The sequence below is a fragment of the Paenibacillus sp. FSL W8-0919 genome (assembly GCF_038003785.1).
Taxonomy (GTDB): domain Bacteria; phylum Bacillota; class Bacilli; order Paenibacillales; family Paenibacillaceae; genus Paenibacillus_AQ; species Paenibacillus_AQ lactis.
Genome location: NZ_JBBOPV010000001.1, coordinates 2,222,501 through 2,334,993, shown reverse-complemented (window position 1 = coordinate 2,334,993; position 112,493 = coordinate 2,222,501). Strand labels below are relative to the sequence as shown.

The following is a 112,493-nucleotide window of genomic DNA, read 5'->3' as shown; positions in this document are numbered from 1 at the left end:
GACGGCGTCGCTTCGCCATTTTGCAGCGTAACGGATGCAGCCGAAGCCGTACTGTCTGCAAGACGGTACGCGAGCAGCTTTTTCGGACCGCCCAGCAGCGCCAGATACAGCGTCCGATAAGCGGTTGCTCCATTATCTTGATCTGCGGAGAACGACTCGCCGATCGCATGCTCGCTTCCGATCTCGACAAACTCGCGTACCGGCCCCCAGTTCGCTTTAACGGGAACGATGACCGTTCCGCGTGCGCCGCCCTGAATCGCTGAGGCTGCCGCCGCTTTAAAATTCATATACAAACCCGGCAATACCGGTTTATTCGTGCTCTCCCATGTTCCTCCCGCCATGATTAATCCACCTTCGCTTTCATAAAATGTTTGATTTGTTCCTGCACTTCGGCCACAGTAAACAGCTCGCCCGCTGCTCCGTACATCGCGCCGGCAATGACTTCCGGCCGGACGCCGAACCGCTCCTTGGCATGAACCGTCAACTCAGCCAATGTGTAACGCGGTTCGCTGCCGCTGTTCACTTCCGTCTTGGTTGATTTCTTACCCGCCATTTCGAGTCCCCCTTAATTTAGGATCGGTTGAACATGAACGCGGCGAATCCTTGCGGCTTCCTGCGCCGAACGCATCTGCCGCTGGATGAGCGTCAGCTTGAGCTGACCGTTCAAAATCGGATCGGCCTCCAAATCGCCGGAAATGCCGGCGACGGACAAATACCGGCCAGCATCGGGATCAAGCGGCAGCTGGGCCTGGGAGCCAAGCGACTCCACCAGCGAAAATGCCGTTAACTGTTCATGCTCTGAAGAAGTAGACGCCACATGACCTGTGAAGCTCTTGCTGATTTCGTAGACGGAGGCTCCCGCCATCTTCGTCTCGCACCCCGACAATCGCCACAGCACGGCATGATCTTCCCGGTCCGCCGGCCAAGCCGTGCGGTACACGCTCCAGCTGCTTCCGAGCTGCTTCGAAGTCCACGCGATCAGCGCGGAAAGCCACTCATCCGGTTCGACGATGCCGCCGGAGTCTCCGCCGCCGGCTGACGCCTCCGGAACATAAACGCCGAAACGGATAATCCGGACCGTGCGGCCCGGACCGGAATCCCATTGCTCCGCCTCCGGAACGCCGAGATAATGAAGCTTGAAGGCGCGGTTCTCCGGACCTGTTACGCGTTTGCGATGCAGTCCCTGTATGAGCCGCTCCGCCTGCGAATCCAGCTGCCGGGAGACGATAGCCTCGCCCACGAACAGCTTCAGCCTAATCACCTGCCGATAACCGGCCCAAGGTGATTTCCATACATCCTCGCCAAGCTGCAGAACCGCAAAAAGATCATCTACAGCGCTCTCGGGCGGGTGCACGTCATAAATCCGTCCCGCAAGCTCCGGCACCAATTCCATAACGGCCTGTTTGATCGCTTCCCTCATCGAACACATAGCCGAAGCGCATCCGGCATCCGGTGATAAAACGGCTTGCTTATCCATTCGTTCGTTTGCCCATTCATACGGCCCCCTCCTTCCTGTGTTGTAATGAACCGGGAATGAGGCTAGGGACCTTATCCGCATAAAAAAAACCGGCTCCATGGCCGGTTCACATTTCCTGTGTGGGGTTAACGGTGCTGCCCTTTCCTTCATTCCCGATGCTATAATCTTACACCGGTTCGCACCAAGCGAAGACGGGGAAACGGCGAACATTCGGCGAAGTTTGGGATGACTTGCGGCGGTAAAAAGACGATACCTTCCCGAATCCCTGCCACTAGTGCGCTTCGATTGCCCCGTCTTGTTCTAGCGAGGTCAACACGTGTATGCTATCCATCACGATGCCGGGATGCAGCTGCGGAATCATATGTCCGGCATTGGGGTGCATGATAAGCTTGGAGTGTGGGATATCCTGGTGCAGCCAGGTGCTGTGCACCAGCGTTGGAAACGGATCCGCTTCGCCGGCTGTGATTACGACTGGCACCGTGATCTCCCCGTATCTCCCGGAAACTTCGTCACACGCGTGGACGAATGCCATCACGTCCTCACGGTTGGCCCGAAATTGACCGGGCCTGAACCATAAAGCGCGGACGGCCCTTCCGTACTCTTCCGGAACCGTTTCGGGAGCAAAGGTGGCCCGCATCATACCGTTCGATAGCAGCCGTCCCATCGGGACCAGAAGCGTATGGAGGAACAAGCTGCCGAGAATCGGCATTGTCACGAGGTTCGACAGCAGGTCTCCTTCCGCAGCCGGATAATGCTTTCTATACATCCCTCCGCCTATAATAACCAGCCCTGACAGCTCATCCGGATAATCGAGCGCATAGGTCAGCGCCAATACCCCGCTCCATGAATGCGCGACCAGGATCGGCCGCTCAGCTCCGAGCTGATGCAGCGCGCCATGCAGCAGCCTTGCCTGATCCTTCGGCGTTGGTTTTCCCTTGCGGAATCTTCCGCTGTACCCGTATCCGGGCCGATCAAAGGCTAGCGCCCTGTACCCTTGGCGGACTGCCAAAGCTGAAGCTTCTTTGAAGTCCTCCCCCCACAGCACCCCGCCATGCAAAAATACGATCGGCTGTCCGGTTCCTTCGTCGTGGACATGCAGCCGAACGCCCTCTACCTCGACAAACGATCCGGCAGGCGGATATAATCGCTCTGCGCGGCGTACTGTGAATACGCTAAATATATATAAAAGAAATAAAATAGCGATTGCTGTTCCAAGCACATATAACATGCTGATCCCTCAATTCTTTAAAGTATATCCTTCACGTACCTTTTGGTATGTAAATGACATAAAAATACGGATTAACCACCCAAACGTCTAAGAGACTCTTAAGCCTCTGTCAGAGCGAATTGGGTGGTGTAAACCTAGCTTTGAAGGCTGTCATCCGAGCGTCGACGCTGATCATCGTGCGGAAGTCATCAGTACGCCGCGCGCCGGGAGAGGCACGCGGTAAGAAGCTGTCCGCCTGTGAACGCATTTAGAGATTTCCCCGTGCTGCTCAGCGCTCGGGAGAGGGGCGAGGATCTATTCCGTTCCACAGCATGCCGGCAAAATCGTCCATCATCGAATCCAGCTCCATATCGTCCCGATGGATGACAGCGGTAACCATCAATCCATGCATCACGGATTGAATATACACGGACATCGCTTTAGCATCCGCCTTGCCGGACAGCCGGCCGCTTCGCTGGAGCTCGGCGAGCATGAGCGACACCTGCTCATGCAGCTCGTCGAATACAGCCGCCAGCTTCTCCCGGATACCCGGCTCGCGGCTGGATACAAGAAACTCCAGAAACAACAGCGCGGAGTCCGGATGCTCCAAACAAGCACGGAACTGCCCGCGGAGCCAGGTCGATAGAGCTTGGATCGGATCTTCAGCCTCCAGGACGGCTTGTGCCTGCATGGGAATCAGCCGCCGCTGCGCGGCAACGTTATGCTCGAGCAGTGCCACATAAAGATCCTGCTTGCTGGCATAGTGCCAGTATACCGCCCCTTTGGTCATGCCGGCATCGGCAGCGACCTGATCAAGCGTAGCACCATTGTAACCGCAGCGCGCAAATACGCTTCGAGCTGACTCCAATATTTTCGTACGGGTATCGGCCTTGGCCGGATCCCTCCCTTGATCGCTTAGCTGATCGGCGAGGTAGGCCCTCATCTGCTCCTTGCTGCCCAGATGGCGCCTGACCGTTGTCCAATGGACCCCGGCCGCTTCAGCGATATCGGCGTAGTTGATTTTATCAAGAGGCAGGCGTTCCGCCAAACTCAACGCAATTTCTATGATTCTGGACTTGGAATCCATTTCGGCCTACACCTCGTTCTGTGTATTCATATTATGCTTACATACTTTTAGGTATGCGAATATAATATATTCTCAACAAACTCCTTGTCAATGCCCAGGACGAATCGAAAAAAACCGACCCTCAGCAGAGTCGGTTTAGTCCCGCAGCCATCCATCTATTGTATAAGAGTCATCCATCCGTTGTCCAAAAAGTCATCCTGGGAATCGCCTAGCCAATCAACCTTGCATGATCCACATTCCCGCGTCGGAACTCCCCCGATCATGGGCCGCGTTTATCGCAAGGCGCCTACCGCCTGCGCCCCTTCATTCTTTTTCAGCCGGGTTAGGGGCTTTACGAGGGTATCCAGCGATAACAGGCCCAGATCGGCAAGCACCAGCGCCATTTTATAAAAAGCTCGGGTGCGGATTTTTACATACGTGTCTTTGCTGACCGGCGGGTCAAAAATATGGTTGTACACCTTGTAGTCGTACACATCGTCCTGCTTCATGTACCGTTCCCTTATCAGCAGCTGCTCGCGTTCTCCCAGCCGCTCCACGATCGATTCGATCGTGGAGCAGTAGTGCTTCCTTGCCGCAGGCATGTCTACATTATATATCGCTACCTTTGCCGTCTGATCCGAGGTCACATTCGTCGGTCCGTGGAACCGCTCGGTGTAAGAGGCCGTCACGCTCGCTTCCCTCATTTCAAACGTTATCGTTTTATAAATTCGATACTTCTCGAATACCGCCTCAATCGCGTATTGGGTTTTTCTGCGATCCAATTCAGGTAACATATGATTCATACCGTTTCACTCCCCATTGATGGTTTATCCTGGCTTTCCTTTGCCATTTGGCAGAAAATCAAGGCCATGCCGACTGTTCGTATATTTGTTCGTATTTTTCGTTATAATACCACTATCTGGAGATCTTCGTAAACGTTCAATTGTGCTGCGAAATTCAAGAAATGGGCCCTCTCGCTCTCATATTCTTGCCTTTTGGCAATATTCCTTTGTTTTTATTTTACCTGTTGGCAAAGGTATCGGATGGGTTTATACTATAAACAGAGGTTACAGATGGATTATGGTGAGGAGTGGCCGGAGCGTGGATCACAGATTTGGAGCATACTTGAAGCAGATGAGGGAAGACAAAGGGTTAAGCATCAATCAGCTCGCGCAAGCCGCTGAAATCAGCGGATCGCAAATCTCGAGGATCGAGAACGGGCTGCGCGGCATCCCCAAGCCGCAGACGCTTCGCAAAATTGCCGATGCGCTCGGGGTTCCCTATGAAGAACTGATGAGCAAGGCCGGTTATTTGGACTCGGAGCTTTCCTTGCATGAGGACCTGACCGTTCCCGATTGGGCCACGGCCAAAGATAAACGGGATTTCAAAAAAATGCTGGAGGACGACGGAGAGCTGATGTTCGACGGAATCCCCTTAAACCAGGAGGACAAGCAGCGCATCAAGGATGTGCTGACCGGCTTATTCTGGGAAGCCAAGCAGATGAACAAACGGAAAAAATAGCATGTCATGAAGGAGTACATAGCGATTACAACCCTACGACAACCCATAACAATCTCGATATTGCAGGTGAACCGGCATGGATGATCTTTTACAACCGTTAATCCGTCAGCTTGTCAGAAAACATCATACCAATTGCCCCTTCGAAATTGCGGCTTCGCTCGGCATTCATATCCGGTACGCGGACCTCGGCAAGACAACGAAGGGGCTGTATTTCCGCAAATTAAGACGCAGGTTTATCGTCATTCATAGTCAACTGCCGCCGCAGTGGCAGCGCTTCGTCTGCGCCCATGAGCTCGGTCACGATCGGCTCCATAAGGGAATCAGCCGATTTTTCCTTGAGGAGCATTCCTACTTCAGTCCGGGCAAGCTTGAACGTCAGGCGAATCGGTTTGCGGTTGCGTTATTGACGGCGGATTTGACCATTGGCCCGGGAGAGTCGTTGCATGAGTTCTACCTTCGGGCAGGCATTCCACAGGAAATGCTTTTATTTTTTAGACTTTAATCGAACATACGTTCTGATCCAATGCAATCTTTAACCTATCATGATCCAATCATGTACGGGAGGCAGACAAGCGAATATGCGGGTGACGCATTCGCAGGAAAGCCAAAAGCGGCTGCACAGCAGCCGCAAGTTCTCCACATCTGCGTGGCGTTTGTATGCTTGGCGGACTACAGGAGGGGACTTACCGGTTAGCGGGCGAACGGATGCCTTCCATCAAGAAGTCAACCATCTGCTCCAGTGCTTGCTGCAGCGTCAGCCGGCCACCGGAAGCATACTGGTCGATCAGCTGATATAATGCCCCTACATATACCTGAATGAACAGCTCGACATCAAAAGGACGAAAGATGCCTGCAGCAGCCCCCTCGTGAATAATCAGCCGGATATTCTCCCAGCCTGTATTCATGTAGGCATCGATTTGCCTCCACTGCTCCGGGTACCGGAGCTCCAATTCCTTCATCACGCGAATATCGTGGAAGGCGACGCCTTGCGGAAGGAGCGTTAATGCCCGGAACAGCTTATCCGTTAAAGGAATCGATTCGTCCTTCATCAGCTTCTCCTCCTCCGCCATCATATTCCCGATGGACTGGACCACGATATGGTCGACCAATTCCTCCTTGGATTCAAAATGCTGATACAGGGTCTTCGTGCTGATCCCGAGACGGCCTGCAACATCCCGAATGGAGAACTTCAGTCCACGCTGGGCGATTTCCTGAACGGCGGCCTGGGCGATTTTGTCCTTCATAGCGCCACCGTCTCCTTCCCGGTCACAGAACGTCCGCTTCCGATCAGCCTCGGCAGGAAGAAGAGCGGATACAGCATCAGGAACAGATTCGGCAGCCACCAGAAGAGATCGAAATCAAGCCGGATGCTCCAAAATGCAATGGCCTGCAGCCCTGAGCAAAACGTCAGCACAAGCGAAACCAGACACCACGGCCGCCATTTAATATGGCCTTTCCTGTAGAGATACATGCTCCATAACCCGGTTCCGGAGATCAGCAGATCCAGCGGAAGGAACGATAAATTCCACGCCACCAGCAGCGGATTGTCATAATCCTGATACAGATACTCCTTCGGAATCAGGCTGAAGCCGATGAGCAGCCAATACAGGATAAATCCGATATCGGTAGCGAGCATCAGTGATTTTAATGTTCGGTTCATTCCCATCCTCCTTTGTCCATGATCTATTATCCATTCTCAGTCCTCACGCAGAAATCACGGAAAACAATTTGGTTTATTTGTTTTCCATCTTACCTTACCTTCTCCACGCAATCAAGAGGAGCTTTTTATGCATGCCTTTTTAGTAACACGGACTACATACAAGAACAGCCTCCATTCTGCCGGTATGATAACCGACAAACGGAAGCCGTCTTTTTAGTTGTTTAGAGTTTTTGGCCGGGCTTGGCCCTCTCTAACTGGCCCTATTTTGCCTGTATTAAAACCGGCAAACGGGAGCCGTCTCTTAGCGGATTATGGTTCCGCTGACAAGCTGTTGCCTTCCCTCTTAGCCGTTTATGCTTTCGCCGGGACCTGATGCCCCTATGTATAGCCATCGATCCGACCGGCTCAGCGCGTCAATTCCCTAGCGGTTCAAAGATCGCGGCCTGCCGCTTCCCAATCTTCATATGCTGGAGCCTTCTGAAACGGTCATGCTTTAATTTCTGGCCTTTGTCGGAAATGACTGCGACCACCGAGCAGGCGGGATCGAGAATCGGGTGAAGCTGATCGAAAAAGCGCTGAACCGGCTCTCCGCTTCCGCCGCTCCAGCTGACCAAGTCCCCGTAAGGGAGATCCGTCATAACGATGTGAGTTCCTCTGGCTCGGTCCAGCCCCCCCTTCGGATCCGTAATATCGCTCTGGAAGCATGCCGCTTCTTCGATCGCGGATTCGGCGATCAGCTCCTTCAGGCGAGTTGCGCTTTGCAGCGCATCCCGATGGGACGGCTTTCCGTATTGTTCATACAGCGACTTGATCTGTTCGGCTCGCTGCTCGAGCCCCTCCTTGCGCAGCAGGGACAGGTTCTTTCCCGCGATGGGGAGCACATCGGGCTGAATGTCCGAGCCGATGATCCGGCCCAGCCGCCGTCCATGAAGCAGCCCGACCACAGTCAGCAAATACGCGCCTCCGCAGCAGGGATCATATAACGTGTAGGGGCCCTCAGCCCCCTTTTGTTCCAGAAGGTGAAAGCATCGCTGAGCCAGCTCGCTTGCCAGTCTTACGGGAAACGAGGTTGTGCCTCGAGCGTTGTAAAGCACCCGGCCGCTGGCAAAATCCTCGAAACTGCGCGGTGCTGATTCATATAGGTATTCCATGGCCATAATTCCTTCCATCTCTGTTCATGCAGCTGCATGCTTATCCTGATTAGATTCAACTACAGATTAACATCGATTCGCCGGATCTCCAAACCCTTTGAAGCAAGCAAGGCAGCGATGCGGCCGTTACCTCCCCGCAGCCCAAAGAAGCAACCCTAGGGCGAACCGACACGCGGGTCTCCTGAGGGTTGCTCCCATTAACTTGATCATTAGGTCGGACGAGCAAAGGGCTAAAGCCCCGACCGGTCCCTCATCCGCTCATTCGCTCATCTGCCGCCGATGCTAACCGCCTCTTTCCCCTGCATATTGTCCATGCGGACAAGAAACAGATTATCGCTCCAAATGGGACATGTAATCATAGGCCGTCGTGCCGTACACATTTTTGAAATGCCGGTTCAAATGCGCAAGATCCGTAAATCCGCATTGGGAAACGGCGAGATATACGTCGCGGCTATCCTCGATGAGATGCTTGGCCCGCTCCACCTTGCAGTTTAAGTAATATTGGTAAGGCGACATGCCGGTGTTCGCTTTAAAGGAACGGATGAACTGATATTTGGACATGCCGAAAGCATGACTGATTTCATCCAATCGCAGCACATGATCCAGATGCTCCTGCATCAGCGCCTTCGCCTTCTTGGCAAATCCGCTGTCCCGCTTACCTTCAAACCTCAGTATATCTTCATTAAAATGCCCCGCCAGCCCCAGCAGCAGCTCGCTGCACAGCGCCTCCGGCTTGCCGGTGAATATCGCCCTCGTTACATTCAGAATGCTCTGCCTTAGGCCGGCATGATACACGATCGGCGTATGGAAGCGGATGATGTCCCTCTTCTGGATCAGCTCATGAAACAGCTGCGGATGAATGTAGATCATCACATAATCAATGCCCGTGCGCTCCTGCGACCAGCCGTCATGGCTCTGCTCCGGATGAAACAGCATCACGCCGCTCTGATAGGAAGCTTGCTGGCTTCCGTCGAGGGAATACTTCTGAATTCCGCGCAGGGTGACGCCGAGAGCGTACTCCTCGTGGTAATGCTTCTTATATTTGAAATCGGTAAAGCTCGCGGACAGGGCCGTGATGCCGCACGCTTTTTTATAGATAAACCGCTCCATCTTCCATCACCCCCTCAGAAGATTCGGTAGGTCCGACACGACGATGGCTGAATACAGCAGGAACAAAGCCAAGACCGTGTTGGTCGTTCTCCGGTATTTTTGCAAAACGCCCTGAAACAGATTGCCGCACACCGCCCAGGTCATATACGCAGCCAGCCCGATCAGCGAGACAGCGACAACGAAGACGGAAATGACCGGCCCCTCGGTATAATAGGGCATGACATAGCTTGGAATGACCGTAAGGGTAAACAACACGACCTTCGGATTCAGAAACTGCATCAAAAACCCCGATGTGAAGGAAGCCGTCTGGTTTGTCGACGCGTTGGAAACGTCCATATGATATACCTGATACGCCAGATACAGCATGAAGAGACAGCCTACTACCCGCAGCACCGGCAGAATGAACGGCATTCCGGAGGACAGCGTCTCGCCGAGGACGACAGATAGGGCAATCAACAGGAAAAGAGCGATCGATGCCCCGGCGATATAGCGGAGCGTTCGTTTGATCCCCGACTGCTGGACCGATGCCAGAATGACGATATTCGACGGCCCCGGAGAGAACGCAACGATAAAGCAATAAATAAAGAACGAAGAAAAATTCATGACCTGCAGCTCCTTACAAGGAATTCCCTTGCATTATAGAGCGGCCGGTCGAAAAGGGTATAGTACATTATTGCGCATTCAAAAGAGCTGCCCGAGTATTCCACTGGCCGGATCCAAGGCCTTTTTTCAACCTGCCTGAACGTCCGTTTGCTCCGCCTTCGGCTGTTCCTGCGCATGGGCGCCGCCCGACAGGTTCAGCAGCACAACCCCTGCGATGATCAGCAGAATCGAGAATATCTTCAAACCGTTAATTTGTTCCGAAAAGAACGAATATCCGATCAGCGTGATGATCATAATGCCGAGGCCGGACCAGATCGCGTACGCCACCGAAATTTCGATCTGCTTCAGGCTCAGCGTCAGAAAGCTCAGGCTGCATACATAAAAAACGACCAGCAGCACGCTCGGCAGCAGCTTCGTAAATCCCTCCGACATTTTCATATTAATGGTGCCGGCTACTTCAAACAAGATCGCCAGAGCTAAATAGAACCAGTGCATCGTTTCATTTCTCCTTTCCCTGCCCCGCGGCGATGCCGAACAGCAGGATATCCATGATCGACTTCAGCAGCTCCCCAAGCGGCATCTGATGCTTCACCGTTGCCCGGGAGTCGTACATTTGCTGGATTGCGCCCAGATACAGATCGATAAACAACGGAAGCGAGATCGGCTTGATGACGCCCTCAGCCATCCCCTGCTCCATCAGCTTGCTGACGATGCCCCACTCTTCTCTGAAAAAGGTATCGAGCTTCTCCCATTGGTTATAATGAAACTTTTTGAGATCCGTCAAAAGGCGCATATCCATCTTCTCAAGCTCTTGCGGCAAACAGATCAGGATTTGATGGATTTTCTCCAGAACGCCCAGCTGTCCATCTTCCGCAATTTCCCGCTCCCGCTGCTGGATATGCTGAATTAAGCTATCAACGATCGACTCGACGATCTCTTCCTTGGAGGAAAAATGCTCATAAATGGTCCGCTTGCTGATCGCAAGCCCCTGCGCCAGATCACTGACGGTAAAGGCAAATCCCTTCTGCTGGATCAAACGCATCGTTTCTTTCAAAATACGCTCCCGCATATTCGAGCCTCCTTGTTCTTCTTACGTTGAGCCACTTGGATACGGCGCTTCACTCCCGCTTTGCCTCTGACCGGGTTGTCGTCCGCTCAAGGCGTGCTTTGTCTTTCCTGTTCTTATCCCTCAACGTGTGCTTGGTCTCTTCTGTTCTTGTCACCTCAATGCCGTAACTTGTCGTTTTTGTTCTTGTCACCTCAAAAGAGTGTTATGTGCTGTTCTGTGTTGTTGGCACCTCTAATGGGTGCAGCCTCCAAGTGGAACGCATACCGATCCAGGTATGCAAGGTTGGTACCAACAATAACATATTGGTACCAACCGTATTATATACCATTCGAACGAAAAATCCATCTCTTTTTTCACTGGTCCCATGCAGCGCCAGCCAAACGCAAAAAGGGCATCTTACGTGAAATTACGAACTTTCACGCAAAATGCCCTCGAATTTAATCAAAGCGCACATCCCCGATGCCGAACCATGGAAAATGCCCCGCAGCCGCATAAGCGCCATATGCCGCCGCCGCTAAAAGTGCGATGGTGAGCAGATCATAGCGGGAGTAGCGCGAAGGGTAAAAATAAGTTCTGCGCCGTCCCCGGTCACCGTCAAACCGCTTGGCTTCCATCGCCGCCGCAACCCGGTGCGCCCGGCGGATGCTCTGTGCCAGAAGCGGCACCACATACATCCCTGCCCGGTTCACCGCCCCGCGGACACCGCGGATCGGGACCACTCCCCGCACCTTCAGCGCTTGCCGGCGGATCACATATTCCTCCCACACCATCGGCAAAAGCCGGATGGAAGCCATAAAGCTGTAGGCGTACTTGGGAGCAAGCTTCAGCTTTTGCATCAGGCTGTAGAACAAATCGACCGACGACGTTGTCGTCACGAGCAGAAGACCTTCGCAGGCAAAAGCGATGCCTTTAAACCCCAGATGCAATCCACGATAAAAGCTTTCCTCCGATACCTTGAACAGACCCCATTCCCACCAAACCGTGTCTCCCTTCCCGAACAGCATCATGGAGGATGAGGAAGAGATGAACGCGAGCAGAAACGGAATGAAGAACAGCAGCATCTTCCATGTGCGGACACCGGACAGCGCCAGGAGACATAGCATAAAGATCAGCGCCTGATACGCCACAAAGTCAATGTCATGCGTCAGCACCGTCATCAGGAACAGGGAGCAGACGAGAAGCAGCTTCACCACCGGATTTGCCCGGTGCAGCCACGTGATGCGGACCGGATTCCATATATTCATGACCTCACCTCCGCGTACGGTCTGCCGGAAGATTCCTTGTTGTCCTCACGGGCGCCAAATTCCTTGGCTTCGTCCTCCGCCCTCATTGGCGGATAACCGTTCTCCTGGAAGCCGGGAGCTCTCCTTGCCGCCAGCCTGGGCGATGCCATCCTGGAGACCAGCTGCCCTTGACGGATCTCCCAAATATGGGTGGCCGCCTGCTCGGCGATTCGCATCTCGTGGGTAACCATCACGATCGCCGTCCCGGCCTGGCGCAGCCGTTCGCACATCTCCAGAATCGCAAAGGTATTCCGTGCATCCTGGCCAAACGTAGGCTCATCCAGCAGCAGCACCGCCGGCTGTCTGGCCATGGCTGTGGCCACGCTGAGGCGGCGTTTCTGGCCCGTGGATAGCTGGTATGGATGCCGGCTCTCCTTGCCGTCTAGTCCGAATCGCTCTAGCGTCCGGCGGGCCTGCTCAGCCGCCTCATCCGCGGACATGCCGTCCACCAGCAAGGAGTACGCCACCTCATCCGTAACGCGCTCCGTCACGAATTGCAGCTCGGGATTCTGAAATACGAATCCGATTCGGCGGAGCATCCGTTCCCTTTGTTTGCGGTTTCGTCTTCCTTTCCCTAACGGAACCTCCCCCCCGCCGAGGAGGTACATGCCTTCCGCATTCAGCAGCCCCATCAGGCTCAGAAGCAGCGAGCTCTTCCCCGCTCCGTTCGGCCCGACAATCGCAATAAAATCGCCCGGATACACCTCCGCCCCTTGGACGGTAATAACGGCTTTGTCCCACCGCTTGCCTGAGAACTGGGCCAGCTGAACGGCAGGCTTGCTCTGTTCTGCCGACGTAAAGTCGGCTCCGGTAAGCCGTCCGGACTCCTCAACGGAATGGAGTCGTTCCCGGTTCTGTAGCCGAGCGGCTTTTCCCAAATCCCTGGCGAAGGAGTCATCCTGGCGGGATCCGCCGGAGGAGGTTCCAAGCGGTGCAAACACCTCCATGCCGGATGGGGACACTGCATAATCGTCCCATACGCCGGGATACCAGATGCCGAATTCCTTCAGCTCCCGCGAATAGCGGGCGAATACGTCGGCCGGCGTGCCTTCACCCAGAATCGTCCCATCCGGGCCAAAAAGCACGACCCGGTCTGCATATTCAGCCATTTCTTCAATCCGGTGCTCCACGATGATCAAGGTGCGCCCTGCGGACACAGCCTTCACCGCCGTCCAGATTTGCTCGCGGCCCTCGGGATCGAGCAGCGCCGACGGTTCATCCAGCAGCAGCACCTCCGGCTCCAGCAATAGGGCAGAAGCCAGTGCAAGACGCTGCTTCATCCCTTGCGATAAATGCGCGATTTTGACATGGAGCGACTCCAGCTCCAAGCCGACGGCTTGCAGCGCTGCCTGCATCCGCTCTTCCATCTGCTCCCGTGGAACGCATTGGTTTTCCAGGACGAATGCCAGCTCCTCGTCGACGAACGGCATGCAGAACTGGGTGTCCGGATCCTGGAACACATATCCCCAGGAAACGGGAAGCTTCTGCGCCTGGCATTTCATCGGCACCTCCGTCGCCCGGGGAATCATCCCGCTCAGCACCTGAAGAAGCGTCGATTTGCCGCAGCCGCTTGGACCCAGCAGCAGCACCTTTTCTCCGCGGGCGGCGGAGAACGAAAGATCTTTAAACATCAGCCGCTCCTCGCCCGGGTATTTAAGGCGCAGCCCTTCTACATAAAGCGCCGGTTCCTCCTGCGGATCATTAGGCGCATCCACCGTGTTTACGAAGTGTACGCCCGTTTGCATTTTAGACATGGCGCGAATCGTCCAGCGCCTCATATTCTTTTTGCGATGCCGGACGCAGCAGGGAGGTTACGCCGGTACGCTCCAGCGCTTTGGCGAGGACGAGCATCAGAAGGCCTGCAATGACGGCGCCGCTGAAGATCCGCATGCCGTATTTCGCCAGGAACATCCAGGTCTGAAGATCGTCCGTGTAGCTGTAGAAGAAATCAAGGAGCATCGAGCCGACGGCGGCAGCGGCCCCCGCCAGAGCCACCGTGAAGGCAGAAGAGCTGCGGTAGCGGGTTGCGGCAAATACGAGCTCGGCCCCCAAGCCTTGAATCAAGCCGTACATCAGGAGCGTAAGCCCCCACCCGCTGCCGAACAGCACTTCGACATGCGCGGCTGCAACCTCTGCAATGATCGCCACGCCAGGTTTCCGGATCAGCAGATAGGCCAGCGTCGCCGCGGCAAACCACATGCCATACAGCAATTCGTCCGCTTCGAAAAAGAGCGGCTTCAGCAGGTTGTATACCGATCCCCAAAAGTGATACACCACGCCCAGCACCAGCGATACAAGCACCGTCACCAAAATATCGCTCAGTCTAAGCCCTTTTCTCGGCTGAGCCCCCATTATGCCTTGCCTCATCGTTTCCATCGTACAATTACCCCTCTCCATCGCAATTTTTTAAAAGTGGAAAAAAATCACAACAAAAAACCGTCTGGAAACGCGCAGACGGAAATTAGGCCCTAATATGAGCAGGGTCGGATATTCTCTACGCTGGCATTACCCAGTTCAGATTAACGGTCAACAGCGGATAGCAGCTGCAATCTCAGCCTGATTCACTCAAGCACCCGTATTCCCTATTCGGTTTTATGTTAACTTTAAAATACACAGCCTTTCCTGATTTGGCAAGGGTCTTTTTTTCTTCAAGGCCTGTTTGTTGATTTCCAGCCGATTCTATGTCAATATCAGAGTGATTGCTTTTCAAGCATCATCGATAGCTTAGGTCTTTGCACAAAAAAGGAGAATAACATGGCCAAACGATTGCTGCGTCTGATGACAGAGCTCTCCTCCCGAAAGTGGTTGTCCCATTTGGTGGGGCAGTTCTCCCACAGCCGGTTGAGCCGTCATCTGATCCCTGCATTTATTCGAATATACCAAATCCCGGCGCATGAAGCGGAGAAAGAGCTGCATGAATACCGCTCGCTCAATGAATTCTTCTCCCGCCGATTAAAGCTCGGCCTGCGGGCCATAGATACGACCGCCGACGCGATGGTGAGCCCGGTTGATGCGACGATTACCGCCATGGGCACCATCGATACCGGCACCATCCTCAACGTCAAGGGACAGGATTACACCATTGAAGAGCTGCTTGCGCAGTCTCCGAGAATCGAGAATTATGTGAACGGTTACGCGTTCGTCTTATATTTAAGCCCGACGGATTACCATCGCATTCACGCCCCCGTTACCGGCGTGCAGATCGAGCGGGAGCACCTCAAGGGCAAGGTGTATCCCGTCAACGATTTTGCCATGACCCATATCCGGTCGGTGCTTAGCCGCAACGAAAGGCTCATTACCTATATCAAGCATGACTTCGGTGAGGTTGCCGTGGTCAAGGTCGGAGCATTGAACGTAAGCAGCATCCGTTATGCCGACGAGAACGTGACGAAATGGCAGATCGGGGATGAGCTTGCATACTTCGAATTCGGCTCAACCGTCGTGCTGTTGACCGAGAGCGGCACCTTTACCCCCCGGGGAGATCTTACCCTCGGGACGACGGTTAAAATGGGCGAGCTGCTCGGCATCCTCCATCCGCCCGCAGACAAGAAGCAGAAGCGGGATGCGTGCTTGGAGAAGGAGCTGTGTACGGAAAAATAAGAACGTCCTTGCGGATGCCTTCATTCATGACCGCAATGACTCCCGTTGCGTCCCTATCGAACAAGGACAATGTTAGACCTTATTCTCTTCCCAATAGCCGGACGATCAGCCGCTGAAAGAAGCGGTCGGGCAGCCATGCCTTGATCCGCCCGGTCAGCCGGGTGCTGCGGGGAAGCCGGTACCGGAAGCTCGGATGCTTCATACCGGCGATTCGAGCCACCAACCTTGCAACCTCGAGCGGATCCCCGCTCTTTTTGGCGGTCCGTTCGGAGTACGCCAATACCCGCTTCAGCATCCCGCTGTATGGCGAACCCTCCCTCACCTTCAACTCCCCGAAGCTCTTCCTCCAGATCGGCGTGCCGTAAGCGCCGGGCTGCACCAGCACCACATCGATGCCTAGAGGCATCAATTCCATGGCGAGACTTTCGCCAAGGCCTTCAACGGCAAATTTGGAAGCGGCATACGGGCCGTACCCCGGAAAGCCAACAACGCCGCTGATGCTGCTGATCAGAATCATTTTGGATTTACCGGTCCGCCGCATCAACGGCAGCATGCTTTGCGTCACGGAGACGGTTCCGATCACATTGGTCTCGAGCTGTCGTCTCCACTCGCTGAGCGGCACCTCTTCCACGAATCCGCCGACCGCGATGCCTGCGTTATTCACCAGCACATCCAGGCGCCCGAGCTCCTGCTCCACGGAGCGTGCAGCTGCCTGTACCTGCTCTTCGCTGCAAATATCCAGCTCGATCACTCGAATCCGCTCAGCCACACCGAACTTCGCCGCCTGCTGCAGGAGCTCCCCGGCTGCCTCCGGCCTTCGCATCCCGGCTGCGACATCATACCCGCCTTTCGCCAGCTCGATGCTGATCAGCAGTCCGAAGCCGCTGGATGCGCCTGTCACCAGAGCTGTCTTTTGATTCGCCGCTTTCATAAACTCCATCCCCCCAGCTTTTTCAATCATGCAGTCGCCAGTTCCCTGCTTGGCCTTATACCTTGCCGCAACTCGAAAACCTCTTATAAACCGCTTCCGAATATCCGTAAACTGATCATACACGGGGTCGGTCCCAAGCTCAATCGTGAAACTTAGAGCTCGAGCATAAAGCCAAGGGGCATCACGCAAGTCCCATGTAAAAAGAGAGCCCTCCCGGACTCCCTTTTACGTTTAACTTATAAAATAATTCCAACATGGTGCTTCTCACCAACCAGGTATGTACAAGGCACTTGAAGATCACCCGGCTGGGCTGCTAGCTTTGGATCATCGTATATAAAATCGGGGTCACGCCTGTTATCCCCGGACAAAATACTCAGGCTCCATCAAAACCATACATCAAGATGCCCTTGGTTTATGGTCGACTTCATGCGGCGCAGCCGATTTCGAAAAATACTGCCGCCGCCGCGACTGAAAAACCGCCCGCGCACCCGTCTTCTTGGGCTCATTCCCGTACACCCCCTTTCAAAGCTCACTTGCTCTCTATATACCGTAAGCGAGGATTACCCTAAATTGCTTACGTTGAAACCCCGAGGCCCCTTCCGCTTCGCGAAGAGCATGCGTGAACGGTAGGGAGCGGGGGAATCACCTGATTTCGGACGGACTCTTTCCGGTATACTGCTTGAATTGCCGGCTGAAAAAGAAAATGTCGCGATACCCGAGGGCGTCGGCCACTTCCGTGACATTCATTCCCTGGTGCACCAGCAGATGCTGCGCCCGCTCGATCCGCATCTGGATAATATAGGATTGGACCGGCGTACCGATCAGCTCCTTGAATTTGATCGAGAAATAACGCGGGGACAGTCCGGCTCTTGCCGCCAAATCCTCCACGCGATGCGGAATCCCCGGGTGCTGGCGCACATAATTGGCGATTTCGTGGATCGCCTCCATCAGCTGGTTGCTGGCTTTTTTTACGACAGGCTCATTCAGGTCGGACCGCAGCAGATGAATCATGAGCTGCTTCAGGATAAGCTGGCCCTCTTCTTCCGCCCCGTAAGGCTTGTCCAGATACAACCGGACATACCGGGCCAGCAAATATTCGAAATCCATCGTCTCGCCCAGCTGCCGGTACGGGGCCGGAATGTCCGTAACCGGTTCCTTCACGTCAAAATGTATATATGTTAAAACGAGCGGCTTCTGCGGATTATGCGTCGCGCTGGTATGGTCGCCCGGACGGAACAGGAAGCAGCTTCCTTTACCGATCTCATACGGCTTATCATTCAGTTCCAGCGTACCTTCACCGCTCCATACATAAAACAAATCGTAGTTCTGCATGGGCCGCTCGCGTTTCTGCCACTTCCAGCCCGGCTCGCAGACGATCTTCGCGAGCGCGGGCATTATTACAAAAGAAGACGGCGATGCATTCAGCATCACGTCATTCCCCCTCATCTCTTTTAAAAATATTCTCTCTCCATCATACCCGGTTTTCCGTTTTTTTGCATGTCCGCCCATGCCGATGCCAAACGGAGAACGCCTGCTTCGATATTTGCCCGCTCCAACTGGGAAAATCCAAAGCATGCGCCGGGCGGACCAGGCGTGCAGCTGTAAACGGTCGCATCGCGAAACAGCACGCCGCGATTGCGTGCGGCTTGGCGAAACGCGTGATACTCGGCGGGCGATTGCAGCCAGTCGGCATATACATGAAGCCCCGCGTCGCAGGGCCGGAGCCGGAATAAGCCGCCTGCATGAGCGTCCATCGCTTCGCGGAGCGTTTGATACCTCGCGCCGTAGCGCCGGGTCATCCGCCGGAGATGCCGCCCGTAACCGCCGCTGGCGATGAACCGTGCCAACGCCCGCTGCTCCAGCACGCCGGGCGAGATCGGATCATACAGCGACTTGGCCCTGACGACGGCATTCGTAAGACTCGGAGGGAGCACCGCATAACCGATTCGCAGACCGGTGAACATCGTCTTGGAGAAGGAGCCGACGAAGATCACCCTTCCCTCGTCATCGAGCATCTTCAATGGCTCGATCGGCTTGCCTCCCCAGCGAAGCTCGCTGTCGTAGTCATCCTCGATAATGTAAGCCTGGCGGGTTCTCGCCCAGTTCAGCAGCGCCCGCCGCCTCTCTAGCGGAAGCACGGCTCCCGTAGGGTACTGCCGGCTCGGACTAACGACCAGAAGCCTGGCGTCCCAGTCGGCGGGGACAAGCCCGGAAGCATCAACCGGAGCCGGCAGCGGAATCCCGCCGGTAGCGGACACGCCCCGGCGGATCCCGTCGTAGCCGGGATCCTCGATCACCGCGCGGTCGCCGGGGTCCAGCAGGAGCTGGAAGAGCAGGACGATGCCCTGCATCGACCCGCTGAAGATTATGATATGCTCCGGCTTCGCCTGGATGCCCCGCGTAAACCGAAGATGTCCGGCAATCGCCCGCCGAAGCTCCATCGCGCCTGCAGGCGGAGCGCCGGAGGACAGCTCCTTCCCTCCGCTCCCGCCGGCATAGTTCAACGCGCTTCGCCATTCGTCATACGGAAAATCCTCCATCGGCATGCGCGCATCGGCAAAGGATATGGTTCCTTCAGGCGGAGCCAGCTCCGACCGGCGGGCCTCGGCGGATTCGTCCCGGAGCTCCGCAAGCCGCCGGCCCCAGGCCGACAGCAGCGGGACCGCTTCGACAGGAGGCGGCTGCTCAGGCACCGTGATCCCCTCGGCGACATAAGTGCCGCTTCCCTGCCTTGAGACGACATAACCTTCCGCCATCAGCATGTCATAGCTTTGCGCAGCGGAGCCTCTGGATATGCCGTAAAGCTTGGCAAGCTCCCGGGTAGCGGGCAGGCGCGTCCCTTCCGGCAGTCTGCCGCTGTGAATCGCAGCGCGAATGGCATGATAAAGCGCCAAATATTTATATTTATACTGCTCGACGTATGTCTCGAACGGAAGCCCAAGCTCCACCGAAGGGACCTCCCTTATTTTAAATTGGACTATATAAATTAATGTAAATTGGCGCTTTTTCCTTGTCAATGTTCGTCGTATGCTGATACTCATCACAATGCGATGGAGGGAGAGCGTAATACCATGAGAAGAGACGAATTTGCAATCGAGGATCCGAAGGAGATCGAAGACTTCCTGAACGGAATGAGCTTCGGCTTTCTTGGAACCGTGGATGAACACGGGCTGCCGCGGGTTACGCCGCTGAATTTTGTTTATGTACAGGGGAGCTTCTACTTTCACGGCAGCCGGCTGGGCGAGAAAATGGAGCACTTGCGCCGCACTCCCGCCGTCAGCTTTACGGTGGCCGATGAGTATGCTTTGATCCCTTCCTATTTCTCGGATCCGGAAATGGCATGTCCCGCTACGGCCTACTTCAAGAGCGTAACGGCAGCAGGAGAAGCCGTCCTCGTCCATGATCTTGAGGAAAAAGCATTAGCGATGGAAGCCATGATGCGCAAGCTCCAGCCCGAGGGCGGCTACCGTACCATCGACGCCGGAGACCGCGCCTATGCTTCCCGGCTCAAGGGTGTAGCGGTAATCAAGCTCGTTCCGAAGCGGATGAGCGCCAAATTCAAATTCGGCCAAAATTTGAAGCCTGACCGGCTGCAGGACATGATCGGACGGCTTGAGGAACGCGGCCGGACCCGGGACGGCGAGACGGCTGCGCACATCTGTAAATATTACCCTGGACCGCGTTAAGTCTGGGCATTTATCCGTGACGGTTCCCGGGTCTGATGGTATAATGAAAGGCAATGAAAATGTAAGAAGCTTTCATGCATTCGCCTCTTACCTTAACCAAAAGTACTCGGAAGGAAGGAACCATTTCATGAACCCATTGGCTGGACAATTGAACGAGAAACTGTTAGCAGGCAACCCGCATGTGTATGACATGCTCTCCACGCTCGGCAAAGAAATATACTTCCCGAAGGAAGGAATTCTGAGTCAGTCGGCGGAGGCATCCGCCCAAGCGAAGAAATATAACGCAACGATCGGCATCGCCACCGAAGGCGGCATCCCGATGCATCTTGGCGTGATTCAGGATAAGCTTTCGGCTTTCCAGCCGAAGGATCTGTATCCTTATGCCCCGCCGGCAGGCAAGCCCGAGCTGCGCTCCGTATGGCGGAACAAGATGCTCCGTGAGAATCCGTCCTTGGAGGGAAAGAGCTTCAGCAATCCGATCGTCACCAATGCCCTGACTCATGGTCTCAGCATCGTGGCCGACCTGTTCGCCGATGAGGGCGATGCGGTCATTTATCCGGACAAGAACTGGGAGAATTACGAGCTGACTTTCGGCATCCGCCGCCATGGCGTTCATGTAACCTATCCTCTTTTCACTGAAAATATGAAGTTTAATGCGGAGGGACTTCGCGAGGCTCTTCTGAACCAGAAGGATAAAGGCAAAGCGATCGTTCTGCTGAACTTCCCGAACAACCCGACAGGCTACACGCCGGGAGCCGAGGAAGGCGCAGCCATCGTATCCGCGATTACGGAAGCCGCCGAAGCCGGCATCAATGTTGTCGTCGTGACCGATGACGCATACTTCGGACTGTTCTTCGAGAACTCCTTAACGGAATCGCTGTTCGGTCATCTTGCCGGCCTCCATCCGCGAATCCTGCCTGTGAAAGTCGACGGCGCTACGAAGGAAGAATATGTGTGGGGCTTCCGCGTAGGCTTCATCACCTTCGCCTCGGAGAACCAGGATGTGCTGGATGTACTTGAGCAGAAGACCCTCGGCATCATCCGGGCAACCATCTCCAGCGGTCCGCATCCTTCGCAATCGTTCGTCCTCGAAGCGCTGAAGGCTCCGGAATTCGAGGAGCAGAAGCAAGAGAAGTTCAGCATCATGAAGGGACGCGCCAATAAAGTAAAGGCCATTCTCGACAGCGGCAAATACGGTGATGTCTGGGAATACTATCCGTTTAACTCGGGATACTTCATGTGCCTGAAGCTGAAGACGGTATCGGCTGAAGCGCTTCGGTCCCATCTGATCCGCCAATACGGCGTCGGGACGATTGCCCTGGGCGAAGAGGATCTCCGGATTGCATTCTCCTGCATTGAAGAGGAGTACCTGGAGGATCTGTTCGACCTGATCTACCAAGGAATTCAGGATTTGCAGCAGGCTTAAGCCGATAGACCCTTGTCCCGCTTTGCATCAGATCATCTTTCTGTGATAAATAAACGCTCGCCCATACACATAGCCCCCCTGCAACATACAATACCATGTACTACAATTCAACTAAGTGAAAGGGGAATGAACATGGGTGCAGTTGAAGATGTAAGAGGATGCGGCGGATACGGCGGATATGGCGGTGGATACGGAGTAGGAGCCATTCTGGTTCTCTTTATCCTGCTCGTTATCATCACTCGTTCTTTCTGGGTCTAAGCCACTTCCTAGCTGGCGGCACGGATAATGACAGGTCGTCCGACCCCGAAGGACACTGCGGCTTCTGCTGCTGATACGGCTACTATTCATACGAAAGCAATAGAGGAAGGCCGGGATGGATGCATCCCGGCCTTCCTCTATTTATCATCATCTTCGTCTATCTCTTTATCATCATCTTCGCCTATCTATTCATCATCATCGTCGGCTCGCCGGTTCTTTCGCACGGCGTTCCAGCGGGACAAAAGAACCAGCGCGATCCCTCCTGCCAGCGTGAGAAGCGTCCGATCCGGCGTTCCGGGAACGGCCGGGATCAACGGCAGCCACAGCAGCACGGCCCAGAACAGCTGCACCTGAAAGATCAGCTTGTTCTCGCTCTCCCGCCTTGTCCCCTCGGGGAGCGGGTAAATATGCAGCCAGAATGATTCAGGATGAAGCTTGCGCAGGGCGGACAGCTGCAGTCCGATGATCAAGAGCCCGATCCAATATACGGCTGCCGAAGCCCAGTCATCCCGGGTGAGCCATACGAGCAGCACTCCCAGTAGCCCGACCCGCACCAGAATGCCCAAGATATCGCTGCGGGCAAAGCTCTTGACGAGCAAATACCGGTAGGCTTCGTCCTTGCCCCATGGAATGCCCCTTCCCCATCCCGACAGCCATTTCCTGGCGTGCACGCGCTGTTCGCGCTGCGGCACATTCACGAACCAGCTCAGCACCAGCATGACCCGTCCGGCCTGTCTGCGTTCAATGGCGATTAACCGCTCCCAAGCAACAAGGTGCCGGACAGGAAAGCGCACAGCGAACCCATACGCGAGACCGAGCAGCGCGATAAAAATCAGGCTTCGCCCGGACGGATGCCACAGCCAAGCGGCAATGCCGAGCGCCGAAACGGCCCACCGCAGTAAACGGTAAGCGCCTGCCGCGGTACGGGACACCATCAGCTGCTCCCTCCAGCTTCCGTAACTGGCGAGCAGCTTGAGGGCAACCAGCACCAGGAATGTGACCAGAAGCGTCTTAGGTGATGTATCACTGCGTATGTACAGAGGCCATAAGATAAGGAGCACGATGCCTAAACCGATGATTTTGTACACGACACCGCTAATCCAGCCTTTGCGAAAATAAGTGCTCATTCGGGATTCCTGCGGCAGCAGAAAAACGGTGTCCGCCGAGCGCAGATACGTGCGTACGCTGCTGTTAATGACGATCGGGAGCAAAATAACCAGCATGATCCAGCGAATCGGGAGCCCCTGCGGAATATGCTGCAGAAAGGCCGTATACCACGCCGCGAACGCGATCAGCAAGAACAGCGTAACGACGGCGACCCCGCTTTGTATGACATAACCCAGATAGGGCAGGATATCGCCCCAGAACTGGCCGCGCCGTTTATCATACAGCTCGCGCAAGTTCATATGCCGCTACCGCCTTGAACCAATACATTAAACAGCTCCTCCAGCGGAAGGCCCGGTCTTCCCGCTTGCTCCCGCATTTCCTCCAGTGTTCCTTGGGCAATAATGCTGCCGCGGTGCAGCACCACAAACCGGTCGCAATAATTCTCGATGGTGGAGAGGATATGCGAGCTTAACAGGATGGAAGAGCCTGAAGCCTTTAGCTCCAGCATGAAATCGAGCAGGGAGCGGATCCCCAGCGGATCCAGCCCGAGGAAGGGCTCATCGATAATATAAAGGGAAGGTCTGGCCACGAATGCGCACATGATCATCACCTTTTGACGCATCCCTTTGGACAGATGCGTTGACAGGCTGTCCATCTTCTCCTCCATCCGGAACAGCCTCGCCAGCTGCTCCCCCCTCGATTCATAATCCTCGCGGGAAACGCCGTAGGAACGGGCCGTAAATTCCAAGTGCTCGCGTACCGTCAACTCATCGTACAGAAGCGGGGATTCGGGAACAAAGCCCAGTGCACTGTGATACGCCTCGGAGTCCTCCGTCCGGCGCTTGCCCTGGACCTCAATCTCTCCCTTCTGCGGATTCATCAGTCCGAGGATATGCTTCATCGTCGTGCTCTTCCCCGCCCCGTTCAATCCGATCAGACCGACCATCTCCCCCGGCTGCACCTGGAACGTGATATCATGCAGAACCGGACGGTTTATGCTGTACCCGCCGCTTAATCCTTGAACAGACAACACCGGCTGCTCACTCATTACCACATCACCTCTTCTACTTAAAAAAACACCGAACCCTGCCTCGGTCAGAGCGCTTGTGCGTCCAGTTGAGGATACCGGGCCTGGCCCGGCTCTAAGCCGATTCTACGGATTCGTATTGGATAAATATAAGCCGTGCCGCAGGTCAGCCCCGCGGCGGTTTATTCTTCAGCCATTTCGGCGCACCCTTGTTCTTGCGGTCGCGCTCCCTCTCGCTCGGACGTTCTCCGTTCGCTTTGCCGTTGCCTGCCCGTCCCTTCGAGCTGATCGACGCCGGCTTCCGGGCAGCCGGCTTGTTCGCTCGATTGCCGGCATGGGAACCACGACCGGCACTGTCCCGCTCCGAAGCGGAGCGTGGCGTGCGAATTTTCCCGCCGTATAGGACTCTCTCTTCGATCGAAATGCCCAGCTCGCGGTTGAACTTACGCATAATGAAGGTTTGCCGGTCAGTCACAAGGGTAATCGCAAGCCCCTTACGCCCCATCCGTCCTGTCCGTCCTGCACGATGGGTATAGTGCTCGGCATCAATCGGCGGATCATAGTTGATGACCATGCCGAGACCTTCGATATCCAGCCCACGGGCAGCAACGTCACTTGCTACAAGCAGCTTCGTCCGCCCTTCCCTGAATGCGTTCAGGACCCGGCTCCGAGTCAGCTTGTCGGCGTCTCCGTACAAGGCGGCTGCATTCAAGCCGAGATAATTCAGCTTGGCTTCCACCTCGGCCAGATCCTCCGTGGCGTTCACAAAGACGAGCGCCCGTTCGGGATCGTAATGGCGGACGATCCGGCGAAGCATGTCCAGTTTGTCCCGTTCTTCGGATACGAAATAATAATGCTCCAGACCGGACGGCGTCCGGCGCTCCGGATCGATCCCGATCTCAACCGGCTGATCCATTTCCTTCTTAGCCAGCTCGGCCGTCTCAGGACCGACCGTTGCCGATAGGAATACGAGCTGACGGTCGCGCAGCGCGCTGCGCAGGATCCGTTCCACATCGCTCGCACCGCCTGACTGAAACACCTGATCCACCTCGTCAATGACGATGGTGGTTACCTGGTGCATTTTGAGCTTGCGAATTTCGATCAGCTCCCGGATGCGTCCCGGCGTTCCGACGATCAGCTGAGGATGCTGCTTCAGCTTCTCGATCTGTCGCTTGGCCGCCGCGCCGCCGATTAATCCGATGACGCCGATGCCGCGAGCCTCCCCATAACGCTCGCCCTCTCTAACGATCTGGATCGCCAGCTCCTGGGTTGGAGCGACAATCAGCTTCTGTGCTGCCTTTACCTCCGGGTCGATGCCCTGAAGGATCGGAAGCAGGTAAGCCAGCGTCTTGCCGGTTCCCGTCTGGGACGTTGCAAGCACGTCCTTGCCCGCAAGGATCGGAGGAATGGCTTCGGCCTGAACCGGTGACGGCGCCACAATGCCGAATTCCGAGAGCCTTGCCGTTAAATCCTCTGCTATTCCCAATGTATGAAACGTAGTTGAAGTCATATGATCGTCCATCCTTTATTTTATCGGGTCTCATTCGTTCCTTCTCATTATATGCCAAAACCGGGCGCTCACCAAATACAACCTTTCGGACAAGCATTTGGGAAGAAAATCTTCGCTTTATCATAACCACCTGTTATTTGCCGATTTTAGTGTAAAATGAATTAAAAGGATATGACTGGGGGGAGATTTACCATGACTGCAAAGGTCGAAGCACTGCTTGATAACATCACGAAAGAACTCCGTCATCTGCCCGGCGTTGTCGGCGTCGTGCTTGGCGGATCCAGAGCCAAAGGGACAGCAAGGCCGGATTCGGATATCGATATCGGCATTTATTATGATGAATCCGAGGGATTCCAGGTCGAGCATATCGCGAAGGCGGCGAAAAAATTGGATGACGAGCATCGCGAGGGCATTATCACTTCGCTCGGGGAATGGGGTGCCTGGGTTAACGGGGGCGGCTGGTTAGTGATCGAGGGGTATCATGTGGATTTCTTATTCCGCGATATTCACCGCGTGTCCAGAATCGTGGAGGAATGCACGAAGGGATCGGTTTCAGCCCATTACCAGACCGGGCATCCGCACGCTTACCTTAATGTGATGTATATGGGTGAGCTGTCTGTTTGCCGCATTTTGTCCGATAAGGATAACCGCATTCAGACGCTTCAGGCGAAGACGAAGCCTTATCCTCAAGCTTTGAAGAGCGCCATCGTCGGATTTTTCACCTTCGAGGCATCCTTCTCCCTGATGTTTGCGGACGATAACGCGTCCAAAGACGACATCACCTACGTTGCCGGCCACGTCTACCGGTGCATTGCCTGCTTGAATCAAGTGCTGTTCGCCAAGAATGAGACCTACTGCATTAACGAGAAGCGCGCGGTGGCCATGATCGAGTCCTTCCCGCTCAAGCCGGATCGCTACAAGGAACGGCTGGACCAGGCGATCACCCTGCTCTCGGCAGATGCCGGGCAGACGAAACAGGCTCTCCGCCTGCTGCGCGACATTCTCGCGGAGACGGAAAGCCTGTAGGCTGTTGTTTATTTCTGATTCATCCACCGATGGGATACACGATCCGCAAATCTCGGAAACAGTTGATATAAGCGAATGCCGACAGCGGCCAATCTTGGCAGATTGAGCTCTTCCTTGCGTTTGATAATGAGCTTGACGACCTGTTCGGCTACATATTCCGGCTTCATCATAAGCCAGCCGACATTTTTGACGTATCCGCCCGAAGGATCGGCCAAGGAGAAGAACGGCGTATCAATCGGTCCCGGATTGACGGTCGAGACGGTGATGCCTGTATGCCGCAGCTCCTGCCGCAGAGCATTGCTAAGTCCCAATACGGCATGCTTCGTGGCAGAGTAGGCAGTGGATTTGGCAGTGCCGATCTTCCCTGCCATCGAGGCGATATTGACGATCTGCCCGTCGCCTCGCTCCAGCATCCCCGGCAGGACTGCCTGGGTGCACCGTACAATCCCCATATAATTGACGTCCATCATATCTTCAAATTCAGAGGCAGGCATATCCAGGAATGCCTCGAACTTGCCGTATCCGGCATTGTTCACCAGCACATCGATTCTGCCGTGCTTCCGGGATGCCTCTTTCAACACCGAATCCACCTGATGGGGGTCTTGTACGTCCATGACGACCAGCTCATGGGGTCCTTTCAAGCGGCTGCCGGCTTCCCGCAGACGCTCCATCGAACGTCCGGCCAGTATAACGACCGCGCCTTCGTCGGACAGCCGCTGGGCTATCAGGGCCCCGATGCCGCTGGAAGCGCCCGTCACCGCGATCACTTTATTTTTGAGCATGATTTCGTTATCCCTTCCTTTGCCGCTAGAGCTGCCTACCAGTGCCTGCCGGCTTCCCGGCATTGCTCTGCAGGAGCCCGGCGGCTCACTTGGTCTTATTTTACGAAATCATGACTTGAATATCCAGTTCGCCGATGCCTTCCATCATGAGGGGAATGCACAGCGCCTTTTTCTGAAACAGGCCGGAGGCATGATCCGATTTAATCACCCGCGGCGGCGTAATATCAACGCTTACTCCTTGGTTGGACAAAATCATGCTGGCATTGCCGCTAATCATATTGCCCAGCTCTGATATCGCACTCTGTCCCATCTCGTCCATTTCGGTAATGACATATCCGCCCATCATGGCCGATACCATGTGCAGCGCTACCTTCTCCTGGATCCCAAATACGATATCCCCGTTCATTTGCCCTGTCATTCCGATTTGGATCCAGATATGATTCTCGATAAATCCGATCTCCTTGACCCCAAGATTCCCCGTGGAAGGTGAAACCTGTATGACTTGCTCGATCACATGTCGTGCGGACTCTAAAAAAGGATTGATGACTTCCGCTTTCATTCCTTACTTTCGCCCCTTTCACTGGGTTGTTGGTCAGGGTCCCAAAGTCCCAACGATTTATTTAAACATTATAATGGATACCCTTTAATAAATCATCACAAATTAGCGACAACCCCCTATTCCAACAGCTCTTCCAACTTTGGAGCTATCGTAATAACGTCGATTTCGCATTCGGTCATCCATTCGCTTAAAAGGTACTTTGGTCTCACCTGAAGCTATGTCTACTTTACTATTATCGGATGCATTCGCAATCTTTTAATAATAAATGTCCGGATTTCGAAACTTTTTAGCTGACACAAGCGGAATGCTGCCTCAATTGCTCCTTCAGGCAGAATACCCTATAATTTAAATAAAGCGGGCTGCACGTGGATTTACGAGCGGAAGAATCATATCAAGTAAGGAGGAAGGCTATGAACATCAGCCAATTGGAAACGCTAATTACCATCTCCAAAACGATGAGCTTTCGCAAAGCCGGAGAGCTTCTTAATCTGACACAACCGGCCGTATCGGCTCAGATCAAGAGCTTGGAGGAAGAGTTCAAAACCGTGCTGGTAGACCGGAGCCAACCGGTAACGTTAACCGACCGTGGACAGGTGTTCGTGGAGCATGCCGAGCAAATTCTGAGCATCGTGGACGAGCTGAAGCAGCGGCTGTCGGATCTAGACCAGACGCCTCAAGGGCATATTCAATTAGGTACGACCACTTCCATCGCCATTCAGATTCTGCCCCGGGTTCTTTCCTACTTCCAGGATCAGTTCCCCCACATTAAAACAACCATTCAATCCATGGCATCCTCGCAAATCTACCATAGCGTGGAGAATGGTCTCATCGACATCGGAATCGGTTATTTGATCGAACGCAATCCCAACCTCAGCACATCCATCCTGTACTACGATACGTTTGAATTAGTTGTATCCCCTCAGCACCCGCTGGCCAAACTATCCAAGGCAAGCATCGATGTGCTTGGCAGCACGCCTCTTATTTTGCTATCGCGCGATACCGTTGGCCGCCGTTTCGCCGACGACGTCATGAAGAAACACGGCATCGATCCTCAGGTGGTCATGGAGCTGTCCAGCAGCGAGGAAATCAAACGGATGGTTGAGATTAATCTTGGCGCTGCCATCATTTCGAAGCAATCCGTAGCGACAGAGCTTCGAAACGGCACCCTGCAGATCGTTCCGCTCAGCGAGCTGGAGGTAAGCCATCCGGTCGGCGTCATCTATAAGAGCGGCCGTTATGTAAGCTCGGCCATGCGGCAATTTTTAAGCGACTTGAAGGGCATGCCGGAAACGCAATTCATCAGCACCGAGTAAGTCACGATGATCATGACCAGAATCGGGATGCTATTATGACGATAACAGCATGAAGGAGGGCTTATCATGAAATTTGATCTGCACACCCACCATTTCCGCTGCGGCCATGCGGACGGCAATATCCGGGATTATATCGAAGCGGCCATTGCCGCGGATTTACAAGTCATCGGGATTTCGGACCATACGCCATACTTCGGAAGCGAGGAGGAGCATCCTTTCCCTTCTATCTCCATGGCTAAAGCCGACTTTGACGGGTACGTCCAGGAAGTGCTGCAATTGAAACGGGAGTACGAGGGCAAGATCAAGGTACTGCTGGGAATCGAATCGGACTTCTTTCCTGAGCATGCCAATGTATATCAACAGGCGATGTCTGCCTACCCTTTCGATTACATTATCGGATCCATCCACCACGTGAGAGGCGTCAGCATATTTAATAAAAACCGGTGGAAGAAGCTGACTCCGTCCGAGCAAGTGGCCGATAAGGAGGAGTATTTCAATCTGATCCGGCAGTCCGCGCGAAGCGGGATGTTTCAAATTATCGCGCACATGGATGCCATGAAAGGCAACTATCCGTTATTCTCCGAAATCAAGGCAGACGAAGCGATAGAGGAAACGCTGAAGGTCATCGCGGAATCCGGGCTGGCGATCGAAATCAACACCTCCGGCAAAACGAAGCTGTGCGGCGGATGGTATCCGTCCAATGAAATTCTGGAGGTCGCGCATCATTACGGCGTCGATGTGACCTTCGGCTCCGACGCGCATAAACCGTCCCGGGTCGGCGACGAGTTCGAGGAAGTGGCCAAGGTTCTGAAAGAGATCGGGTTTAAGGAATGGGTCTATTACGAGCAGAAACAGAAGGTTGCCGTACCTCTTTAACAGGGGTACCCCTTCTGTTTTTTTATTGCAGATCCATAAATAATACACAGGAACAAAAAAAGTGGACCCGCACAGCGGATCCAAAAGCATCATATATATTCTCAAAAGGGGGTCATGTGATAAGTTTAACCTCTCGCTGTTAGAGTTTCATAACAGGTATATTTCAATTGTGTAACAAAAATTCAAATTGTACGTTTCATATTGATCCATTCGCCAGGACATGCACGGCCATTTGAATGGTATCGCATCTTGTTATTATTGCAACTTGTTCTTTATCAATACTATGATGGCGATTTGGCACCAAGACTTTCACGATCACACGTCTGCCCCCCGGAGCGTCAATACCGTCAGCTCCGGTTGACATAGCAGCCGGATCGGCAGCTGCGTCATCCCGATCCCACGATTGACATACAGCGGCATCCCACGGCTGCCGACATGATACAAGCCTTGTACATAACGTTTTGCCCCAGGTGGCGTCACAACCTCCCCAAGCCAAGGCAGCCGTACCTGCCCGCCATGGCTGTGGCCGGACAGCTGCAGATGAACCGGGTACTCCGCAGTTGTATCACCATAGTCCGGCTCATGCATCAGCACTATCTTGATCATCCCCTCCGGGAGTCCTTCAAGCGCCGATGCCGGATCAGGATGCCCCCATATTCCGTCATCCAAGCCCACAACCGCGATCTGTTCGCCGCCTCGTCTGAGCTTGGCATGGCTGTTACGAAGCACGGTGAATCCCGCCTTCTCCTCCATCCGGATCAGCTTCTCTACATCGTAGAAATCATGGTTGCCGAGGATCGAGTATTTTCCGAACGCGGCTTCGAGGCCGGACAACGGCAGAATCGCTTCCTCCAAAGCATCAACCTCCCCGTCCACCATATCCCCTGTAAAGCATATGAGATCCGGCTTCTCCCGGTTAATGGCTTCAACCACCCGCACGGCGGCCTTGGCACCTGCATAAAAGCCCAGATGCATATCGCTGAACTGAACAACCTTCAGGCCGTTGAAAGCGGCAGGCAGACCATTCAGCGCCAGTGTGAGCCGCCTGACCTCCAGCCGGTTAGGCTCCCACAAGGAGGCGTAGGCACCCACCGCAAGGCCTGCTCCCAGGACGGCAGCCGCCCCATGCTTCAGAAACCTGCGCCGCGTCATGGTCGTGCCCGCTGCCGGCTTGGCATCCGCTTGGCTGGATGACCGCTGCGGCCCTGTGGATGAATTTTTCATAATCGGACATCCTCCTATATAATATGGAAAAGAACACCCTGAGTGTATTGGCATGAACTTATCTGAGGACATGCTCGATAGCACGGTTAGATTTATTACTTTTATACGATAAATCGTTACAAGTCTATGCCCATGGAAAGGAGCCTGCAGCTGCTTATGATTGTTAACGAATCCATCCCGTCATTAGTTTCATCGCAGAAGCAGTTTTTCCTGAAAGGATTCACGAAGGAGCCGGAATTCCGGATCCGGCAGCTCACCAGACTCCGCGAGGTCATCGTCGCCAGAGAGAGCGAGGTAATCCAGGCGCTGCGCCAGGACCTGAACAAGAGCGAGCAGGAAGCCTATACGACAGAAATCGGCATCGTTTACAAAGAGCTCTCCCATATCTTGAAAAATATAAAGCGCTGGAGCAAACCCGAGCGCGTGAAAACGGCGCTGACGCATGTCGGCAGCAAGGGGATGATCTATCGCGAGCCGTACGGCAGCGTGCTGATTATTGCTCCTTGGAATTACCCTTGGCAGCTTGCCATCTCTCCCCTGATCGGCGCACTGGCTGCGGGCAATACCGCTGTTGTAAAGCCGTCCGAGCTGACGCCGGCCGTCTCCGCGCTCATTACGTCCATCCTGGAAGAAACGTTCCCGCCGGAGTACGTGGCTTCTGTTGAGGGCGGACCCGAGGTCAGCACCGTGCTGCTGGAGCAGCCGCTGGACTATATCTTTTTTACCGGCAGCGTGAATGTGGGGAAAATCGTGATGGAAGCAGCAGTCAAGCGCCTGACTCCCCTCACGCTCGAGCTCGGGGGCAAAAGCCCCTGCATCGTCCATGAGGACGCTCCACTGAAGCTGACGGCATCGCGCATTGCCTTCGGAAAGTTCACGAATGCCGGGCAGACATGCGTAGCACCCGATTATGTATTGGTTCACAGCCGCGTAAAAGAGCCGTTCATCGCCTATTTAAAGGAAGCGATCATTGAATTCTATGGCCCTGAGCCGCTGAACAACCCCGATTACGGCCGAATCGTGTCGCAGAAGCACTTCAATCGGCTGGCAGGCTTTCTGGATAACGGCCACCTTCGGCACGGCGGCAAGGCCGATAAGGACAAGCTCCGCATTGAACCAACGGTTCTTGATCAAGTAGCTTGGGATATGCCGGTGATGGAAGAGGAGATTTTCGGACCCATATGCCCGATCCTGACTTATGATGACATGAACGAAGCGATCCGGGCCGTTCAGTCACGCCCCAAGCCGCTTGCATTCTATTTGTTCACCGAGAATGAGGACCTACAGGAGCATGTGCTGTCCTCCGTTTCCTTCGGCGGAGGCTGCGTCAACGATACGCTCATGCATCTGGCTACGCCGTATTTGCCGTTCGGCGGTGTCGGCGAGAGCGGGATGGGCTCGTATCACGGGCAGTACAGCTTCTACACCTTCTCGCATATGAAGAGCGTGCTGAAGCAGACGAACCGGTTCGACTTTAAATTCCGGTATCCGTCAAAAAACGGGCTAGGCATTCTCAAAAAGCTGCTGAAGCCGTGAACCGGGGATAGCCATCCACGAGAGCGGACCCGGGAACTTGATGGCGTCGATTGATCCCCACTCCCTTGCAGGCTGTACGCCTATCAACGTGTGATGTCAATTATTGATGACTGCTGGGTGTTACAGCTGCCCGTCAGCGTCAGCTGACAAAGCACCTTGAGCCGAAATCAATTCCTGCGCTCATCAAATTTGGCTGACTATCGGGTAAAATGCTTGCGCTCATGCGGCGGGGCGGCCGTTCCCGGTTCGCCCTCTTCAGTGCTGTAGGTTTCAGGCCGATCACTACCCGGCTTGAATATTTGCCGCAGGGTTCCAAGCATGGACAGCGCATAAGCAACGGTGATAAAGCTAAAAGCGATCTCCAAGATGACGACCAGTCTTGAAGTGTTGTCAACCGGACTTACATCCCCATACCCGACCGTCACAAACGTGGCCATGCTGAAATATAGAAACGTAATGAACTGCGACAGCGGGTCCTGCCCTAGATTATCCCCTTCAAAGGATACACCGCCAAACAGCTTGTAGATTGACATATAGACCAGCGTGAAAAATAAAATACACATGGCAGCGGCCATGCTGATTCGGATGAGGGTTGTCTTCATATCGACATGCCGGTTCACGGAATCCGCGATTTTATCGAAGATGTACAGCACATAGAAGACAACCGAGCACAAGGAGAAGATCACAATGAGAGCACGCATCCCTCCCTTGCCTGGTACAATTTCCATCAGATCGATCCAACCAAGCAAATCCTCCACCGACACCAGCACATAAATCAGCAAAGGCGCGAGCAGCAGCGGCCGGCTTGACCATTTCTTGTCCATCATGTAGAACGCATAAATCAAGGCTATCAACCCCGCCAAATTGAGCAGCCACATCCACCAGCTCATGAGCGTCCCCTCCTTCCTACGGCCCCATATCGATCGTTCGTACTCCGGCCGCATTACACCTAATCATTTATTACCCTTGGAGAGGAGCTCATGCAACTGGCGTTCCTTGGCAATCCGACTTTTACCGGTTACGGGCAAGCCACTCTACGGCAAAATCCACCATTCTACGCTGTTTGACCAGGACGCAAGAGGCTGCGCCTACGTTCCCGTAACTGCAGGCTTCCTTGCACTCCTGCTCGAATGCAGCCCCCAACGCTTCAAAATCGTCGGCATGATAATTGATATCCGAAAAGGACACCCATTCCGTCTTGCCTCCAGCTCTCGATACCGGCGCTTGGGACGTAATATGCTCTTTGCCCCTCCACGCCGCGCGATACTCGGCCAGATGGAAGGAGGTATTGCTGCCATAGCCGGTCCCGAGCATCAGCACGAAGGCGTCTGCATCGTACAGCCGGGCCAGAGGCGAGGATTCCCCGAGGCCGTCTGTCAGCGGATGCGGGTCCATCAGCCCCTTCGCTGCACGGCCTCGAGCCGCGAAGGAGACATGCGGATGAAGGCTCCGGATGACCCCCTTCTGCTTACGGAACGTTTCCGGAATAACCCCCATTCCCGAGGTTACCGTAGCATCGGGATCAAAGGGAGGCATACTGTCCCGGATCAGCTGCCACCATTTCGGATCGGCGGGCGGATTTCCCCAGGTCTCCGGGTTCGTCAAGTTCGGGGACTGTGTGGGCATCACCAGCGTTCCTTTCTTACCCAGCACCTCCGTTAGCGCGAGAATGACGGCTTCAGCCCCGCCGACGATCCATCCGCCGATGCTCTTAAGCGAAGAATGGAGAAGCACCGTCATCCCTTCCTTAACGCCTAAAGCGGCGAGGTCCCGGCTCAAATCCTGAATCGTAATCGGTCTTTCTGTAATCATGAGTGCGTACCACCTTTAGATAAAAAGTTCTGCTATTATCGTACAACAAAACAGCGCCCGACCGCGAATGATACAAGCGGTCAGGCGCTGTTGTTGCCATTTCGTAAGCTTTTCGGTTCTAGACGCTGAGCCAGCGCTTGAACAGATGCTTCGTTGTTTCTTTATTCATCTCCGCGATCGATGTCGTTAGCGGAATGCCTTTCGGGCAGGAGCGTACGCAGTTCTGCGAGTTGCCGCAGCCTTCAATGCCGCCGTCCTGCATCAGCGCCTCCAGGCGTTCCTCCTTGTTCAGCTCGCCCGTTGGATGGGCGTTGAACAAGCGGACCTGGGAAATGGCCGCTGGACCGATAAAGTCGGTCTTCTCGTTGACATTCGGGCAAGCCTCGAGACATACGCCGCACGTCATGCATTTGGACAGCTCGTAAGCCCATTGGCGCTTCTTCTCCGCCATGCGGGGTCCGGGACCGAGATCATACGTGCCGTCGATCGGAATCCAGGCTTTAACCCGCTTCAGGGCGGAGAACATCCGGCTCCGGTCGATGACCAAGTCGCGCACGACCGGGAAAGTCTTCATCGGCTGGATGCGGATCGGCTGCTCCAGCTTGTCGATCAGCGCCGCACAGGCTTGGCGCGGCTTGCCGTTGATGACCATTGAACAGGCACCGCATACTTCCTCCAGGCAGTTGGAATCCCAGCATACCGGGGAAGTCGTTTGGCCTTGCGCATTCTTCGGATTGCGCTGAATTTCCATCAGCGCACTGATTACGTTCATGCCGGGACGGTACGGAACCTCAAATTCCTCTGTATACGCTTTGGATTCCGGGTTGTCCTGACGAGTGATGATAAATTTTACTGTCTTTGAGGCGGCTGCCGTTTGAGCCATGGTAAATCCCCCTTCTTACTTTTCTTTCGAATAGTCGCGAATACGCGGCGGGATTAAGGAAACATCCACTTCTTCGTACGAGATTTGCGGTCCTTCTGGCGTCCATTTCGCTTTCGTTGTTTTCAGGAAATTCTCGTCATCGCGATCAGGGAATTCCGGCTTATAGTGAGCTCCGCGGCTTTCATTCCGGAGCAGGGCTCCAAGCGTCATTGCTTCCGCAAGCTCCAGCATGTTCCACAGCTGACGCGTGAATGCCACGCCTTGGTTGTTCCAGCGGGACGTATCGGTCATGTTGATGTTGCGGTAGCGCTGCTTCAATTCCTTGATCTTGTTGATCGTCTCCTGGAGCTTGTCGTTGTAGCGGACAACGGTCATGTTGTTGGTCATCCATTCGCCAAGCTCTTTATGAATCACGTAAGCATTTTCCGTGCCTTCCATCTTCAGAAGCCCTTCGTACTTCGTGGTCTGCTCTTTCGTGTACCGGTCGAAGACGCTGGAGGAGATATCCTCGGACGATTTCTTCAAGCCTTTAACATACTCGATCGCCTTCGGACCTGCGACCATGCCGCCGTAAATGGCCGATACGAGCGAGTTCGCGCCCAAGCGGTTGGCTCCGTGATATTGATATTCGCATTCCCCGGCTGCGAACAGGCCAGGAATATTCGTCATCTGGTTGTAATCGACCCACATGCCGCCCATGGAATAATGGACTGCAGGGAAGATCTTCATTGGAATTTTGCGAGGGTCGTCACCCATAAACTTCTCATAGATCTCGATGATGCCCCCGAGCTTCACGTCCAGCTCCTTCGGATCCTTATGGGAGAGATCCAGGTATACCATGTTCTCGCCGTTAATGCCAAGGCCCATGTCCACGCATACGGAGAAAATTTCGCGAGTCGCGATATCCCGCGGAACGAGGTTGCCGTATGCAGGATATTTCTCTTCGAGGAAGTACCAAGGCTTTCCGTCTTTATAAGTCCAGATCCGGCCGCCTTCACCGCGGGCCGATTCCGACATCAGGCGCAGCTTGTCGTCGCCTGGAATGGCGGTCGGGTGAATCTGGATGAATTCGCCGTTAGCGTAGTATACGCCCTGCTGGTATACCGCGCTTGCTGCCGTACCGGTGTTGATAACCGAGTTCGTCGTTTTACCGAAAATGATGCCGGGGCCACCGCTGGCCAGAATGACGGCATCTGCCTTGAACGCCCGGATCTCCATGGAGCGAAGGTCCTGGGCGGCAATGCCGCGGCATACGCCCTCGTCATCAATAACCGCGTTCAGGAACTCCCAGTTCTCGTATTTGGTCACGAGACCTGCAGTTTCCCAGCGGCGCACCTGCTCGTCAAGCGCGTACAGCAGCTGCTGGCCGGTGGTCGCTCCAGCAAACGCCGTGCGGTGATGCTTCGTTCCGCCGAAGCGGCGGAAATCCAGAAGGCCTTCAGGCGTACGGTTGAACATAACGCCCATGCGGTCCATGAGGTGAATAATGCCCGGAGCGGCTTCGCACATCGCTTTAACCGGCGGCTGGTTCGCCAGGAAGTCCCCGCCGTAAACCGTATCGTCAAAGTGCTCCCACGGGGAGTCGCCTTCACCTTTCGTATTAACCGCTCCGTTAATGCCGCCTTGCGCGCACACGGAGTGAGAACGTTTCACAGGTACCAGTGAGAACAGATGAACATGGGCTCCTGCTTCGGCCGCTTTAATGGTTGCCATCAGTCCGGCAAGGCCGCCGCCCACTACGATAATATTAGATGCTGCCATTTATACGTTCACTCCTTTAAGAGGTTGTTCAAAAAGTCGTCTTTTGATCACGTAGTGTATCAAGATGTAACTCGGCATCGAATCTTGAACTCAGCCGGGCCTTCCAGTGCTCACGTACCCAAATCGTACGCTCCGCCCTTCAGTCCCTAACTTCATCCAACCTTCTCGGTGCTGAAAAACCGGCTTTTTGAACTTGCACTTTAAGCCAAGACTGTCTTAACTACATCGATCGCTGCTTGCGCAGCTTGGAACTCGGAGTTTCTGAATCCGGTCATCGCAAGGATAAACAGGACGCTCATAAATACGAACAAGCCCATGCAAATGTATGTGGATACTCGCTGCGCGCGCGGGCCGACGGTAATGCCCCAGCTGACGAGGAATGCCCAAAGGCCGTTCGCGAAGTGGAACGTAGCCGATACAACGCCGATAATATACAGAACAAATAATACAGGATTGCTCACGATATCGTGCATGACGGCACCCAGATCATCATGGGTGATCTTGCCGATCATGATCTGAAAACGGGTGTCGTACATATGCCAGATCACAAATACGAACGTAATAACCCCGGTAATCCGCTGAACGGTAAAACGGATGTTCCGCTCATAATTGTAATTGCCGATGTTGTTTTTGGCCTGATACGCAATGTACAGACCGTAAATGCCGTGGTACATCAGCGGCAGCCAGATCAAGAACAGCTCAAGGAAGAAGATTAGAGGCAAGCTGTTCAGTAAATTCACGGCTCCCTTGAAGCCTTCCTTTCCACCCTCGAAAGCCTGAAAGTTGGATATCATGTGGCTGAGCAGAAATGCTCCAAGCGGTATGACACCGAGTAAGGAATGCAGCTTTCTGGAATAATACCCTTTCATCTGTTGACGTTCCCCTTTCCAATGTGCAGCGTTTTCAATTTCACTCTTTCCTATTTACGGAACAATTACACTTACTTATACTGTGCTTTTCGCGTGCAACGACAAAATGTTCCCTTTTTCCACAAACGTGTGAACATCCTGTGTCATGTTTCATGTTACTCCTTTTTTTCTTATAAGGGAATTGCAATATAATTATTAATCGTTATAATCTATACGCATAAGGGGATATTGGAACACCATCCTATATATAATGGAGGAATATCATGTTCGAAGATCTGGACATGTTTGCCGTTGTGGTGGAGCAATCCAGCATCAATAAAGCATCCAAGCTGCTGAATCTGTCCCAGCCTGCGCTCTCGCGGAAGATCGCCAAGCTCGAAGACGAGCTCGGCCTGCCCCTGTTCAACCGGCGCGGCAAGCGCCTTGAGCTGACGTCGATCGGACAGATCGTATATACCTTTGCGCTGGAGCAGCGCCAGCAGCAGCTGAAGCTCATGCAGACGCTCGCCCACTATCGGGAAGGGGAGCAGATCTCGATTAATCTGGGCGCGAGCCTTACGACGCTGCAGACGACGCTGCCCCCGCTCGTCAACGCGTTCATGGAGCGGCATCCCGCCGCGGAAATCAAGCTGATTACCGGCAAAACCCATGAGATCGTTTCTTATGTAAGGGATAAACGGGTGGATGTCGGCATCGTCGCCTCTTCCATCAACCAACCGGGACTAAACTGCATTCCCCTGTTTGACGATCATCTGGAGCTCGTCATTCCCGCCGTCCATCCGCTGGCGGAGCTGGAGGATGTCGAGGTCGAGCACCTCCAGGGGCTTCCGATGATTATTTTCTCGACCGGCACCTGGTACCGTAAGCTGACGGACGACCTGTTTCACCGGTGGGGCATCATGCCCGATATTCGGATGGAGATCGATTCCTTCGAAGCGATCGTCCGCTTGATCCCGACCTGCAAAGCAGCGGCCCTGCTTCCGAAATCATACCTCCGTCCGCAGCTGCTCTCCGACAACGGGCTTGTGGACATTCACATCCCCGCGCTCATGGAGACGCGGCGGACGACCTCCCTGATTTACGGGGATGCTTCAGAGCTTAGCAGCGCCGCCCGCCGCTGGATTAACGAAACCGAGGTGCTCTTCCGAAGCCTCGCGGAAGAGAAGCAGCGAAAAAACCTGACGACCTAGAGATCGTCAGGTTTTTTTGTATTATTTCTGCTGCAGATTCACGACTTCCGTCTCAAACCGCTCCACATTGTCGTTGGAGCCGATGACGACCATAACATCGCCGGCGTTGACCACGTCCATCGCCGTCGGCGCGACGATAATGCCGGATCGCTTGTTGAGGGCGACCACCGTGACACCGTAACGGACGCGCGTGTTCAGTTCGCTTAACGTCTTGCCGTCCATACAATCGGTTACCGTCATTTCCACGATCAAATAATCCTTAGATAATTCGATATAGTCGAGCAGATTCGGCGTAACCAGCTGGTGAGCCACACGGATTCCCATATCCCGTTCGGGGAAGATGACCCGGTCCACACCCAGCTTCTGCAGCGCCCGGCCGTGCAGCACGGAAATCGCTTTGGCCACGACGGTCGATACGCCAAGCTCCTTGAGCAGGATGGCGGACAGAATGCTCATCTGGATATCGTCTCCGATCGCGACGATCCCGCAGTCGAAGTTGCGGATGCCGAGCGATTTCAGCATCTCCTCATCCGTAGCATCGGCGACCACCGTATGGGTCAGATACTCGCTCATATCCTCGACGACCTCTTCGTTCCGGTCAATGCCGAGAACCTCATAGCCTAGTTCCATTAGTTCCAGTGCCAGACTCGAGCCGAACCGCCCCAAACCGATCACTGCAAATTGCTTTGGTTTCATGTCTCTCCTATACTCCTTATCCAATAATCATTTTGCCTTCCGGATGACGATACAATTCTTTACCCTTTTTCGGACCGAGTGCATAAGCCAGCGTCAGCGGACCTAGACGTCCGGCAAACATCGTTAAGCTGATCAATATTTTGCCGAACACCGTCAAATCCGGCGTTAATCCCATCGACAAGCCGACGGTACCGAAGGCCGAGGTCGTTTCGAATAGAATCTCCAGGAAATCCGCATCCTCTGTCGTGGACAGGATCATGGATACCGTCAATACGAGCAGCAGCGCAAGAAGCGCAATCGTTAACGCCTTTAAGACCCGCTCCTGAGCGAGGCGAAACCGGAATAAGACGATGTCCTCACGCCCTCTCATCATTGCGAATACGGCCCCTACCATCACCATAAAGGTTGTCGTCTTGATTCCGCCCCCGGTCGATCCCGGCGACGCTCCGATAAACATAAGTATAATAATGAAAAATTGCGTAGCTTGCCTTAGGCCGCCGATATCAATCGAATTCGCGCCCGCTGTTCGCGGACTGACCGATTGGAAGAACGAGGCGAGCACTTTACCTCCCCCGTCCAAGGAGCCCAGCGTTAACGGATTGGTGAACTCAAAAATAAATATGATGATCGCCCCGATGAAGATCAACGCCCCCGACATCGAGAGAACGACCTTGGAGTGAAGCGACAGCTTCCTTTTTTGACGGAAATCGATCAAATCGGATAATACAACGAACCCGATGCCGCCGGATATGATCAACAGCATGGATACGATGTTTACCAACGGATCATCGACATAATCCGTGAGACTATGAAAATCACCGAACAGATCGAAGCCTGCATTGTTAAACAGCGAAACGGAATGGAACACCCCAAAATAGAGGGCTTTTCCAATAGGCATATCCCATGCCCAGCGCAGTGTAAACAGTACGGCAGCGCACGCCTCGAAGGTCAAGGAATAGATAAACACCCGCCGGATCAAACGAACGATCCCTTCGATGGAGGACTGATTCATCGCTTCCTGCAGAACAAGCCGGTCCTTGAGCGATATCCTCCGCTTGAATACCAGGGCGAACAGGGTTGCCATCGTCATAAACCCGAGCCCGCTGAGTTGAATGAGCAGAAGGATCACCGTATGTCCGAAAGCACTGAAGCTTGTGCCTGTATCCACGACAACAAGCCCGGTCAGACAGACGGCGGAAGCCGCCGTAAACATGGCGTCAATCCCGCTGATCGGTTCGCCGGTCCTGCTGGATACGGGCAGCATGAGCAGAATGGTACCGACCAGGATCGCCGCCGCAAAACCGAGCGCAAGGATCTGCGGAGGTGACAGCTTAAGCCACTTCATTTTTGAGTTCAAAGTTTCACCTTCTCCAAAAAAATCAAAGAAAAAAGACACTGGAAAACAGTGCCCTTCACGGTCTGGTTCCTGTGCAACAGCCTACGAGGTTAGCTGACGGATTCGGGCATTATCACAGGCCGCCCTATCCATGATCCGAAAGAGATCATGAAATTCACCCCAATTACATGGTTCCCCCGTTCTCATTACGAAATTCGGCTGGTTTATTCGGTTCCTTGAAGCATGATGTGATTATAACGCAATCCGGAAGCGAACCCAACGTCGTTTTTTTACCAAAAAGTCTTTAAATGAGCGCGAATTGGGCATATTCAAGAGTACAAGGATATGGTTCTCTAACGTTTTCGAAACCTTTCATTCATTTTCAGCGTTTTATTTCATTATTGGCCCTTTGGGATAAGCAGGGCTTGTTCTTCATATGTATGTTATATTGACTCTATGATCCGCTTTTTGCGGGGCCGGTTATTCATATCGGAAAGCACTAAAATTAAGAGGAGGAATTTCATGAACCGTGCCGAAGAGCCCCTGAAGCTGACGCCTAACCTAAAGAAGCTTATCGCACCGGCCATCATCGGTCTGATCCTGTTTCTTATATTCCAGGTACTCCCATCCACTTCCTTCGAGTCGACCGATACGCCCTATCCGCAAATCATTTCCAAGGATGAGGCTGCGCAAGCGGCGTCACGGTTCGCTCGCGAACGTTTAGGGTTTCCTGCTTCCGAAGGGCAAGACCCCCTTGTTACATACCAGTCCAACTCCGAGCTGTACGGATATTTGGCCAAGGAAAAGAAGCTAAAGGAGTATAACAAGAATTACGAAGCCAAATACCCATATGACGTATACCGCGTCCGCTTCACCTTGCCGGGTGGCGATGCGCTGAACGTGGATGTGCATATGCAGAATGCCGGCATCGCGGGATTCTCCTATGATTCCGCCCGCTCCAGTTACGACAGGATCGAGCTGAATCAAGGGGAGGTCCGGAAGCAAATGCTGCTTCTGGTTGAGGAAGGCATGACGCTGGCCGAGAAGCAGGCGCTCGCGGAGCCGTGGCTCAAGTGGGCCGGATACGATGCGACGCAGCTGCAGCTTTCTACCCGGGAAGGCGAACCTAAGCTGAGATATACCGTCACGGAAGCCGCCATCGGGGATTCGAGGCTGCAGCTGGAGTTTACCTTTGAACATGGGACACTGCGTTCCTTCGAGCCCGCGTTCTCGGTTCCGGCAGCGCATGCTGCCTATGTGAACAAGCAGACGCAGGATGCAACGCTGCTGACGCTGGTCGGGTACGGTTTGTTTACGCTTGTGCTCGGTATCCTGGCCATCGTCTACAGCGTCAAGACCAGAGCCTATACCTCGTTTAAGCGCGGTATCCTGCTGTCCGTCCTGTTGTTTGTCATCCAGATGCTGAATACGTACAACCTGGTTCCGGTCTTTAAGGCACAAGGAATGTCCGAGACCGGCATCATCGGGATGATGATCTTCTACGCCATCTACTCCCTCGTCTTCTCCGCCCTGCTCTATTTCTCGCTTGTCGGCGGAAGCGGTCTATGGCGAAAGGAAGACGGGCTTAATCCGTGGCCGCGTGCCAAGGAGCCCGGGTACGGCCGCTATGTCTTGGAAAGCATGAAGGTGGGCTATTTGTGGGCCCTCATTCTGCTCGGCATTCAGTCCTTGATCTTCATCGCGCTCGGCCTGACCTTGAACACCTGGTCCACGACCGATGCCTCGCAGTCGCCTTACAACATGCTCTATCCATGGCTGTTTCCGCTGATGGCTTGGCTGGCAGGCATTTCGGAGGAAGCGGTATACCGGCTGTTCGGCATTAGAATGGTGAAGAAAATCGTGCGCAGCACCTTTGTCGCGAGTTTGATCACCTCGATCATCTGGGCGCTAGGCCATACGCTGTATCCGATTTACCCAGTCGTATCCCGCCCGATTGAGCTGGTCATTATCGGCCTGCTGTTCAGCTATATTTTCCTGAAATACGGATATATTGCGGCCATGTTCTCGCATGTCGTCTTCAACAGCATTCTCATGGGAATCAGCCTGGTCATGCTTCAAGGGGCCCCTAATGTGCTAATCGGCCTGTTCTATATGGTGCTGCCGGCAATCGTGGCTTACGTGATCTATCGCTTGAATCCAACAAAAAAAGAGAAGCCGTATGTCACGACTCCTCATCACGAAGGGCATTGAGTATATCTGTAGCTAATTTTTCACCGATCGAAAGGGGCTTAAAGTCTTCGACTGAAGCCTCTTTTATTTTTTTGATCGAGCCGAAATGCTTCAGCAGCAGCTTCCGCCGCTTCTCGCCGATGCCCGGGATCGAGTCCAGCTTGGACGAAACCATCGATTTGCCGCGCTGCTCTCGATGGAAGGAGATCGCAAACCGGTGGACCTCATCCTGGATGCGCTGAAGCAGGTAGAACTCCTGGCTGTCCCGCGGCAGGGACACCGGCTGCGGCGGATCGCCGACCATCAGCTGCGCCGTTCTATGCTTGGCATCCTTCACAAGCCCGCAGACCGGAATAAACAGTCCCAGCTCATTCTCCAGCACATCGATCGCAGCCGATATCTGTCCCCTGCCGCCGTCGACCACGATCAGGTCCGGCAGCGGCAGATTCTCCTTCAGCACCCGCTCGTACCGTCTCCGGATGACCTCACGCATCGTCTCGTAATCATCCGGCCCCTGCACGGTGCGGATTTTGTACTTCCGGTATTCCTTCTTATCCGGTTTCCCGTTTGTAAACACGACCATCGCCGAAACCGGATTCGTTCCCTGTATGTTCGAGTTGTCAAACGCCTCGATCCGGTTCAGGGATTCGATGCCGATCACTTCGCCGAGATTGGCCGCGGCAATCGATGTCCGCTCCTCATCTCGTTCGATTAAGCGGAATTTCTCATCCAGCGCAACCTTTGCATTTTCAATCGCCATCCCGACCATCTGGCGCTTTAAGCCGCGCTGCGGCACATGCACCTTAACGCCGAGCCATTCCTGCAAGGCGGCTGCACCTCCGGCGGCGTCCACCAGGCCGGCAGCCTCCGCCCGCTCGTTCTCGGCTTTTGTCGCGGCGGCCAGACGTTCGGCCTCCTCCCCTTGCCCGGGGCTTTCCGGACCGCCGGCCGAACCTGAGCCGGACGGGTCCTCAGCGACTGCTAAGGCAGGCGATCCAGCGGTATCGCCCTCACCGGCGCCTGGGGCCAGGCCGCTCTCGTTGGAAGCAGCGGCTCGGCTGCCTGCTCCCTCCGATATCGAATCATCCTTGGCCGCGATGCTGTCTTGCGCATCGGAGTCGGCCTCCTCGATCAAGACCGGCCCCGGAAGCAGGATTTCCTGCGGCACGGCAGGGTTATCGCTGTAGTACTGCGCGATGAAGGACATGAAGTCGCTGTGCGCGTCACCGTAGAACGGAAAAATCGACTTGTTGCGCTGCACCATTTTCCCCTGGCGCATATACAGAATTTGCACGCACATCCAGCCCTTATCCACGGCATAACCGAAGACGTCACGGTCCCGGGTGTCGGTTGTGGTGATCTTCTGCTTCTCCATCAAGGTGTCGATATGGATGATCTGGTCCCTCAGCTCCTTGGCGCGTTCGAAATACAGGTCCTCTGCGGCTTCCTGCATTTTGCGCTGCAGCTCCTTCTTGATCTCTTCATGGCCGCCGCTTAGAAAGGAGGTGATTTCGCTGGTGATCTCCTCGTAGGCGGTCTTCGGCACCTCTTTCACGCATGGAGCCATGCATTGGCCCATATGATAATACAAGCACACCTCTTTCGGCATAACCCCGCATTTGCGCAAAGGATACATGCGGTCGAGCAGCTTTTTCGTCTGTTGGGCGGCATAGGCGTTCGGGTAGGGTCCGAAATACTTGGCTTTATCTTTAAGCACCCGGCGCGTTACTTCCAGGCGTGGATGCTCTTCGTTCGTAATTTTTAGATATGGATAGGTTTTGTCATCCTTCAGCAGTACATTATATCTTGGCTGGTGCGTTTTGATCAGGTTGCACTCCAGGATGAGCGCTTCCATATTGCTGCCCGTTACGATGTATTCGAAATCGCGGATTTCGGCCACCAGCATCTGGGTCTTGCCGTTGTGACTGCCGGTAAAATAAGAGCGCACCCGGTTCTTCAGCACTTTGGCCTTGCCGACATAAATAATGGTTCCTTCCCGGTTCTTCATCAGGTAGCACCCGGGCTGGTCGGGCAGCAGCGCCAGCTTGTGCCGGATATTCTCCAAGGCCTTCTCCTGCTCCTGCAGTTGTTTGCCGAAGTCGTCCATCTTCTTCCTCCTCTCCAAGAAGATTATATATGATTATGATGAGATTGCTGCAAAAAATCCAAAAAGCGACGTTCAATCCGCAATGTATAGGTCAACGGTTTTGTTCGTGGCGCCAAAGGCGCCAGCGGGCGGCTCGATCAAGATGGCGCTGTTTCGGGGTCTATATATTGTACCCGGAAGCGGCAGTAATCGAATGCTGCAAAATCCTGATGATAAACCGCATAAAGCGCCTATCGGATTGTTGACCGAAGGCGCTTTATGGAAGCTTTATTGCGGTAGCGGCACTTGCATATCAAGCATTATTGATGCTTCGCAATGATGCCTTTCAAGGCTTCTTTGGAGTTAAGCCCTACCACTTTATCGACAGGCTGGCCGTCTTTAAAGAAAATCATCGTCGGAATGCTCATAACGCCGAAGCGTGCTGCGGATTCCGGATTTTCATCCACGTTCACCTTTGCGATTTTTACATCGTCGCCGAGTTCTTGGGACAATTCGTCCAGAATCGGAGCGAGCATTTTACAAGGACCGCACCATGGGGCCCAGAAATCAACTACAACCGTTCCTTGACCTTCCACTTCGTTGGCGAAGGTTTGATCGGTAACATTAACGATAGCCATTGTATACTCCTCCTTACAGGATAATTTCAAGATATAGCGCGAATCATAATGTCGAATGCGTCGACGGTTTTAGTATACCACAAACTTTAAGAAAAAGTGAAATATACTCACCTAAAGAAAGGGGATTTCTCGGAATATTCATGCAATCTTTACAAATGATTTGGACATTGGGTATACTACTAATAATAAGTCGGGTGACCTGTCTTAGCCGTGCATACGGAATGTTCACCTTTTTGAGGAGGCAAGCACCATGGATGTAAACGTGCGCATGAACGATCCGCGGGAGCACATCAACGAAGAACCGCGCAATGATTTCAGCGATTTGATGATGGGCTTTCTTGGGATGTTCGGTTTCATGACCATCATCTTCTTCGGATTCGTCATTATCAAATTTTTGGTCGGCTAATTGACGGCTCCTTGCGCTAAGAAAAGCCTGATCCCTGTCATCGCGTCCTGTGACGCTAAAGGGATCAGGCTTTTTTACATTTCTATAGGCAGCAGCCTTGCCTAGAATTTTCCCCTCTGATTCTCGCCGTATAAATGAACGACGTCCACGAACGGTGCAATGCGGTTCATCAGCCGCTGCCCCTTATGGGCCTCTTCCCCGTCCTTGCTCGTAAAGCTTAGGTGCCGCTCGAGTCCGTCCAGCGGATAGTTCGACGTGTAGAAGGTCGGCTTGCGGTTCATCCGGTAATTCAGAATCGACCCCAACACATGATCCCGTACCCAAGGGCTTAAATTCTCGGCGCCGATATCGTCGAAGATCAACAGATCGCAGTTCTTCATCGTCTCGACCATTTCCTTCAGCTTCGGCCCGTCCTGCATCATCGTTTTTAGATCCTCTACAAAATCAGGCATATACACGATTACACCCGAATACCCCGCCATCGCCAGCTCGTAGAGCAGATAGCCCATCAAATAGGTCTTGCCGGTGCCGAAGGATCCGGTCAAATACAATCCCCGGGGACTAAGCCCATTCTCCTTCGTCTCCTTAATATACTTGAACACCTGATGAACTCCGGGAGCTCTCAGCCGGTCCTTGGCCATAATCTCCATATGGTCATAGCCTTTATTCAGCGCTTTGTCGTCGACATAGAAGCTGCGGATCCGCTTCCGGATCTGATCCTCATTCGTTTTGGCAACCTGCAGGGAGCACGGCGTTTTCCGTTCATAAATCTCCACCGTTCCGTTGACTCGCTGAATATCCAGCTTGCTGTAGTGTCCCTGGAAATCATTCGGGCAACGGTCCAGTCCCGGACACTGCTTGCAGTTGGCCTGATCGCCCGCATACTGGTACAGCTTGCTTAAATTGATGCGCAGCACCCGGTCGTCAATCTCCGGATATTCCGCACGCATCGCCTGAATAAGCGGATTCTTCAGCAGCTCCTCCGTAATCTCGGCCGTTCTGCGCCGCAGCGCAGAGCTCTTCATACTTTCCAGCAGCTCGCCAAGGGATTCCATCTCTCTCCCTCCTTCATCTATAGGATCTTTGGTTCTTATACGCCTTTCTTATTGCCGGCCTGCATCTCTGCAGCGAACCTCATCATCTCTTCGAATTCTTCATCCGTTACCGCCTCGCCCTTATCGGTCTCCAGCGCCACCGGAATTTCGGGCTTCGCCTGTCCGCTTCTAGCGTATGTACGCGTGCGTGTTGAGCCCTGCTTCTGCTTGCCTTTCATCTTGGCTTGGTCCCTTATATATTGAACAGCCTTCTCATAGCTGTTAACCTGCTTCAGCAGCATGTTGGAGGCGATCGCCTCCACGAAATTACGGTTGATCCGCTGCTCGCCGCCGACGGCGATCAACGACACCAAATAATGAATCAGTACGTTGATGACCTCGCCCGGCAGCTTGTAACTAAGGTCGATCTTCTCGAAAATGTCCAGGAACTGCGCGGGTACGGTCCCCGGGAAGAACGTCTGCAGCAGCCGGGTATACGGCTCATTGCGCAGCATCATATTATATTGATGAATATCGCACTTCGATTGGAACTGCGCAGGCACCTCGACGTAATACTCCATCTGCACGGCATGCTCCTCGGCAGGCTTATCCGGATCCGTATTCAATTCCTGATGCAGGGCTACCACCTTGCCGGCCGTAATCTGCCTCTTCTCCTGAAGCTTCATTCCCTGGCGGAAATGAAGGCTCGCCTTGTGCTGCAGATCGTCCAGGACAATTTCCCCGTGCTCGGTGAAGATTCCGTCCTCGTCCAGAAGACGGCACAGGTCCTGAACGCTGAGATCATACTTGCGGACCACGTAATTCACAATCCCCATCTGCTCATGATCGTAGCGGAGACGCTCCACGAACACCCGATTGCGGGACTCGCGCGGGAAGCGGAGGATAATGTCCGCATAATTGAGCCCTTCTCCCGGCGGGGTCGGCGGCAAGGCCGGCCTGGACACCGCTACCTCCTCCAGAGCCTGCTCCAATTCGTAATCGATCACATGGGTATTCAATTCGAAAATATCATAGAAGGGAACCGAAATGTTCTCCTTGTTCAGCGAAATGCCCGACCATTCATGGGGCTCCTTGCTCCACAGCTCCTCGCGGAGCGACAGTACGGCGAATTTGCCGACCTTATCGCGGAGCAGCAGTGTCAAATGCTGCGTGTTGAAAAATTCGGCAGGACTGAGCGGAGCCTGCAGCTCATACTCGTAGATGTAGTCGTCCGTCTCGGGGACGAACATCCGGCTCGTCTGCAGCAAGCCTACCGCCTCCAGCTTGGAGGTTTGCTCTATGAGATACCGGCGTCCTTTCTCACTGGGCTCCAGCCCCAGCGTCAGAAACAGCCGCCGCTGCTGTTCGATCGCCGAGTACCCGACCTTCTCGGCCGGCACATGCTGGACGAAAAGACGGTACAGGCTGATCGCAAAGGCGCCTACCATCGGCTGATATATCGAGCCGAGCATCTTGTCGTCCAAGCTGCTCAAACAGAAGTCACGGTATACGCAGTAACGGTGATTCTCGGTAAAATATAAAAAATTAGTCATGCGCATCGCTGTTGCTCCCCCTGTCGCCCAAAAATAGACTTCCTCTATTCTATCACAAATCAAGGGATCGGAAGTCGGTTCTTTTGCATCAAAAATATTGGAATTCCATGCAAGCGCCTCATTCGTTCAGAGCGAATAATAAGCGGCGGCCCCCAGTATCGAAGAGCCGCCGCCATCATCCTATTCGCCTATTGCTCCTGCTTCAAATCCCTTGAAGCGGATATGCCGCATGTGCGTAAAATGTTCCTATGAAATCGCTGCTGCATGTTCTAAAACATTTTAAAGCCTTTGATCCGCAAAGTCTTGATCGTCCATCCGCTCATATAAGCGCCGATCAGTCCGGCAACGCCGGTCAGGTAATCCACCAGCTGGAATGATCCGACGTGAGTCCAAAACGGCGTCTGACTCCGATCCCACAAGCTGTATACAACGACCGGCAGAATGACGATGACAAACAAAAAGCACGGAAACCAGGTCGTCTTCATCAGCATATTAAGGATAAAGCCGATACCGAACATCATGACAAAGAATAGAATCATCAGTACAAGTACAGGAATAAATTGAAGCATGGTCGCCTTATTCACCTCTTCTTTATCGCCTACGCATAGCAGCCTATCAGGTTGCTGCTGTGCAGCAAGATACAGCAAGGCCTCAGCTTCAGCTAATAGCTAGTTTACTAAAAAAAATGTCACAGATCAACGAACAATCCGTGAATGAATTGTGACGCGTTTGCTCTGCGGACCGCGTGTACAGTACAATGTAGGGAGTTGTCATGATAGCAAGCGGTGATCCGCTCGGGAGCTATCGAACATATTGTTTAGGAGTGATCTCATGAACGAAGCTGCAATGACGCTTGAAGGCTGGTATGCCCTGCATGATTTCCGCACGATCAATTGGTCCGCCTGGAAAGCCGCGGACGATGAGGTTCGCGCCTTTGCGCTGGACGAGCTGAACGGCTTCCTTGAGGAGTGGGCTGCCGTTGACGAAGCCAAGCAGGGAAGCACCGCCGTATATACGATTGTCGGTCAGAAGGCCGATTTTGTGTTCATGCACCTGCGCGAGACGCTGGAGGAACTGAACGCGATCGAGAATGCTTTTAACAAAACAACCTTCGCTCAGTTCACAACCAAAGCCTACTCTTACGTAAGCATCGTCGAGCTGAGCAACTATTTGGCAGGCTCCTCGAACGAGGATCCGATGCAAAATCCGCATGTCGTGGCCCGCTTGAAGCCATCCCTGCCGAAAGCAAAGCATATCTGCTTCTACCCGATGAACAAAAAGCGCGATTTGTCGGACAACTGGTACATGCTGAGCATGGATGAGCGCCGATCGATGATGCAAAGCCATGGCCTGATCGGCCGCGGATATGCCGGCAAGGTGAAGCAGATCATCACCGGCTCCGTCGGCTTTGACGACTGGGAGTGGGGCGTTACCCTGTTCGCGGACGATGCGCTGCAGTTCAAGAAGCTTGTCTATGAAATGCGTTTTGATGAAGTCAGCGCACGCTTTGGCGAGTTCGGGCCGTTCTATGTCGGCAACTTGCTGGACCAAGCCTCGTTTACCGAGCTTATGAAGGTTTAAACGTCGCCATTCGCTGCAACAATTAAGAGGGTTTCCCAAAAGATCTTTGATCTGGCGGGGCCCTCTTGTTGTGTTGGGGGACAATGCGAGAACTGCTTATAGTTCCCATCGCTGTCCCCACTTCAATGGGGAGCCTCTATCCAACGGAGACATTCACTCTAGGCATGTGTGTGCGGTGCAAGATTTTCCTTTGGGAAAGCCTTCGACCACCAAGCCGCTCCCTTAAACGAAAAAGGTGGAGGACAGGTGCTCTCTTCGAGCATGTCTTCCACCTTTTTTGGGATTAGAACCAAGAAAGCGATCGTCTATACTAGAATGCAGAATGAAAATCTTCATGTGCTTCGTGGCACTCCAAGACGTCATCCCTCTTACTCGTCGTCTTCCTGCTCCTGCTTACTCAGGCTTTCCAAATACTCGGCCGTCGCCCGGTCCCGGGCACGCCCCTTTTCCTTCAGTCGCTCAATGGCGGGAAGGATGAGAATATCCACTTCCTGCTGGATCGTATACGCCAGGTCGTAGCGTTCCTGCGATTCCAGATAGGAGCCGACCTCCATCAATGCATTATAGCGGTCCAGCTCCTCTCTCGTGAGCAGTCCCCGCACCTGAACGCTGCAGTGTCTCATTTACAGAAACCTTCCCTTTCTCAGGACAAGCGGAATGCCGCCGATAATAAAGAGGTATCGCAAATCCACCAGCTTCTTGAGCTGAGCGGCCTTCCAGCCCTGATATTTCTTGTCGCCGACGACGGCGATTCCTTCTCCCTTGCCGAGAGAGGCAACTGTGCCTTTGTTATGGAATTCGAACTTCCGCATCGCCTTGCCGCGGATCGAAGCCACGATATTCTGCGCACAGCAAACGCCTTGCTGCATGGCAATCTGGGCGGTAGGCGGATAAGGACGGCCTTCATCATTAAAAATCAGCGAGTTGTCGCCGATAATATAAATGTTCTCGTATCCCGGAGCCCGCAAATACTCGTCCACCTTGACGCGGCCGCGCATCGTCTCGAAGCCCGCCGCTTCAACAAGGCGGTTCCCCCGGATCCCGCCGGTCCACACAACGGTTTGGGAACGGATCTCTTCCCCGTTGTTCAGAAGGACGGCGCCAGGCAGGCACTCTTTAATGGCTACGCCGAATTTGAAGGTGACTCCCTTCTTCTCCAGCACGCGGATCGCGTAATCGACCAGCTCCGGCGCAAAGCCCGGCAGCGCGGACGGCGCAGCCTCTACGTTGTAAATGTTCACCAGCGTCGGGTCAACGTCATATTCCTTGCACAGCTTCGGAATGCGGTCAGCCAGCTCCGCGACGAATTCGATGCCGCTGAAGCCCGCGCCGCCAACGACGAAGTTAATGCGCTCCTGCGGTCTGCGTTCATTTTTATACAAAGCAAACTGATACTCGATATGCTCCCGGATCAGCCGCACCGAGTTAATGCTCCGGATCGTCATCGCATGCTCGGCAAGCCCTGGAATGCCGAACGTCTCCGGCTCGCCGCCGAGTCCGATCACGAGATAATCATAAGATAGGGTGCCATCCTCAAGAATAACCTTCTTATCATGAAGTCGGATCTCTTGAACCGAGGATTTCACCAGATCGATCTTGAATTCGTCGATCAGCTTCGAGATGGATACCCGCGTATTCTCGATGCTGTCCGTTCCTGCTGCCGGCATATGTAAATGCGTTGTTATATAATGGTAGTCATGTCGATTCACCAAAGTAACGTCGGCCTCATTATAATTCAGCTCTTTTTGCAGCCGCTGCGCTGTCAATATGCCCCCGTAACCCGCACCAAGGATTACGATCTTCGGTATGCTGCTCATTCTCCTGCTCCTTCCGGCTTGACTCTTTATATATATAGTATGGTTTACTTGTTAACATTTTGTGAAAAGCATGCAAAAAAAGAGAAGAGCCCCTCATCAGAGCCCATTTCACGATTTGACCTGACTGTGTCCGTCCATGCTCGTCCAGGCCCGAAAACCCGGGTGGATTCGGATGTTTATCCAGATGCTGTCCTATTCAGTCAACCTGCTATGAACACAAGTTATCACGTTAATAATATGCATAAAGCAAGCAAAGATCAAGTTTTTTTTGCCAGTTAATATGTAGGCCCCGCCGCATCGCATCCCCCCTCGTGTAAAGTAAGCGCAATCATCGCAAGTGTAGGTATTTTAGCTCAATTCTCGACTTTTCATGCCGGGTCGTGACGATTATAATAGTTAGGGAATTCATGAATCAGCATAATCTTAGACAATCGTCTGTCTGATTCGAATAGAACCCTAATAAACGGAGGTGCTTACCGCATGACAACGACGCCACAAGACAACAGCATGACCGACCTATTGATTATCGGCGGCGGACCTGCAGGGATGTTTGCTGCGTTTTACGGCGGGATGCGCCAAGCGTCGGTAAAGCTGATTGAGAGCATGCCTCAGCTTGGCGGCCAGCTGGCAGCGCTGTATCCTGAGAAATATATTTATGATGTGGCAGGCTTCCCGAAGGTTACGGCCCAGGAGCTTGTGGACAATCTGTCCAAACAGATGGATCTGTTCAACACGGATATCCGCCTGGAGGAGAAGGTCCAGTCTGTCGAAAAGCTGGAAGAACGCCACTTTGTCGTCAAGACGAATCTCGGAGAGCACCACGCCAAGGCGGTTATCATTACGGCTGGCGTTGGCGCATTCCAGCCCCGCCGCCTGGAGATCGAGGGCGCGGAGAAATATGAGAAGAGCAATCTTCACTATTTCGTAAACGATCTAAGCCGCTTCAAAGGCAAGAAGGTGCTGATCAGCGGCGGCGGTGATTCGGCCGTAGACTGGGCGCTGATGATCGAACCGATTGCCGAGCAGGTGACCCTGGTTCACCGCCGCGACAAGTTCCGCGCGCATGAGCACAGCGTCGAGCAGCTGATGGCTTCCAAGGTGAATATCATTACTCCTACAGAGATCACTGAGCTGCACGGTGAAGATACGATCAGCAAGGTGACGCTGACCCACATCAAAACAAAGGAAACACAGGAGATCGAAGTGGATGACGTGATCGTCAATTTCGGCTTCGTTTCTTCGCTTGGACCGATTTCGGAATGGGGAATCGCGATCGAGAGCAACTCCATCGTCGTCGACTCCCGCATGGAGACGAGCATTCCCGGCATTTTCGCGGCCGGCGACATCACGACATATCCGGGCAAGGTCAAGCTGATCGCCGTCGGCTTCGGCGAGGCGCCTACCGCGATCAACAACGCGAAAGTATACATCGATCCGGAAGCAAGACTGGCTCCGGGCCACAGCAGCAACATGAAGCTTTAATCACGGCCTAAGAATCTACTATCTATGAAATTGCTGCAATAGAGCAGTGTTTAAAGCAAGAAAAAAGGTATCTTTGATCAGAAGGGATGATCCTTCCATCGAAGATACCTTTTCTATTCGGTTGATCTACATATGTAGAACCAGGTTGTTTCATCCCGCATTATACGCATGCAGCGTCGTAATCTATCTGATCTTTATACGAAAAATGTGAATTAATGCAGGATGCTGCCGGAATTGGTGTCCAAGTTCCGTTTATGAATTTCGGCCAGCAGTAGAGTAATGAACTCACGCTCTAACTTCAATTCAACAGCCATATGATAGGAATCGAGCAGCATCTCATCCGTCAACATAGCCATCCCTCTCACACCCTTCCTCAAATTTCCTGAATCTATCATATCAGACATAGAAAAACGGAACAACTGTTCGCTTATCCACAACCTTCTGTGGAAATCCTGTGTATAATTTGTTGGTAAGTGTTAAAAACGAGGTCATATCAAAGTGGATTATGGGGATAATTGTTATACACAGGATCGTGAACAACTTCCTATAAAAAAATTTAATCAATAATATATTGTTATTTTTTTATTACCCTATGAATAATTCGTATAAACGATATAATATGGAAAATTTCGTATTTATTAGGCCGGTCTTGTATTCACTTCAAGAATCCAAATCTTCCCTTCATGATCGAGCCCGTAATCGAAGCCAAGCTCGCCGATCCCCGGAAATCTTGCTTCCAGAATGGCGATGCACTGCCGGGTCAGATGGCGCATTTCATTCCGCTTCTCCCAAGCATTGATGTGCGGCAGGGATAAACGAAGCGCATGACGCAGCCGGAGCAGTGATCCACCCTTGCAAATATTCGTGACGAACAGCCCCGGACTTGCAAGTCTCCCCAGCATCGCGCGGAATTCCCATCTGCCCCTTTCCTTGACCACTTTCACCCGATAATCCAGCGGACGGCCTTGAATACTGGCCAGATGAATGCCTTGTTGGATGATGTAGCGTCGTCTGAGCCTCATTCTGGACAACACATACTGCATAGATTGTTGTGTATTTACATGAACGGAACGCCTCTTATGGGTGATCAAGTAACCTGTTCCGTCTTGCAGTACCCGGATCACGCCGTTGCCTCCAGTTCCTACGATCGGCTTAATCACAACCATGCCGTGCTCATCCAGCATTGAGACCAGAGTATCCGCTGCATACGGCATCGTAGCCGGAATGTAGGGAGCAACTTGCGGATCCGTCAGCAGCGCCTCCGTTTTGAGCCACTTGCTGGCCAGCTGTCTTCCCGCCATGCTGCTTTCGCCTCCTTTTATCATGACATACGTTATCGTATTCGATCCGCCCTGTATCCTCTTGGATGATTGTCCGTGACGGTATGCCTAATAATTTGGCATTATCGTGTCGTCTGTACCGGTATGCTTTCCAAATGCTGTGTTCTGTCGTATAGTAAAACCATCAGGATGTCCATAACTAATAACACATAGGGATTTTAGATCAAGGAGGATTTTCATTTTGGCTGGCTTGTTTGAAGTGTTGTACTGGATTGCCATGATTGGCATGTCGCTTGCCCTTGCAGCGGTCACGGTTGTTATCTTCGTGCTGGGCTTCAGGTTCATCAAGGATAAGCGCCGAGGCCTGGGAGCCGGCTGTATCGTCTTCTCGCTGGTCGCAGCAGCGATGGTTGTGCTGATGCTGAACGATACGTTCTTTTTCCCGGCTTGAGCGGGCAATATAAGAAAAACGTCTATCGTCGTACATTCAAAGATGACAGACCTCGTTTAGCGGTAGTTTTTCATCGCGATATCAGGAAGCTGACTCCGCGAAGTTTATACTTTTCTGCTATCTAAAAAAATGCAGCTTTTTCTTCGTCGATGAAGAAAAGCTGCATTTTTTATGGGCCATCGAAGGAATACGGTTTCTACAATAGAGCCTCCCCGTTTAGTTTCCTACCGATATAAAGGCCGAAAGAAAGTGAAATAATATTAATTACTATTGACATAATTACATAGTTCATTTCAAATACAAAAAATGGTAATATTTCTGCTACCATATAAAAAATACTTTCGTATCTTGAATAAAGCGGCCGTATTAATTGAAAGGAAGCAAGTGGTAGTACTAGTTGAACTAGAATTACTAAAACAACAATTTTGATAAAATTAAGTATTGTGACTCGCTTCTCCTTAACTCCAATCAAGAAAGGTGCAAAGAAGGATGCGAATATTCCTTGAATTACAATATTAAATTTGTGACTCACAATTTGATCAAGAATATTCTGAATGATTAAACCATTAATAAAAAAACAGATCCCAAACATTGAGAAAATAATGAAGGCATATTGCAATGAAGAAAATCTAATTTTTTTCACCACCTACTTACTAAGTTCATATTTCCAAAAAAGACCTAGAGGTAGCTGGTCCCCATTTTCAGTGTCAATCACTAAAATTTCAGGGTTATTTTCCAGAAGATCTTTTAATTCTTTTGCACTTGCTGAACCATAGATTTCAGTATAACCATTAAAATCGCATTCACCCATATAATAAATAATTATTCATTTACTGTACAAAGGAGTTTTCAGAGACATTAAAAACGACCTCCATATCGGTTTATTCACCGTCATGAAGGTCGTGATCCACAATCCCAAAACGCTTACTCAGAATTGTTATTATTCCATATCGCGATTGAGGACTGCGTTTTTACCGGTACAAACCACAATCATGGCTATGCTTTCACAAGCCCTCAGTTCGACACATTCGAAATCCATTAACGCCGAAACTCCGGTTTTAGCAAGGCTCAGCGCTTGGCTTACCCGCATCTTCCCTCGTGCGGAAGGACGAGCCGCAGCCGCAAGTGACGGTAGCGTTCGGATTATGGATGGTGAAGCCCCCGGTCATGCCGGATTCCTCAAAGTCAATTTCAAGACCGTTCAAATATTTCATGCTGTCCTTCTCGACAACCACCTTCATATCCTGAACGTTCATATATACATCATCTTCCGTCTCCTGGTCGTCAAAGCCCATCGCATACGAAAAACCGCTGCATCCGCCGGCCGTGACACCCAAACGAAGGAACATATTCGGTGTTTCCTGCTCAGCCAGCATCTCTTTCAAACGCTCTGCAGCTGTGTCGCTGATTGTAATCATTTAGGTCACCCTCCTTTTCGTTCACTCTTAAGTATACTCCTCTTCCCTCAATCCCTCAAGGCCGTAAATGCCCGCCGCTTCTTCCTGCGGATTCCCTTTTTCCAATTCGTCTATTTGTATTGCTACCCCGGAGGGTCAGGTTTATAATAGGGGAGGAACATGGGCGGCAACTGTCAGATTATTGTCACACTCCCGCATCTCGCGTGGGAAAAAGGTTATGGCGGTCTACAGTTGTATATTTTTTCACAAAGTTTGGTTTTTATTCAGCCCTATCGTTACGTTGATGCTGTACCCTTGAGAACCGGACCGTTCCCTGCGGGGAGTGATTACTTAATGATCATTTCAGCTGCCGGATTTTCACGGAAGCTGAAGTGTGAACAGGAGGATGGAAGTATGTCCACAATCATAACACCATTTACCGATCGGAGAATGGCTGAGATCATTGAGAAGGTACGGAGCGGCGAGCGCCTCAACCTCGAAGACGGCGTGTACCTGTACCAGACGGACGACCTGCTGACCCTCGGGCAGCTGGCCAATGAAGCGAATCTACGCAAGAACGGCAAGAAAGTATATTTTATCGAGAACATGAGCCTTTACTTTACGAACGTGTGCGAATCCCGCTGCGCGTTCTGCAATTTCAGAAAGGATCAGGGCGAGGAAGGCTCCTATACGCTGTCCGGTCCCGAGATGATCGAATACGTTGAACAGCATATCCACCCGGGCATCCGTGAATTCCATATCGTCGGCGGACATAATAATCATGTGCCGTTCCAATATTATGTCGATTCCCTCAAAGCGCTGAACGAGCGTTTCCCTGACGTAACCCTGAAGGCCTACACGGCAGCCGAGATCGAGTTCTTCACCCGCATCAGCGGTCTGAGCACGAAGGAAGTGCTGGAAGAGCTCATGAAGGCGGGCCTCAAATCCCTCACCGGCGGCGGAGCCGAGATCCTGTCCGACCAGTACCGTCAGAAAATGAAGGTGGACAAAGCCAATGTCGACCAGTACCTTGAAGTCCACCGCACCGCCCACCAGCTCGGCATGAAGACCCATACCACCATGCTGTACGGGGCGATCGAGAGCCATGAGGACCGGATCCGGCACATGATGCAGATTCGGGATCTACAGGATGAAACCGGCGGCTTCCTTGTCTTCATTCCATTGTCTATGCAGCCGAAGAGTAAAAATGCCGGCATCATGCGCCGCAACTCTGCCTACGAGGATCTGAAGACCATTGCGATCAGCCGGCTGATGCTGGATAACATCGATCACATCAAGGCTTATTTCATCAATATCGGCCCGCAATTGACCCAGGTATCGCTCAGCTTCGGCGCTTCGGACGTGCACGGCACGATTCTGAAGGAACGGATCAGCCATGCTGCAGGGGCACTGACGCCGGAAGGCCTTACGCGCAAAGAGCTCGTATGGCTCATTCAAGGCGCAGGCCGCATCCCGGTTGAACGGGACACGTTCTATAACGAGATCAAGGTTTACGAATAAACGATCGATCAGCCTAATCCCCAACCATCTGGAGAATTCGGCACCCGCATCAGCGTTCGAAATAACGGAAAACAGGTTAAAGAGATATTATAGTGTGGGGATCCCTAGCCGCTTCTAGCGGCGTTTTTCTTGCGACTGGCACCTACGAACAATCTCTCATTCTTATCTCTTGAGAAAGGAAGAATTTTATGAACAAGCTCGTCATTCTCGGCGGAGGCTATGGTGGTCTTGCCTTAATTCAGGAATTATTCAGCGGCTATCTTCCCCCGGACGTGGAGGTCGTGCTCATCGACCGCATGCCTTACCAAGGACTGAAGACCGAATACTACGCGCTGGCAGCCGGCACGGTGGCCGATACCGCCGTTCGTGTTAAGTTCCCGGTTTATGACCGGCTTCAGATCCTGTACGGTGAAGTCACATCGATTGATCTTGAGAACCGGCGCGTGAACATATTGGACCAGGATCCCGTGGAATACAATCAGCTCGCCATTGCGCTTGGCTGCACGGATCGTTACCACGGAGTACCGGGCGCGGAGGAGTATACCTACAGCCTGCAGTCGTTCGCCGCGACCCGGGAAACCTATCTGCGGCTGAACAATTTGAAGCCGTACAGCCAGGTCCATATCATCGGCGGAGGCTTAAGCGGAATCGAGCTCGCGGCCGATCTTCGCGAAAGCCGTCCTGACCTCAATATCGCCATCCTGGACCGAGGACAGCGGGTGCTTTCTTCTTTTCCCAACCGGTTGTCCGCTTATATTCATCGCTGGTTCGAGGAGCATCATGTCGATATCCACAGCGGGGTCTCGGTATCCAGAGTGGAGAAGGATGCCGTCTATAATCTCGATACGCCGATCGCCACCGATCTGGCCGTATGGACGGCAGGCATCCAGCCTGTAAAAGTGGTGCAGGACCTCGATCTGCCAAAAGACCGCAGCGGACGCGTTCTGCTGAACCAATACTATCAGGTTCCTTCCCATCCGGAGGTATATGTCATCGGCGACTGCGCGAGCCTTCCGTTCGTACCGAGCGCCCAGGCAGCCGGCGCGCAAGCCGAGCAGGTCGGCCACGTCATGAAGGCATTATGGCGCGATGATGTGCCGAAGGTATCGCCATTGAAGCTGAAGGGAACCCTCGGCTCTCTCGGCAAGCATGCGGGCTTCGGACTGATGGGCAATACTTCGGTCATCGGACGCGTGCCGCGGATTTTGAAGAGCGGCGTGCTCTGGAAATCCAAGCGCCACTACTAGGCGAATCATAGATTCAGCGATCCCGCTTCATTAAAGCGGATAGGGAGCCCGATTCAATCTTCGGGCTCCCTCCCTTCCACCAAAGCTTCGAGCCGGCGGCATATCTTGTCATACAGCTCCTCCGCCGTGGGCGCTTCCACCCAGTCGCCGTCCACATACGCAAAGGGCATCAAATAGCATTGACCGCAGCTGGTCAGACAGCCGTACTCGATCACCTGGCAGTCGTATTGACCTTCCAGCTTCTGCAATGCTTGATCCGTTCCGAAATAGGAGTTGCTTGTGCAAAATTCAATATAGATGGTCATCGGTCACAGCCCCGCCTTAAGATTGGCATTTTAATTTGCCGGTTTATGTACTATAATATAGGGAGGAAAGGAGTTGAACAAGATGAGCGATAACACGCAAACCACTGTATACGATGAAGTGGCTGAAGTGCTTGATAAGCTTCGTCCGTTCCTGCAGCGCGATGGCGGTGACGTGGAATTGGTCGACGTTGAAGACGGCATCGTTAAGCTGAAATTGATGGGTGCATGCGGCAGCTGCCCAAGCTCCACCATCACCTTGAAGGCAGGGATTGAACGCGCCCTGGTTGAGGAAGTAGAAGGCATTCAAGAAGTAGTGCAAGTATTTTAATCTTGTGTTTAGTATAAGAGTCTTGGCTCCCCTCGGGATCCAAGACTCTTTTTTGTTACGGTATGGTATGGCCTGCTTATTCCGGCTTGATCAAAGGACGAATCGGATCCAGCCCGCCGGATATATCCATAATGTTGCCTGTAATGAAGTCCGATTTATCCATGCACAGATATTCAATCACTCTTGCAATATCCTCGCCGCTGCCCGAGCGTCCCCGGGGCGTCATGCCGTCATGGATGCCGGCCACCTCGTCGATCGTCTTCTCCTTGTTCGCCCCGCGGATGTCGCCAGGGCAGATCATGTTGACGGTAATTCCGTAGGGTGCCTCTTCGACCGCCAAGGATTTCGTGAAGGATACGAGCCCCACCTTGGCCGCCGCATAAGCGGCACGCTGGGGCCAAGCGCGCGCTTCCCCGGCATGGCCGAAGCCAAAATGGATAATCCGTCCCCATCGCTTCTCCCTCATTGCCGGCAGCACCCGATGGTCAAGCAGCATGACGCCGGTCAGGTTGCCGTTCACCATATGTACGATTTCATCCCGGCTGTATTCCGAGAACAGGCGCCTTTCCCGGATGAAAGGACCCGCGTTGTTAACCAGGATATCCACGGTGCCGAGCTCGCGTTCCGTCTGATCAACTAGGGAATACAGCTCGGACTCGTCTGCAATATTGGCCTTTACCACGATGGATTTAACGCCGAAGCTCTCAATTTCGCGGGAGAGCGCCTCCGCTTCATTCTTGCTGTTGACATAATTTATAACAATACTGCATCCCTGCCGTGCTAACGACAGCGCAGTCATTTTTCCGAGTCCTGTCGCACTGCCGGTAATCAGCGCCACTTTTCCCTTCAATGGTTTCCCTCCTTCGAGTATCGCCTTCCTTCAGTATAAAAGATTTGCTGTTTCCCCACAACTTGAGGACAGACCGGAATCCTGCAAGATATGAGCGGCCATTTTCTTTCCTCAAAAGAAAAGAAAGGGGTCCCGATTAGCTGCACAAGCCGCAGCATGGTCGGGATGCCCCTTTTATACGAAAAGTTCGTTGTATTCAGTAGATCCTTCTGTCCGGAGTTAACCGGTCTAACCATAATCCGGGCCGGATCCGCTTCCGTAGGCATCCTGCCTACATCTGCACATTAGAATGCCGGGATAACGGCTCCTTTGTATTCCTGTTCAATAAATGTCTTCACATCTTCCGAAGTCAGCGCCTTCGCCAGCTTCTGGATAGCTTCCGAATCCTTGTTGTCCGGGCGAGCTACCAGCAGGTTCGCGTAAGGGTTATCCTTGTCTTCGATAAACAGCGCGTCCTTCGTTGGGTCAAGGCCGGCTTCCAATGCATAGTTCGTGTTGATGACAGCAAGATCAAGCTCATCCAGCATGCGAGGCAGCATGGCAGCTTCCACTTCTTTGAACTCCAAGTTTTTCGGATTTTCCGTAATATCCTTCGCGGTCGCTTCCAGCTTGGTTTCGTCCGCCAGCTTGATAACGCCGTTCTTGGACAGCAGGGTCAGCGCACGGCCCGCGTTGGACGGATCGTTCGGAATGGCGACCACGGCGCCGTCCTTCAGCTCGTCGACCGACTTGATCGTTCTGGAATAAGCGCCAAGCGGCTCAACGTGTACGGCGATAACGGACTCCAGCTTCAATCCGCGTTCCTTGATCTCGTTATCGAGATACGGCTTATGCTGGAAGAAGTTCGCGTCGATCTCCTTGGAGTCGACCTTCGTATTCGGCAGCACATAATCGGTGAATTCGACAATTTCCAGATTCACGCCCTCTTTTTCGAGCGCAGGTTTGATATGCTCAAGAATCTTTGCATGCGGTGCCGGCGAAGCACCCACCTTAATGGTTACCTTCTCTTGTCCCGCAGCGCCGTTTGTATCCGCAGGCTCCGATGCGTTATCCGCAGGCTTGCTGCCGCAAGCAGCCAGCACCGCGACCAAAGTCAGACTAATGAATGCCAATACCCATTTTTTCATCCTAAAACTCTCCCTCCGAAAATAGTTTATCTATATGATGTCTTCCTTGTTGCTCCAGCAATCCGTTATTTTCTTGTAAAATGACGCACCAGCCGGTCTCCCGCCATCTGCAGGAGCTGCACCAACACAATCATCAAGACAACGGCCAAAATCATAATCTCCGTCTCATAACGGTAGTAACCGTACTTGATCGCCAAATCCCCCAAACCGCCGCCGCCAACCTGGCCGGACATCGCGGTATACGATACGAGTGTCACGATCGTGACGGTCATGCTTGCCAGCAAGCCCGGGCGTGCCTCCGGAAGCAGTACCCGAAACACGATCTGGCTGGTGGACGAGCCCATGGCGTGGGCGGCTTCGATGACGCCTTTATCCACTTCGTTCAGCGCCGTCTCCACAAGTCTCGCGAAGAACGGCGCCGCGCCGACGACAAGCGGAGGAATGGTCCCGAGCACGCCGTATGATACGCCGACGATCGACTTCGTAATCGGAAGCATGGCTACGATCAGAATGATGAATGGAACCGACCGCAGAATGTTCACGATGAACGACAGGATGGAGTAGCCGAAGCGAACCAAGCCTGACGTTGATCTTGCAGCCATATAGAGCAGCACCCCGATCGGGAGACCGATAATGAAGCTGAACAAGGCCGAAGCGCCCAGCATGCGCAGCGTATCCAGCGTCGCCGTGCCAATCTCATTCCAATCCACCTGAGAAAAATCCAGTCCGAGCATCAATGAATCACCTCCACGTCTAATCCTTGATCCAGCAGTCTGCGGATCGTGTCTTCAATCGCGCCTTCGCTGCCTTCAAACCGCACGATCAGCTGCCCGTACGGCGTTTCCTTGATCGTTGAGATGGTCCCCTGCAGGATCGCAAAGTTAACCCCGGTCTCATGGACCGTATGCGACAAGATCGACTCGTACGTCTTCGACCCGAGGAACGTGATCTGCACCGCCTGCGAGGAACCCCCGTCTTTTCCTTGAAGCGCCAATCGCAATGCATCGCCGTTGTCCATCTCCTGACGGATGAACTCCCGCGTAACCTCATGCTTCGGCTTCAGGAACACTTCCGTCACCGGACCTTGTTCTACAATGCCGCCTTGGTGAATGACCGCTACCCGGTCGCAAATGCTCTGAATGACATGCATTTCATGCGTAATCAGCACAATCGTCAGGTTAAACTTCTTGTTAATATCCAGCAGCAGCCGCAGGATCGAATCCGTCGTCTGAGGGTCCAAGGCCGAGGTCGCCTCGTCGCAGAGCAGCACCTCCGGGTCGCTTGCAAGCGCCCTGGCGATTCCTACCCGCTGCTTCTGGCCGCCCGACAGCTGGGACGGGTACTTGTCCCGATGCTCCGCAAGACCGACCAAATTCAGCAGCTCGCCTACCTTGCGCTCGATGTCCGCCTTCGAGGTCTTGATCAGACGAAGCGGAAAGGCGATGTTGTCATAGACCGTTGCCGAGGACAGCAGATTGAAATGCTGAAAGATCATGCCGATCTTCCGCCGCTCCGCCTGCAGCTGCTTCTTTCCGAGGCTCGTCAGGTTGACGCCGCCTACCCACACCTCGCCGGACGTCGGACGTTCCAGCAAATTCATGCAGCGGATGAGCGTGCTCTTGCCTGCCCCGGAATGTCCGATGACACCGAATATTTCTCCTTTTTCAATCGACAAATTCAATCCGGATAATGCTGTGGTCGTTCGGCCGGCTTTTCCGTACTGCTTCGTCAATTGCTTCAGTTCAATCAAACCGTGATCCCCCTTTTTTCGTGCTAACGTTTCATATCTATTTACCCGCAAAAGAAAAGAGCCACTTTTTGCAGAATCAAAAAGGGCTCTCTTTACATAAAGTCGACGCCTTTTCTCATCTGTCAAAGCAGCCTTTACGTCGCGCTGCTTTGAAGGAATTAGCACCATGTCACTCCATTTGCGTTCATTGCACTTGCAATCAACGCTGGAGCCGGTTGCCGGGCTTCATCGGGCCTGTCCCTCCGCCTCTCTCGATAAGAAAACTCGATATGAAATTTTTTCGTTATATTGATGTGTTTTTCAAATCATATTCATGAATGCAATTGTTAGTATAGTTTTTTTTCGCCCTTTTGTCAAAAGGAATTTCATGGTCGGCTCTATCAAGCCCGGATCCCGTTCTTCGCCCACATTTGGTTCGTATACCGGTAGGATGCTCTCAGGCTTTGGCACACCATCTCAAGCCCTTGCTCCAGCTCGTCCAAATGCTGCCCGATATCCTCCAGCTCGATTCGCTCCGACAATCCCTGATGGCGCTGCCACAGGTCGTCCTGCATTTCCGAATTCATGTAATGAATCTCGGTGTTGCGCCGTTTCCGCAGCTTGTTCATCGGCGTTTTATAGCGCTCCTTTATGGCCTCCAGCTCTGCGGACAGCTCGCCGTGCGCCTTCAGGAACTTGAACTGGCGAAGCACGGTGAAGTAGGAGAAATGCTCCTTCACCTTCGAGGTGTTGAGATCGTACAGATCGTTCAGCACTGTCCCCAGCTTGTCAAGGATTGAGAATACCCGAATAAATCCGTTCTTATAGAAATAAACATAGCGCCGGTATTCCCCTTGCTCCTCAATCGACATGTCATCCACATATCCCGAGTTGACCGACCGGCTGAAATGCTTCGCTGCATTCCAGCTCTGCTCCAGCTCATCGAGCGATACGATCAAACCGCGCGTCCATATTTCAAGCTTGCGAAAGTCATGCGTCGGGTCCTGATTCTTCTCCATTTCCTTCTTCAGCAGCTGGCTCGTCTTGACCATCGATTCGATCGCTTCTTCAAGCAGCCCGTTATTCTGCCGCGGTTGTTCCCCAAGCAACAAACGAAGCATTGGCCGCACCTCCTACGTCAAAATGTCCCTGATTCCCTCTAGGATGGACTGGTCATTTGCCGAAATATTCGTTCCAGCGGGCATCCACCGTCTTTACGATATCCTCCCGCGGGAACAGCTCATCCGGGTATCCGGGCTTCATGCGGGCATCAATGACCAGCGGAAGCTTGTACGACAGATGATGATGCTCGATCTCGCTGGCGGCGAAGATATCCGTTGCGGGATTAAAGCGGGTAAATACCGTCCACAAGAACGAAGTTTGCGTGGCGGACGTCGACTTGGCATCATCCACGACGATCACCAGCGGCCATTTCGTGCTGCGGGCATGCATGAACTCCATGACGCGCTGGGCCAGCTCAGGTTCTTTCTCATAGGATGCCCCGGATACGACAAGGCAACCGCCGCAATATGCGACCGCCTGGGAAATTCCCGGAATATCCCCTTCATCGTAGCTTCGCGGCAGCTCGCGGATCGGCTCCCCGATCCCCATCAGCACGGCCTTGCTGCCGTGATTCAGCTTCTGCCCCGTATAATCCAGCGTATCATGCGAGGTTTTATTAAATATGAATAAATCCGTTGCCGGATTAAATCGTTCCAGCACCGCTTCAAGCGTCTCGTTGAAATCCGACAGGTCCAGCGGCCGGTTCGTCAGCATCAGCATTTTGGTGAGCGACAGCTGACCCTCGCCCAGAATCCGGAACGCGGAGACGAGGGCCTCGCGGGAATAGCTCTCCCGAACGACCGCCGCCGTCAGCGCGTGGAAGCCGGTTTCCGCATAGGTCCAAAGCGAGCGGACCGACGGCATCACCATCGGGAAGGCCGGGGACAGCAGGCGCTGCAGAAACTCGCCGAGGTAGTAGTCCTCTTGCCGCGGCTTTCCGACGATCGTTGCCGGATAAATGGCGTCCTTGCGATGCCACATATTCTTCACATGAAGCACCGGGAAGTCATGCGCAAGGGAATAATAGCCGTAGTGATCGCCGAAAGGGCCTTCCAGACGGCGCTCATGCGGCGGTACGATTCCGCTGATCGCGAATTCCGCCTCTGCCGGGATGCGGTGTCCGCCAAGCGGGTTGTCCGTCATCGGCAGCTTGCCGCCCATAATCAGCGAAGCCAGCAGCAGCTCCGGCAGATGCTCCGGCACCGGTGCGATAGCGGAGGCAATCAGCGCAGGTGGGCCGCCGACAAAGACGGACACCGGCAGCGGCTGATTCTGCTGCTCTGCCTCGAAGTAGTGAAAGCCGCCTCCCTTATGAATCTGCCAATGGATTCCGGTGGTCGAGTCATCATAAATTTGAATCCGGTACATGCCCAGATTATGATCCTTCGGCTTCGATGGGCTCTCGGTATAGACGAGCGGCAGCGTGATGAACGGTCCGCCGTCCTCCTGCCAGCTGGTCAACCGCGGTAGCTGCTTGAGCGGATTCTCCGTCACCTTGACGCCCATCACCGGCGCTTCTTGCTGAGGCACGGATTTCATCCCTACCTTTAAAATATCCTTAAACAGCCCGCGTTCATTCCACAGCGCGGAAAACGTAGGCGGCAGCAGCTTATCGGTTGCCCCGATGATCGATTTCATCAGCTGCTCCGGGCGCGGACCGAATGCCATGTCGACCCGGCGCGCGGTTCCGAACAGATTCGTTGCCACTGGAAAAGGCGTCCCTTTCACATTGGTAAACAGCAGGGCAGGTCCTCCCTCTTCGATCACGCGCCGGTGAATTTCAGCCAGCTCCAGATACGGATCCACCGGTGCTTCAATGACAGCAAGATCATTTTCCTTGCGAAGCGTTTCAAGCCATTGGCGTAGATTCTGGTAAATCAAGTGCTCCACTCCTTCGGGTACAACAAAGTCCTCGAGCATGTTTCGCTTCGGGGACTTCGCCTGCACAAATATTAAAATGTTCCATGTTGCATACTGTAGTGACGGGAATTAGCCGATCTTCTCCCCGCGCAGCTCCAATTCGCCCTGCTGCTCGACCGGTGCCAATTCTCTTAGCTGCCATACCCTCACGCTCAAATAACTGAGCACGCCGAACAGCGCAGAGATCAGAAGGGTATGACCAAGCGCGGAGAATACATAGACTTCGTCATTGTGCATCGTGGCCATAATGATGGCGCCGCTGAAAATCTGCAGCAAGCACAGCACCGTTGCCGAAACTCCGAGCATCTGAATTTCGCGGTTGTCCCGGTTTCGCCAATAAGCGAAATGTCCCATTACGGCTACTACGATGAGCAGCAGAAGAGCCGCCACCCGGTGCATGAAGGCAATGCCCACGCCGCCGCCGAGCTCCGGAATCACTTCCCCGTTGCAGAGCGGCCAGCCGGAGCACCCCTCTCTCGAGTCGGTGTGGCTTACGAATGCTCCGATATATACCACGATATACGTATAAATCGTCGCCCCCCAGACGAGTCGGCGAAAACCATTGCTGACCCGGGGCAGCCGCTCCGATCCAAGCGGCATCTTCGCCTTCTCTACCCTCCGCATGCCCAGCGCAAGCATAACCGAGCTAGCGAATGCGATGAGCGAGAAGCCGAAATGCAGCGCCATCACGGCCGCCGACTGAGGCTTGACGACTGCGAGCGCTCCCATAATCGCTTGTACAATCACGAACACCGATGTCATGACCACATAAGCCATCAGATCCTTGCGGTCACGCTTGTATCTCCAAAATGCGATCAGGGAAGCCAGGGCGGCCAAGCCGGCCATCCCGCTGACAGCGCGGTGCGAGTATTCGATCAAGGAGGAGACGGTGTAAGCGGGAATAAACTTTCCGTTACACAGCGGCCACTCTTGTCCACAGCCAAGCCCGGAGTCGGTCTTGGTAACGACCATGCCCCCGAAGGTGGCGAAGAACATGACTGCGCATGTTATGTAACTCAGCCATTTTAATTGTTTATCATTCACTAATCTCACCTGCTGCCTATATTCTTAACAATCCGCCATCAATAGCGGATTCCTTATTGCAGTCTAAATTTCATTATACCTGATTATGCCGCGACGGTCACTTTAACGATTGTGACAAAATGTTCAAAATTAGGAGAAGCTTATTGCCAAAAACAACACCGCCGCCAAGGGATCATCCATAGGCGACGGTGCGTTGTGCATCATTCCCGTTATGCTCACTTATGAATCGTTTCGTACACATCCACCGCACGCTGCAGGAAATCTTCGATTTCCTCGCGGGATTTGCGGAATTTGTTGACGAAGCGGACAAGTTCCCGTCCGTCGGCATAGGCGACGAAGCTAGGGATACCGAGGATGTTCTGCTGCTGGCTTACATCGCCGACAGCATCGACGTCAACTTCTACCAGGGTCAGCTGGTTCGAGAATTTCTGCTCAACATCCGGCATGAATGGATCGATAAACTTGCAATCACCGCACCAGTCTGCTTTGAATACTGCGACAGTCAAGCGCGGAGACTGGATAGCAACCTGAAATTCGGCTTCCGAAGTGATTTTGTCCATGGATGATCTCCCCTTTTCGTCGAAATGGTTCAACTTTAGTGAATCAAAATGTGGAGTGGAAGTCAAATATTCGTGACATACTGACAATACCAAGATAGAGCAATCGCCAAGATGACCAAGCGACTAACGGCAGGTGAGAACGGGATGCAGCAAGGCGAAAAAGACAAACAGGCGTGGTCCGGATCCATACGCAGATGGGTGTCCACATTGGCGGAAGCCGCAGTCGAAGCCTTGACTGGACGGGTGACCTCCTGGGAAATATCCTCCAAGCTCCGGGATGGCCGGAAGGACTGGAGCTGGGAGGCGGTCGCAGCGCGAAGCCTCCGGTCCGAGCTAAAGCGTATCGCCCGCAGGCAGCACAAGGAAATAAAAATGAACGCGAGCCCACCCGCCATGAGCTTGCCCTTTATTCGGGCCGTGAATTCCGTAGACGGATTTAATGCCAGGGAACAAGAAATAGTGGAATCCATTCAAAGCACCGTCATGGATGCCAATCGGAGCAACATCTCGCGCACGCAGGCCTACCTTAGCTGCTATGAAGCCTTTCCGGAGCTGCATTGGGCCTTTCTTGCCCATATGGTCTCCCGAAATGCCGGCTGGAACATGAGCGACCTGCAAGGAGGCTTGCTGTCGGATCTAACGAATTCCGAATTTCAAGTGAATCTGTACCGTTTTCTAGAACGATGCAACGCCTTGATCTTTCAGGACGCCTACCCCCAGCTGCTGCTGTACATGCACAGCCGGAAGCTGGGCGAGCCGCTGTTTCATCTCCTGCCATGCTTTCATGTCTCGGCCTTCATGCTTCCCTTCTGGCAGCATTTCTGGCGGGAACCCGATCACGGCGCTATGCTCGCCGTTGCCCTCATCCTAAATGAACAGAATTACATTGAAGGCCGGGTTGCCCAGGACCCGTATTTTCGGTCCCGGGTTCTGAAGCATCCGTATTTTCGTTTGCATGAGCTCGCGAGATTCAATCAAATTTTGTTTCCCCTTGGGCAAGAAGAAGCCCTTACCAGGGGCGTAGCCCCTTCCGCTGCAGGCAATAAGCTCCCGCTTCGGCCGCTTGCGGGGCTCACCCTTCCCAAATTCGACAGCCTGACGGCTCGGATCAAAGCAGGTAAATCGCTCTACGGGCTGCTCTTCGGATACGAGGAGGTGCACCGTCGTGCGCTCGCTTTCGCCCGGTCCACCCCGCACCGGGGATCGCGCTCCGAATACTGGCCGGCGCTTTTCACCGCGGACAAGCAGGCGGCCATTAACAACGGCAAGGAAAGCAGCGTGCTGTTGGAATCCGAGTGGCTCCCTTCAGGGAAACGCCTGTACAGCCCCGAGCTGGAATCCGTGTGGCAGGATACGCCCTCCGGCCCGATCCCGCGGTATGATTGGTATCGCAGCTCCGCCAAGCTTCGGCTATTCCGTGAACCGGTCCGGCCGCTGCTGTTCGATATGACCCACGCGCACCGGGCCCAGCTGGAGAAGACGGCCATGGCCCACGATGTCGCTCATGAGAACCAACCAAAGCATGGATAGTTGAAAAAAGGACTGCTCTCGATCCCTTGGATCAGAACAGTCCTTCTGCAAATACATTTTCCACTATCGATTATATAGACGCAAAGTTATCCCCGCTCACGCATCCGTGAAGGCGCCAGTCTCATCAGAGGGCGGAATACCTTCTGGAGTGGACGCGGATAATTGCCTAGCTCGGACTGGCGAATGACGCCGAACACGACAAGCAGCACGAGATAAATCACAACGACGGCAATTCCGACGATGATGCATGTTAACAGGAATGCCAATCGTGCCGGGATCACCTCAACCAGTTGAATGCCCGCTTGGTTCAACCCGTAGCCGATTCCCGCTGCCGCTACGACGGTGCACAGGAATCCCAGCCAGCGGCTTCCCAATATCGAGAACGATACAATCGATTTAATCGACCGGATGTTAAGCAGCGTGATGACCAGGAAGCACAGCGCCGTACTTCCAATGATGCCGTAGATGCCGAACAAGGGAGCCAGAAGGAAGCTGGCCGCCAGCTTGACGGCAACGCCGATCATCACGTGAATCATGGACAGCTTGGCCTTTCCGATGCCGAGCAAGATCGAGTTCGTCGTCATCATGGTAATCTGGAAAATGGTGCCGAAAGTCAGAAATGCAATGATTCCGCTGCCGCCCAGCGAGCTGAACAAGAGACCGTTCACCGAGTAAGCCGCTACTCCCAGCGCGATGACCACCGGCATGCCGGTCAAAATCCCGATCCGCATGGCAAGCGTGACTTGCCGCTCCAGATGCTCTTGATCACGTCTGGCAAACGCCGCCGATATGATCGGAATCAGCGATGTGCTGAGGGCAATGGCCAGGATCGGCGGGATGCCCGCAACGCTCTGCGCCCGTGTGCCCAATACGGCGAGCGCCTCGGTCGCCTGCGCCGCTCCGATCTCGCCCGTCAGGAGCGGCTTGACGATGGAGCCGTCAATGAAGTTGACCGCCGGGACCGCCAGAGAGGACAACACGATCGGAATCGATAACTTGAAAATATCCTTGTAGATGCCGCCGAGCGGAATCGAACGGTCTGCCGGGGGCAGCTTCTGCTCCCGGTCACTGCGCCGGAGCTTCGCGGCGAAATACAGCATGACCGCGAAGGCGCCGATGCTGCCGAGCACGCCGCCGAAGGAGGCCCCAGCCGCTACCCAAGTATCGTCATACCCCAACCGCAGCAGCACATAGGCTAGACCGATAGCAGTCAGCACTCTTGCAATCTGCTCCACGATTTGGGAAATCCCGCCGGCCGACATATTGTTGCGGCCCTGGAAATACCCCCGCATCATGGCGATAGCGGGGAACAGCAGCAGCGCCGGAGCCAGCGCCTGAATGGCCGCGGCCGATTCCGGCACCTCCGCGACATGGGTCGCGTAATACGGCGCTCCGAAATACAGCAGCAGCGTCATGACAACGCCAGCCGCTCCGGCGAAGATCAGCGCCGCTTGGTATACGCGCTGAGCCTCGGCCGGCTTATTCAGCGCATGCCGCTCGGAAACCATTTTACTGAGCGTGCTCGGAATACCGGCCGTAGCGACGGTCAGCAGCATCAAATACACATTGTTGGCAATCGTGAAGGAAGCATCCCCCACATCGTTTAGCATGTGCTCCAGCGGCACCCGCTGCACAAGTCCCAGCACGCGGGCGACCAGCGCCGCCACGGCCAGGATAATCGTGCCTTTTATGAATGATTCCTTCTTAGACAATTCCTTACCTTCTTTCTCCTCCAATAGCGCTTGTTAAGCACCCCTCGCGCCTGCTTAAAACACCCAAACGATAAACACAATGATCATCGCAAGCTGCAATACGACCTTCACCACGATGCTGCTGAACAAGCCGAGCACCGAACCGAGTCCGACCTTCATCGACTTGCCCGCTCCCGAGCCCGCCAGCAGCTCCCCGATAAAGGCGCCGATAAACGGGCCGATGATCAGACCGAATGCCGGAATGACGAACGGGCCGATGATCAGGCCGATCGTGCTCCCCCATATCGAGGCCTTCGAGCCGCCAAGCTTCTTCACGCCCCATGCGTTGACTGCATAATCGGCTATGAACAGCACGACCAAAATGATCGTCTGAATGGTCCAGAACCATGCGTCGTAATGGGCGAACGTAAAGAACCAGCCGTATACGAACAATGCCAAATAAATGGCGATAACCCCCGGCAAAATCGGGTAGATCGCGCCGGCCATCCCGATGATGAACAGTGCGATCACAATAATCCAGCCTAATACGTCCATCCGTTAATCACCCTTCGATCAAAATATGATCCCTGATCACTTCCACAATCCCGTTCTCATTGTTGCTGGCCACGACAAGATCAGCCTCATCCTTCACCGTCTGCTGGGCATTGCCCATGGCGACGCCAAGCCCCGCTTGCTGGATGACGGCCAGATCGTTCAAGCTGTCGCCAACGGCCACAACCTGGGACATGTCAAGACCGAGCAGTTCGCATACCTGCTTGATCCCTGTCGCCTTGTTGACGCCCTGCGGATTGATCTCCAGATTCACCGGTGAGGAGTTGGTGATTTCCAGTCCCCCCATATCCTGAAGCTGCATCAGGATGCGATGGCGAACCTCATCGTCTTCCGACGTATAGCCGAATTTCAGCCACTCCTGATTCTCAACATCCTCGCACCAGCTCTCCCGGGTATACAATCTCTCTACAGAATACGCCCAGAACCAGGCTCCGGTTTCAACGGCAAGCTCATGCATCTCGGCAACGAGCTTGCTGTCCAGCAGAGAACGCCGATACAGCTCATACGGAGCACGCCACACCTCACTGCCATTGACCGTTACCATCGGGGTGGTCAGCTCTAACTGCTTCGCATACGGGTATGCATCCTGAAACGGCCGTCCGGTGGACAAGCAGACATGGATGCCTTGCCGAACCGCTTCCTTGATCCAACGGACGGTCTCCGGCGACACTTCATGATCGTCCTGAAGCAGCGTGCCATCCATATCTAAAGCCAGCAATCGGTACTTACGATTCATTGTTTAAGCCTCCTAATCTAGTCACACGATAAGCATAACGACATTTTACCACAAAAGGTACGGGCTCAAAACCGAACGCTCGGACAAATGAGCAAGGGATAAGAAGTCAAGTCCGCGATAATGTGCTAACCTATTGGAAACTCTAAACTGAATAAGGAGCGTGTCCCATGAAATCACCCCAGAGTTCCGCTGTTGCCGTTCAAGCCGAAATGCTGATCCGCAAACCGGTTTCCGAGGTCTTTGAGGCCTTTGTCGATCCTGATATCACGACCAAGTTCTGGTTCACCCGATCCACCGGCAAGCTGGAAGCCGGTAAAGAAATTCGTTGGGACTGGGAAATGTACGGCGTATCCGATACGATCCTCGTCAAAGAGCTGGAGACCGACCGCCGGATTGTTATCCAATCGTCGGACGGCACGACGACGGAATGGGAGTTCGTGCCTCGAAGCGAGGGCGGCACCTTCGTGACGATTATCCATACCGGATTCGAAGGGACGGATGCTGACGTTACCCGCCAGGCCATCGATTCGATGGGAGGATATACGATGGTGCTCTGCGAGTTGAAGGCGCTGCTTGAATTCGGCATCGTCTTGAATCTCGTTGCAGATAAGGCACCGGATGCCCACGTATAGCTATATCTATAAGTTGAACCAATCAACGGAAGTTAGTTCAAATACGTAAAATGTTATACAACTGCCGGTTGATTTCAATTCCCTTGATAAACAGAAAGAAGGCAGCCAAGCCCTTATAGCTTGAAAGCTGCCTTCTTTTTCGTTATGCCTATTCTCCGTTGCCTTCCTGCTCATCCTTGTTCTTCGGATGCGGCGTGCCGTCGAGGCCGTAGATTTCATCGTATGCATCGAAGATCTTACGTGCCACCGGAGCCGCACTTTGGGAACCGAAGCCGCCTTCCGGAATGACGACGGCAACCGCCAGCTTCGGATTTTGCCGAGGAGCGAAGGCGATAAACACGCCATTGTCTACGATGTCACGACGTCCGTTTTTATAAATCTCCTGCTCGGACGTACCGGTTTTACGGGCAAAATCATACGGAAAATCCTCAAACGCCCGAAGATTCTGGGTATTCATCCCTTGAATCACTTCATTCCAGTACTGCTGCGGAAATTTCTCCTGATTCAGCACTTCACGTCCGAATTTCTTGACCACCTTGCCGTTCTGGTCCACGATTTTGCTGGCAAGCTGAGGTTTAATACGGGCTCCTTGATTTGCAAGCATGGTTGCGTATTGCGCTAATTGAAGCGTCGTGTACTTCCCGGACTGGCCGAAGGAAGCGTAAGCCATCGCTGCCAGATAACTGCCCGCCTGCTCGATGTTCGTATACTCGATAATGCCTTTATGCTCGTTCGGCAGGCCGGATTCAGTGGATACGCCCAGCCCGAATTTCTTCATGTATCCGTCCCAAACTTCGACGGCTTTGGAGCCGTACTTGTTGAACAGCTTCTCCCCGACCCAATCGACCATGAAGGCGTTGGAGGATTTCTCAAGAGCTTTTCGCGCATTGATTGATCCATTCGCCTTTCTCCCGGAGTTGTAGACCCTCGAGTTATCCTTACCGAAGTACGCCGCCCCTTGGTCCGGATAATAGTCGTTCGGGCCAAATAAATGCTCATTCAGTCCGATCAATACGCTCAGCGGCTTGATCGTGGAGCCGAGCAGGACGGTCGACTCCAGATTGTTGCCGGAACGTCCTGAGCTGTATGGCCATATGGTTCCGTTGCGGTAATGACTCATGACCGAATCCCAATCATCCGTTCCGGTCTCCCATACATTCGGATCATAATCCGGAATGCTGGCCATGGCAACAATATTCCCCGTGTCCACTTCCATGGCTACCGCATATCCCGTCTTGGCATTCGTATGCAGCTTACCCGACACAGGATTGGTGTGAAGCCATTTCAGCTGGTCGACAATCGCCTGCTGTGCGGCGAGCTGAATGTCTTTATGGATGGTCGAGTGGATATTATAGCCTTTTTGCGGCGGGACCATAGTCGGCACGCCGTTGGCCATATTTTGCGGGCTGATCGGAATATTGATATAGCCGTTCTTCCCGCGCAGCTCATCTTGAAACATCATTTCAAGCCCGTCGACACCGACCTTTTCCTGCTCCGAATAGATCAGACCCGGGTCCTTCTGGGTTTTGTTCTTCTGATCAATGGCTTTGTACTTATCCAAATCCTTCTGGCCTTTAAACTCCCTTAAATACCCGATCGTCTGTACCGCAATTCGGTCCTCGCTGTACTTTCGCTCGCTTTCCTCCACGATCTCGACGCCCGGATACTGGGATTTATGCTCCATGAAATAGGCGACTTCTTTCGAGGATAGGTTGGCTTTAATTCGCCGCGGCTCATACCCCGGCTGCTTGTTAAAGTTCAGATCCATCGCTTTGATGACATCTTCCACGGTCATCTTCTCGGCTTTGGGATCGCCGTACCGGTTGAAGACATCCACCATCTCTTGCGCCAGCTTCTCGATTTCCGGCCGATTCTTCTTGCCGCGGTCGGAGTTGCTGTAATCTTTCATCAGCGTAAGATACAGCGCCTGGGAAGGTGTTGAGTAGGCTATCGGCGTGCCCGATGCATCAAGGATGCTTCCACGGATCGGCTGGAGCGGGAAGTTTTTGATCTGACCCCCGGTCTCCATTTCCTTAAGCTCAGGCCCTTCCACGAATTGAAGAATCGCCAGACGTATAATGATGACACAGAAAATAATAAACGTGCTAAAAAAGAACAGGTTGACTCGCAGATTAAACTGACTGCCGGCATCTCCCTCATCTTGTTTGCGTTTATCCGGCCTAAACCCTCTCACGTATGCTTCTCCCCTTTTATGCACATTACATAAACTTATATTATCACAAAAAGCCTCCCCACTTCATCCGGATGACATTTTCCGAATTCACTAGGGGCGGACCCCTTAGCCTTGGGTCCGCCCCTGGTTCGATTCGCTATTAAAATACCCTCTCTTTAATATGCGTTTCATTGAATCGCGGAGGGTTAAACCAGTCCCCGCTCTGGGCCCATGTCGGATCCAGCGGAACCCACTTTTTCTCCTCGCTCAAGTACACTTCGTTCCAGGCATGCGGCCCATAGCCGCCCTGGCCGTTATAGCCGCGCCCGGTTACGACGCGCACGTCCAAATCCTGTGAGCGCGCCATCATCGCATACAGCCGGGCGTAATCAATGCAGACGCCAAGCCGGGTATCGTACGTATCCTGCGGCGTCTGCTCTTTCCAAATCCTCTGCTCTTCATAGAGCCGAACCTTCTCATGATCGTAGGATATCCGGCTGCCGACCCAATCATAAAGCTTGCGGGCCCTCTCTTTATCGGTCGAAGCCCCCTTGACCACATGCGCCGCCGTCTGCTCGATCCCCTCCGGAATCCGGTGGTCGATCACCTCGTATTTCCGCTCCATGATGCCGCTTAGTTCATCTTGAACCGACTGGGCGAAGACCGGCAGCTGTTCCCGTACCAGCGATCCCGACAACGGCTCGAGAACAGCCCTTGCTCCCTGCGAATAGATTGGGGAAGCCTCGACATAACGGCTGAATCCATGATCCGGATTGAGGCTGACCCACACGAACAGCACAGCAATGACAAGCATGCTGCGTGCAGCACCAATCAGCACCCCGATGCCGGTGCCGGCCAGCCGGCTCGGCAGCGATGCGGATGTTTCCCTCCCGGATCGGAACAAGCTTCCCCCGCCGAAAATCAGTGAGATCAGCAGCCGCAGCATAAATACGATCAATCCGTAACTAATCATAAACAGGACCGCAAATCTTAGGAGCGGAAAATCAGCCAGCGATTTCACCGCCGTATAATACACCTGCTCCCAGAACCGCAATTCCCGGTCCGGTAAAGCGGAGATCGCGCCTAACCATTCCCCGGCCTTTGGCGACAGCCACAACGTAAACGGGATGGATATCACCAGACCTCCGATCCGGAGAAGGGCATCCCCCAGAAAAGAAACAAGCTTCCCGGCTGAACGGGACGCTCCCCGTCTCCAACCCTGTATCATGGAGAAGGCCACAATCAGCAGCAGCAAAACGGTAATTCCGTTTCCGTCACGCACACTATCGATCCATGCGGACATCACACGGCATTCCCCCTCTCCCAATGATGTTGGTACAACCGGCCGCAGATGAGCTGGCAAGTTACTATTGCACAACGGATCTGCTTAGCCGGGTCTGATTGCACCTTTATTTAGATAAAATGGTTGTTCGTTATTTGGAATCCGTATTGTTCTTGGCATCGTTGATAAAGCTGCGTATGGTGTCGTTCATGTCCCACTTTCCTACCGATACCCCGCGAAATGTTACCTCAACTTCATTGGAGCCTGCACTTCCCTTCAGCTCCAAGTTCGGGGCCGTAATGAAATAGGTTCCGTCTCCATTCGACGTATACTTTGCTTCCTTCGCTTCCTTGATCATCAAATTCAGCGCTTCGGTCTTGACGGTATCGATGGTTTCATCCTTTACCGTCGATACAACCTCCCCGATCTTGTCCAGCGATATTCCGCTATAGACCAATAGGCCTACAATGATCAGGACGGCGATCGCCCATTTGATGACCGTTCTCACCACATTCAAAACGACAAACAGAATAATTAACGCGATTGCGATAACGAGCCAGTTCTGCTTCAGAAACTCCATCCATACTTGCGTATCCATATCCTTCACTCCCGTCGCTAATAAAACGGCGGTTTGACGGCCGTCTTTTTAATTATACATGATTCCCAAGGATGCTGTCAGCCAACCGGGTCTTTTTACTAAGAGGTATAAGCCTGCCCCTTGGAGCGTACAAGTAGTATCATAACGATCTTTTGCCGGATAGGAGGGTGCCATATTGAAAACCGCTTTATGGCTATACATGTTTTTATTTCTGGCGTTTTTTGATTTGCACGCCCAATATCCCGTGCTCACGCCGTTCGCCATCTCGCTTGGGGCCGCTCCGGCCTTTATCGGCTGGATGATGGGCATATATGCCCTGACCCATCTGCCGGGCAATCTGATTGCCGGCGGCCTGATCGACCGGCACGGCAGCCGGCGCTACATTATTTTCAGCCTGACTGCGGCAGGCATCATTCTGCTGCTGCAGGCCCATGTCCAGCTTCCCTGGCAGCTGCTTGTGCTCCGCTCCATCAGCGGCTTTGTGCTGGCTTTCCTGTCACCTGCATGTCTTGCCCTGCTCGCATCCTTATCCAAAGATCCCGTGACGCAAGGCAAATACATGTCCGGGCACGGCCTTGTACACACCCTGGCTTCCGTTCTTTCGCCTGCAGCCGGAGCCTTTATCGTAGCGAACACCGGATTTTCGGGCACCTTTCAGAGCCTCGGCTGGCTTCTCATCTTTACGGGAATCATGGCTTTTCTTAGCCTCCCCAGGCAGGCAACAGAGACAGTCGGCAAGAAGGAAGCCAAAGCCCAGCCTAACCAGGGAACAACCCGGCTGCCCTTTAGCCTTCGGCTTTATCTGTTCCCGTTTGTCATCGCATGCTCCCAAGGCATATTGTTCTTTGAGATTCCGCTCCGTGACAGCGGGCAGGCAAGCATCATGTCAACCGGACTGCTCTTCTCCGTCATCAGCCTGGGGGCGCTTGTTACCCTGAGCATGCTTTTCCTGAACCGCTATCCCCCTCGGGCCCGGGTAGCAGCCGGCGTGTTTGGCCTGGCCATCAGCTTTTATTTGCTGGCCGCAGCTGATCATTTGCCGTTGACGGTTACTTTATTTGTATTAGGGTTGTCTAAAGGCCTGCTGTTCCCTGCCTTATCATCGCTATTTATTGAGCTGAGCGGGGGCACCCGGCTCGGGAGGGTATTCTCGCTGCAGTCCATCGCCATGTCGCTCGGTTCCTTTGTCGGCCCGATTGCAGCCGGGCAGCTGCGGACGATCGTATCGCCTTATTTTATTGCCTTTCTTATGCTGATGACCGTTCTCCTTCTGCTCCCGCATCAGAAACGTGTCGAGCCTTCGGCCACCTTGGCACCGGAGACGACACCGGTATCACCGCTCTGACAAACATCACGGATATGGGCTCCATAAACCGCATCAAGTGGGCCAATACACAATCCTATTGGGTAAATGGACATAGAATACAGTGTGGCAACTGACCACGGACATTTAACCAAGGGGTGAAAACGAATGAGTCATGTCCATCATAAACATTGTCATGCACCGGCCTATGGAAATTCGGTAGGAATGATTCTGGTTCTGTATATTCTTCTCGTGATTATCCTGAGCAGCTGTTTCTACTAGAATACATGAGTTTTACTGAAGCGGTCTTCCTGCTGGAAGGCCGCATTTTTCTGTTTTGCATGAACGGCGGTAAACAAGCTACACTATATATACATCTTTCGACCAGAACGCCAACATTTCCCGGGGAATGCTGCCAAGCTACGCCGTATCATGACAGAGGTGAACAGCATGTCAATATTTATCATCGTCGAGGGCAAGAACGACCGCAGCCGTCTCCGCCGGCTGCTTACCTCCGATATTACGATATTATGCACATTCGGTACGTTGAACAGTGCCAAGCTTGACGCATTGCAAAAGCAGGTGCGCGATCAGGAGGTGTATCTGTTCATGGACAACGACAGCTCCGGCAAAAGGATTCGCGGGATATTGCGCGACGCATTCCCGGATGCCGAGCAGATTTACACCCGCCGCGGGTACGCAGGCGTAGAGGGCACGCCAGATGAATATTTAATTGCCCAGCTGGAAAAAGCGGGATTGGAGGAATTCATCATCTACCCGCCGCCTGAAGAATACTAGCCCTAGCCCCCTGTTATAAAGGGATTTTCGAAGCTTGCAGCCTATTCCATTTTCGAATTTCGGATACGGCTCTCCTTCCCAAGTAAGAAGAAACGGCGGTCAGGATGATTCTCCTGCGCCGCCGTATTTGCTTCCTCTATTCGAATTGTCGGATAAGTCCTATTCTTTAATCAAGGTCTTGATGTCTTGAATGATATCCTCTGTTTTTACATCCGACGGAACGCCGGCATTATACATTTTGCGAATATTGTTATCCCGGTCCACCAGAGCGATGGAGTTACCATGGGTGAAGTTCGTCGAATCGTTGCCGAGAAGCGGGATTTTAAAGGAATCTTGCATCAGCTTCCGGGTTTCTTCCTGGTCTCCCCTTAGAAAGTACCAACCGCTGTAATCAGCATTGAAGCGGTCGCCGAACTCTTTGATCTTCTCTTTCGTGTCGGTCTTCGGGTCAAAGGAAATGGACACGAAGTTCACCTCGCCCCCAAACAGCTCTTCCTTCTTCAGCTCTTCCTGAATCTGCGAGAGGATCAGCGTCGTAACCGGACAAACGTCCGGACAGCTGGTGAAATAAAAGTACATCAGCTTGACCTTTCCCTTCGTATCCTCTGACGTGATGGTTTTGCCGTCGACATTCTCCATGGAATAACTGCCGACTTCACGAATGACCGGGAGTTTATCCTTCCCGAATCCCAGTGAGTTGTATACGAGGTACACCGCCGCGACCACGCAGACGGCCAGCAAAATCCAAGTCCATTTATAGCGCTTGAATGCGTTCATTCCCCTTGCTCTTCTCCCTTCTTCCCGGCCTGATTCTTATGGAACCATATGCCTGTCCTGCATACTGAACGTTATGACCGCTACGTAATCCCCTATCCGCCGACCTAACGACCATAGCCGACCTGATTATTCAAATCTTAGAAGGTGGTATTCAGGATTAGAACAATGAGGCTGAGCGTTAAATAATTGATCGAGAAGATGAATACTTTCTTCGACCAAGCCTCATCATCCTTCGCCGTGAATCCCTTCAAAGCCGTATAAAGCCAGCCCATCGCCAGGAGCAGACCGATAACCAGGAAGAAGATGCCTGCGTATCCGTATACATACATCAGAATCGGAATCGGCAGCAGGAGGACAAGGTAAGGGATCATCTGAATTTTCGTACGCTTGATGCCCTTGACGACCGGTAGGAGCGGAAATCCTGCTGCACGATATTCTTCTACCCGCCGAATGCCGAGTGCCCAGAAATGCGGCGGCTGCCATAGGAAGAGCAGTGCAAAGATCAGAATTGCCCCCATATCTACCTGTCCCGATACCGCCACATAGCCGATAGCCGGCGGCATTGCGCCGGAGATGGCGCCGACGGATGTGCTCCATGTCGAGGTGCGCTTCAGCCATAGCGTGTAAACGACGACATAAACGAACATGCCTATCGCGCCGAAGATCCCCGCCAGGACGCCGGAGAACAGGAACAGCACCGCTAGTCCCAATGCACCCAGTATAATGGCATACCAAAGAACAACCTTTGGCGTCAGCCGTCCGGTTGGAAGAGAACGATCGCGCGTCCGTTCCATCTTCATATCGAGTTCTCTGTCGAAATAGTTGTTAAACACGCATGAGGATGCCATGACGAGCAAAGTTCCAAGCAATGTCATCGCGAGCAGTCCGAACTGGATGTCCCAGCGCGACGCCAGCCAAAATCCGGCAAATGCTGCTATCAAATTAGACCGGAGTATTCCGGGTTTGGTCACTGTTATAAAATCTTTCCAAGTCCCCGCTTGTTCGGGAGGTGCAGGCGCTGCGGAAGCCAGTGCTGCGGATTCTGAAGGAGCCTGATATCTCAAGTGATTACCCACGTGTAAACGTTCCTCCTTGTATCTGTCGTTATGGAGGAAGTACTGCCTCCGCTATAAAGTTTATCATATCATTAGTAAAAAGTGTTTAGCAATCCTTCGGAATTCGGTGTATCTATATGACAATTCAGTGACATTTGCCAAGGATATTTCCTTGACGTTATGGCGTTGTTTAAGGCACAATTTGTCTATGTATGGCCCCGTGTCCGGGGACGTTCGCCAAGAATCAAATGAAAACCCGGAGCGCATCTATAGCGCCCCGGGCGGTAAGTCCCTTATGAGAAGAAATTACAGTGTGCGTCCAGAACCCGAAAGTTGCTGTTCAGCTTGCTGTACCAGACGCTTCGTGATGTAACCTCCCAAAGAACCGGTTTCACGGGATGTGTAGCTGCCCATGTATCCGTCTTGAGGAATAGTCACACCCAGCTCGCGAGCAGCTTCCATTTTCAGCTGCTCCAGTGCTTGTCTTGCTTGAGGTACAACCAGATTGTTGCTGCGGGAACGACCTTGTGCCATATTAAATATCTCCCTTCACTGAATGTCTGTTATTCCAGTGCAAGCTTGCAAACTTATTATGGCTTCATCTCGCAGCCTTATACGTAGTTTTTTATTTTTTATGTTGGAGGTTTTTTTTCATATGAGCAAAGGTCTATCCCTATGGTTTGCCGTCTCGTCCATCGTCCTTCTAACCGCCTGCGCAATAATGATCAGCACGAACTGGCTGATTGCCATCGGTCTCGGCATTCTGTCGATTCTTAACATCGGCTGGGGCTTTATCATCAAGTCCAAGCGCAAGCCGTCTTAAAATCAAGTTTCATTAAGTCGGGTTCTCGGCGCCGAAGCGTTTGCCTCCAAAGTGCATAGAGCAATTATTTTGCAGGCAGAAAGCCCATCTTATCCTTAACGCCGTCCAAGATTTGGGCGGCTTTGCTGCGTGCCTGCTCTGCCCCTCTTGCAAGAATGTCGTGAATTTCTCCGGATTCGCGAATTTCATAATATCGCTTTTGAAGCGGTTCAAGCGCAGCCACAACCACCTCGCCAAGCTCCTTCTTGAACGCACCATACATTTTCCCCTCAAAGCGATGCTGCACATCCTGCAGGGAAATGCCCGCGCATTCCGAATAAATGCTCATCAGATTGCTGACCTCCGGCTTCGTTGAAGGATCGTAAACAACCTCGGTACCGGAGTCGGTTGTGGCGCGGCTAATTTTTTTGCGAATCTGGTCGGGTGTATCCAGCATGGCAATATAGCTTCCCTCAACCGGGCTGCTCTTGCTCATTTTTTTAGATGCATCGTCCAGCGACATGATTCGAGCTCCCACTTGCGGAATATACGGCTCCGGTACGGTAAAGAACTCCCCGAAGCGATGGTTGAACCGTCCGGCCAAGTCACGCGTCAGCTCCAAATGCTGCTTCTGGTCGTCCCCAACCGGAACGAGGTCGGCATTATACAGCAAAATATCGGCTGCCATTAGCGCCGGGTACACGAACAGACCTGCCCCCACCGATTCCTTGCCTTCCGACTTATCCTTGAACTGGGTCATGCGCTCAAGCTCGCCCATATGCACGAGCGTTGTCATCAACCACGAAAGCTCAGCATGCTGCGGAACATGCGACTGCATAAAAATATTCGCTCTTGCCGGATCGATGCCGGCCGCAACATACAATGCCGCGACCATTTCCGAACGCTCACGGAGCGCCTTTGGCTCCTGCGGCACCGTAATCGCATGCAAATCCACGACCATGAAGTAGCAATTGTGCTCATCCTGGAGCTTCACAAAATTTTTAATGGCTCCGATATAGTTGCCCAGCGTCAAGTTGCCGCTTGGTTGAATGCCGGATAATACGGTTTTCATTTCATAGTCCTCCATTTCTATTTCTTTCATAAAAATCCAACAAAAAAAGGCCCCACATCCGCAAGGGACGTGAGACCGTGGTGCCACCCTTATTCGCCGCAGCAGCATCGTACGCTTGACAGCTGCAGCCTTCCATTCTTGTAACGGAGAATACCCGGCCGGCATATTAAGGAATTAACACGGTTCATGTTTATCCTGTTCAGCTCAGCACTCAAAGGTCCATTCAGCAAAGCGGCTCCACCGGTTCACATCAGCCACCGGCTTTCTGAAGGAGCGACCGCATCTGCCTACTTGTCCTTGTCATCGTGTTCAATCATCATTGATCACTATTACATGCAATAATAAATCTCTTACACCACCTTGTCAATTCCAAGATCCTGCGAAGGCATGCCCCCGGCGATTTAGAGCTTTTGTTGTACGCGAGGCTTAAAAATCTGTTATGATGTGGTTAATCGTCCAGACCATGATTTTTGTTAGTAAAGGAGCATCGATATGAATCAAGTGACCAAAGGCCAGTGGAATGGTTACGACACCTATATCTTAAACAGCGGCCGTCTCGAAGTGACTCTCCTCCCTCGTCTAGGTAACAACGTGATTGGGATTAAAGACATCGAAGAACAGCGTGAAATCCTCCGAAGGCCGGATGAAAGCGAGCTTGCATTCTATCTCCAAAAGCCGTACCACTTCGGCATCCCGATGCTCATTCCGCCGGGACGGATATCCAAAGGCCGGTTCGAATACGGCGGCCAAACGTATCAATTCGACCAAAATACGGCAGGCGATAATCATATCCATGGACTGCACCGGACCCAAGCTTGGTGCGTAAGCGATATCGAAGAGGATGATGAAGGCTGTGCGGTTTCGACAGAGTTCGTGACCTCTGATGATCCGAAATGGATGTCGCAGTTTCCGATCCCCCTGAAGCTGGAAATGAACTTTCGACTCCAGGGAACCGAATTGGTCCAAAATCTGCGCATAACGAACACCGGCAAACAACCCGCCCCATTCGGCATGGGTTATCATACATGGTTCCTGCTTGACGGCGAACCGCATCGATGGTCGCTGGAAGTGCCTGTCGACTCGATCTATACGCTTAATAACGAGCTGATTCCGACAGGAGATACGTCGGCGCTGGGGCATCTCGAAGGCCTTAATACCGGATTAAATCTGAAGGATACGGATCTGGACACGATTCTGAAAATACCGGAAGGCAAGCCTGCCCTTGCACTGCTTAAACGGGACGATGGTTATGAGATCCATTATTCGGCCGATCGCCAGTATTTTAAGCATTGGGTGCTGTATACGAAGGGCCAAGCTGAAGAGTTCCTGTGCATCGAGCCTTACACATGGCTTCCAAATGCACCCAACTTGAACCTATCGAGCGCCGAGACTGGTCTGATTCATCTCGAGGCTGGAGCATCCGTTGAATTGCAAACCCGCATCCGTGTTCTTCATGGCGCGAATGTCGACTAATGGCATAATCGATCGACATTTAAACGGACGTGACCATATTGGAAGAATCGTCAGAAGCGACATACTTACTGCTTGATAGAATGGCAGCCCTTCGATCTTGAAGGGCTGTTTTTTGGTGATGCTCCATAATCAATAGCTCGATGCCCGCCCCCCTAATTTTACCAGCTCCGTATCTCCCTTGATGGCGAATGAGACCCCTATCTTTCAGGTCATAATATCCTCATACAATCTCAAAGGAGGTGACATGACATGGCTCAAGGACGTTCTTCTAACAACCTGGTTGTTCCTCAAGCGACTGCAGCTCTTCAACAATTGAAGGTAGAAGCTGCTCAAGAACTGGGTGTAACTCTTCCTCAAGACGGCTACATGGGTAACTACACTTCCCGTGAAACTGGTTCATTGGGAGGTTACATCACTAAGCGTCTGGTACAACTGGCTGAGCAGCAATTATCGGGTCGTTCGAACCTGTAATCGCATCTCTTCCCTCCAGCCATAATAGAAAGAGGCGATCTTCTCCCCAAAGATCGCCTCTTTCGCCGTTATATGGTATGAACGAATAATAATTTCATGATTTCGAAGCAGCTTCGGGATATGTATGCCGGGGATATCGTATCATTAAGCTCGCCATATTGTAGTTCGACTCGAGAATTGCATCCACGACAACCACGCCTTGCCGCACCATAAACTCGTAACTGATTTCACCGTGCGTCCAATGCCGCTTATGCTTTAGGCTTTCAAGCGCCATCATCCGAAACGAATACTGCTGCGCTTCGCTTAGCCCCTCCTCACAAGGTGCAATCACCCCGTTTCGCCCAGCCAACGGATTGTGCCGGATACCGAATTTGCCGATGATATTATTTCGTATTTGTACAAATACCGTACCGGAGGTTAATCCCCCCAGTTCTTCCTCCAGCTCTCGAAACACGATATCCAACTGTCTAGCCAGCGATAATTGATCCAATTGTACCATATCGTCACCCCTCCTTTATTAGTAAATCCTCCCTAATATTAGGGCTTATGACTCATTATAAGGGAATGGAAAAGCTCGATCAACATAATTCAACATAATTGGGTATATATTACTAAAATTGCACAATTATTTAAAAACTTTTCTGTATCTTCCGGCATTTTTCTCCCCTTTGCGACAAAAAAAGAAGCCCGCATGGAGCTTCTTTTATCGCATTTCCCCGAAGCATTCGGCACCTATGCCAAATGGTCGGTTAATTGCAGAAACTGTCTGATATCCGATACGCATAAATCCGCCGCGCTTTGCCAAAAATCGCGCTGGGTCAAATCGACGTCCAGATGCTTTTTCGCCAAATCCTCCACCGTCATGACGCCTGTATCACGGAGAAGCGCATCGTATTTCTCAGCAAAAGCAGGACCTTCCTGAAGGGCACGAACGTAGAGGCCAGTACTGAACATATAGCCGAATGTATACGGGAAATTATAGAACGGTGTACCCGTAATATAGAAATGCAGCTTGGATGCCCAGAAATGAGGATGGTAAGACGTCAAGGCGTCGCAATACGCTTCCTTCTGCGCCTCCACCATGAGATCCGAAATTTCCTCGGCGCTGAGCAGCCCGCTCTTCCGCTTCTCATAGAATCGGGTCTCAAACAGGAATCTTGCATGAATATTCATAAAGAACGCAACGCTGTTCTGAATTTTCTCCTCCAGCAATGCCAGCTTCTCTTCTTCGCTAGACGCCCCTTTCACCATCGCGTCAAATACGATCATTTCCGCGAAGGTCGAAGCGGTTTCGGCGACGTTCATCGCGTATCTTTGGTTGAGCACAGGAATTCCGCGCATCAGGAACTGATGGTACGCATGTCCCAATTCATGAGCCAGCGTGGACACGTTCGAGGCGGTCCCGCCAAACGTCATGAAGATCCGCGTCTGCTCGCTGGCCGGGAACGAAGTACAGAAGCCGCCAGGTCTCTTGCCGGGACGGTCTTCAACCTCAATCCAGCCTTTATCGAACGCCATTTGGGAGAAGTCCGCCAGCTTCGGACTGAATTTGCGGAACTGCTCTACGATATTAGCTGCCGCGTCATCATAAGAAATTTTAGCTGCGGACGTGCGGATCGGCGCATCCACGTCAGTCCAGGACAGCCCCTCAAGACCAAGCAGCTTCGCCTTGCGATTCAAATACTCCACCAGCACCGGCTTCGTATCCTGAATGACCGCCCACATCGTATCCAGCGTCTCGCGGCTCATCCGTCCGATCGCCAGCGGCTCTTTCAACACATCGTCCCAGCCCCGGTTCTCATACAGCTTCAGCCGGAAGCCGGACAGATGGTTAAGCGTATCTGCGCAGTAGTCCGCCGCTGCGCCCCATGCTGCCTCCCATTTCTCAAACATCGACTGCCGTACCCCACGGTTAGGATCGTGCATTTTGTTAAAGGCTTGTCCGGCGGAGAGCAGCTTGGTCTCGCCGTTCTCTTCGTACGGAATTTGAATTTTGCTGACGATGGTGTCGTAAAATTCGCCCCAGCCGTGGTAGCCGTCAACGGCGAGCGCCAAAGCCAGGCTTTCCAGCTCAGGGCTCATTTTCTCCTTCGCCAGGTTCCGGCTCTCATTCAAGATGAAGTCCAGCTTGGACGCAGCCCCGGTGCCTGTCCACGCCGTCCAGAGCTCATCGTTCATGCCGCGAAGCACATTATCGAACCGGCTTTTCACGGATTGGAGCGTAGCCGACAGCGAGGTGACCCGCCCTGACAGCTGAACGGCTTTTTTATCGTTTACGTTCTGTGCGGTCAAGCAGCTTACAAATGCTGAGGCTTCCCGTACGCGGGCATAGCAGCTCTGAAACTGCTCCAAAAAGGCCTCCAATGCTTGTGTGCCTTCGATCGAATCCGGCACGGAGAGGCTTCTTACATCCTGCTGGAGGGCTTGCATATCCTTCTCCAGCGTCTCCAGGAAGCTGGCCAGCTGCGGAGACGAGGAGCCTCCCGGGAAAATGGTTTCTAAATTCCAGGTCTGTTGAAGTGTCATATCCATAGTCCGCCTTTCAAAAATGAAGTGAGTTTTTTTCTTCCAGCTTGACGCTCATATTTGTATGAACGACGTGAAAAGTGTATAACTATATATATTAAAATTACTGCTGGAGGATCGATAAGCGATGAGACCTTTACAAATTTCACCAGAGACGGCGGTAACCTTGTCCAAGCAGCTGGGCGTTCCGCTGGAGCAGCTTATGCACATGCCGCAGCATATCCTGATGCAGAAGATCGCCGAGCTTGCGAAGAACGATAAGGAAGAGCCGCAGTCGGAGCAGAAGAGCGAACAGGGCCGTCCGGAGAACTCATGATACCTTTTTCAAACACATGGCCCTATGATGTCGTCGGAAATGACGTATATGTACAAACATGCCCCTTCTGCGGGACCGACAATGTTCTGCTTCCCATGAAGCCCAAGGAGCTGATTAGCGTCAGGGAAGGCAAGAAAAAGCTGCTGATCTTCCCCTGCTGCCACAACCGAGTAACCGTGCTCGACAGCGACATCGATTATTTGCTTACAGACCAGCGGCTCCGCTAATGACGACAGCCGGCCGCTTGGTTCTACCCTTCGGAGTCGATATCCCTGCTCCCCGCAAGTCCGATGCATCCGGAGCGCGGCAAGCTCCAAGCTAAGTCTATCGATTCTAAGCTGCGCCTTTCAGCCGGCTTTCGTTCCTCTGGATGAAGCGGCTACTCCGCTCCCAGTGCGTGGCCCTTCTCTTCCCTCAGCTGTTCGGAAGCGACCCGCCACTGCTCCCTGGAAGCCCGAATCATTGCGGCATCCACAATCTTCTGGTCTTGAACCACTCTTGCGAACCACTGCACCGCCTCCTGGTATTGTCCCAGCCTTCGGTGAATTTCCCCGATGAGATACAGCAGCTTTGCGTCATTGGCCCCTACTCCCTCAAGCTCAAACACACGGATATAGGACTCAAGACTATACCTCAAGAAGCGCCTTTCCTGCTCCTGATTCTCCTGGTAGCGGTACAGCCACGCAATATGGTGAAGCAAGCTTGCGATGATTCGCTCGCGTTCCCCGATGATCTGCGCGCAGAGCAAGCCGAGCTTGTACGTCTCCAGCGCTTCCTCAAGGCTGCGCCGGCCTCCGAAGTCGCGGCTCTCCCATCGGCATGCTATTTGCGTCTGAAAAGCCGACCTCTGCTTGTCATTCATTTTGATCAGGGAATTTTCCGTGGAGGCAAATCCGCAGCTCGGGCAGATCCTGACGACATAGTAATCGGGATTTTCCGACTTATAGTACGCGCAAAAATCGGTATCCGTCCGATAGGCCTTTTTAAAGCTAGGCCGGACCCTCGAGGTTTCAAACTCATGCTCGCAGTGGATACACTGCACCTTGATGGAATACAAGGGCTCCAATTTCATCTTCGCTTCCCATCCCTTCCCTTGCGTACTCTCATCCTGCCTTTAGTCCAGGGGCGTGTTCACGAAATGGTGGGCAGGGCCGGACAGGCGCTGCAGCACAAATTCGCGAAGCTCATCGTCCACGCCGATCTCCAACAATGCCCCCTCCATGCAGCGGAGCCATTCCTCGGCATGACGCTCCGTAATCGGGAATCGAAGATGCCTTGCCCGCATCATCGGGTGACCGTACGCTTCGGAGAAGAGCGCGGGGCCTCCGAAAAACTGGCTTAAAAACATATACTGCTTCTCCATTACCGGCTCAATATCCTCCGGAAACAACGGTGCCAACAGCTCGTTCTGCTGAACTCTCGGATAAAATGCCTCGACTAAAGACCGGATCCCCTCGGCCCCCCCGAGGTTATCATAGATGCTCAAATGCGGATTCATACCCGTTCAGGTCTCCCATCTATATATATAATTTTCGACATGGATGCACTTCTCTATTATAGCAAAAAACAACAAAAAAAGGCGCACCCCAACGGGAGCCCCTTCTAAATGCTATTAATAACTGCGCCAGTCCTCTTCACTCTGGACGAGAGAAGCACGTATAACATAAACGAAGGCGCATACCAGAATACCTGCGACTATGCTCATGATCATCACTCCATCCAAACATAATACGAAAGATGTGCTTTGATGTTTTTTATTATAGCACATGTTTCCGGAAAATAAAGCAATTTTGAAACCGCTTACTCATGTTTTTTTAGACTGTTTGTCCTAATCCCGGCATACATTTTTAGAAAAGACCTATCTCTGCGAATTTTCTTCGATGCCAGGAGGCAATGATTACATGACCATGAAAAAAGCGGGCTGGCTGCTGCTGGTAATGGCATTGACCAGCGTGATCGTTCTAATGGCTATATATCCGAAGGCTGCTCTGGAGTCTGCTCTCAGGGGCCTCTCCATCTGGTGGGATGTGCTGTTTCCATCCCTGTTCCCCTTCTTTGTGATATCGGAAATGCTGCTGGGATTTGGGGTTGTGCATTTGGTCGGCACCCTGCTCGATCCCTTGATGCGCCCGCTGTTTCGCATACCCGGGGCAGGCGGGTTTGTTGCGGCGATGGGCTATGTATCGGGTTACCCGGTCGGCGCTAAGCTCACGGCCAAGCTTTGGGAGCAAAAAATGGTGAACCGCGAGGAAGGCGAGCGTCTTGTCGCCTTCACCACCTCGTCTGACCCGATCTTTTTGATTGGCGCGGTATCGGTCGGCTTCTTCCATGACCCGAAGATCGGCTTGATCCTTGCGATCGCCCACTATGGCGGAGGCTTTGTTGTCGGTCTGCTGATGCGGTTTCACGGCAGACGCAAATCCGCCGACCATTCCGGTGAAGACACGCTGAATATCGCAGGCGGGAAGCCGGGACGGATCAAGGCCGCGTTCCAAGCGATGCATGCCGCAAGACTGCAGGATGGACGAGATCTCGGCACCTTGGTAAGCCAAGCGATTCAATCCTCCCTTCAGCTTATTATTGTCGTTGGAGGGCTTGTTGTATTCTTTTCCGTCTTTCTGGAGCTTTGGACCCGCGCAGGTGTGGTTACAAGCTTCACCGAGTTGATCAAGGTTTTGCTGTCGCTGATCGGGATGCCGGAAGCCCTGTCGACCGCGCTGGTAGGCGGCATCTTTGAGGTAACGCTCGGGGCGCGTTATGCCGGGGAGGCCGGTTCCTTCATCCCCTTGCCTTACAAGGCTGCAGCCGCGGCTTTTATCCTGTCATGGGGGGGCTTGTCCGTTCATGCGCAAATCGTCAGCATTTTGAACTCTACCAATTTACGATACTTCCCGTTTGCCGTCGCACGGCTGATCCACGGGATTATAGCGGCCTCGGCCGTCATCCTGCTGTGGGAGACGGTGATGGGGACTTCGATGCCTGCGTGGATGGATTCCTCTGTTGTTTCGACTCCTGCCTTAAGCGGGTATACCCATATTATGGCGGCCTTTTCCTTAACGATCGGCACGATGATCGCTTGCTCGTTGCTGATCCGTCTGATCAGGGGCCTGCATCAAAAAATCCGCAAAATCCCTAGGTGAACATTGTGTTATTCTCCAAGATTGATTATCATCTTTATATAACCTTACAAAGGAGCTTATCAACTTGAGATATTATGTTCTGGACCGCGGTGACCCATTGTCTGTTGAGCTGACCCAGCAGTTTCACAAGCTGGCCGAACAGCGGGGGTTTGTGCTGGATGCAGAATCTCCCGAGATTGTCGTTTCGATCGGTGGAGACGGTACGATGCTGCACGCATTTCATACCTTTATTGACCGTATACCTGACTTGGCTTTCGTCGGTGTTCATACCGGTCATTTAGGGTTCTATGCAGACTGGAAAGCTGACGAGCTGAACGAACTTATTGATCATATGAGCGGCACCAAAGAGACGGGAGCCGTGGAGCCGCGTCTCGTCAAGTATCCCTTGGTACAACTGGAGATCCATAAGAAGTCAGGGACTTCATCTTATATTGCGCTGAATGAGTTTACGCTCAAGGGCGTTGACGGGACGGTCGTCGCCCAGATTGACATTAACGATGTAACCTTTGAAATGTTCCGGGGAGACGGCATTTGCGTATCCACCCCATCCGGCAGCACGGCTTATAACAAGAGTGTCGGAGGCGCGATGGTCCATCCCTCGATCGATGCCTTGCAGATCGCGGAGATTGCCTCGATCAACAACCGCATCTTCCGAACGCTCGGCTCGCCGCTTCTTCTGCCCAAGCATCATCATTGTGATATTTTTTCGCGCAAGGAGCAGCGCTTGCTGCTTACGATTGATCATATCAATATCTCGATCGATGATCTTATCTCCGTTCGCTGTCAGGTGGCGGAGCAGCAGGTCAGCTTTGCCCGATACCGTCCGTTTCCGTTCTGGAACCGGGTTCGCGATGCGTTTCTTGGTTAATCAAGCATACAAAAAGATCGGCCTCTGTCCATTGGTGCAGAGATCCGATCTTTTTTATTAGGATATAAAGTTCAAGTCAAGACGGGATTCAAGAAGTAGCGGACCTCGGAGCCTTCGGCCCCTTCTCCCTCGGCTCGCGCTGATCACGCTGTTCGCGCTGCTCCCGCTTCGCTTCCCGGACTTCGCGGTCCCGGCCGTCCTTCCTGCTCTTCACCGCTCCGTCCTGTGCGGCCTCCTTGTTTCCTCTATTCTCCTCATCAGGCCGGACTTCCTTAACTTCTACTGTATCCCGGGGTTCCCGGTCCTTCGGCTCTTTATGCTCCTTATGCTCCTTTGTCTTCTGGAGCACGAAATGGGCACAGCCGAAATTGCAGTACTCGTTAATATAGTCAGACATGCTGGAGAATGTGGAGTCCTTGGCGGCCTTCGGATGGTTGTCGCGGTAGAAGCCTTTTAGCCGTAGCTGATTGTAGCCCCAATCCCCCACAATATAGTCATACCGGTCCAGTACCTCGCTGTACCGATCCCGGAAAGCCTCCAGATTCCAACCGTTCCGGTAGTCCTTCAGCAATTCATAGCTTTTGTTGCCGATAATGATCATGACAGCATCCCTGCCTTTCTAACACGCTGAGACTGGATTAAGACTGAACCGTTTCTTCCTTGCTCCGTGCAGCCGATTTCACCTGCTCGTGCGCATGGTAGGAGCTGCGTACCAGCGGACCGGATTCCACGTGGCTGAAGCCCCGCTTCATTCCCTCTTCCTTCAGGATGGCGAACTCCTCAGGCGTATAATATTTTTCCACATTCAAATGCTTAGGCGACGGCTGCAAATACTGGCCGATCGTCATAATATCGCAATCGACGGCCCGAAGATCATCCATCGCTTCCAGAATTTCATCCCACTCTTCACCGACACCCAGCATAATGCTCGATTTCGTCGGAATATCCGGCTGCATCATTTTGGCATTCTTCAATAACTGGAGGGAACGGTCGTACTTCGCTTTAGCCCGTACCCGATCCGACATGCGCTTAACCGTCTCGATATTATGGTTCAAAATGTCAGGCTTCGCATCCATAACAATCTTCAGCGATTCCTCGCTGCCCATAAAGTCCGGGATCAGCACTTCAACCGAACATAGCGGAAGGCGTCTTCGGATCGCTTTCACCGTTTCGGCGAATATGTACGCGCCTCCGTCTTTCAGGTCATCCCTCGCCACACTTGTCACGACGCAGTGCCGGAGGTTCATCTGCTCGGCGGCCTCGGCTACACGCTCCGGCTCCTGCAGGTCAAGCTCCGTCGGAAGCCCCGTGTTTACCGCGCAAAAACGGCAAGCACGTGTGCAGATATCCCCCAGAATCATAAACGTCGCGGTACGGTTCGCCCAGCACTCGTAAATATTCGGGCAGCGTGCCTCTTCACACACGGTATGAAGCGTTTTGGACCGCATCATGCTCTTGATTTCCTTATAATTATCGCCGGTTGTCAGCTTAATTCGAATCCAGTCGGGTTTTGGCTGTTTGGTTTTGGACAAAGAAAATACCTTCTTTCGTTGGTTTGATCTTGCCTAAAGTTCATAAACTCACGTTAACTGTTCCATATTATATCATGAAAACCATCATATTACCTGTCCTCATCGATATAACATTCATCTACGTACGGCATGGATAAAAATCCTTGATTTGATTCACCCTACGGTGTAGGCATTCCTATCCGACCGGCGGGCACCATCTGTCTATAGGCTTCGCATCGCCGGTGCACGCCGATTTTCGAAGCGTACAAGAACCCTCAATAATAACAGTCTAAAAAGGGGGTGAAGAACACATTGAGGATCATGCGATCGATATGCTCAAGCCGCGCTTTGCGCCGCGGGATGCTTGCAGCTGTGGCCTCCATAACGTCGATCAGCTGTTTACAAGGAACGGTACATGCCGCAGAGCCCGTAAAGTCTTCGGAGCCGTCCCATGCAGTTGTCGAGGCAAGCTCCACGGGCGGCAATGCTGAAGCGGTATACGCAGCCAGGAAATCTTTATACGACCAGGTTGCCGCTGTAACCCAAATTCCCTGGTACCGGCTCGCGGCCATTGATCAGTATGAACGAACGCTGACCCAGGTTCATCCCAGGGATCGAAAGCATCCCGAACGAACCCTCGGCATCTTCATTCCTCCTACCAGATGGGCAGGACCGTTAAATCCCGATCAGGAGGACGTCGATCCGATGTCCATCAGCGTGTTCTCGGGTATCGGTCTTGACGGGAACGGAGACGGTAAAGCCGATCCTAACGATGATATGGACCTGCTCTATTCCGTCGCGGCCAGACTGGCCCCGTATGGCCATGCTGCCGATGACTTCAGCATCGGCTTATGGTCCTATTATCAGAACACCCGGGCCGTCCAGCGGGTTATGCAGTATGCCAAGCTGTATGAAACCTTCGGCAAACTGGATTTGTTCGACCATGCCTTCCCGCTTCCCGTCAAAAGCAATTACTCCTACCGAAGCACCTTCGGTATGGGGCGCAACTGGGGAGGAAGAAGAGTTCACGAAGGCACCGATCTGTTTGCCTCTCACGGCGTTCCCGTGCGAAGCACATGCTATGGCGTGGTGGAGATCAAGGGCTGGAACAAATACGGCGGATGGCGCATCGGCATTCGGGATTTGAACAATCACTATCATTATTACGCCCATTTGCAGGGCTTTGACAAAAGCATCGCCCTCGGAGATGTGGTCAAGCCGGGACAGACCCTCGGCTGGGTCGGCAGCTCCGGTTACGGCAAGCCGGGCACCCAGGGAAAATTCCCTCCGCATCTGCATTACGGCATCTACCGGGATACCGGCCACACCGAATGGGCCTTTGACCCTTATCCCCTGCTGAAGCGCTGGGAGCTGGAGGAGAAAAGATCCAAGAAAAAAACGCGTTCCTGAAGCTCTTCAGGACGCGTTTTTTTATGATAAGAGCCTGCTGCTTCGTTTAGCAGCCCTAGTGTCCCGTCCCTCCTCCTTCGGGCTGGGCCGGACTGTCGGATTCCCCTGCAGGCGTTTCCCCCGGTGCAGGAGTCGAGCCTGGGGATGTAGCGCCTGGACTCGTGGTGCCTGACGGCGGCGTAATGAGCGGCGTGTCTCCGGTGCTTCCTTGCGGCTCTCCCTCTTTTGCGCTGTTTTCATTGGAGGAAGGCGGAGGGATCGCAATGCTTGGCGCGCTCGCTTTATTTTCGCCGACGGCTTTGCCCTGTGCGTCATAGTAATACATAGGCACGTCCCCGACAACGAGCAGGTAGGAGATCGGGATATCGGTCTCAACGGTCTGCGGCTCCATATCGAACGGGACGACCACCGCTACCTCGGTCACGATATGGACGAACACTTCGACCAGAATCATATTGATCCCGGCTCCCTGCTGACGGGTGTCAAGCTGCACCTTTACCGCTCCCTGCGGCTCGATTTTCAGCGGAATCTGGGGACCGAACGAGGCGATGATCGGGCTCTTGAGCACTTGGCCCAGCGGGATATGCTCCTTCCGCTTGTGGATATCATCCAGCGTTTGCTGAACGACCTGCGTCGTATGCGACGTGATTTTCAGGTGCTCGGCATAATTCAGCATAAAGCCCGTCACTTTACCGCTGCTGTCCGTTTTCCAATTCACCAGGTTCTCGAAATCCTGGCCTTGCGTTACTTGGGAAGTGATCGCTTTATTGATTGCCTCCGTGGCGATTTGCTTAACCCGGATTTGGGCCAGATGCATGATCGGCGGCCTGAGATTCCGTTCAATATGCATAAAAAACTGCGTAATTCCAAAGATAATTAGCACGATCGCGATAAGCCACCATTTCTTCCTGCTGCGCCGCTTAGCGACCTGTGGACGGCCCCCGCTTCTCGGCGGTACCGCCCGGAACCCTCTCCTGGACGGCTTGAACGCTCGGCGTGGTTTCGGCCATGACAGGGACGGAAAGGATAAACGCCTGCTTCCCCATCTCTTTCGTCTCAAACTGTATCCCCCCTATTCGGGCGTCCTGGATGCGGCAAGATCACCCTGGCAAGCTCCTCCTGTATAGAGGGTATGCGGACAACCGGCAAAAAAGAAGAGCAGGGGATCGTTATCCCTGCTCTTCTTGATTCGGGCGAGACTTTCGTGGCGCTAAGGAAAGGGTGTGGATCTCGCCTTCCGGCGTTTCTCGATCCATCGAACCCTCCTCCACATAATGCTTCAGCATCGACAGCTTGTTTTCCCAGAAACGATCGAAATAGGACAGCCAGTCCTTCAGATCCTGCAGCGGCCCTGCATCCAGACGATATCGCGTCTCCCGTCCGACCTTGCGTTCCTTCACAAGCCCGGCTTCCTCCAGAATGCGAAGATGCTTCGATACCGCCGGCCGGGTCATGGAGAAATGCCCGGTAATATCCTTGACCGGCATTTCCTTCTCGCTCAAAAGGCCAAGAAGCTTGCGGCGCGTTGGATCGGCGATCGCCTGAAAAACGTCGTGCCTCGGAGCGGCCCCGGACATGGCTTATCCCTCGACATATCCGGCGAGCTTTTGAACAAGGCCTGCCCAGCCGTTATCCATGCGCCCGCGAACAAGCTCGTGAGCTTCCCCGAATTCCGTAACCTGATCAGCAGTCCAGCCGCCGTGAATAAGCGTAAACTCGGTATGCTCGCCCTGCTCAACCAGCTCGAACGTTAGCGTCCAGTCCTTCCCCCAATTAAAGCTTAACCGATGGGGCGGGTCGAGCTCGGTTACCTTACATGGGGACATGCCGAATGGCCCGGCATTCAGTTGAAATTCAAAGCCCAAGGCTGGCTCGAAGTTGTTCGGCATAAACCAAGCCGCAATCCCTTCGGATGTAGCAACCGCCTGCCACACCTTGTCGATCGGAGCCTTTAAAGTAAGCGTATGTCGTATATCCGGCAGTTTAGCACCGCTTGCGTTGTCCATCATCATCCTACCTCGCTTGTCCAATATTACGAAACCGTTTGGTTTCATAATAGCATTATATGAAACCAAATAGTTTCATGTCAACTGCCATAACTTGCCTGTCTTCCATACCGTTAAGCCATACGCGTCGTTCCCCAAAGACTCACTCCTGAACCGGATAGGTTCGCTGGAGAAAATCGATGGATTGCCGAATGAGCTGCTTAAGCACCTCTTCATCGATATCGGCAACTTTATTGATATAGACGCAGCCTTTCCCGGCGGTATATTTGCCGAAGCTTGCCAGCAGCTCCTCGCGCTGCTCATCTCCGGGCGCAAAATACAGGCTTATTTTCGCCTTTCTCGGAGAGAAGCCGACATACGGCGCATCGCCTTCATGCCCGGAAGCATACCGGTAGTGATACGAGCCGAATCCGATGATGCTCGGCCCCCACATTTTTGCCGGAAAACCGCTCGTCTCCGTAAAAATGTCCAGCAGACGATAAGCATCCTCCCGCTTTTTGGGATTGTCCACCTGCTCGATAAATTCGATGACGCTGTTTTCCGTCTCTTTCGTTTTTTGCTCGTACATGCCGCTTTCCCCTCTCCCCGGTATCATTTTCATCATTCCCTATCCAACGAAACTGTATAAGACGGCTGTTATGCCCATCCTGTAAGATCGTTCCATGATATCCTGAACTCTCTCATCGACGAATCGATTATCAAGTAAAAAAGACTGGAGCCGATCGAACAAACTCGATCAATGTCCAGTCTTGCTGTCGCTGTATTCCCGCTGACGCAGCGCTTCATACATAAGGACGGAGGCAGCCATCGCCGCGTTCAGCGATTCGGCTTGTCCAGGCATGGGGATACGAATCGCATCGTCCACCAGAGCTGCAACCTCAGGGGATACCCCGCTTCCTTCACTGCCGATGACGATCCAGCATGTTCCTTGAAAGTCATACTCGAAGCATGAGCGCTTTCCTTCGAGCAGCGTGGTCACCAGCCGGGCACCTTTCGCTCGAGCCTCCGGCAAAATCTCCAGGAGATCGCCTTCAAGCACCGGCAAATGAAATAACGATCCCATCGTGGAGCGAAGCGTTTTCGGATTGTATACATCGGCGCAGCCTCGGCCAAGCACAACGCCTGCAGCTCCTACTGCATCCGCCGTACGGATAATGGTTCCGACATTTCCCGGATCCTGCAAACCATCCAGAACCATCACAAGGCCGCCTTCACGCATGATCAGATCCTGCCATTGCCCGGCTTCCTTGCGAACGACGGCAAATACCGGCTGCGGGGAAGGCGTATCGCTTACTTTGGCAATCACCGCATGGGATACGCCGATCCATTCTACACCCTGTTCCGTGTCCGGTATGCCAGTAAGCTCCCGAGGGATGCCCCGCTCGATGTCAAAGGCAACGCACTCGACATCCGCACCCGAGGACAGCGCCTCCTGCACCAGATGAATCCCCTCAACCACATACTTGTTTTGCTTGTCCCTATGCTTTTTCTCTTGCAGCTGAGCCCAGCTCTTCACACGGGCATTCTGCGGCGATAATATCTCCATCGCTCTATCCACCGTTCCTCTATACATTTAAGAAAGAAATCATAGCCTGGCTATTAGCCGGCTTGATTCGATATTAGGTTCATTTCGGGTAAGCCAGCTCCAGCTTCGCCAGATCGTTCTTGTGACCGACGATAACGAGAATGTCGCCCTCTTCGATGCGGTCTTCCGGATGGGGTGAAATGTTCATATCCGATTCGCTGCGGATCGCCATAACGTTGCAGCCGAACCGGGCCCGAATATCCAGCTCTCTCAGATTGTGCCCGAGCAGTTCCCCCGTTGCCTGCATCTCCATAATGCTGTAATCATCCGACAGGTCGATATAGTCCAAAATGTTCGGAGACACCAGATGATGCGCAACCCGGAGCCCCATATCCCGTTCGGGGAAAATCACCTTATCCGCCCCGATCTTATGGAGCACTTTGCCGTGCAGTTCATTTTTTGCCTTGACGACGATCGCCGGCACGCCAAGATCCTTCAAGATCAATGTCGTCAAAATACTGGACTGGATGTCCTCCCCTATAGCCACGACAACGACATCGAAGTTGCGAATGCCTAGCGCCCGCAGCGCTTCTTCATCAGTCGAATCCGCCGATACCGCGTGCGTGACCATATTAGCGATTTCCTGCACGCGCTGCTCACTTGCGTCCACGGCCAATACATCAAAGCCCATGGTGCTTAATTCCTTCGCTACACTCGTGCCAAAACGTCCCATACCGATTACTGCGTACTGTTTCTTCGCCATTTATATAATCCTCCCACGAGCCTAGATCCATTCCGCATTGTTCTGGTTATTCGTTATTTCAGTATACCATACTGTCCCGAATACTTGAATGTAACTGCCTCTCTACGGGTACATTACCAATGACCCTTTCATAAACAAGGAGGAACATTTCGATGTCCATATTGTTAGATCTACGGCAAGCTGTCATTCACAAAGTCCATAATCAGGACCAAGAAGAGCTGCGCTCCATGATCGAGGGTTCCGTCGACGGGCCGGAAGCCGCCCTGCCGGGACTAGGGGTAATGTTTGAAATGATGTGGAAGGACATGGATGCTTCCGAGCAAAACCAGCTCGTCTCCTCCCTTCACGAGCATCTAAAGCACGTCACCCCCGGGAACCTGACGCAAGGCTAAGACGGCCGGCGGCCGCAAAAGAAACAATCCTCAAAGCTTGAACAGCCTGAGGATTGTTTTTTTGCTTATATCAAGGAGAGCTTACGGTGCAGTCTCCAAAAATTTAGCCGTCGGATTTTTCTCCATCGCGGTTCTCATCGCATACTCGTTCTCGAATAACACCACGAAGTTTTCCTTCTTATCCTTCACCAATGTCGAGTTAATCCGGAATTTGGACGGGTCGATCTGGTCATCAACGATCCAGCGGGCGAACTGGTATGGCAGCCGCTGAAGCTGAACGTCAACCCCGTATTCGGCCTTCATCCGGTGCTCAAATACCTCGAATTGGAGCTGGCCGACAACGCCGAGAATGATTTCATCGAAGCTGGTCGTCCGGAACACCTGGATGGTGCCCTCCTCTGTCAGCTGATCGATCCCCTTCTGGTACTGTTTATGCTTGAGTGCATTTTTTACGGTAGCCTTGGCAAAGATCTCAGGCGAGAACGTAGGCAGCTCATCGAACACGACCTCCCGTCCTTGACTGAGCGAATCTCCGATACGGAAAATACCCGGATCAAACAGGCCGATAATGTCGCCAGGATACGCCTCTTGGACAATATCCCGGTCCTGCGCCAGAAACTGCTGCGGCTGGGAAAGTTTAATCTCCTTGCCGGCCCGGACGTGCTTCACGCTCATTCCGCGCTCAAACTTGCCCGATACGATACGCAAAAATGCGATACGGTCGCGATGCGCCGGATTCATGTTGGCTTGAATCTTGAATACATATCCCGAGAACTTCTCGTCCGTCGGCTCCACCATGCCTTCCGTGCTGCGACGCGGCTCGGGCTTCGGCGCCAGCTGGAGGAAATTCTCCAGGAAGGTCTGCACGCCGAAATTGTTAATGGCGCTGCCGAAGAATACCGGGGTCAGTTGCCCCTGCAGCACTTTTTCGTAATCAAACGGATCGCCCGCTACATCGAGCAGCTCCAAATCCTGGCACAGCTGATCATGCAAGTAATCGCCGGCCATCTCGCGGATCAGCGGGTCCTCATAGCCTTCAACCTTTTGCACTTTGATCGTTGAATGGTCATCTCCTTGGAACAGCTCAACCTGATTCTTCACCCGATCATATACGCCGCACAGATCCCGGCCGGAGCCGATCGGCCAATTCATCGGAACCGAACGGATGCCGAGCACCTGCTCCAGCTCCTCCATCAGATCGAACGGGCTCCGCCCTTCCCGGTCCAGCTTGTTGATAAACGTAAAAATCGGGATGCCCCGCTTCGCACACACCTGGAACAGCTTGATCGTCTGGGCCTCGACCCCTTTAGCTACGTCGATCAACATGACGGCGCTGTCTGCAGCGGTCAGCGTACGGTACGTATCTTCACTGAAATCTTGGTGGCCCGGGGTATCCAAAATGTTAATCCGATGCCCAAGATAGTCAAATTGCATGACGGATGAAGTGACCGAGATACCGCGCTGCTTCTCGATTTCCATCCAGTCACTTGTCGCATGTTTGCTCGCCTTGCGCGCTTTAACAGTTCCCGCCAATCGAATGGCGCCCCCGAACAGGAGCAGCTTCTCGGTCAGCGTTGTTTTACCGGCGTCAGGGTGGGAAATAATCGCAAACGTACGGCGTTTATCCACTTCCTGCTTTAATTCATCGCTTAGCTTTGCCATCACACAAATCCCTTCATTACTAAAGTCATGTATATCATTGTACCACAATTGATACGCAAATCATCCCCACGCACGTGCGCATGGGGATGATTTTTAGGCATATATCGAACGCGTTATTCGCCTTTTAGCCAAACCACATTATCTTCCAGCTGACCGTTCACCGGCCACCAGTGGAAGCCGTCTTCCTTAAGAAGCTCGTCGGCCTTGGCCGGGCCCCAGGAGCCGGCAGGATAGGACTCCAGCTCACCCTGGTTCTCTCTCCAAGCGCTTGCGATGCGATCCACGAAGGACCATGCCGAAGCGACTTCATCCCAGCGGGTGAAATAAGTGGAGTCTCCGCGGGCAGCATCATGCAGCAGCCGCTCGTACGCTTCCGGCGAGTTAATGCCGACGATGCAGCTTTGGCAGAAATCCATGGCCACCGGCGCGATTTCCGATTCAGAGCCCGGCTTCTTGGCATTGATCTTCACATAGATGCCTTCCATCGGGTTAACGCGAATAACAAGCAGGTTTGGCTCAAGCGAATGCTTTTGGCCCAAGTATACGTTGTTCGGCATCCGTTTGAATTCCACGACCACCTCGGTCGTCTTGACCGGAAGACGCTTGCCAGTGCGGATGTAGAACGGAACGCCTGCCCAGCGGAAGTTGTCGACAAAGACTCTTGCGGCAAAATACGTCTCCGTATTGGATTCCGGGTTCACCTTATCCTCTTCCCGGTATGCCGGCAATTCCTTGCCGCCCGCAGAGCCTCTTGTATATTGGCCGCGAACGACGTTCTTCGCCACTTCCTCATGGGTAGCGTAAGGACGAAGGGAACGAAGCACCTTGACCTTCTCATCCCGAATGTCCTCGGCAAGCAGTCGGCTAGGCGGCTCCATCGCGATCATCGTCAGCAGCTGCAGCATATGGTTCTGACCCATATCCCGCAGGGCGCCGGCATGATCGTAGTAGCCTCCTCGCTCTTCTACGCCAACCGTCTCGCCAAGCGTAATTTGAACGTTAGCGATATGCTTGTTGTTCCAGAGCGGCTCGAAGAACGCATTGGCGAAGCGGATGACTTCGATGTTCTGAACCATTTCCTTCCCGAGGTAATGGTCGATGCGGTAGATTTCTTCTTCTTTGAACACTTTGCGAATTTCTTCGTTCAGCTTGGCAGCCGACTCCAGATCGTAGCCGAACGGCTTCTCGATCACAAGACGGTTCCAGCCTGCGCCTTCCAGCATGCCGCCCTTCATCAGGTTGAACGATACGCTGCCGAACAGCTCCGGTGCAAGAGCCAGATAGAACAGGCGGTTGCCCGGGATGTTGAACTTCGCTTCCAGCTGCTCCGTTTGTTCGCGAAGCTCACGGAAGCCGTCGATATTGTTAATGTCTAATGATTTATATTCAAAATGCTGCGCGAAGGCATTCCACTCCTGATCCTGCTCGGAACTGTACCGGCAGAATTCCTGGATGGAACGGTAAACGTCCTCCCGAAATTCCTCTTGGGTGCGCGGACGACGCGCCACGCCGATTACTGCAAAATCCTCTTCCAGTTTCCCTTCACGATAAAGACTGTAGATCGCCGGAAACAGCTTGCGTCTTGCCAAATCACCGGTCGCCCCAAAGATGAAAAATACCGCTCCCGGTGCCTTCAATGTATCTAGATTTTGTTTTTCAGCCATGGCTCCTCATTCTTTCTATGTAATATAGTGTATTTTTATGCATCTGGACTTTCTTTGATTTGATGACATTTTAGCACATTCATATCAACTATGCTATCTCATTCCGCATTTTTTCATTATAGTTTCAGATGCTGTTTTCAATATTCTACAGTAATGACGGGAAATCCGATCGTGATTCTACTACTTTTCTTCATCGAATCTTCATGCACTGCCAGCTGCATATGAATCGGTTGCTCCCCGCTTTTGACGAAAGTGCCCAGCGCTGGAGCTTCGTAGGATCGGCTGACCGTCTTTCCGTCTTCATAATCCTCCACCAAGCGCATCGTCAATGTCCGGCCAAGATCCCCTTCAAGCCGACCGATCGTCTCGGCAGCTCCTTCTTGCCTTGCGCTGTAGCCTTGAACGGCAGCATTCATCGCGGCCTCGACGCCGGCATGAGCCAGTTCATCCAGCACGCGCTGCTGCATCCCAATCATCCGCTCGCCCTGCGCTTCCCCTTCGGCGGTCAGCATTACCCGTACATAGCTTCCCCCTAGATGGGTAAGCGCCCAATCCATCTGGACCGGAAGGCCCTCGAGAGTCCCTTCGGAACGGAACACTTCGTTTCCATGCACCTTTCCTGCAGTGACTGCAGGAAGGCCGAGTGCCTGTGCAACCTGCTCAGCGGAAGCCATGGCTTGGTCTCTGGAGACCGCCTGACTTTCACCCTGCAGTTTAACGGTGAAGCGAACGTCCGAATCCACATGCTCCCGTCCAAGCTGGAGGAGAAGCCGCAAATCGCGCTCTGCTTGAGCAGCTGCGGCCGGTGCTTCATGAGCACTTCCGGACAACGGACTGGATTTTACGTCTGAAAATCCGACCAGTATTCCCACCAAGCTGCATAGCACCATTACCATCCCCAATATTTGAAATGATATTCTCCTCACCGCTCGTCACGCTCCCCGTGCAATCTATCAATCTAGTAAAAGGATCGCCGATTCGGGAGGAAAATATACAAGCAGGCATAAAAAAATGAGCCGGCTCTTCTACTCAGCCAACCCATTTTTGTACGCATATATAGCCGCTTGGGTACGATCCTCAACGCCAAGCTTGCCCAGAATATTCGTAACGTGAAATTTCACCGTCTTGATTCCAATGATAAGCTCATCGGCAATATCCTGATTCGATTTGCCTTGGGCGAGCAGACGCAGAACCTCCATTTCCCGGTCCGTCAAATCCTGATGAGCCGGAGCCTCGTTTTGCGGATGACGGAAACGATTCATCATCTTGGAAGCGACCTGCGACTCCAGAACCGACTGTCCGCGTGCCGCTGCGCGTATAGCGTCCGCAACCTCGGAGGCCCGGGATGTTTTTAGCAGATAGCTAAAGGCGCCGGCTTCAATGACCGGATACATCTTCTCGTCGTCCAGGTAACTCGTCAGCACAATCACCTTGAGATTCGGGAACTGCTTCATGAGCTGCCGGGTCGTCTCGATCCCGTCCATTCCATCCATCACCAGATCCATCAGCACCACATCCGGTTGATACTCCTGAGCAAGCCGGATGCCTTCCTCACCGCTGCCTGCCTCCCCTACAACTTCGATCCCATCCTCCGTGCCCAGCACGGCGGCGAGGCCGATCCGGACCATCTCGTGATCGTCCACCAGCAGCACTTTAATCGGTGTTTCCATCGCTATCCCCCCGTTTGCGTTCTTCATTCATCAGCGGTACCGTAATTTCAATACGTGTTCCTTTGCCGGGGGCGGTAATAAACTGAATGGAGCCCCCGATCTCCGTGACCCGTTCCTGCATGGTCGACAGGCCGTAAGAGGTTTGCTTCTTGTCATCCAGCTCAAACCCGACACCGTCATCGCGGAGCATTACCCGAACGGTATTCTGCCTCCGGTGAATGCGGATATCCATTTTGTCCGCCTTGGCATGACGAAGCGTGTTGGACATGGCCTCTTGAATGATCCGGAACAAGTGGTTCTCGATTCCCTTCACCAAGTGAATATCCTCGTCCATTTCAAACGTAATTTCCATCGGCACTTTAATCTGCAGTTCTTTAATCAGATCCCGCAGACCTTGCTCCAAGGCTTTACCCTCCAAATAGACCGGCCGCAAATGAAGGAGCAGCGCCCTCATCTCGGACTGGGCAACCGCCGACATTTCCTCGATCAGAGCCACCTGGCGCTGGGCTTTGTCAAAATCCTTATCCAGCGTTCTGCCAACCGCCGTGGCGGTCATCGAAATGGCGAACAGCTGCTGGGACACCGCATCGTGCAGCTCGCGGGCCAGTCGCTGCCTCTCTTCGACGATCGCCGTCACCCGGGCTTGCTCCGCCAGCTGGGCGTTATTGGTCGACAGCCGCTGCAAGGAGGAGACCTGGTCCTCCCAACGCTTGCTGATGCGCACCAGCTGCTCGCCCAGCCGTCCGACTTCGTCCTCCCCGATATCCGGCATCACATCGGTCAGACTACCCTTCTCCCAGCTTACCAGCGTTTCCCGTACAAGATCAATTCTTCGTTTGACCCGATATCCTTGATAAAACCCATAAATGGCCCCAAGACCGACCGGCAGAAGCACGATGGTGATCAGCGCTTCAATCCGCCCCTTCCAGGTCTCAAACGGCTGTAAGTACCCGTATGTATACAGCAAGTACAACACGATCAGCATGACAACCAATCCCAGAAGGGCTCCCTCGCGCATGCTACGGGTTATGATGTTTGCTTTTTTTTCCGTTTCCACGGGGCAACCCTCCTGATTGGTATCCAAATCCAATGTATGAATAAGTCATTTACGTCATTCGTATACTCAAATCTCCGCCTAAATACGAAACGATGAATTTCACTTTATATTCGCTCGTCTCATAGTTGGGAGATTGATAACGTACGCGATTCATGATGCCCGTCTCCTTCCGGTCGCCCATATGGATCGATCCGAACAGGATGAAGGCCTCGATTTCCACCCCGTAATAATCGGGGATCATCAGATCGATATCCCCAAGCAAACCGTGAAACATCATAACCGTATGACGCTCCTCCGGCAGAGCCAGGGACAGGTCCACATCAGCTTCTCCGAGCACATGCCATATGCTCAGACTGCGCATAACCCATGGCGACTGGTCCCAATCGAAGTTGGACATAAAGCTTTGCTTCTGGACATAGCCGGTTGTACCATGCGCCCGTCTGGATTTTCCGTAGAAAATGCCAAGCGAGATCAGGCTGACGCCGATAATCAGCATGAGGTGCTCCAGCATCAGCATGACAGCTCCGACCCCGAGCAGAATGTAGCCTCTCTTCACTTGGCCTGTGCGGACCTGAAGCACGCCTGCAAACATGAGCAACAGGGCGACAATGGTAAAGAAACCGAACCATCGGCCGAAGAGCATAATAAAACCTAAACAGATGAACCCTACTGCGATCCAGCGGTTTCGATCCATGTCGCACCTCCTTGATGACGAAATATAAAGCCGGGAAAAGCCATATCCATGAGGAGCCCCTCACGGTATGGCTTTGTCCTATACTACTCGGACTGCTTCATCCGTATAGCATATCATATGAACCCGGAATTTCGCATACGGTTTTTCATTTATTTTGCTAAGTTTCCTGAACAATTACTCCGATTTCGAGGTGTTGTTCAGTTTGTTCTTTAGCGCTTCCAGCTGCTCATCGACTTTCAGCTGCTTCTCGGCATCCACCGGGCTGGTGTAAGCCGCGTTGTTCGGACGGTATGGTGCGCGAAGCACGTCCGCTTCTGCCTCCATTTGCATGATTTTTTCCTCCATGCGGTGGAAGCCCATCGAAGCGCTGCCGCTCTCAATCGTATGCAAGCTGCTCACTTGAGACATTTGCTTCTTGGCTTTGGCCATTTGCGCACGAGCTACGAGCTCATTGCGCTTGTTGCGCATTTTATAAAACTCGTCTTTCATTTGATGAAGCTGGGCAACCAGTTCTTTAGCTTGGGATTCCGATTGCAGGTGCAGCTCGGAGTACTCGGTAACTTTTTGATCGAAGTAGATTTTTTCCTCCAGAAGCTTGCGTGCAACTTCTTCCTGACCGTTCTTCAGAGCCAGCTCGGCTTGTGCCTCGCGCTGTGCAGCCATCTTAACCGCTTCGTCCACGCGCTGCTTCATCCGACGCTCATTCGCCATTTGCTTCGCTACGGTTACTTCAGCCTCGTGAATTTCTGCTTCCATGTCGCGCAGATACTGGTTCAACATCACAATCGGGTCTTCTACCTTATCCAGCAGCTCATTCACCGACGCCTTTGTCATATCTTTAATTCTTTTAAATACTCCCATGTTACTTATCTCCCTTCTCATAATCCGATAGTTTTTTCTTCAACTCTTCAATTTCTTTTTGCAATGCCTTCTTCTCGATGTCTTGCATCATCGCATCCAGACCGGAATCGGCGGATGCGTTATTCCGGGGACCATAGCCTGGATCCGGCCGGCCGGATCGATCATATTTCGGTCCAAAGCCGCCTTCATTCGGATATCCTGGACGACCATAGTTATCGTTATAGCCGTTATATCCGGGTCCAGGTGCATCATTGAAACGATAGCCTCCATGTCCTCCATGTCTTCCATGAGGTGCGTATGGATCGTGGTAATACGGCGGCTCTTTGGAAACAACCAACGACGCGATCAGGTAAATTAATAGTGTTGTACCGCCAGTGAAAAAGATACTGACTACAAATATAATTCTGAGGATGGTCGATTCGACTCCGAAATAATCGGATAGGCCGCCGATCAACCCGGTAAACATTTTGTCTCGGGTAGAACGGTACAATCTAGTCATGATTACTCCTTTCCGCTGTCATTCAGCTTTTGCTTCAAACGGGCAAGCTCCTTTTCGAGTACGGAAGAGACGGTATTGCCTGCCTGCTCCACATACTCCTGGCCCATCCGGCGTAAATCGCGCAAGCTTCTGGCTTCAAGCTCCCAATCGCTGATGCGATCCTCGAGCCGGTTGAACATCTTCGGAACATCTTGACCACCGTATGCACCGGTGCGTTCATTCATCTTCTGCTGCAGACGGAGTGTCTCCATTCGGGCAACATAGTATTGACGCTTGCTGTATACGGTTTGATACTCCATGCGGAGCTCCCCGAGCTGCTCTTCAATCTCTCTCAGCGATTCCAGGCTGGTAGACAACAAGCCTTGGTATTGTTCAATCTTTTCTTCATAGATCAGCTTCTCTTGAAGTGCCAGCTTCGCCAGATGATCCTCACCGGCTTTCAATGCAAGCAGCGCTTGTTCCTCACGCTTATCCCGCATCGTCTCGGCTTGGTCAACCTGCTGCTTCAGTTGCCTGGAGTGAGTCTGGCATTGCTGCAGAAGCTTCTCGGCTTCCGTGATGTCTTGTCTTGTCGAATGAAGGAACTGGTCGATCAATCTGACCGGATCCTGACTCTGCTCGAGTCTTTCATTCAAGGTTGCAACGGTAATATCTCGTATCCGTCTGAAAACACTCATTTGGGTTTAGCCCTCCTCTTCTATCAACTTCTTATCCTTAACTTCAGCTGGCTGTTATCCTATAATCGCATTTAGTAACGCGGTCTTCCCTTCTTGAATCGGGACAACCCATAGATGATCAGGATAATACCGAGTACCGGACCGATGAGCCAAGACAGCTTACCCATCAACCAGATGACGCCGATACCGAGAATGATCCACCCGATCAGAGCGTTGCCTCTCCGAATTCCGTAATATCCCAAAGCGATCATCAGAACGGGAAGCAAAAGACTGAACAACCATCCGAGCAGAGGAGCGAATACACCCAGAAGAATCAAAACCCCTAAACCAATCAGCAGGAGACTTAATCCGTTTCCTCTCGAATATCTCATTTATACACCGCCTTTCTGTCGTTTGATCGTTGTTTATGTGTTCAACCTTATGACTCTATTCTAGGTAATTTCACGCTTCACTAAAACGGACTGCGGACGGTTTTTGCACCTAGACCTAAGTCGGGGCCTTCTATAGACCTGCGTCCAATCCATTCCTGGCCCATTTTAAAGCGGGCCGGATCGCCTATTCGCCATTGCATCCAAACGGTGCTCGATCCATAGAAACCCGCGCTCTTCTTTCATAGGAACAACGCACTTCGACAAGAAGCACATCTCACTGCAGTTGAACGCTGTCATACCAACCGATCATCAGACGAAAAACGCAAAAAAGGAATGCAGACGATAATCGTCTTGCATTCCTTTTGCATGATGCCGGTGAAGGGACTCGAACCCCCACGGTTTCCCTCACGATTTTGAGTCGCGCGCGTCTGCCAATTCCGCCACACCGGCATAAAAGCGTGCCCTAAGAGATTCGAACTCCTGACCTTTTGATTCGTAGTCAAACGCTCTATCCAGCTGAGCTAAGGGCACAGATTGGTAAATGGAGGCGCCACCCAGATTCGAACTGGGGATAAAGCTTTTGCAGAGCTGTGCCTTACCACTTGGCTATGGCGCCACAAATAAAAATGGAGCGGACGACGGGAATCGAACCCGCGACCCTCGCCTTGGCAAGGCGATGCTCTACCGCTGAGCCACGTCCGCAGAAATCATGGCTGGGGATATAGGATTCGAACCTATGCATGACGGAGTCAAAGTCCGTTGCCTTACCGCTTGGCTAATCCCCAATATGATTTTGAAATATGGGGCGATCGATGGGACTTGAACCCACGAATGCCGGAGCCACAATCCGGTGCGTTAACCCCTTCGCCACGACCGCCATATTTATAAATTTTCGATTGGCAGGGGCAGCAGGAATTGAACCCACACTAACGGTTTTGGAGACCGCTGTTCTACCTTTAAACTATGCCCCTATAAAACTGGTGGAGGATGATGGATTCGAACCACCGAACTCGTAAGAGAACAGATTTACAGTCTGCTGCGTTTGGCCACTTCGCTAATCCTCCATAGTGGTGCCGGCGAGAGGACTTGAACCCCCAACCTACTGATTACAAGTCAGTTGCTCTACCAATTGAGCTACACCGGCGTATGCAATTGTGAAACATGGTGGCTCGGGACGGAATCGAACCGCCGACACGAGGATTTTCAGTCCTCTGCTCTACCGACTGAGCTACCGAGCCTTACGCTCTTCGTGACTTCGACGAATCCCATATCGGACACTCATCTCATCCCAAAAGTTAAAAAATGGCGGAACTGACGGGATTCGAACCCGCGATCTCCTGCGTGACAGGCAGGCATGTTAGGCCTCTACACCACAGTTCCACGAGGCACTATCGCTAATGCGATATAATTGGTTGCGGGGGCAGGATTTGAACCTGCGACCTTCGGGTTATGAGCCCGACGAGCTACCGAACTGCTCCACCCCGCGTCATTATAAAAGGGTTACATTGTTATTTATGGTGGAGGCTGAGGGGATCGAACCCCCGACCCTCTGCTTGTAAGGCAGATGCTCTCCCAGCTGAGCTAAGCCTCCGTAACAAAGCGATTTCTATTATACCAGATAACCGGCGACGAAATCAAGTCTTTTTAAAAGAAAGATGGTGACCCGTAGGGGATTCGAACCCCTGTTACCTCCGTGAAAGGGAGGTGTCTTAACCCCTTGACCAACGGGCCTTACTTAAATAATAGTGGCGGAGAGAGAGGGATTCGAACCCTCGAGACGCTTTTGACGCCTACACGATTTCCAATCGTGCTCCTTCGGCCAACTCGGACACCTCTCCATAAATGGCTCCCCGAACAGGACTCGAACCTGTGACAACTCGATTAACAGTCGAGTGCTCTACCAACTGAGCTATCAGGGAACATTATTCAGTTCAAGTGATGATTTGATCACCTGAAAACTAGATACGAAACGTTTTTGCGTTGTTTAGAATCCGTAGCATTGTCCCAATGTGGTATCGGGGTCCCCGAAAAGTATTCGGCATCCGCTTCAAAGCTTCGCTTCACTTTTTGGGGTTTTTGTTCATGCTTCCGTAGCGAGCTTTACTTCGTAAAGCTTTTAGGATAAGCCCTCGACCGATTAGTATTGGTCAGCTCCATGCATTGCTGCACTTCCACCTCCAACCTATCTACCTCGTCGTCTTCAAGGGGTCTTACATACTGGGAAATCTCATCTTGAGGGGGGCTTCACGCTTAGATGCTTTCAGCGCTTATCCCGTCCGTACGTAGCTACCCAGCCATGCTCCTGGCGGAACAACTGGTGCACCAGCGGTACGTCCATCCCGGTCCTCTCGTACTAAGGACAGCTCCTCTCAAATTTCCTACGCCCACGACAGATAGGGACCGAACTGTCTCACGACGTTCTGAACCCAGCTCGCGTACCGCTTTAATGGGCGAACAGCCCAACCCTTGGGACCTACTTCAGCCCCAGGATGCGATGAGCCGACATCGAGGTGCCAAACCTCCCCGTCGATGTGGACTCTTGGGGGAGATAAGCCTGTTATCCCCAGGGTAGCTTTTATCCGTTGAGCGATGGCCCTTCCATGCGGTACCACCGGATCACTAAGCCCGACTTTCGTCCCTGCTCGACTTGTAGGTCTCGCAGTCAAGCTCCCTTATGCCTTTGCACTCTTCGAATGATTTCCAACCATTCTGAGGGAACCTTGGGGCGCCTCCGTTACTCTTTAGGAGGCGA

At 53.0% G+C, this 112,493-nt stretch carries 115 protein-coding genes, 16 tRNA genes, 1 rRNA gene, 1 pseudogene, 3 riboswitches and 1 other annotated feature (2 of these 137 running past the window's edge); of the genes and pseudogenes, 32 read left to right on the top strand and 101 right to left on the bottom strand.

Annotated features, from left to right (window positions below):
• The 6 genes from NST44_RS10335 to NST44_RS10310 form a co-directional block, all read right to left on the bottom strand.
• A protein-coding gene (locus NST44_RS10335; protein ID WP_340899200.1) for a phage tail sheath family protein crosses the window boundary here: on the bottom strand, nt 1-341 show its 5' end (the start). It extends 1,129 nt beyond the left edge of the window; the window shows 341 of its 1,470 coding nt (coding positions 1-341); the start codon lies at nt 339-341; the stop codon falls past the left edge of the window.
• Between the two features lie 2 nt (nt 342-343).
• On the bottom strand, nt 344-553 hold the full coding sequence (locus tag NST44_RS10330; protein WP_340899198.1) for a hypothetical protein: 210 nt from the start codon (nt 551-553) through the stop codon (nt 344-346).
• 12 nt (nt 554-565) lie between these two features.
• A complete protein-coding gene (locus NST44_RS10325; protein ID WP_340899196.1) occupies nt 566-1,477 on the bottom strand; it encodes a hypothetical protein in 912 nt (303 codons plus the stop codon).
• 271 nt (nt 1,478-1,748) lie between these two features.
• Nucleotides 1,749-2,705 (bottom strand): alpha/beta fold hydrolase, encoded by a 957-nt coding sequence (locus tag NST44_RS10320; protein WP_340899194.1) that lies wholly within the window; start codon nt 2,703-2,705, stop codon nt 1,749-1,751.
• A 268-nt stretch (nt 2,706-2,973) separates the two neighbouring features.
• On the bottom strand, nt 2,974-3,771 hold the full coding sequence (locus NST44_RS10315) for a TetR/AcrR family transcriptional regulator (protein ID WP_340899193.1): 798 nt from the start codon (nt 3,769-3,771) through the stop codon (nt 2,974-2,976).
• Between the two features lie 272 nt (nt 3,772-4,043).
• Nucleotides 4,044-4,553, bottom strand: coding sequence for an ArpU family phage packaging/lysis transcriptional regulator (locus tag NST44_RS10310; RefSeq protein ID WP_340899191.1), 510 nt, complete (start codon nt 4,551-4,553; stop codon nt 4,044-4,046).
• A gap of 277 nt (nt 4,554-4,830) precedes the next feature.
• Between NST44_RS10310 and NST44_RS10305 the strand changes: the two genes are divergently transcribed.
• Entirely contained in the window at nt 4,831-5,271 is a 441-nt protein-coding gene (locus NST44_RS10305; RefSeq protein ID WP_189636076.1) for a helix-turn-helix domain-containing protein, read from the top strand.
• 76 nt (nt 5,272-5,347) lie between these two features.
• Entirely contained in the window at nt 5,348-5,773 is a 426-nt protein-coding gene (locus tag NST44_RS10300; RefSeq protein WP_007132039.1) for an ImmA/IrrE family metallo-endopeptidase, read from the top strand.
• A gap of 181 nt (nt 5,774-5,954) precedes the next feature.
• Here the strand turns inward: NST44_RS10300 and NST44_RS10295 are convergent, their stop codons facing one another.
• The 10 genes from NST44_RS10295 to NST44_RS10250 all read right to left on the bottom strand — a co-directional run bounded on the left by NST44_RS10295 (nt 5,955) and on the right by NST44_RS10250 (nt 14,514).
• Entirely contained in the window at nt 5,955-6,515 is a 561-nt protein-coding gene (locus tag NST44_RS10295; RefSeq protein WP_340899186.1) for a TetR/AcrR family transcriptional regulator, read from the bottom strand.
• Nucleotides 6,512-6,931 (bottom strand): YvaD family protein, encoded by a 420-nt coding sequence (locus NST44_RS10290; protein ID WP_340899185.1) that lies wholly within the window; start codon nt 6,929-6,931, stop codon nt 6,512-6,514. Before NST44_RS10290 ends, NST44_RS10295 begins: the two co-directional genes overlap by 4 nt.
• A gap of 413 nt (nt 6,932-7,344) precedes the next feature.
• Nucleotides 7,345-8,082 carry a hypothetical protein gene (locus NST44_RS10285; RefSeq protein WP_028404828.1) on the bottom strand — a complete coding sequence of 246 codons (738 nt, stop codon included), beginning with the start codon at nt 8,080-8,082 and terminating at the stop codon, nt 7,345-7,347.
• A gap of 330 nt (nt 8,083-8,412) precedes the next feature.
• Nucleotides 8,413-9,192, bottom strand: a complete 780-nt coding sequence (locus NST44_RS10280) for an AraC family transcriptional regulator (protein ID WP_007132035.1) — start codon at nt 9,190-9,192, stop codon at nt 8,413-8,415.
• A gap of 6 nt (nt 9,193-9,198) precedes the next feature.
• Complete coding sequence (locus tag NST44_RS10275; RefSeq protein ID WP_007132034.1) at nt 9,199-9,795, bottom strand: LysE family translocator; 597 nt, start codon at nt 9,793-9,795, stop codon at nt 9,199-9,201.
• A gap of 126 nt (nt 9,796-9,921) precedes the next feature.
• On the bottom strand, nt 9,922-10,290 hold the full coding sequence (locus tag NST44_RS10270) for a DMT family transporter (RefSeq protein ID WP_007132033.1): 369 nt from the start codon (nt 10,288-10,290) through the stop codon (nt 9,922-9,924).
• Nucleotides 10,291-10,294: 4 nt separating this feature from the next.
• The gene (locus tag NST44_RS10265; protein ID WP_007132032.1) at nt 10,295-10,864 is read right to left on the bottom strand and encodes a TetR/AcrR family transcriptional regulator; all 570 of its coding nucleotides are present in this window, start codon (nt 10,862-10,864) and stop codon (nt 10,295-10,297) included.
• 437 nt (nt 10,865-11,301) lie between these two features.
• Nucleotides 11,302-12,108, bottom strand: a complete 807-nt coding sequence (locus NST44_RS10260) for an energy-coupling factor transporter transmembrane component T family protein (protein ID WP_028404826.1) — start codon at nt 12,106-12,108, stop codon at nt 11,302-11,304.
• The gene (locus NST44_RS10255; RefSeq protein WP_251535654.1) at nt 12,105-13,901 is read right to left on the bottom strand and encodes an ABC transporter ATP-binding protein; all 1,797 of its coding nucleotides are present in this window, start codon (nt 13,899-13,901) and stop codon (nt 12,105-12,107) included. Before NST44_RS10255 ends, NST44_RS10260 begins: the two co-directional genes overlap by 4 nt.
• Nucleotides 13,894-14,514, bottom strand: a complete 621-nt coding sequence (locus NST44_RS10250; protein WP_244869264.1) for an ECF transporter S component — start codon at nt 14,512-14,514, stop codon at nt 13,894-13,896. The genes NST44_RS10255 and NST44_RS10250 overlap by 8 nt, the downstream gene beginning before the upstream one ends.
• Before the next feature lie 107 nt (nt 14,515-14,621).
• Nucleotides 14,622-14,734: riboswitch (TPP riboswitch) on the bottom strand.
• Between the two features lie 167 nt (nt 14,735-14,901).
• Here NST44_RS10250 and asd point away from each other — a divergent pair.
• The gene (gene asd, locus NST44_RS10245) at nt 14,902-15,747 is read left to right on the top strand and encodes an archaetidylserine decarboxylase (RefSeq protein ID WP_028404823.1); all 846 of its coding nucleotides are present in this window, start codon (nt 14,902-14,904) and stop codon (nt 15,745-15,747) included.
• 79 nt (nt 15,748-15,826) lie between these two features.
• Here asd and NST44_RS10240 read toward each other — a convergent pair whose 3' ends face one another.
• The 4 genes from NST44_RS10240 to pdxR form a co-directional block, all read right to left on the bottom strand.
• Nucleotides 15,827-16,678: an SDR family oxidoreductase gene (locus tag NST44_RS10240; RefSeq protein WP_210094549.1), complete on the bottom strand. Its 852-nt coding sequence runs from the start codon at nt 16,676-16,678 to the stop codon at nt 15,827-15,829.
• A gap of 383 nt (nt 16,679-17,061) precedes the next feature.
• Entirely contained in the window at nt 17,062-17,184 is a 123-nt protein-coding gene (locus NST44_RS10235; protein WP_260842860.1) for a hypothetical protein, read from the bottom strand.
• 136 nt (nt 17,185-17,320) lie between these two features.
• Nucleotides 17,321-18,106, bottom strand: coding sequence for a helix-turn-helix domain-containing protein (locus NST44_RS10230; protein WP_007132026.1), 786 nt, complete (start codon nt 18,104-18,106; stop codon nt 17,321-17,323).
• A gap of 23 nt (nt 18,107-18,129) precedes the next feature.
• Nucleotides 18,130-19,626, bottom strand: a complete 1,497-nt coding sequence (gene pdxR / locus NST44_RS10225; protein WP_210094550.1) for a MocR-like pyridoxine biosynthesis transcription factor PdxR — start codon at nt 19,624-19,626, stop codon at nt 18,130-18,132.
• A gap of 123 nt (nt 19,627-19,749) precedes the next feature.
• On the opposite strand from pdxR, the gene NST44_RS10220 reads away from it, so the two are divergent.
• The 3 genes from NST44_RS10220 to NST44_RS10210 all read left to right on the top strand — a co-directional run bounded on the left by NST44_RS10220 (nt 19,750) and on the right by NST44_RS10210 (nt 22,048).
• Nucleotides 19,750-20,364 carry a pyridoxamine 5'-phosphate oxidase family protein gene (locus NST44_RS10220; protein ID WP_007132024.1) on the top strand — a complete coding sequence of 205 codons (615 nt, stop codon included), beginning with the start codon at nt 19,750-19,752 and terminating at the stop codon, nt 20,362-20,364.
• A 127-nt stretch (nt 20,365-20,491) separates the two neighbouring features.
• On the top strand, nt 20,492-21,790 hold the full coding sequence (locus NST44_RS10215) for an aminotransferase class I/II-fold pyridoxal phosphate-dependent enzyme (protein WP_007132023.1): 1,299 nt from the start codon (nt 20,492-20,494) through the stop codon (nt 21,788-21,790).
• 132 nt (nt 21,791-21,922) lie between these two features.
• The gene (locus NST44_RS10210) at nt 21,923-22,048 is read left to right on the top strand and encodes a sporulation protein YjcZ (protein ID WP_077568058.1); all 126 of its coding nucleotides are present in this window, start codon (nt 21,923-21,925) and stop codon (nt 22,046-22,048) included.
• 185 nt (nt 22,049-22,233) lie between these two features.
• On the opposite strand, the gene NST44_RS10205 is transcribed toward NST44_RS10210, so the two are convergent.
• From NST44_RS10205 to NST44_RS10195, 3 genes are all read right to left on the bottom strand, one after another.
• Nucleotides 22,234-23,454 (bottom strand): ABC transporter permease, encoded by a 1,221-nt coding sequence (locus tag NST44_RS10205; RefSeq protein WP_007132022.1) that lies wholly within the window; start codon nt 23,452-23,454, stop codon nt 22,234-22,236.
• The gene (locus tag NST44_RS10200; protein WP_007132021.1) at nt 23,451-24,203 is read right to left on the bottom strand and encodes an ABC transporter ATP-binding protein; all 753 of its coding nucleotides are present in this window, start codon (nt 24,201-24,203) and stop codon (nt 23,451-23,453) included. Before NST44_RS10200 ends, NST44_RS10205 begins: the two co-directional genes overlap by 4 nt.
• A gap of 145 nt (nt 24,204-24,348) precedes the next feature.
• A complete protein-coding gene (locus NST44_RS10195; protein ID WP_007132020.1) occupies nt 24,349-25,692 on the bottom strand; it encodes a DEAD/DEAH box helicase in 1,344 nt (447 codons plus the stop codon).
• 192 nt (nt 25,693-25,884) lie between these two features.
• Here NST44_RS10195 and NST44_RS10190 point away from each other — a divergent pair, with 192 nt between their 5' ends.
• Nucleotides 25,885-26,718 (top strand): nucleotidyltransferase domain-containing protein, encoded by an 834-nt coding sequence (locus NST44_RS10190; RefSeq protein WP_007132019.1) that lies wholly within the window; start codon nt 25,885-25,887, stop codon nt 26,716-26,718.
• 8 nt (nt 26,719-26,726) lie between these two features.
• Here NST44_RS10190 and NST44_RS10185 read toward each other — a convergent pair whose 3' ends face one another.
• Both NST44_RS10185 and NST44_RS10180 read right to left on the bottom strand, forming a co-directional pair.
• Nucleotides 26,727-27,500: an SDR family NAD(P)-dependent oxidoreductase gene (locus NST44_RS10185; protein ID WP_007132018.1), complete on the bottom strand. Its 774-nt coding sequence runs from the start codon at nt 27,498-27,500 to the stop codon at nt 26,727-26,729.
• Nucleotides 27,501-27,600: 100 nt separating this feature from the next.
• Nucleotides 27,601-28,059, bottom strand: coding sequence for a chemotaxis protein CheX (locus NST44_RS10180; protein WP_007132017.1), 459 nt, complete (start codon nt 28,057-28,059; stop codon nt 27,601-27,603).
• 410 nt (nt 28,060-28,469) lie between these two features.
• Here NST44_RS10180 and NST44_RS10175 point away from each other — a divergent pair, with 410 nt between their 5' ends.
• Entirely contained in the window at nt 28,470-29,372 is a 903-nt protein-coding gene (locus NST44_RS10175) for a LysR family transcriptional regulator (RefSeq protein WP_007132016.1), read from the top strand.
• Between the two features lie 66 nt (nt 29,373-29,438).
• Nucleotides 29,439-30,248 (top strand): histidinol-phosphatase, encoded by an 810-nt coding sequence (locus tag NST44_RS10170; protein WP_340899181.1) that lies wholly within the window; start codon nt 29,439-29,441, stop codon nt 30,246-30,248.
• A 315-nt stretch (nt 30,249-30,563) separates the two neighbouring features.
• Here the strand turns inward: NST44_RS10170 and NST44_RS10165 are convergent, their stop codons facing one another.
• Nucleotides 30,564-31,472, bottom strand: coding sequence for a metallophosphoesterase (locus tag NST44_RS10165; protein ID WP_340899179.1), 909 nt, complete (start codon nt 31,470-31,472; stop codon nt 30,564-30,566).
• Nucleotides 31,473-31,628: 156 nt separating this feature from the next.
• Here NST44_RS10165 and NST44_RS10160 point away from each other — a divergent pair, with 156 nt between their 5' ends.
• The gene (locus NST44_RS10160) at nt 31,629-33,008 is read left to right on the top strand and encodes an aldehyde dehydrogenase (protein WP_340899178.1); all 1,380 of its coding nucleotides are present in this window, start codon (nt 31,629-31,631) and stop codon (nt 33,006-33,008) included.
• Between the two features lie 197 nt (nt 33,009-33,205).
• Here the strand turns inward: NST44_RS10160 and NST44_RS10155 are convergent, their stop codons facing one another.
• The 5 genes from NST44_RS10155 to NST44_RS10135 all read right to left on the bottom strand — a co-directional run bounded on the left by NST44_RS10155 (nt 33,206) and on the right by NST44_RS10135 (nt 38,333).
• A complete protein-coding gene (locus NST44_RS10155; RefSeq protein ID WP_007132012.1) occupies nt 33,206-33,898 on the bottom strand; it encodes a potassium channel family protein in 693 nt (230 codons plus the stop codon).
• A 121-nt stretch (nt 33,899-34,019) separates the two neighbouring features.
• Nucleotides 34,020-34,820, bottom strand: a complete 801-nt coding sequence (locus NST44_RS10150) for an aminoglycoside N(3)-acetyltransferase (protein ID WP_340899177.1) — start codon at nt 34,818-34,820, stop codon at nt 34,020-34,022.
• Nucleotides 34,821-34,938: 118 nt separating this feature from the next.
• On the bottom strand, nt 34,939-35,703 hold the full coding sequence (gene sdhB / locus NST44_RS10145; RefSeq protein WP_007132010.1) for a succinate dehydrogenase iron-sulfur subunit: 765 nt from the start codon (nt 35,701-35,703) through the stop codon (nt 34,939-34,941).
• Between the two features lie 15 nt (nt 35,704-35,718).
• Nucleotides 35,719-37,464: a succinate dehydrogenase flavoprotein subunit gene (gene sdhA / locus NST44_RS10140; RefSeq protein WP_028404808.1), complete on the bottom strand. Its 1,746-nt coding sequence runs from the start codon at nt 37,462-37,464 to the stop codon at nt 35,719-35,721.
• A gap of 200 nt (nt 37,465-37,664) precedes the next feature.
• Complete coding sequence (locus NST44_RS10135) at nt 37,665-38,333, bottom strand: succinate dehydrogenase cytochrome b558 subunit (RefSeq protein WP_028404807.1); 669 nt, start codon at nt 38,331-38,333, stop codon at nt 37,665-37,667.
• A 263-nt stretch (nt 38,334-38,596) separates the two neighbouring features.
• On the opposite strand from NST44_RS10135, the gene NST44_RS10130 reads away from it, so the two are divergent.
• On the top strand, nt 38,597-39,523 hold the full coding sequence (locus NST44_RS10130) for a LysR family transcriptional regulator (RefSeq protein WP_007132007.1): 927 nt from the start codon (nt 38,597-38,599) through the stop codon (nt 39,521-39,523).
• Between the two features lie 21 nt (nt 39,524-39,544).
• Here NST44_RS10130 and NST44_RS10125 read toward each other — a convergent pair whose 3' ends face one another.
• Both NST44_RS10125 and NST44_RS10120 read right to left on the bottom strand, forming a co-directional pair.
• Nucleotides 39,545-40,219 carry a potassium channel family protein gene (locus tag NST44_RS10125; RefSeq protein WP_007132006.1) on the bottom strand — a complete coding sequence of 225 codons (675 nt, stop codon included), beginning with the start codon at nt 40,217-40,219 and terminating at the stop codon, nt 39,545-39,547.
• Between the two features lie 16 nt (nt 40,220-40,235).
• Nucleotides 40,236-41,564 (bottom strand): TrkH family potassium uptake protein, encoded by a 1,329-nt coding sequence (locus NST44_RS10120; protein WP_373872059.1) that lies wholly within the window; start codon nt 41,562-41,564, stop codon nt 40,236-40,238.
• 75 nt (nt 41,565-41,639) lie between these two features.
• A riboswitch (cyclic di-AMP (ydaO/yuaA leader) is annotated at nt 41,640-41,786 on the bottom strand.
• 291 nt (nt 41,787-42,077) lie between these two features.
• On the opposite strand from NST44_RS10120, the gene NST44_RS10115 reads away from it, so the two are divergent.
• Complete coding sequence (locus NST44_RS10115) at nt 42,078-43,766, top strand: CPBP family intramembrane glutamic endopeptidase (RefSeq protein WP_210094558.1); 1,689 nt, start codon at nt 42,078-42,080, stop codon at nt 43,764-43,766.
• On the opposite strand, the gene uvrC is transcribed toward NST44_RS10115, so the two are convergent.
• Complete coding sequence (uvrC, locus tag NST44_RS10110) at nt 43,738-45,852, bottom strand: excinuclease ABC subunit UvrC (protein WP_213616280.1); 2,115 nt, start codon at nt 45,850-45,852, stop codon at nt 43,738-43,740. The two genes, NST44_RS10115 and uvrC, sit on opposite strands and share 29 nt — an antisense overlap.
• A gap of 299 nt (nt 45,853-46,151) precedes the next feature.
• Entirely contained in the window at nt 46,152-46,469 is a 318-nt protein-coding gene (gene trxA, locus NST44_RS10105) for a thioredoxin (RefSeq protein ID WP_007132002.1), read from the bottom strand.
• A 250-nt stretch (nt 46,470-46,719) separates the two neighbouring features.
• Here trxA and NST44_RS10100 point away from each other — a divergent pair, with 250 nt between their 5' ends.
• Nucleotides 46,720-46,875, top strand: coding sequence for a hypothetical protein (locus NST44_RS10100; protein WP_007132001.1), 156 nt, complete (start codon nt 46,720-46,722; stop codon nt 46,873-46,875).
• A gap of 101 nt (nt 46,876-46,976) precedes the next feature.
• On the opposite strand, the gene dnaI is transcribed toward NST44_RS10100, so the two are convergent.
• From dnaI to NST44_RS10085, 3 genes are all read right to left on the bottom strand, one after another.
• Nucleotides 46,977-47,930, bottom strand: coding sequence for a primosomal protein DnaI (dnaI, locus tag NST44_RS10095; protein ID WP_340899168.1), 954 nt, complete (start codon nt 47,928-47,930; stop codon nt 46,977-46,979).
• A gap of 35 nt (nt 47,931-47,965) precedes the next feature.
• Nucleotides 47,966-49,468, bottom strand: a complete 1,503-nt coding sequence (locus NST44_RS10090) for a DnaD domain protein (RefSeq protein WP_028404802.1) — start codon at nt 49,466-49,468, stop codon at nt 47,966-47,968.
• Nucleotides 49,469-49,731: 263 nt separating this feature from the next.
• On the bottom strand, nt 49,732-50,031 hold the full coding sequence (locus NST44_RS10085) for a YuiB family protein (RefSeq protein ID WP_007131998.1): 300 nt from the start codon (nt 50,029-50,031) through the stop codon (nt 49,732-49,734).
• 262 nt (nt 50,032-50,293) lie between these two features.
• On the opposite strand from NST44_RS10085, the gene hemQ reads away from it, so the two are divergent.
• Nucleotides 50,294-51,043 carry a hydrogen peroxide-dependent heme synthase gene (gene hemQ, locus NST44_RS10080; protein WP_007131997.1) on the top strand — a complete coding sequence of 250 codons (750 nt, stop codon included), beginning with the start codon at nt 50,294-50,296 and terminating at the stop codon, nt 51,041-51,043.
• A gap of 368 nt (nt 51,044-51,411) precedes the next feature.
• On the opposite strand, the gene NST44_RS10075 is transcribed toward hemQ, so the two are convergent.
• Both NST44_RS10075 and NST44_RS10070 read right to left on the bottom strand, forming a co-directional pair.
• Complete coding sequence (locus NST44_RS10075; RefSeq protein WP_007131996.1) at nt 51,412-51,666, bottom strand: hypothetical protein; 255 nt, start codon at nt 51,664-51,666, stop codon at nt 51,412-51,414.
• On the bottom strand, nt 51,667-52,860 hold the full coding sequence (locus NST44_RS10070) for an NAD(P)/FAD-dependent oxidoreductase (RefSeq protein ID WP_210094562.1): 1,194 nt from the start codon (nt 52,858-52,860) through the stop codon (nt 51,667-51,669).
• Nucleotides 52,861-53,340: 480 nt separating this feature from the next.
• On the opposite strand from NST44_RS10070, the gene NST44_RS10065 reads away from it, so the two are divergent.
• Nucleotides 53,341-54,342 carry an NAD(P)/FAD-dependent oxidoreductase gene (locus tag NST44_RS10065; protein ID WP_007131994.1) on the top strand — a complete coding sequence of 334 codons (1,002 nt, stop codon included), beginning with the start codon at nt 53,341-53,343 and terminating at the stop codon, nt 54,340-54,342.
• Nucleotides 54,343-54,554: 212 nt separating this feature from the next.
• On the opposite strand, the gene NST44_RS10060 is transcribed toward NST44_RS10065, so the two are convergent.
• Entirely contained in the window at nt 54,555-54,698 is a 144-nt protein-coding gene (locus NST44_RS10060; protein WP_028404801.1) for a sporulation histidine kinase inhibitor Sda, read from the bottom strand.
• A 282-nt stretch (nt 54,699-54,980) separates the two neighbouring features.
• On the bottom strand, nt 54,981-55,643 hold the full coding sequence (locus NST44_RS10055) for a YheC/YheD family protein (protein ID WP_028404800.1): 663 nt from the start codon (nt 55,641-55,643) through the stop codon (nt 54,981-54,983).
• Between the two features lie 220 nt (nt 55,644-55,863).
• On the opposite strand from NST44_RS10055, the gene NST44_RS10050 reads away from it, so the two are divergent.
• Nucleotides 55,864-56,073 carry a hypothetical protein gene (locus tag NST44_RS10050; RefSeq protein ID WP_028404799.1) on the top strand — a complete coding sequence of 70 codons (210 nt, stop codon included), beginning with the start codon at nt 55,864-55,866 and terminating at the stop codon, nt 56,071-56,073.
• A gap of 1,058 nt (nt 56,074-57,131) precedes the next feature.
• Here NST44_RS10050 and NST44_RS10045 read toward each other — a convergent pair.
• Nucleotides 57,132-57,491 carry a HesB/IscA family protein gene (locus tag NST44_RS10045; RefSeq protein WP_007131990.1) on the bottom strand — a complete coding sequence of 120 codons (360 nt, stop codon included), beginning with the start codon at nt 57,489-57,491 and terminating at the stop codon, nt 57,132-57,134.
• A 393-nt stretch (nt 57,492-57,884) separates the two neighbouring features.
• Between NST44_RS10045 and mqnE the strand changes: the two genes are divergently transcribed.
• Together mqnE and NST44_RS10035 are read left to right on the top strand one after the other, a co-directional pair.
• Nucleotides 57,885-58,991 carry an aminofutalosine synthase MqnE gene (gene mqnE / locus NST44_RS10040; protein ID WP_213616276.1) on the top strand — a complete coding sequence of 369 codons (1,107 nt, stop codon included), beginning with the start codon at nt 57,885-57,887 and terminating at the stop codon, nt 58,989-58,991.
• Between the two features lie 188 nt (nt 58,992-59,179).
• Nucleotides 59,180-60,238 carry an NAD(P)/FAD-dependent oxidoreductase gene (locus NST44_RS10035; protein WP_144868116.1) on the top strand — a complete coding sequence of 353 codons (1,059 nt, stop codon included), beginning with the start codon at nt 59,180-59,182 and terminating at the stop codon, nt 60,236-60,238.
• Nucleotides 60,239-60,291: 53 nt separating this feature from the next.
• Here the strand turns inward: NST44_RS10035 and NST44_RS10030 are convergent, their stop codons facing one another.
• Nucleotides 60,292-60,543 carry a YuzB family protein gene (locus NST44_RS10030; RefSeq protein ID WP_213616274.1) on the bottom strand — a complete coding sequence of 84 codons (252 nt, stop codon included), beginning with the start codon at nt 60,541-60,543 and terminating at the stop codon, nt 60,292-60,294.
• Between the two features lie 82 nt (nt 60,544-60,625).
• Between NST44_RS10030 and NST44_RS10025 the strand changes: the two genes are divergently transcribed.
• A complete protein-coding gene (locus NST44_RS10025) occupies nt 60,626-60,871 on the top strand; it encodes a NifU family protein (protein WP_007131986.1) in 246 nt (81 codons plus the stop codon).
• A 76-nt stretch (nt 60,872-60,947) separates the two neighbouring features.
• Here the strand turns inward: NST44_RS10025 and NST44_RS10020 are convergent, their stop codons facing one another.
• The 8 genes from NST44_RS10020 to NST44_RS09985 form a co-directional block, all read right to left on the bottom strand.
• On the bottom strand, nt 60,948-61,721 hold the full coding sequence (locus NST44_RS10020) for an SDR family oxidoreductase (RefSeq protein ID WP_007131985.1): 774 nt from the start codon (nt 61,719-61,721) through the stop codon (nt 60,948-60,950).
• Between the two features lie 284 nt (nt 61,722-62,005).
• Nucleotides 62,006-62,848 carry a MetQ/NlpA family ABC transporter substrate-binding protein gene (locus NST44_RS10015; RefSeq protein WP_007131984.1) on the bottom strand — a complete coding sequence of 281 codons (843 nt, stop codon included), beginning with the start codon at nt 62,846-62,848 and terminating at the stop codon, nt 62,006-62,008.
• A gap of 65 nt (nt 62,849-62,913) precedes the next feature.
• Nucleotides 62,914-63,582, bottom strand: coding sequence for a methionine ABC transporter permease (locus NST44_RS10010; protein ID WP_007131983.1), 669 nt, complete (start codon nt 63,580-63,582; stop codon nt 62,914-62,916).
• Complete coding sequence (locus NST44_RS10005; protein ID WP_007131982.1) at nt 63,582-64,598, bottom strand: methionine ABC transporter ATP-binding protein; 1,017 nt, start codon at nt 64,596-64,598, stop codon at nt 63,582-63,584. The genes NST44_RS10010 and NST44_RS10005 overlap by 1 nt, the downstream gene beginning before the upstream one ends.
• Nucleotides 64,599-64,710: 112 nt before the next feature.
• Nucleotides 64,711-64,859: riboswitch (SAM riboswitch) on the bottom strand.
• A gap of 119 nt (nt 64,860-64,978) precedes the next feature.
• Nucleotides 64,979-65,698, bottom strand: coding sequence for a Cthe_2314 family HEPN domain-containing protein (locus NST44_RS10000; protein WP_007131981.1), 720 nt, complete (start codon nt 65,696-65,698; stop codon nt 64,979-64,981).
• A gap of 52 nt (nt 65,699-65,750) precedes the next feature.
• Entirely contained in the window at nt 65,751-67,520 is a 1,770-nt protein-coding gene (locus NST44_RS09995) for a UbiD family decarboxylase (RefSeq protein ID WP_040740027.1), read from the bottom strand.
• A 108-nt stretch (nt 67,521-67,628) separates the two neighbouring features.
• Nucleotides 67,629-68,603 carry a COX15/CtaA family protein gene (locus NST44_RS09990; RefSeq protein ID WP_007131979.1) on the bottom strand — a complete coding sequence of 325 codons (975 nt, stop codon included), beginning with the start codon at nt 68,601-68,603 and terminating at the stop codon, nt 67,629-67,631.
• Between the two features lie 215 nt (nt 68,604-68,818).
• Nucleotides 68,819-69,163, bottom strand: coding sequence for a thioredoxin family protein (locus NST44_RS09985; RefSeq protein WP_007131978.1), 345 nt, complete (start codon nt 69,161-69,163; stop codon nt 68,819-68,821).
• A 111-nt stretch (nt 69,164-69,274) separates the two neighbouring features.
• Between NST44_RS09985 and NST44_RS09980 the strand changes: the two genes are divergently transcribed.
• The gene (locus NST44_RS09980; RefSeq protein WP_007131977.1) at nt 69,275-70,693 is read left to right on the top strand and encodes a DUF2515 family protein; all 1,419 of its coding nucleotides are present in this window, start codon (nt 69,275-69,277) and stop codon (nt 70,691-70,693) included.
• Between the two features lie 86 nt (nt 70,694-70,779).
• Here NST44_RS09980 and NST44_RS09975 read toward each other — a convergent pair whose 3' ends face one another.
• Genes NST44_RS09975 through NST44_RS09965 form a run of 3 tightly spaced genes read right to left on the bottom strand, consistent with a single transcriptional unit; the run spans nt 70,780 to nt 73,693 of the window.
• Nucleotides 70,780-72,405 (bottom strand): putative polysaccharide biosynthesis protein, encoded by a 1,626-nt coding sequence (locus NST44_RS09975; protein ID WP_210094569.1) that lies wholly within the window; start codon nt 72,403-72,405, stop codon nt 70,780-70,782.
• Between the two features lie 54 nt (nt 72,406-72,459).
• A complete protein-coding gene (locus NST44_RS09970; RefSeq protein ID WP_007131975.1) occupies nt 72,460-72,939 on the bottom strand; it encodes a DUF456 domain-containing protein in 480 nt (159 codons plus the stop codon).
• Nucleotides 72,940-72,946: 7 nt separating this feature from the next.
• Nucleotides 72,947-73,693, bottom strand: coding sequence for a Cof-type HAD-IIB family hydrolase (locus NST44_RS09965; RefSeq protein WP_007131974.1), 747 nt, complete (start codon nt 73,691-73,693; stop codon nt 72,947-72,949).
• 167 nt (nt 73,694-73,860) lie between these two features.
• Here NST44_RS09965 and NST44_RS09960 point away from each other — a divergent pair, with 167 nt between their 5' ends.
• A complete protein-coding gene (locus tag NST44_RS09960; RefSeq protein WP_007131973.1) occupies nt 73,861-74,325 on the top strand; it encodes an SRPBCC family protein in 465 nt (154 codons plus the stop codon).
• 148 nt (nt 74,326-74,473) lie between these two features.
• On the opposite strand, the gene NST44_RS09955 is transcribed toward NST44_RS09960, so the two are convergent.
• The 3 genes from NST44_RS09955 to NST44_RS09945 form a co-directional block, all read right to left on the bottom strand.
• The gene (locus NST44_RS09955; RefSeq protein WP_213616272.1) at nt 74,474-76,519 is read right to left on the bottom strand and encodes a peptidoglycan D,D-transpeptidase FtsI family protein; all 2,046 of its coding nucleotides are present in this window, start codon (nt 76,517-76,519) and stop codon (nt 74,474-74,476) included.
• A 139-nt stretch (nt 76,520-76,658) separates the two neighbouring features.
• Complete coding sequence (locus NST44_RS09950) at nt 76,659-77,804, bottom strand: transglutaminase domain-containing protein (protein ID WP_213616270.1); 1,146 nt, start codon at nt 77,802-77,804, stop codon at nt 76,659-76,661.
• Nucleotides 77,805-77,931: 127 nt separating this feature from the next.
• Complete coding sequence (locus tag NST44_RS09945) at nt 77,932-78,378, bottom strand: hypothetical protein (protein WP_213616269.1); 447 nt, start codon at nt 78,376-78,378, stop codon at nt 77,932-77,934.
• 175 nt (nt 78,379-78,553) lie between these two features.
• Here NST44_RS09945 and NST44_RS09940 point away from each other — a divergent pair, with 175 nt between their 5' ends.
• Both NST44_RS09940 and NST44_RS09935 read left to right on the top strand, forming a co-directional pair.
• A complete protein-coding gene (locus tag NST44_RS09940; protein ID WP_007131969.1) occupies nt 78,554-79,723 on the top strand; it encodes an MFS transporter in 1,170 nt (389 codons plus the stop codon).
• Nucleotides 79,724-80,131: 408 nt separating this feature from the next.
• A complete protein-coding gene (locus NST44_RS09935; protein WP_028404785.1) occupies nt 80,132-80,479 on the top strand; it encodes a toprim domain-containing protein in 348 nt (115 codons plus the stop codon).
• 159 nt (nt 80,480-80,638) lie between these two features.
• Here NST44_RS09935 and NST44_RS09930 read toward each other — a convergent pair whose 3' ends face one another.
• The 3 genes from NST44_RS09930 to NST44_RS09920 form a co-directional block, all read right to left on the bottom strand.
• Nucleotides 80,639-81,256 (bottom strand): SCO family protein, encoded by a 618-nt coding sequence (locus NST44_RS09930; RefSeq protein WP_007131967.1) that lies wholly within the window; start codon nt 81,254-81,256, stop codon nt 80,639-80,641.
• Between the two features lie 137 nt (nt 81,257-81,393).
• Nucleotides 81,394-82,332: a heme o synthase gene (cyoE, locus tag NST44_RS09925; protein WP_028404783.1), complete on the bottom strand. Its 939-nt coding sequence runs from the start codon at nt 82,330-82,332 to the stop codon at nt 81,394-81,396.
• A gap of 285 nt (nt 82,333-82,617) precedes the next feature.
• On the bottom strand, nt 82,618-82,845 hold the full coding sequence (locus tag NST44_RS09920) for an alpha/beta-type small acid-soluble spore protein (RefSeq protein ID WP_007131965.1): 228 nt from the start codon (nt 82,843-82,845) through the stop codon (nt 82,618-82,620).
• A 121-nt stretch (nt 82,846-82,966) separates the two neighbouring features.
• Between NST44_RS09920 and NST44_RS09915 the strand changes: the two genes are divergently transcribed.
• On the top strand, nt 82,967-83,134 hold the full coding sequence (locus tag NST44_RS09915; RefSeq protein ID WP_007131964.1) for a hypothetical protein: 168 nt from the start codon (nt 82,967-82,969) through the stop codon (nt 83,132-83,134).
• Between the two features lie 64 nt (nt 83,135-83,198).
• Here NST44_RS09915 and trpS read toward each other — a convergent pair whose 3' ends face one another.
• Nucleotides 83,199-84,185, bottom strand: coding sequence for a tryptophan--tRNA ligase (trpS, locus tag NST44_RS09910; RefSeq protein WP_007131963.1), 987 nt, complete (start codon nt 84,183-84,185; stop codon nt 83,199-83,201).
• 60 nt (nt 84,186-84,245) lie between these two features.
• Nucleotides 84,246-84,498, bottom strand: a binding site (T-box leader).
• A gap of 179 nt (nt 84,499-84,677) precedes the next feature.
• Here trpS and NST44_RS09905 point away from each other — a divergent pair.
• Both NST44_RS09905 and NST44_RS09900 read left to right on the top strand, forming a co-directional pair.
• The gene (locus tag NST44_RS09905; protein ID WP_007131962.1) at nt 84,678-85,658 is read left to right on the top strand and encodes an aldose 1-epimerase; all 981 of its coding nucleotides are present in this window, start codon (nt 84,678-84,680) and stop codon (nt 85,656-85,658) included.
• Between the two features lie 249 nt (nt 85,659-85,907).
• The gene (locus NST44_RS09900) at nt 85,908-86,129 is read left to right on the top strand and encodes an alpha/beta-type small acid-soluble spore protein (protein ID WP_007131961.1); all 222 of its coding nucleotides are present in this window, start codon (nt 85,908-85,910) and stop codon (nt 86,127-86,129) included.
• Nucleotides 86,130-86,223: 94 nt separating this feature from the next.
• Here NST44_RS09900 and NST44_RS09895 read toward each other — a convergent pair whose 3' ends face one another.
• Together NST44_RS09895 and NST44_RS09890 are read right to left on the bottom strand one after the other, a co-directional pair.
• The gene (locus NST44_RS09895) at nt 86,224-86,628 is read right to left on the bottom strand and encodes an O-methyltransferase (RefSeq protein ID WP_213616265.1); all 405 of its coding nucleotides are present in this window, start codon (nt 86,626-86,628) and stop codon (nt 86,224-86,226) included.
• 233 nt (nt 86,629-86,861) lie between these two features.
• Nucleotides 86,862-88,655, bottom strand: coding sequence for a M3 family oligoendopeptidase (locus NST44_RS09890; RefSeq protein ID WP_340899138.1), 1,794 nt, complete (start codon nt 88,653-88,655; stop codon nt 86,862-86,864).
• A gap of 127 nt (nt 88,656-88,782) precedes the next feature.
• Here NST44_RS09890 and NST44_RS09885 point away from each other — a divergent pair, with 127 nt between their 5' ends.
• Both NST44_RS09885 and NST44_RS09880 read left to right on the top strand, forming a co-directional pair.
• Nucleotides 88,783-88,971: a YycC family protein gene (locus NST44_RS09885; RefSeq protein WP_213616261.1), complete on the top strand. Its 189-nt coding sequence runs from the start codon at nt 88,783-88,785 to the stop codon at nt 88,969-88,971.
• Complete coding sequence (locus NST44_RS09880; RefSeq protein WP_007131957.1) at nt 88,968-89,198, top strand: hypothetical protein; 231 nt, start codon at nt 88,968-88,970, stop codon at nt 89,196-89,198. The genes NST44_RS09885 and NST44_RS09880 overlap by 4 nt, the downstream gene beginning before the upstream one ends.
• A gap of 152 nt (nt 89,199-89,350) precedes the next feature.
• Here the strand turns inward: NST44_RS09880 and NST44_RS09875 are convergent, their stop codons facing one another.
• Complete coding sequence (locus tag NST44_RS09875) at nt 89,351-90,043, bottom strand: DUF2225 domain-containing protein (protein ID WP_007131956.1); 693 nt, start codon at nt 90,041-90,043, stop codon at nt 89,351-89,353.
• Between the two features lie 42 nt (nt 90,044-90,085).
• On the bottom strand, nt 90,086-90,469 hold the full coding sequence (locus NST44_RS09870; RefSeq protein WP_213616259.1) for a globin domain-containing protein: 384 nt from the start codon (nt 90,467-90,469) through the stop codon (nt 90,086-90,088).
• A 403-nt stretch (nt 90,470-90,872) separates the two neighbouring features.
• Here NST44_RS09870 and ylbJ point away from each other — a divergent pair, with 403 nt between their 5' ends.
• The gene (gene ylbJ / locus NST44_RS09865; RefSeq protein WP_213616257.1) at nt 90,873-92,111 is read left to right on the top strand and encodes a sporulation integral membrane protein YlbJ; all 1,239 of its coding nucleotides are present in this window, start codon (nt 90,873-90,875) and stop codon (nt 92,109-92,111) included.
• Between the two features lie 64 nt (nt 92,112-92,175).
• Nucleotides 92,176-92,979, top strand: coding sequence for an NAD kinase (locus NST44_RS09860; protein ID WP_007131953.1), 804 nt, complete (start codon nt 92,176-92,178; stop codon nt 92,977-92,979).
• 88 nt (nt 92,980-93,067) lie between these two features.
• On the opposite strand, the gene NST44_RS09855 is transcribed toward NST44_RS09860, so the two are convergent.
• Nucleotides 93,068-93,580: a YutD family protein gene (locus tag NST44_RS09855; protein WP_213616255.1), complete on the bottom strand. Its 513-nt coding sequence runs from the start codon at nt 93,578-93,580 to the stop codon at nt 93,068-93,070.
• Nucleotides 93,581-93,617: 37 nt separating this feature from the next.
• Nucleotides 93,618-94,517, bottom strand: a pseudogene (gene lipA / locus NST44_RS09850) (lipoyl synthase); the annotation flags it as partial.
• Nucleotides 94,518-94,811: 294 nt separating this feature from the next.
• On the opposite strand from lipA, the gene NST44_RS09845 reads away from it, so the two are divergent.
• On the top strand, nt 94,812-95,900 hold the full coding sequence (locus NST44_RS09845) for a M23 family metallopeptidase (protein ID WP_373872058.1): 1,089 nt from the start codon (nt 94,812-94,814) through the stop codon (nt 95,898-95,900).
• A 55-nt stretch (nt 95,901-95,955) separates the two neighbouring features.
• Here the strand turns inward: NST44_RS09845 and yunB are convergent, their stop codons facing one another.
• The 6 genes from yunB to NST44_RS09815 form a co-directional block, all read right to left on the bottom strand.
• On the bottom strand, nt 95,956-96,960 hold the full coding sequence (gene yunB, locus NST44_RS09840) for a sporulation protein YunB (RefSeq protein ID WP_213616252.1): 1,005 nt from the start codon (nt 96,958-96,960) through the stop codon (nt 95,956-95,958).
• Nucleotides 96,961-97,069: 109 nt separating this feature from the next.
• The gene (locus NST44_RS09835; protein WP_213616250.1) at nt 97,070-97,477 is read right to left on the bottom strand and encodes an ArsR/SmtB family transcription factor; all 408 of its coding nucleotides are present in this window, start codon (nt 97,475-97,477) and stop codon (nt 97,070-97,072) included.
• Between the two features lie 3 nt (nt 97,478-97,480).
• Nucleotides 97,481-97,906 (bottom strand): SRPBCC family protein, encoded by a 426-nt coding sequence (locus NST44_RS09830; RefSeq protein WP_028404773.1) that lies wholly within the window; start codon nt 97,904-97,906, stop codon nt 97,481-97,483.
• 142 nt (nt 97,907-98,048) lie between these two features.
• Nucleotides 98,049-98,474: a DUF1801 domain-containing protein gene (locus NST44_RS09825; RefSeq protein WP_213616248.1), complete on the bottom strand. Its 426-nt coding sequence runs from the start codon at nt 98,472-98,474 to the stop codon at nt 98,049-98,051.
• A gap of 168 nt (nt 98,475-98,642) precedes the next feature.
• Nucleotides 98,643-99,452: a TrmH family RNA methyltransferase gene (locus NST44_RS09820; RefSeq protein WP_028404771.1), complete on the bottom strand. Its 810-nt coding sequence runs from the start codon at nt 99,450-99,452 to the stop codon at nt 98,643-98,645.
• A gap of 79 nt (nt 99,453-99,531) precedes the next feature.
• On the bottom strand, nt 99,532-100,194 hold the full coding sequence (locus NST44_RS09815; RefSeq protein WP_007131944.1) for a potassium channel family protein: 663 nt from the start codon (nt 100,192-100,194) through the stop codon (nt 99,532-99,534).
• A gap of 152 nt (nt 100,195-100,346) precedes the next feature.
• On the opposite strand from NST44_RS09815, the gene sspI reads away from it, so the two are divergent.
• Nucleotides 100,347-100,586, top strand: coding sequence for a small acid-soluble spore protein SspI (sspI, locus tag NST44_RS09810; RefSeq protein WP_007131943.1), 240 nt, complete (start codon nt 100,347-100,349; stop codon nt 100,584-100,586).
• A gap of 81 nt (nt 100,587-100,667) precedes the next feature.
• On the opposite strand, the gene NST44_RS09805 is transcribed toward sspI, so the two are convergent.
• The 27 genes from NST44_RS09805 to NST44_RS09675 form a co-directional block, all read right to left on the bottom strand.
• Nucleotides 100,668-102,248, bottom strand: a complete 1,581-nt coding sequence (locus tag NST44_RS09805; RefSeq protein ID WP_144872635.1) for a peptide chain release factor 3 — start codon at nt 102,246-102,248, stop codon at nt 100,668-100,670.
• A 113-nt stretch (nt 102,249-102,361) separates the two neighbouring features.
• On the bottom strand, nt 102,362-103,912 hold the full coding sequence (gene zwf / locus NST44_RS09800) for a glucose-6-phosphate dehydrogenase (RefSeq protein WP_213616246.1): 1,551 nt from the start codon (nt 103,910-103,912) through the stop codon (nt 102,362-102,364).
• Between the two features lie 137 nt (nt 103,913-104,049).
• Nucleotides 104,050-104,838, bottom strand: a complete 789-nt coding sequence (locus tag NST44_RS09795) for a YwmB family TATA-box binding protein (protein ID WP_340899121.1) — start codon at nt 104,836-104,838, stop codon at nt 104,050-104,052.
• 99 nt (nt 104,839-104,937) lie between these two features.
• Nucleotides 104,938-105,582: a response regulator gene (locus NST44_RS09790; protein WP_007131939.1), complete on the bottom strand. Its 645-nt coding sequence runs from the start codon at nt 105,580-105,582 to the stop codon at nt 104,938-104,940.
• The gene (locus NST44_RS09785; RefSeq protein ID WP_007131938.1) at nt 105,566-106,639 is read right to left on the bottom strand and encodes a sensor histidine kinase; all 1,074 of its coding nucleotides are present in this window, start codon (nt 106,637-106,639) and stop codon (nt 105,566-105,568) included. The genes NST44_RS09790 and NST44_RS09785 overlap by 17 nt, the downstream gene beginning before the upstream one ends.
• A 49-nt stretch (nt 106,640-106,688) precedes the next feature.
• The gene (liaF, locus tag NST44_RS09780) at nt 106,689-107,333 is read right to left on the bottom strand and encodes a cell wall-active antibiotics response protein LiaF (RefSeq protein WP_007131937.1); all 645 of its coding nucleotides are present in this window, start codon (nt 107,331-107,333) and stop codon (nt 106,689-106,691) included.
• Between the two features lie 174 nt (nt 107,334-107,507).
• The gene (locus tag NST44_RS09775) at nt 107,508-108,194 is read right to left on the bottom strand and encodes a PspA/IM30 family protein (RefSeq protein WP_007131936.1); all 687 of its coding nucleotides are present in this window, start codon (nt 108,192-108,194) and stop codon (nt 107,508-107,510) included.
• A 1-nt stretch (nt 108,195) separates the two neighbouring features.
• Nucleotides 108,196-108,693 (bottom strand): PspC domain-containing protein, encoded by a 498-nt coding sequence (locus NST44_RS09770; RefSeq protein WP_028404769.1) that lies wholly within the window; start codon nt 108,691-108,693, stop codon nt 108,196-108,198.
• A gap of 2 nt (nt 108,694-108,695) precedes the next feature.
• Nucleotides 108,696-109,370 carry a PspA/IM30 family protein gene (locus NST44_RS09765; protein ID WP_007131934.1) on the bottom strand — a complete coding sequence of 225 codons (675 nt, stop codon included), beginning with the start codon at nt 109,368-109,370 and terminating at the stop codon, nt 108,696-108,698.
• Between the two features lie 71 nt (nt 109,371-109,441).
• Nucleotides 109,442-109,741, bottom strand: a complete 300-nt coding sequence (locus tag NST44_RS09760; RefSeq protein ID WP_007131933.1) for a hypothetical protein — start codon at nt 109,739-109,741, stop codon at nt 109,442-109,444.
• Between the two features lie 370 nt (nt 109,742-110,111).
• Nucleotides 110,112-110,191, bottom strand: a tRNA-Leu gene (locus tag NST44_RS09755).
• 7 nt (nt 110,192-110,198) lie between these two features.
• Nucleotides 110,199-110,272 (bottom strand) — tRNA-Arg (locus NST44_RS09750).
• A gap of 11 nt (nt 110,273-110,283) precedes the next feature.
• Nucleotides 110,284-110,357: transfer RNA gene (locus tag NST44_RS09745), tRNA-Cys, on the bottom strand.
• A gap of 11 nt (nt 110,358-110,368) precedes the next feature.
• A tRNA-Gly gene (locus NST44_RS09740) sits at nt 110,369-110,443 on the bottom strand.
• A gap of 8 nt (nt 110,444-110,451) precedes the next feature.
• A tRNA-Gln gene (locus NST44_RS09735) sits at nt 110,452-110,526 on the bottom strand.
• Nucleotides 110,527-110,542: 16 nt separating this feature from the next.
• A tRNA-His gene (locus NST44_RS09730) sits at nt 110,543-110,618 on the bottom strand.
• Nucleotides 110,619-110,638: 20 nt separating this feature from the next.
• Nucleotides 110,639-110,712: transfer RNA gene (locus NST44_RS09725), tRNA-Trp, on the bottom strand.
• 7 nt (nt 110,713-110,719) lie between these two features.
• A tRNA-Tyr gene (locus NST44_RS09720) sits at nt 110,720-110,805 on the bottom strand.
• A 4-nt stretch (nt 110,806-110,809) separates the two neighbouring features.
• Nucleotides 110,810-110,885, bottom strand: a tRNA-Thr gene (locus NST44_RS09715).
• 18 nt (nt 110,886-110,903) lie between these two features.
• Nucleotides 110,904-110,979, bottom strand: a tRNA-Phe gene (locus NST44_RS09710).
• Between the two features lie 65 nt (nt 110,980-111,044).
• Nucleotides 111,045-111,121, bottom strand: a tRNA-Asp gene (locus NST44_RS09705).
• 29 nt (nt 111,122-111,150) lie between these two features.
• A tRNA-Met gene (locus tag NST44_RS09700) sits at nt 111,151-111,227 on the bottom strand.
• A gap of 29 nt (nt 111,228-111,256) precedes the next feature.
• A tRNA-Val gene (locus NST44_RS09695) sits at nt 111,257-111,332 on the bottom strand.
• Nucleotides 111,333-111,397: 65 nt separating this feature from the next.
• Nucleotides 111,398-111,472 (bottom strand) — tRNA-Glu (locus tag NST44_RS09690).
• A 15-nt stretch (nt 111,473-111,487) separates the two neighbouring features.
• Nucleotides 111,488-111,579: transfer RNA gene (locus tag NST44_RS09685), tRNA-Ser, on the bottom strand.
• 5 nt (nt 111,580-111,584) lie between these two features.
• A tRNA-Asn gene (locus tag NST44_RS09680) sits at nt 111,585-111,660 on the bottom strand.
• Nucleotides 111,661-111,858: 198 nt separating this feature from the next.
• Nucleotides 111,859-112,493: ribosomal RNA gene (locus tag NST44_RS09675) — 23S ribosomal RNA — on the bottom strand; it runs 2,412 nt beyond the window's last position.

Excerpts from the sequence above, each read along its gene's own strand:
- NST44_RS10330 (WP_340899198.1), bottom strand. The coding sequence starts at position 553 with ATGGCGGGTAAGAAATCAACCAAGACGGAAGTGAACAGCGGCAGCGAA.
- NST44_RS10325 (WP_340899196.1), bottom strand. The coding sequence starts at position 1,477 with ATGGATAAGCAAGCCGTTTTATCACCGGATGCCGGATGCGCTTCGGCT.
- NST44_RS10320 (WP_340899194.1), bottom strand. The coding sequence starts at position 2,705 with ATGTTATATGTGCTTGGAACAGCAATCGCTATTTTATTTCTTTTATAT.
- NST44_RS10315 (WP_340899193.1), bottom strand. The coding sequence starts at position 3,771 with ATGGATTCCAAGTCCAGAATCATAGAAATTGCGTTGAGTTTGGCGGAA.
- NST44_RS10310 (WP_340899191.1), bottom strand. The coding sequence starts at position 4,553 with ATGAATCATATGTTACCTGAATTGGATCGCAGAAAAACCCAATACGCG.
- NST44_RS10305 (WP_189636076.1), top strand. The coding sequence starts at position 4,831 with ATGGTGAGGAGTGGCCGGAGCGTGGATCACAGATTTGGAGCATACTTG.
- NST44_RS10300 (WP_007132039.1), top strand. The coding sequence starts at position 5,348 with ATGGATGATCTTTTACAACCGTTAATCCGTCAGCTTGTCAGAAAACAT.
- NST44_RS10295 (WP_340899186.1), bottom strand. The coding sequence starts at position 6,515 with ATGAAGGACAAAATCGCCCAGGCCGCCGTTCAGGAAATCGCCCAGCGT.
- NST44_RS10290 (WP_340899185.1), bottom strand. The coding sequence starts at position 6,931 with ATGAACCGAACATTAAAATCACTGATGCTCGCTACCGATATCGGATTT.
- NST44_RS10285 (WP_028404828.1), bottom strand. The coding sequence starts at position 8,082 with ATGGAATACCTATATGAATCAGCACCGCGCAGTTTCGAGGATTTTGCC.
- NST44_RS10280 (WP_007132035.1), bottom strand. The coding sequence starts at position 9,192 with ATGGAGCGGTTTATCTATAAAAAAGCGTGCGGCATCACGGCCCTGTCC.
- NST44_RS10275 (WP_007132034.1), bottom strand. The coding sequence starts at position 9,795 with ATGAATTTTTCTTCGTTCTTTATTTATTGCTTTATCGTTGCGTTCTCT.
- NST44_RS10270 (WP_007132033.1), bottom strand. The coding sequence starts at position 10,290 with ATGCACTGGTTCTATTTAGCTCTGGCGATCTTGTTTGAAGTAGCCGGC.
- NST44_RS10265 (WP_007132032.1), bottom strand. The coding sequence starts at position 10,864 with ATGCGGGAGCGTATTTTGAAAGAAACGATGCGTTTGATCCAGCAGAAG.
- NST44_RS10260 (WP_028404826.1), bottom strand. The coding sequence starts at position 12,108 with ATGAATATATGGAATCCGGTCCGCATCACGTGGCTGCACCGGGCAAAT.
- NST44_RS10255 (WP_251535654.1), bottom strand. The coding sequence starts at position 13,901 with ATGTCTAAAATGCAAACGGGCGTACACTTCGTAAACACGGTGGATGCG.
- NST44_RS10250 (WP_244869264.1), bottom strand. The coding sequence starts at position 14,514 with ATGAGGCAAGGCATAATGGGGGCTCAGCCGAGAAAAGGGCTTAGACTG.
- asd (WP_028404823.1), top strand. The coding sequence starts at position 14,902 with ATGGCCAAACGATTGCTGCGTCTGATGACAGAGCTCTCCTCCCGAAAG.
- NST44_RS10240 (WP_210094549.1), bottom strand. The coding sequence starts at position 16,678 with ATGAAAGCGGCGAATCAAAAGACAGCTCTGGTGACAGGCGCATCCAGC.
- NST44_RS10235 (WP_260842860.1), bottom strand. The coding sequence starts at position 17,184 with ATGAGCCCAAGAAGACGGGTGCGCGGGCGGTTTTTCAGTCGCGGCGGC.
- NST44_RS10230 (WP_007132026.1), bottom strand. The coding sequence starts at position 18,106 with ATGCTGAATGCATCGCCGTCTTCTTTTGTAATAATGCCCGCGCTCGCG.
- NST44_RS10220 (WP_007132024.1), top strand. The coding sequence starts at position 19,750 with ATGAGAAGAGACGAATTTGCAATCGAGGATCCGAAGGAGATCGAAGAC.
- NST44_RS10215 (WP_007132023.1), top strand. The coding sequence starts at position 20,492 with ATGAACCCATTGGCTGGACAATTGAACGAGAAACTGTTAGCAGGCAAC.
- NST44_RS10210 (WP_077568058.1), top strand. The coding sequence starts at position 21,923 with ATGGGTGCAGTTGAAGATGTAAGAGGATGCGGCGGATACGGCGGATAT.
- NST44_RS10205 (WP_007132022.1), bottom strand. The coding sequence starts at position 23,454 with ATGAACTTGCGCGAGCTGTATGATAAACGGCGCGGCCAGTTCTGGGGC.
- NST44_RS10200 (WP_007132021.1), bottom strand. The coding sequence starts at position 24,203 with ATGAGTGAGCAGCCGGTGTTGTCTGTTCAAGGATTAAGCGGCGGGTAC.
- NST44_RS10195 (WP_007132020.1), bottom strand. The coding sequence starts at position 25,692 with ATGACTTCAACTACGTTTCATACATTGGGAATAGCAGAGGATTTAACG.
- NST44_RS10190 (WP_007132019.1), top strand. The coding sequence starts at position 25,885 with ATGACTGCAAAGGTCGAAGCACTGCTTGATAACATCACGAAAGAACTC.
- NST44_RS10185 (WP_007132018.1), bottom strand. The coding sequence starts at position 27,500 with ATGCTCAAAAATAAAGTGATCGCGGTGACGGGCGCTTCCAGCGGCATC.
- NST44_RS10180 (WP_007132017.1), bottom strand. The coding sequence starts at position 28,059 with ATGAAAGCGGAAGTCATCAATCCTTTTTTAGAGTCCGCACGACATGTG.
- NST44_RS10175 (WP_007132016.1), top strand. The coding sequence starts at position 28,470 with ATGAACATCAGCCAATTGGAAACGCTAATTACCATCTCCAAAACGATG.
- NST44_RS10170 (WP_340899181.1), top strand. The coding sequence starts at position 29,439 with ATGAAATTTGATCTGCACACCCACCATTTCCGCTGCGGCCATGCGGAC.
- NST44_RS10165 (WP_340899179.1), bottom strand. The coding sequence starts at position 31,472 with ATGAAAAATTCATCCACAGGGCCGCAGCGGTCATCCAGCCAAGCGGAT.
- NST44_RS10160 (WP_340899178.1), top strand. The coding sequence starts at position 31,629 with ATGATTGTTAACGAATCCATCCCGTCATTAGTTTCATCGCAGAAGCAG.
- NST44_RS10155 (WP_007132012.1), bottom strand. The coding sequence starts at position 33,898 with ATGAGCTGGTGGATGTGGCTGCTCAATTTGGCGGGGTTGATAGCCTTG.
- NST44_RS10150 (WP_340899177.1), bottom strand. The coding sequence starts at position 34,820 with ATGATTACAGAAAGACCGATTACGATTCAGGATTTGAGCCGGGACCTC.
- sdhB (WP_007132010.1), bottom strand. The coding sequence starts at position 35,703 with ATGGCTCAAACGGCAGCCGCCTCAAAGACAGTAAAATTTATCATCACT.
- sdhA (WP_028404808.1), bottom strand. The coding sequence starts at position 37,464 with ATGGCAGCATCTAATATTATCGTAGTGGGCGGCGGCCTTGCCGGACTG.
- NST44_RS10135 (WP_028404807.1), bottom strand. The coding sequence starts at position 38,333 with ATGAAAGGGTATTATTCCAGAAAGCTGCATTCCTTACTCGGTGTCATA.
- NST44_RS10130 (WP_007132007.1), top strand. The coding sequence starts at position 38,597 with ATGTTCGAAGATCTGGACATGTTTGCCGTTGTGGTGGAGCAATCCAGC.
- NST44_RS10125 (WP_007132006.1), bottom strand. The coding sequence starts at position 40,219 with ATGAAACCAAAGCAATTTGCAGTGATCGGTTTGGGGCGGTTCGGCTCG.
- NST44_RS10120 (WP_373872059.1), bottom strand. The coding sequence starts at position 41,564 with ATGAAGTGGCTTAAGCTGTCACCTCCGCAGATCCTTGCGCTCGGTTTT.
- NST44_RS10115 (WP_210094558.1), top strand. The coding sequence starts at position 42,078 with ATGAACCGTGCCGAAGAGCCCCTGAAGCTGACGCCTAACCTAAAGAAG.
- uvrC (WP_213616280.1), bottom strand. The coding sequence starts at position 45,852 with ATGGACGACTTCGGCAAACAACTGCAGGAGCAGGAGAAGGCCTTGGAG.
- trxA (WP_007132002.1), bottom strand. The coding sequence starts at position 46,469 with ATGGCTATCGTTAATGTTACCGATCAAACCTTCGCCAACGAAGTGGAA.
- NST44_RS10100 (WP_007132001.1), top strand. The coding sequence starts at position 46,720 with ATGGATGTAAACGTGCGCATGAACGATCCGCGGGAGCACATCAACGAA.
- dnaI (WP_340899168.1), bottom strand. The coding sequence starts at position 47,930 with ATGGAATCCCTTGGCGAGCTGCTGGAAAGTATGAAGAGCTCTGCGCTG.
- NST44_RS10090 (WP_028404802.1), bottom strand. The coding sequence starts at position 49,468 with ATGCGCATGACTAATTTTTTATATTTTACCGAGAATCACCGTTACTGC.
- NST44_RS10085 (WP_007131998.1), bottom strand. The coding sequence starts at position 50,031 with ATGCTTCAATTTATTCCTGTACTTGTACTGATGATTCTATTCTTTGTC.
- hemQ (WP_007131997.1), top strand. The coding sequence starts at position 50,294 with ATGAACGAAGCTGCAATGACGCTTGAAGGCTGGTATGCCCTGCATGAT.
- NST44_RS10075 (WP_007131996.1), bottom strand. The coding sequence starts at position 51,666 with ATGAGACACTGCAGCGTTCAGGTGCGGGGACTGCTCACGAGAGAGGAG.
- NST44_RS10070 (WP_210094562.1), bottom strand. The coding sequence starts at position 52,860 with ATGAGCAGCATACCGAAGATCGTAATCCTTGGTGCGGGTTACGGGGGC.
- NST44_RS10065 (WP_007131994.1), top strand. The coding sequence starts at position 53,341 with ATGACAACGACGCCACAAGACAACAGCATGACCGACCTATTGATTATC.
- NST44_RS10060 (WP_028404801.1), bottom strand. The coding sequence starts at position 54,698 with ATGGCTATGTTGACGGATGAGATGCTGCTCGATTCCTATCATATGGCT.
- NST44_RS10055 (WP_028404800.1), bottom strand. The coding sequence starts at position 55,643 with ATGGCGGGAAGACAGCTGGCCAGCAAGTGGCTCAAAACGGAGGCGCTG.
- NST44_RS10045 (WP_007131990.1), bottom strand. The coding sequence starts at position 57,491 with ATGATTACAATCAGCGACACAGCTGCAGAGCGTTTGAAAGAGATGCTG.
- mqnE (WP_213616276.1), top strand. The coding sequence starts at position 57,885 with ATGTCCACAATCATAACACCATTTACCGATCGGAGAATGGCTGAGATC.
- NST44_RS10035 (WP_144868116.1), top strand. The coding sequence starts at position 59,180 with ATGAACAAGCTCGTCATTCTCGGCGGAGGCTATGGTGGTCTTGCCTTA.
- NST44_RS10030 (WP_213616274.1), bottom strand. The coding sequence starts at position 60,543 with ATGACCATCTATATTGAATTTTGCACAAGCAACTCCTATTTCGGAACG.
- NST44_RS10025 (WP_007131986.1), top strand. The coding sequence starts at position 60,626 with ATGAGCGATAACACGCAAACCACTGTATACGATGAAGTGGCTGAAGTG.
- NST44_RS10015 (WP_007131984.1), bottom strand. The coding sequence starts at position 62,848 with ATGAAAAAATGGGTATTGGCATTCATTAGTCTGACTTTGGTCGCGGTG.
- NST44_RS10010 (WP_007131983.1), bottom strand. The coding sequence starts at position 63,582 with ATGCTCGGACTGGATTTTTCTCAGGTGGATTGGAATGAGATTGGCACG.
- NST44_RS10000 (WP_007131981.1), bottom strand. The coding sequence starts at position 65,698 with ATGCTTCGTTTGTTGCTTGGGGAACAACCGCGGCAGAATAACGGGCTG.
- NST44_RS09985 (WP_007131978.1), bottom strand. The coding sequence starts at position 69,163 with ATGGACAAAATCACTTCGGAAGCCGAATTTCAGGTTGCTATCCAGTCT.
- NST44_RS09980 (WP_007131977.1), top strand. The coding sequence starts at position 69,275 with ATGACCAAGCGACTAACGGCAGGTGAGAACGGGATGCAGCAAGGCGAA.
- NST44_RS09970 (WP_007131975.1), bottom strand. The coding sequence starts at position 72,939 with ATGGACGTATTAGGCTGGATTATTGTGATCGCACTGTTCATCATCGGG.
- NST44_RS09965 (WP_007131974.1), bottom strand. The coding sequence starts at position 73,693 with ATGAATCGTAAGTACCGATTGCTGGCTTTAGATATGGATGGCACGCTG.
- NST44_RS09960 (WP_007131973.1), top strand. The coding sequence starts at position 73,861 with ATGAAATCACCCCAGAGTTCCGCTGTTGCCGTTCAAGCCGAAATGCTG.
- NST44_RS09945 (WP_213616269.1), bottom strand. The coding sequence starts at position 78,378 with ATGGATACGCAAGTATGGATGGAGTTTCTGAAGCAGAACTGGCTCGTT.
- NST44_RS09935 (WP_028404785.1), top strand. The coding sequence starts at position 80,132 with ATGTCAATATTTATCATCGTCGAGGGCAAGAACGACCGCAGCCGTCTC.
- NST44_RS09930 (WP_007131967.1), bottom strand. The coding sequence starts at position 81,256 with ATGAACGCATTCAAGCGCTATAAATGGACTTGGATTTTGCTGGCCGTC.
- NST44_RS09920 (WP_007131965.1), bottom strand. The coding sequence starts at position 82,845 with ATGGCACAAGGTCGTTCCCGCAGCAACAATCTGGTTGTACCTCAAGCA.
- NST44_RS09915 (WP_007131964.1), top strand. The coding sequence starts at position 82,967 with ATGAGCAAAGGTCTATCCCTATGGTTTGCCGTCTCGTCCATCGTCCTT.
- trpS (WP_007131963.1), bottom strand. The coding sequence starts at position 84,185 with ATGAAAACCGTATTATCCGGCATTCAACCAAGCGGCAACTTGACGCTG.
- NST44_RS09905 (WP_007131962.1), top strand. The coding sequence starts at position 84,678 with ATGAATCAAGTGACCAAAGGCCAGTGGAATGGTTACGACACCTATATC.
- NST44_RS09900 (WP_007131961.1), top strand. The coding sequence starts at position 85,908 with ATGGCTCAAGGACGTTCTTCTAACAACCTGGTTGTTCCTCAAGCGACT.
- NST44_RS09895 (WP_213616265.1), bottom strand. The coding sequence starts at position 86,628 with ATGGTACAATTGGATCAATTATCGCTGGCTAGACAGTTGGATATCGTG.
- NST44_RS09890 (WP_340899138.1), bottom strand. The coding sequence starts at position 88,655 with ATGACACTTCAACAGACCTGGAATTTAGAAACCATTTTCCCGGGAGGC.
- NST44_RS09885 (WP_213616261.1), top strand. The coding sequence starts at position 88,783 with ATGAGACCTTTACAAATTTCACCAGAGACGGCGGTAACCTTGTCCAAG.
- NST44_RS09880 (WP_007131957.1), top strand. The coding sequence starts at position 88,968 with ATGATACCTTTTTCAAACACATGGCCCTATGATGTCGTCGGAAATGAC.
- NST44_RS09875 (WP_007131956.1), bottom strand. The coding sequence starts at position 90,043 with ATGAAATTGGAGCCCTTGTATTCCATCAAGGTGCAGTGTATCCACTGC.
- NST44_RS09870 (WP_213616259.1), bottom strand. The coding sequence starts at position 90,469 with ATGAATCCGCATTTGAGCATCTATGATAACCTCGGGGGGGCCGAGGGG.
- ylbJ (WP_213616257.1), top strand. The coding sequence starts at position 90,873 with ATGACCATGAAAAAAGCGGGCTGGCTGCTGCTGGTAATGGCATTGACC.
- NST44_RS09855 (WP_213616255.1), bottom strand. The coding sequence starts at position 93,580 with ATGATCATTATCGGCAACAAAAGCTATGAATTGCTGAAGGACTACCGG.
- NST44_RS09845 (WP_373872058.1), top strand. The coding sequence starts at position 94,812 with ATGCGATCGATATGCTCAAGCCGCGCTTTGCGCCGCGGGATGCTTGCA.
- NST44_RS09835 (WP_213616250.1), bottom strand. The coding sequence starts at position 97,477 with ATGTCCGGGGCCGCTCCGAGGCACGACGTTTTTCAGGCGATCGCCGAT.
- NST44_RS09830 (WP_028404773.1), bottom strand. The coding sequence starts at position 97,906 with ATGGACAACGCAAGCGGTGCTAAACTGCCGGATATACGACATACGCTT.
- NST44_RS09825 (WP_213616248.1), bottom strand. The coding sequence starts at position 98,474 with ATGTACGAGCAAAAAACGAAAGAGACGGAAAACAGCGTCATCGAATTT.
- NST44_RS09820 (WP_028404771.1), bottom strand. The coding sequence starts at position 99,452 with ATGGAGATATTATCGCCGCAGAATGCCCGTGTGAAGAGCTGGGCTCAG.
- NST44_RS09815 (WP_007131944.1), bottom strand. The coding sequence starts at position 100,194 with ATGGCGAAGAAACAGTACGCAGTAATCGGTATGGGACGTTTTGGCACG.
- sspI (WP_007131943.1), top strand. The coding sequence starts at position 100,347 with ATGTCCATATTGTTAGATCTACGGCAAGCTGTCATTCACAAAGTCCAT.
- NST44_RS09805 (WP_144872635.1), bottom strand. The coding sequence starts at position 102,248 with ATGGCAAAGCTAAGCGATGAATTAAAGCAGGAAGTGGATAAACGCCGT.
- zwf (WP_213616246.1), bottom strand. The coding sequence starts at position 103,912 with ATGGCTGAAAAACAAAATCTAGATACATTGAAGGCACCGGGAGCGGTA.
- NST44_RS09790 (WP_007131939.1), bottom strand. The coding sequence starts at position 105,582 with ATGGAAACACCGATTAAAGTGCTGCTGGTGGACGATCACGAGATGGTC.
- liaF (WP_007131937.1), bottom strand. The coding sequence starts at position 107,333 with ATGGATCGAAACCGCTGGATCGCAGTAGGGTTCATCTGTTTAGGTTTT.
- NST44_RS09775 (WP_007131936.1), bottom strand. The coding sequence starts at position 108,194 with ATGGGAGTATTTAAAAGAATTAAAGATATGACAAAGGCGTCGGTGAAT.
- NST44_RS09770 (WP_028404769.1), bottom strand. The coding sequence starts at position 108,693 with ATGACTAGATTGTACCGTTCTACCCGAGACAAAATGTTTACCGGGTTG.
- NST44_RS09765 (WP_007131934.1), bottom strand. The coding sequence starts at position 109,370 with ATGAGTGTTTTCAGACGGATACGAGATATTACCGTTGCAACCTTGAAT.
- NST44_RS09760 (WP_007131933.1), bottom strand. The coding sequence starts at position 109,741 with ATGAGATATTCGAGAGGAAACGGATTAAGTCTCCTGCTGATTGGTTTA.